Source organism: Leifsonia virtsii (assembly GCF_030433675.1).
Taxonomy (GTDB): Bacteria; Actinomycetota; Actinomycetes; order Actinomycetales; family Microbacteriaceae; genus Leifsonia; species Leifsonia virtsii.
Genome location: NZ_JAROCB010000001.1, coordinates 224,770 through 335,689 on the forward strand (window position 1 = coordinate 224,770; position 110,920 = coordinate 335,689).

Annotated in this window: 111 protein-coding genes (2 of these 111 running past the window's edge); 81 read left to right on the plus strand and 30 right to left on the minus strand. The window is 71.6% G+C overall.

Annotated elements, in window-relative coordinates; translation table 11 throughout:
• Together P5G59_RS01065 and P5G59_RS01070 are read left to right on the plus strand one after the other, a co-directional pair.
• Position 1 carries a 1-nt sliver of a citrate synthase gene (locus tag P5G59_RS01065; RefSeq protein ID WP_301215157.1) on the plus strand. The gene continues 1,328 nt to the left of window position 1, outside the view, so a 1-nt sliver of its 1,329-nt coding sequence is all that appears in the window; its start codon lies off the left edge, out of view; the stop codon is cut by the window's left edge — 1 of its three bases falls inside, at position 1.
• A gap of 72 nt (positions 2-73) precedes the next feature.
• Positions 74-2,698 carry a penicillin acylase family protein gene (locus tag P5G59_RS01070; protein WP_301215159.1) on the plus strand — a complete coding sequence of 875 codons (2,625 nt, stop codon included), beginning with the start codon at positions 74-76 and terminating at the stop codon, positions 2,696-2,698.
• A 19-nt stretch (positions 2,699-2,717) separates the two neighbouring features.
• Here P5G59_RS01070 and P5G59_RS01075 read toward each other — a convergent pair whose 3' ends face one another.
• Entirely contained in the window at positions 2,718-3,344 is a 627-nt protein-coding gene (locus P5G59_RS01075) for an SACE_7040 family transcriptional regulator (protein WP_301215161.1), read from the minus strand.
• A gap of 118 nt (positions 3,345-3,462) precedes the next feature.
• Here P5G59_RS01075 and P5G59_RS01080 point away from each other — a divergent pair, with 118 nt between their 5' ends.
• From P5G59_RS01080 to P5G59_RS01115, 8 genes are all read left to right on the plus strand, one after another.
• A complete protein-coding gene (locus P5G59_RS01080; RefSeq protein WP_301215163.1) occupies positions 3,463-5,070 on the plus strand; it encodes a carboxyl transferase domain-containing protein in 1,608 nt (535 codons plus the stop codon).
• Positions 5,071-5,075: 5 nt separating this feature from the next.
• Positions 5,076-7,193 carry an acetyl/propionyl/methylcrotonyl-CoA carboxylase subunit alpha gene (locus tag P5G59_RS01085; RefSeq protein ID WP_301215165.1) on the plus strand — a complete coding sequence of 706 codons (2,118 nt, stop codon included), beginning with the start codon at positions 5,076-5,078 and terminating at the stop codon, positions 7,191-7,193.
• A gap of 37 nt (positions 7,194-7,230) precedes the next feature.
• Entirely contained in the window at positions 7,231-8,436 is a 1,206-nt protein-coding gene (locus P5G59_RS01090) for an acyl-CoA dehydrogenase family protein (protein ID WP_301215166.1), read from the plus strand.
• A 105-nt stretch (positions 8,437-8,541) separates the two neighbouring features.
• A complete protein-coding gene (locus tag P5G59_RS01095) occupies positions 8,542-9,303 on the plus strand; it encodes a CoA transferase subunit A (protein ID WP_301215168.1) in 762 nt (253 codons plus the stop codon).
• On the plus strand, positions 9,300-9,947 hold the full coding sequence (locus P5G59_RS01100) for a CoA transferase subunit B (RefSeq protein WP_301215170.1): 648 nt from the start codon (positions 9,300-9,302) through the stop codon (positions 9,945-9,947). The genes P5G59_RS01095 and P5G59_RS01100 overlap by 4 nt, the downstream gene beginning before the upstream one ends.
• Entirely contained in the window at positions 9,944-10,501 is a 558-nt protein-coding gene (locus P5G59_RS01105) for a MaoC family dehydratase (RefSeq protein WP_301215172.1), read from the plus strand. Before P5G59_RS01100 ends, P5G59_RS01105 begins: the two co-directional genes overlap by 4 nt.
• The gene (locus tag P5G59_RS01110; RefSeq protein ID WP_301215174.1) at positions 10,498-11,322 is read left to right on the plus strand and encodes an HpcH/HpaI aldolase/citrate lyase family protein; all 825 of its coding nucleotides are present in this window, start codon (positions 10,498-10,500) and stop codon (positions 11,320-11,322) included. Before P5G59_RS01105 ends, P5G59_RS01110 begins: the two co-directional genes overlap by 4 nt.
• A 144-nt stretch (positions 11,323-11,466) precedes the next feature.
• Positions 11,467-12,546, plus strand: a complete 1,080-nt coding sequence (locus P5G59_RS01115; protein WP_301215176.1) for an aldo/keto reductase — start codon at positions 11,467-11,469, stop codon at positions 12,544-12,546.
• Between the two features lie 24 nt (positions 12,547-12,570).
• Here P5G59_RS01115 and P5G59_RS01120 read toward each other — a convergent pair whose 3' ends face one another.
• Positions 12,571-13,155: a TetR/AcrR family transcriptional regulator gene (locus P5G59_RS01120; RefSeq protein ID WP_301215178.1), complete on the minus strand. Its 585-nt coding sequence runs from the start codon at positions 13,153-13,155 to the stop codon at positions 12,571-12,573.
• Between the two features lie 138 nt (positions 13,156-13,293).
• Between P5G59_RS01120 and P5G59_RS01125 the strand changes: the two genes are divergently transcribed.
• Positions 13,294-14,652 (plus strand): M16 family metallopeptidase, encoded by a 1,359-nt coding sequence (locus tag P5G59_RS01125; protein ID WP_301215180.1) that lies wholly within the window; start codon positions 13,294-13,296, stop codon positions 14,650-14,652.
• Positions 14,653-14,690: 38 nt separating this feature from the next.
• Positions 14,691-15,293 (plus strand): histidine phosphatase family protein, encoded by a 603-nt coding sequence (locus P5G59_RS01130; protein ID WP_301215182.1) that lies wholly within the window; start codon positions 14,691-14,693, stop codon positions 15,291-15,293.
• Positions 15,294-15,304: 11 nt separating this feature from the next.
• Here P5G59_RS01130 and P5G59_RS01135 read toward each other — a convergent pair whose 3' ends face one another.
• Positions 15,305-15,808, minus strand: a complete 504-nt coding sequence (locus P5G59_RS01135; RefSeq protein WP_301215184.1) for a GNAT family N-acetyltransferase — start codon at positions 15,806-15,808, stop codon at positions 15,305-15,307.
• A 52-nt stretch (positions 15,809-15,860) separates the two neighbouring features.
• Between P5G59_RS01135 and dapB the strand changes: the two genes are divergently transcribed.
• Positions 15,861-16,667 carry a 4-hydroxy-tetrahydrodipicolinate reductase gene (dapB, locus tag P5G59_RS01140; RefSeq protein WP_301215186.1) on the plus strand — a complete coding sequence of 269 codons (807 nt, stop codon included), beginning with the start codon at positions 15,861-15,863 and terminating at the stop codon, positions 16,665-16,667.
• Positions 16,664-17,128: a tetratricopeptide repeat protein gene (locus P5G59_RS01145; protein ID WP_301215188.1), complete on the plus strand. Its 465-nt coding sequence runs from the start codon at positions 16,664-16,666 to the stop codon at positions 17,126-17,128. The genes dapB and P5G59_RS01145 overlap by 4 nt, the downstream gene beginning before the upstream one ends.
• Positions 17,129-17,153: 25 nt before the next feature.
• Here P5G59_RS01145 and P5G59_RS01150 read toward each other — a convergent pair whose 3' ends face one another.
• The 4 genes from P5G59_RS01150 to P5G59_RS01165 form a co-directional block, all read right to left on the minus strand.
• Positions 17,154-18,050 (minus strand): TIGR01777 family oxidoreductase, encoded by an 897-nt coding sequence (locus tag P5G59_RS01150; RefSeq protein WP_301215190.1) that lies wholly within the window; start codon positions 18,048-18,050, stop codon positions 17,154-17,156.
• A gap of 16 nt (positions 18,051-18,066) precedes the next feature.
• The gene (locus P5G59_RS01155) at positions 18,067-18,492 is read right to left on the minus strand and encodes an OsmC family peroxiredoxin (RefSeq protein WP_301215192.1); all 426 of its coding nucleotides are present in this window, start codon (positions 18,490-18,492) and stop codon (positions 18,067-18,069) included.
• Positions 18,493-18,632: 140 nt separating this feature from the next.
• Positions 18,633-19,121, minus strand: a complete 489-nt coding sequence (locus P5G59_RS01160; RefSeq protein WP_301215194.1) for a DUF4395 domain-containing protein — start codon at positions 19,119-19,121, stop codon at positions 18,633-18,635.
• On the minus strand, positions 19,108-19,548 hold the full coding sequence (locus tag P5G59_RS01165; RefSeq protein WP_301215196.1) for a TlpA family protein disulfide reductase: 441 nt from the start codon (positions 19,546-19,548) through the stop codon (positions 19,108-19,110). Before P5G59_RS01165 ends, P5G59_RS01160 begins: the two co-directional genes overlap by 14 nt.
• Before the next feature lie 79 nt (positions 19,549-19,627).
• On the opposite strand from P5G59_RS01165, the gene dapA reads away from it, so the two are divergent.
• The 13 genes from dapA (at position 19,628) to dapF (ending at position 33,483) form a co-directional block, all read left to right on the plus strand.
• Positions 19,628-20,605, plus strand: coding sequence for a 4-hydroxy-tetrahydrodipicolinate synthase (gene dapA / locus P5G59_RS01170; protein WP_301215198.1), 978 nt, complete (start codon positions 19,628-19,630; stop codon positions 20,603-20,605).
• Positions 20,606-20,676: 71 nt separating this feature from the next.
• Positions 20,677-22,353, plus strand: a complete 1,677-nt coding sequence (locus tag P5G59_RS01175; RefSeq protein ID WP_301215200.1) for a ribonuclease J — start codon at positions 20,677-20,679, stop codon at positions 22,351-22,353.
• 61 nt (positions 22,354-22,414) lie between these two features.
• Positions 22,415-22,906: a GNAT family N-acetyltransferase gene (locus P5G59_RS01180; protein ID WP_301215202.1), complete on the plus strand. Its 492-nt coding sequence runs from the start codon at positions 22,415-22,417 to the stop codon at positions 22,904-22,906.
• Between the two features lie 97 nt (positions 22,907-23,003).
• On the plus strand, positions 23,004-25,838 hold the full coding sequence (locus tag P5G59_RS01185; RefSeq protein ID WP_301215204.1) for a DNA translocase FtsK: 2,835 nt from the start codon (positions 23,004-23,006) through the stop codon (positions 25,836-25,838).
• Between the two features lie 8 nt (positions 25,839-25,846).
• Positions 25,847-26,470, plus strand: a complete 624-nt coding sequence (gene pgsA, locus P5G59_RS01190; protein ID WP_301215206.1) for a CDP-diacylglycerol--glycerol-3-phosphate 3-phosphatidyltransferase — start codon at positions 25,847-25,849, stop codon at positions 26,468-26,470.
• A complete protein-coding gene (locus P5G59_RS01195) occupies positions 26,457-26,963 on the plus strand; it encodes a CinA family protein (RefSeq protein WP_301215208.1) in 507 nt (168 codons plus the stop codon). The genes pgsA and P5G59_RS01195 overlap by 14 nt, the downstream gene beginning before the upstream one ends.
• A 158-nt stretch (positions 26,964-27,121) precedes the next feature.
• Positions 27,122-27,433 carry a helix-turn-helix domain-containing protein gene (locus tag P5G59_RS01200; RefSeq protein ID WP_175338722.1) on the plus strand — a complete coding sequence of 104 codons (312 nt, stop codon included), beginning with the start codon at positions 27,122-27,124 and terminating at the stop codon, positions 27,431-27,433.
• 79 nt (positions 27,434-27,512) lie between these two features.
• The gene (locus tag P5G59_RS01205; protein ID WP_301215211.1) at positions 27,513-27,737 is read left to right on the plus strand and encodes a DUF3046 domain-containing protein; all 225 of its coding nucleotides are present in this window, start codon (positions 27,513-27,515) and stop codon (positions 27,735-27,737) included.
• Between the two features lie 171 nt (positions 27,738-27,908).
• The gene (recA, locus tag P5G59_RS01210; protein WP_301215213.1) at positions 27,909-28,982 is read left to right on the plus strand and encodes a recombinase RecA; all 1,074 of its coding nucleotides are present in this window, start codon (positions 27,909-27,911) and stop codon (positions 28,980-28,982) included.
• Positions 28,983-29,013: 31 nt separating this feature from the next.
• Positions 29,014-29,883 (plus strand): regulatory protein RecX, encoded by an 870-nt coding sequence (locus P5G59_RS01215; protein WP_301215215.1) that lies wholly within the window; start codon positions 29,014-29,016, stop codon positions 29,881-29,883.
• A gap of 78 nt (positions 29,884-29,961) precedes the next feature.
• Positions 29,962-31,590, plus strand: a complete 1,629-nt coding sequence (gene miaB / locus P5G59_RS01220; protein ID WP_301215217.1) for a tRNA (N6-isopentenyl adenosine(37)-C2)-methylthiotransferase MiaB — start codon at positions 29,962-29,964, stop codon at positions 31,588-31,590.
• Positions 31,587-32,543: a tRNA (adenosine(37)-N6)-dimethylallyltransferase MiaA gene (gene miaA / locus P5G59_RS01225; protein WP_301216955.1), complete on the plus strand. Its 957-nt coding sequence runs from the start codon at positions 31,587-31,589 to the stop codon at positions 32,541-32,543. Before miaB ends, miaA begins: the two co-directional genes overlap by 4 nt.
• Positions 32,544-32,604: 61 nt before the next feature.
• On the plus strand, positions 32,605-33,483 hold the full coding sequence (gene dapF, locus P5G59_RS01230) for a diaminopimelate epimerase (protein ID WP_301215219.1): 879 nt from the start codon (positions 32,605-32,607) through the stop codon (positions 33,481-33,483).
• Between the two features lie 84 nt (positions 33,484-33,567).
• Here the strand turns inward: dapF and P5G59_RS01235 are convergent, their stop codons facing one another.
• Positions 33,568-34,179, minus strand: a complete 612-nt coding sequence (locus P5G59_RS01235) for a class I SAM-dependent methyltransferase (protein ID WP_301215222.1) — start codon at positions 34,177-34,179, stop codon at positions 33,568-33,570.
• A 65-nt stretch (positions 34,180-34,244) separates the two neighbouring features.
• On the opposite strand from P5G59_RS01235, the gene hflX reads away from it, so the two are divergent.
• The 4 genes from hflX to P5G59_RS01255 all read left to right on the plus strand — a co-directional run bounded on the left by hflX (position 34,245) and on the right by P5G59_RS01255 (position 39,760).
• The gene (hflX, locus tag P5G59_RS01240) at positions 34,245-35,774 is read left to right on the plus strand and encodes a GTPase HflX (RefSeq protein ID WP_301215224.1); all 1,530 of its coding nucleotides are present in this window, start codon (positions 34,245-34,247) and stop codon (positions 35,772-35,774) included.
• A gap of 224 nt (positions 35,775-35,998) precedes the next feature.
• Entirely contained in the window at positions 35,999-36,979 is a 981-nt protein-coding gene (locus P5G59_RS01245) for a methylenetetrahydrofolate reductase (protein ID WP_301215226.1), read from the plus strand.
• Positions 36,976-39,327 (plus strand): 5-methyltetrahydropteroyltriglutamate--homocysteine S-methyltransferase, encoded by a 2,352-nt coding sequence (gene metE / locus P5G59_RS01250; protein ID WP_301215228.1) that lies wholly within the window; start codon positions 36,976-36,978, stop codon positions 39,325-39,327. Before P5G59_RS01245 ends, metE begins: the two co-directional genes overlap by 4 nt.
• Before the next feature lie 82 nt (positions 39,328-39,409).
• On the plus strand, positions 39,410-39,760 hold the full coding sequence (locus tag P5G59_RS01255) for a metallopeptidase family protein (RefSeq protein WP_301215230.1): 351 nt from the start codon (positions 39,410-39,412) through the stop codon (positions 39,758-39,760).
• Positions 39,761-39,781: 21 nt separating this feature from the next.
• On the opposite strand, the gene lexA is transcribed toward P5G59_RS01255, so the two are convergent.
• Positions 39,782-40,462 (minus strand): transcriptional repressor LexA, encoded by a 681-nt coding sequence (lexA, locus tag P5G59_RS01260; protein WP_301215232.1) that lies wholly within the window; start codon positions 40,460-40,462, stop codon positions 39,782-39,784.
• 247 nt (positions 40,463-40,709) lie between these two features.
• Between lexA and P5G59_RS01265 the strand changes: the two genes are divergently transcribed.
• The 11 genes from P5G59_RS01265 to P5G59_RS01315 all read left to right on the plus strand — a co-directional run bounded on the left by P5G59_RS01265 (position 40,710) and on the right by P5G59_RS01315 (position 50,675).
• Entirely contained in the window at positions 40,710-41,093 is a 384-nt protein-coding gene (locus P5G59_RS01265; RefSeq protein ID WP_435871231.1) for a LysM peptidoglycan-binding domain-containing protein, read from the plus strand.
• Between the two features lie 87 nt (positions 41,094-41,180).
• Positions 41,181-42,326: a histidinol-phosphate transaminase gene (locus P5G59_RS01270; RefSeq protein WP_301215234.1), complete on the plus strand. Its 1,146-nt coding sequence runs from the start codon at positions 41,181-41,183 to the stop codon at positions 42,324-42,326.
• On the plus strand, positions 42,323-42,925 hold the full coding sequence (gene hisB / locus P5G59_RS01275) for an imidazoleglycerol-phosphate dehydratase HisB (protein ID WP_301215236.1): 603 nt from the start codon (positions 42,323-42,325) through the stop codon (positions 42,923-42,925). The genes P5G59_RS01270 and hisB overlap by 4 nt, the downstream gene beginning before the upstream one ends.
• Entirely contained in the window at positions 42,922-43,563 is a 642-nt protein-coding gene (hisH, locus tag P5G59_RS01280) for an imidazole glycerol phosphate synthase subunit HisH (RefSeq protein ID WP_301215238.1), read from the plus strand. Before hisB ends, hisH begins: the two co-directional genes overlap by 4 nt.
• Before the next feature lie 49 nt (positions 43,564-43,612).
• Positions 43,613-44,359 carry a bifunctional 1-(5-phosphoribosyl)-5-((5-phosphoribosylamino)methylideneamino)imidazole-4-carboxamide isomerase/phosphoribosylanthranilate isomerase PriA gene (gene priA / locus P5G59_RS01285; RefSeq protein WP_301215240.1) on the plus strand — a complete coding sequence of 249 codons (747 nt, stop codon included), beginning with the start codon at positions 43,613-43,615 and terminating at the stop codon, positions 44,357-44,359.
• Positions 44,343-45,215: an SseB family protein gene (locus tag P5G59_RS01290; protein ID WP_301215242.1), complete on the plus strand. Its 873-nt coding sequence runs from the start codon at positions 44,343-44,345 to the stop codon at positions 45,213-45,215. Before priA ends, P5G59_RS01290 begins: the two co-directional genes overlap by 17 nt.
• 23 nt (positions 45,216-45,238) lie before the next feature.
• Positions 45,239-45,457 carry an SCO4848 family membrane protein gene (locus P5G59_RS01295; RefSeq protein WP_301215244.1) on the plus strand — a complete coding sequence of 73 codons (219 nt, stop codon included), beginning with the start codon at positions 45,239-45,241 and terminating at the stop codon, positions 45,455-45,457.
• 4 nt (positions 45,458-45,461) lie between these two features.
• On the plus strand, positions 45,462-46,028 hold the full coding sequence (locus P5G59_RS01300; RefSeq protein ID WP_301215246.1) for an HhH-GPD-type base excision DNA repair protein: 567 nt from the start codon (positions 45,462-45,464) through the stop codon (positions 46,026-46,028).
• Positions 46,029-46,172: 144 nt separating this feature from the next.
• Positions 46,173-49,676, plus strand: coding sequence for a TM0106 family RecB-like putative nuclease (locus P5G59_RS01305; RefSeq protein ID WP_301215248.1), 3,504 nt, complete (start codon positions 46,173-46,175; stop codon positions 49,674-49,676).
• A 74-nt stretch (positions 49,677-49,750) separates the two neighbouring features.
• The gene (locus P5G59_RS01310) at positions 49,751-50,158 is read left to right on the plus strand and encodes a helix-turn-helix transcriptional regulator (protein WP_175338702.1); all 408 of its coding nucleotides are present in this window, start codon (positions 49,751-49,753) and stop codon (positions 50,156-50,158) included.
• 94 nt (positions 50,159-50,252) lie between these two features.
• Positions 50,253-50,675, plus strand: coding sequence for a VOC family protein (locus P5G59_RS01315; protein WP_301215250.1), 423 nt, complete (start codon positions 50,253-50,255; stop codon positions 50,673-50,675).
• Between the two features lie 7 nt (positions 50,676-50,682).
• Here the strand turns inward: P5G59_RS01315 and P5G59_RS01320 are convergent, their stop codons facing one another.
• The 3 genes from P5G59_RS01320 to P5G59_RS01330 are packed head-to-tail and all read right to left on the minus strand — an operon-like array spanning position 50,683 to position 53,179.
• On the minus strand, positions 50,683-51,642 hold the full coding sequence (locus tag P5G59_RS01320; protein ID WP_301215252.1) for a ferredoxin family protein: 960 nt from the start codon (positions 51,640-51,642) through the stop codon (positions 50,683-50,685).
• Positions 51,639-52,994 carry a cupin domain-containing protein gene (locus tag P5G59_RS01325; RefSeq protein ID WP_301215254.1) on the minus strand — a complete coding sequence of 452 codons (1,356 nt, stop codon included), beginning with the start codon at positions 52,992-52,994 and terminating at the stop codon, positions 51,639-51,641. The genes P5G59_RS01320 and P5G59_RS01325 overlap by 4 nt, the downstream gene beginning before the upstream one ends.
• Positions 52,994-53,179: a BatC protein gene (locus P5G59_RS01330; protein WP_301215256.1), complete on the minus strand. Its 186-nt coding sequence runs from the start codon at positions 53,177-53,179 to the stop codon at positions 52,994-52,996. Before P5G59_RS01330 ends, P5G59_RS01325 begins: the two co-directional genes overlap by 1 nt.
• A 203-nt stretch (positions 53,180-53,382) precedes the next feature.
• On the opposite strand from P5G59_RS01330, the gene P5G59_RS01335 reads away from it, so the two are divergent.
• From P5G59_RS01335 to P5G59_RS01345, 3 genes are read left to right on the plus strand one after another with little or no spacing between them, the layout of a single operon-like run.
• Positions 53,383-54,330, plus strand: coding sequence for a MetQ/NlpA family ABC transporter substrate-binding protein (locus P5G59_RS01335; protein ID WP_301215258.1), 948 nt, complete (start codon positions 53,383-53,385; stop codon positions 54,328-54,330).
• Positions 54,330-55,391 carry a methionine ABC transporter ATP-binding protein gene (locus tag P5G59_RS01340; protein ID WP_301215260.1) on the plus strand — a complete coding sequence of 354 codons (1,062 nt, stop codon included), beginning with the start codon at positions 54,330-54,332 and terminating at the stop codon, positions 55,389-55,391. The genes P5G59_RS01335 and P5G59_RS01340 overlap by 1 nt, the downstream gene beginning before the upstream one ends.
• On the plus strand, positions 55,388-56,047 hold the full coding sequence (locus P5G59_RS01345; RefSeq protein ID WP_301215261.1) for a methionine ABC transporter permease: 660 nt from the start codon (positions 55,388-55,390) through the stop codon (positions 56,045-56,047). The genes P5G59_RS01340 and P5G59_RS01345 overlap by 4 nt, the downstream gene beginning before the upstream one ends.
• A gap of 70 nt (positions 56,048-56,117) precedes the next feature.
• Here the strand turns inward: P5G59_RS01345 and P5G59_RS01350 are convergent, their stop codons facing one another.
• Positions 56,118-57,377, minus strand: a complete 1,260-nt coding sequence (locus P5G59_RS01350; RefSeq protein ID WP_301215263.1) for a citrate/2-methylcitrate synthase — start codon at positions 57,375-57,377, stop codon at positions 56,118-56,120.
• A 51-nt stretch (positions 57,378-57,428) separates the two neighbouring features.
• Here P5G59_RS01350 and P5G59_RS01355 point away from each other — a divergent pair, with 51 nt between their 5' ends.
• The gene (locus P5G59_RS01355) at positions 57,429-58,601 is read left to right on the plus strand and encodes a citrate synthase (RefSeq protein ID WP_301215265.1); all 1,173 of its coding nucleotides are present in this window, start codon (positions 57,429-57,431) and stop codon (positions 58,599-58,601) included.
• A 36-nt stretch (positions 58,602-58,637) separates the two neighbouring features.
• Here the strand turns inward: P5G59_RS01355 and P5G59_RS01360 are convergent, their stop codons facing one another.
• Positions 58,638-60,191 carry a bifunctional phosphatase PAP2/diacylglycerol kinase family protein gene (locus P5G59_RS01360; RefSeq protein WP_301215267.1) on the minus strand — a complete coding sequence of 518 codons (1,554 nt, stop codon included), beginning with the start codon at positions 60,189-60,191 and terminating at the stop codon, positions 58,638-58,640.
• Between the two features lie 157 nt (positions 60,192-60,348).
• On the opposite strand from P5G59_RS01360, the gene P5G59_RS01365 reads away from it, so the two are divergent.
• Together P5G59_RS01365 and P5G59_RS01370 are read left to right on the plus strand one after the other, a co-directional pair.
• Positions 60,349-60,792, plus strand: coding sequence for a hypothetical protein (locus P5G59_RS01365; RefSeq protein WP_301215269.1), 444 nt, complete (start codon positions 60,349-60,351; stop codon positions 60,790-60,792).
• A gap of 152 nt (positions 60,793-60,944) precedes the next feature.
• Positions 60,945-62,210: an MFS transporter gene (locus P5G59_RS01370; protein WP_301216959.1), complete on the plus strand. Its 1,266-nt coding sequence runs from the start codon at positions 60,945-60,947 to the stop codon at positions 62,208-62,210.
• A gap of 80 nt (positions 62,211-62,290) precedes the next feature.
• Here P5G59_RS01370 and P5G59_RS01375 read toward each other — a convergent pair whose 3' ends face one another.
• The gene (locus P5G59_RS01375) at positions 62,291-64,747 is read right to left on the minus strand and encodes an ATP-dependent DNA ligase (RefSeq protein ID WP_301215270.1); all 2,457 of its coding nucleotides are present in this window, start codon (positions 64,745-64,747) and stop codon (positions 62,291-62,293) included.
• Between the two features lie 68 nt (positions 64,748-64,815).
• Between P5G59_RS01375 and ku the strand changes: the two genes are divergently transcribed.
• On the plus strand, positions 64,816-65,733 hold the full coding sequence (ku, locus tag P5G59_RS01380; protein ID WP_301215271.1) for a non-homologous end joining protein Ku: 918 nt from the start codon (positions 64,816-64,818) through the stop codon (positions 65,731-65,733).
• 47 nt (positions 65,734-65,780) lie between these two features.
• Positions 65,781-66,722, plus strand: coding sequence for a DNA topoisomerase IB (locus P5G59_RS01385; RefSeq protein ID WP_301215272.1), 942 nt, complete (start codon positions 65,781-65,783; stop codon positions 66,720-66,722).
• Between the two features lie 37 nt (positions 66,723-66,759).
• On the opposite strand, the gene P5G59_RS01390 is transcribed toward P5G59_RS01385, so the two are convergent.
• Entirely contained in the window at positions 66,760-68,190 is a 1,431-nt protein-coding gene (locus P5G59_RS01390) for an MFS transporter (protein WP_301216961.1), read from the minus strand.
• A gap of 313 nt (positions 68,191-68,503) precedes the next feature.
• Here P5G59_RS01390 and P5G59_RS01395 point away from each other — a divergent pair, with 313 nt between their 5' ends.
• A complete protein-coding gene (locus P5G59_RS01395; protein WP_175339148.1) occupies positions 68,504-69,415 on the plus strand; it encodes a sigma-70 family RNA polymerase sigma factor in 912 nt (303 codons plus the stop codon).
• A 102-nt stretch (positions 69,416-69,517) separates the two neighbouring features.
• Here the strand turns inward: P5G59_RS01395 and P5G59_RS01400 are convergent, their stop codons facing one another.
• A complete protein-coding gene (locus P5G59_RS01400; protein ID WP_115697072.1) occupies positions 69,518-69,859 on the minus strand; it encodes a DUF7882 family protein in 342 nt (113 codons plus the stop codon).
• A 91-nt stretch (positions 69,860-69,950) separates the two neighbouring features.
• On the opposite strand from P5G59_RS01400, the gene P5G59_RS01405 reads away from it, so the two are divergent.
• Positions 69,951-71,492, plus strand: coding sequence for an SDR family oxidoreductase (locus P5G59_RS01405; protein WP_301215273.1), 1,542 nt, complete (start codon positions 69,951-69,953; stop codon positions 71,490-71,492).
• Here the strand turns inward: P5G59_RS01405 and P5G59_RS01410 are convergent.
• A complete protein-coding gene (locus tag P5G59_RS01410; protein WP_301215274.1) occupies positions 71,489-72,097 on the minus strand; it encodes a MarR family winged helix-turn-helix transcriptional regulator in 609 nt (202 codons plus the stop codon). The two genes, P5G59_RS01405 and P5G59_RS01410, sit on opposite strands and share 4 nt — an antisense overlap.
• A 76-nt stretch (positions 72,098-72,173) precedes the next feature.
• Here P5G59_RS01410 and P5G59_RS01415 point away from each other — a divergent pair, with 76 nt between their 5' ends.
• From P5G59_RS01415 to P5G59_RS01440, 6 genes are read left to right on the plus strand one after another with little or no spacing between them, the layout of a single operon-like run.
• Positions 72,174-73,301, plus strand: coding sequence for a polyprenyl synthetase family protein (locus tag P5G59_RS01415; protein ID WP_301215275.1), 1,128 nt, complete (start codon positions 72,174-72,176; stop codon positions 73,299-73,301).
• Positions 73,298-74,209 carry a phytoene/squalene synthase family protein gene (locus tag P5G59_RS01420; RefSeq protein WP_301215277.1) on the plus strand — a complete coding sequence of 304 codons (912 nt, stop codon included), beginning with the start codon at positions 73,298-73,300 and terminating at the stop codon, positions 74,207-74,209. Before P5G59_RS01415 ends, P5G59_RS01420 begins: the two co-directional genes overlap by 4 nt.
• Positions 74,206-75,798, plus strand: coding sequence for a phytoene desaturase family protein (gene crtI, locus P5G59_RS01425; RefSeq protein WP_301215279.1), 1,593 nt, complete (start codon positions 74,206-74,208; stop codon positions 75,796-75,798). The genes P5G59_RS01420 and crtI overlap by 4 nt, the downstream gene beginning before the upstream one ends.
• Positions 75,795-76,121 (plus strand): lycopene cyclase domain-containing protein, encoded by a 327-nt coding sequence (locus P5G59_RS01430; RefSeq protein WP_301215281.1) that lies wholly within the window; start codon positions 75,795-75,797, stop codon positions 76,119-76,121. Before crtI ends, P5G59_RS01430 begins: the two co-directional genes overlap by 4 nt.
• The gene (locus tag P5G59_RS01435; RefSeq protein ID WP_301215282.1) at positions 76,118-76,444 is read left to right on the plus strand and encodes a lycopene cyclase domain-containing protein; all 327 of its coding nucleotides are present in this window, start codon (positions 76,118-76,120) and stop codon (positions 76,442-76,444) included. The genes P5G59_RS01430 and P5G59_RS01435 overlap by 4 nt, the downstream gene beginning before the upstream one ends.
• Entirely contained in the window at positions 76,441-77,319 is an 879-nt protein-coding gene (locus P5G59_RS01440) for a prenyltransferase (RefSeq protein ID WP_301215284.1), read from the plus strand. The genes P5G59_RS01435 and P5G59_RS01440 overlap by 4 nt, the downstream gene beginning before the upstream one ends.
• An 11-nt stretch (positions 77,320-77,330) precedes the next feature.
• On the opposite strand, the gene P5G59_RS01445 is transcribed toward P5G59_RS01440, so the two are convergent.
• Positions 77,331-77,711, minus strand: a complete 381-nt coding sequence (locus P5G59_RS01445) for a glyoxalase superfamily protein (RefSeq protein ID WP_301215286.1) — start codon at positions 77,709-77,711, stop codon at positions 77,331-77,333.
• Between the two features lie 151 nt (positions 77,712-77,862).
• Between P5G59_RS01445 and P5G59_RS01450 the strand changes: the two genes are divergently transcribed.
• Positions 77,863-78,813: a J domain-containing protein gene (locus tag P5G59_RS01450; RefSeq protein WP_301215288.1), complete on the plus strand. Its 951-nt coding sequence runs from the start codon at positions 77,863-77,865 to the stop codon at positions 78,811-78,813.
• 44 nt (positions 78,814-78,857) lie between these two features.
• Positions 78,858-79,247: a VOC family protein gene (locus P5G59_RS01455; protein ID WP_301215290.1), complete on the plus strand. Its 390-nt coding sequence runs from the start codon at positions 78,858-78,860 to the stop codon at positions 79,245-79,247.
• Between the two features lie 9 nt (positions 79,248-79,256).
• Here P5G59_RS01455 and P5G59_RS01460 read toward each other — a convergent pair whose 3' ends face one another.
• Positions 79,257-79,562 (minus strand): hypothetical protein, encoded by a 306-nt coding sequence (locus P5G59_RS01460; protein ID WP_301215292.1) that lies wholly within the window; start codon positions 79,560-79,562, stop codon positions 79,257-79,259.
• 106 nt (positions 79,563-79,668) lie between these two features.
• Between P5G59_RS01460 and P5G59_RS01465 the strand changes: the two genes are divergently transcribed.
• A complete protein-coding gene (locus P5G59_RS01465; protein ID WP_301215294.1) occupies positions 79,669-80,502 on the plus strand; it encodes a DUF1295 domain-containing protein in 834 nt (277 codons plus the stop codon).
• Here the strand turns inward: P5G59_RS01465 and P5G59_RS01470 are convergent.
• Complete coding sequence (locus P5G59_RS01470; protein ID WP_301215296.1) at positions 80,424-80,930, minus strand: hypothetical protein; 507 nt, start codon at positions 80,928-80,930, stop codon at positions 80,424-80,426. The two genes, P5G59_RS01465 and P5G59_RS01470, sit on opposite strands and share 79 nt — an antisense overlap.
• A gap of 32 nt (positions 80,931-80,962) precedes the next feature.
• Here P5G59_RS01470 and P5G59_RS01475 point away from each other — a divergent pair, with 32 nt between their 5' ends.
• The 7 genes from P5G59_RS01475 (at position 80,963) to P5G59_RS01505 (ending at position 85,144) form a co-directional block, all read left to right on the plus strand.
• Entirely contained in the window at positions 80,963-81,421 is a 459-nt protein-coding gene (locus P5G59_RS01475; protein WP_301215298.1) for a hypothetical protein, read from the plus strand.
• Entirely contained in the window at positions 81,421-81,792 is a 372-nt protein-coding gene (locus P5G59_RS01480) for an RNA-binding S4 domain-containing protein (protein WP_301215300.1), read from the plus strand. Before P5G59_RS01475 ends, P5G59_RS01480 begins: the two co-directional genes overlap by 1 nt.
• Positions 81,792-82,622, plus strand: coding sequence for a DUF72 domain-containing protein (locus P5G59_RS01485; protein ID WP_301215302.1), 831 nt, complete (start codon positions 81,792-81,794; stop codon positions 82,620-82,622). Before P5G59_RS01480 ends, P5G59_RS01485 begins: the two co-directional genes overlap by 1 nt.
• Before the next feature lie 10 nt (positions 82,623-82,632).
• Positions 82,633-83,265, plus strand: coding sequence for a cardiolipin synthase ClsA (gene clsA / locus P5G59_RS01490; RefSeq protein ID WP_301215304.1), 633 nt, complete (start codon positions 82,633-82,635; stop codon positions 83,263-83,265).
• The gene (locus P5G59_RS01495; RefSeq protein WP_301215306.1) at positions 83,258-83,767 is read left to right on the plus strand and encodes an FHA domain-containing protein; all 510 of its coding nucleotides are present in this window, start codon (positions 83,258-83,260) and stop codon (positions 83,765-83,767) included. Before clsA ends, P5G59_RS01495 begins: the two co-directional genes overlap by 8 nt.
• The gene (gene ftsR / locus P5G59_RS01500; RefSeq protein WP_301215308.1) at positions 83,767-84,459 is read left to right on the plus strand and encodes a transcriptional regulator FtsR; all 693 of its coding nucleotides are present in this window, start codon (positions 83,767-83,769) and stop codon (positions 84,457-84,459) included. The genes P5G59_RS01495 and ftsR overlap by 1 nt, the downstream gene beginning before the upstream one ends.
• A gap of 133 nt (positions 84,460-84,592) precedes the next feature.
• Positions 84,593-85,144, plus strand: a complete 552-nt coding sequence (locus P5G59_RS01505) for a MerR family transcriptional regulator (RefSeq protein WP_301215310.1) — start codon at positions 84,593-84,595, stop codon at positions 85,142-85,144.
• Positions 85,145-85,233: 89 nt separating this feature from the next.
• Here the strand turns inward: P5G59_RS01505 and P5G59_RS01510 are convergent, their stop codons facing one another.
• Positions 85,234-86,046 carry a ParA family protein gene (locus P5G59_RS01510; protein ID WP_301216963.1) on the minus strand — a complete coding sequence of 271 codons (813 nt, stop codon included), beginning with the start codon at positions 86,044-86,046 and terminating at the stop codon, positions 85,234-85,236.
• Between the two features lie 79 nt (positions 86,047-86,125).
• On the opposite strand from P5G59_RS01510, the gene P5G59_RS01515 reads away from it, so the two are divergent.
• From P5G59_RS01515 to P5G59_RS01535, 5 genes are all read left to right on the plus strand, one after another.
• On the plus strand, positions 86,126-89,530 hold the full coding sequence (locus P5G59_RS01515) for a pyruvate carboxylase (protein WP_301215312.1): 3,405 nt from the start codon (positions 86,126-86,128) through the stop codon (positions 89,528-89,530).
• Between the two features lie 85 nt (positions 89,531-89,615).
• Positions 89,616-90,977 carry a MinD/ParA family ATP-binding protein gene (locus P5G59_RS01520; RefSeq protein ID WP_301215313.1) on the plus strand — a complete coding sequence of 454 codons (1,362 nt, stop codon included), beginning with the start codon at positions 89,616-89,618 and terminating at the stop codon, positions 90,975-90,977.
• A 38-nt stretch (positions 90,978-91,015) separates the two neighbouring features.
• Complete coding sequence (def, locus tag P5G59_RS01525) at positions 91,016-91,507, plus strand: peptide deformylase (protein WP_301215314.1); 492 nt, start codon at positions 91,016-91,018, stop codon at positions 91,505-91,507.
• Positions 91,508-91,530: 23 nt separating this feature from the next.
• A complete protein-coding gene (locus P5G59_RS01530; RefSeq protein WP_301215316.1) occupies positions 91,531-92,376 on the plus strand; it encodes an NAD-dependent epimerase/dehydratase family protein in 846 nt (281 codons plus the stop codon).
• 284 nt (positions 92,377-92,660) lie between these two features.
• A complete protein-coding gene (locus tag P5G59_RS01535; RefSeq protein ID WP_301215318.1) occupies positions 92,661-93,464 on the plus strand; it encodes a hypothetical protein in 804 nt (267 codons plus the stop codon).
• Between the two features lie 10 nt (positions 93,465-93,474).
• Here the strand turns inward: P5G59_RS01535 and P5G59_RS01540 are convergent, their stop codons facing one another.
• On the minus strand, positions 93,475-95,304 hold the full coding sequence (locus tag P5G59_RS01540; RefSeq protein WP_301215320.1) for an AMP-dependent synthetase/ligase: 1,830 nt from the start codon (positions 95,302-95,304) through the stop codon (positions 93,475-93,477).
• Positions 95,305-95,452: 148 nt separating this feature from the next.
• Here P5G59_RS01540 and P5G59_RS01545 point away from each other — a divergent pair, with 148 nt between their 5' ends.
• The 3 genes from P5G59_RS01545 to P5G59_RS01555 all read left to right on the plus strand — a co-directional run bounded on the left by P5G59_RS01545 (position 95,453) and on the right by P5G59_RS01555 (position 98,561).
• Positions 95,453-96,403 carry an ROK family glucokinase gene (locus P5G59_RS01545; protein WP_301216965.1) on the plus strand — a complete coding sequence of 317 codons (951 nt, stop codon included), beginning with the start codon at positions 95,453-95,455 and terminating at the stop codon, positions 96,401-96,403.
• A 28-nt stretch (positions 96,404-96,431) separates the two neighbouring features.
• Complete coding sequence (locus P5G59_RS01550) at positions 96,432-97,121, plus strand: lysophospholipid acyltransferase family protein (RefSeq protein ID WP_301215322.1); 690 nt, start codon at positions 96,432-96,434, stop codon at positions 97,119-97,121.
• Positions 97,122-97,229: 108 nt separating this feature from the next.
• Positions 97,230-98,561: a class II 3-deoxy-7-phosphoheptulonate synthase gene (locus P5G59_RS01555; RefSeq protein WP_301216968.1), complete on the plus strand. Its 1,332-nt coding sequence runs from the start codon at positions 97,230-97,232 to the stop codon at positions 98,559-98,561.
• A gap of 65 nt (positions 98,562-98,626) precedes the next feature.
• On the opposite strand, the gene P5G59_RS01560 is transcribed toward P5G59_RS01555, so the two are convergent.
• The 6 genes from P5G59_RS01560 to P5G59_RS01585 all read right to left on the minus strand — a co-directional run bounded on the left by P5G59_RS01560 (position 98,627) and on the right by P5G59_RS01585 (position 106,314).
• Positions 98,627-99,859 carry an ABC transporter permease gene (locus P5G59_RS01560; protein WP_301215324.1) on the minus strand — a complete coding sequence of 411 codons (1,233 nt, stop codon included), beginning with the start codon at positions 99,857-99,859 and terminating at the stop codon, positions 98,627-98,629.
• Positions 99,856-100,548, minus strand: coding sequence for an ABC transporter ATP-binding protein (locus P5G59_RS01565; RefSeq protein WP_301215326.1), 693 nt, complete (start codon positions 100,546-100,548; stop codon positions 99,856-99,858). Before P5G59_RS01565 ends, P5G59_RS01560 begins: the two co-directional genes overlap by 4 nt.
• On the minus strand, positions 100,545-102,017 hold the full coding sequence (locus P5G59_RS01570; protein WP_301215328.1) for a permuted SH3 domain-containing protein: 1,473 nt from the start codon (positions 102,015-102,017) through the stop codon (positions 100,545-100,547). The genes P5G59_RS01565 and P5G59_RS01570 overlap by 4 nt, the downstream gene beginning before the upstream one ends.
• On the minus strand, positions 102,014-102,997 hold the full coding sequence (locus P5G59_RS01575) for a hypothetical protein (RefSeq protein ID WP_301215330.1): 984 nt from the start codon (positions 102,995-102,997) through the stop codon (positions 102,014-102,016). The genes P5G59_RS01570 and P5G59_RS01575 overlap by 4 nt, the downstream gene beginning before the upstream one ends.
• Before the next feature lie 222 nt (positions 102,998-103,219).
• Positions 103,220-105,121, minus strand: coding sequence for a Stk1 family PASTA domain-containing Ser/Thr kinase (pknB, locus tag P5G59_RS01580; protein ID WP_301215331.1), 1,902 nt, complete (start codon positions 105,119-105,121; stop codon positions 103,220-103,222).
• An 86-nt stretch (positions 105,122-105,207) separates the two neighbouring features.
• Positions 105,208-106,314: a LysM peptidoglycan-binding domain-containing protein gene (locus P5G59_RS01585; protein WP_301215333.1), complete on the minus strand. Its 1,107-nt coding sequence runs from the start codon at positions 106,312-106,314 to the stop codon at positions 105,208-105,210.
• Positions 106,315-106,466: 152 nt separating this feature from the next.
• Here P5G59_RS01585 and P5G59_RS01590 point away from each other — a divergent pair, with 152 nt between their 5' ends.
• The gene (locus P5G59_RS01590) at positions 106,467-106,808 is read left to right on the plus strand and encodes an Rv2175c family DNA-binding protein (RefSeq protein ID WP_301215335.1); all 342 of its coding nucleotides are present in this window, start codon (positions 106,467-106,469) and stop codon (positions 106,806-106,808) included.
• A 99-nt stretch (positions 106,809-106,907) separates the two neighbouring features.
• Here P5G59_RS01590 and P5G59_RS01595 read toward each other — a convergent pair whose 3' ends face one another.
• Positions 106,908-108,038 (minus strand): polyprenyl synthetase family protein, encoded by a 1,131-nt coding sequence (locus P5G59_RS01595; RefSeq protein WP_301215337.1) that lies wholly within the window; start codon positions 108,036-108,038, stop codon positions 106,908-106,910.
• A gap of 77 nt (positions 108,039-108,115) precedes the next feature.
• Between P5G59_RS01595 and P5G59_RS01600 the strand changes: the two genes are divergently transcribed.
• The 4 genes from P5G59_RS01600 to ftsL form a co-directional block, all read left to right on the plus strand.
• Positions 108,116-108,496, plus strand: coding sequence for a DUF3040 domain-containing protein (locus P5G59_RS01600; protein ID WP_301215339.1), 381 nt, complete (start codon positions 108,116-108,118; stop codon positions 108,494-108,496).
• 239 nt (positions 108,497-108,735) lie between these two features.
• Positions 108,736-109,167, plus strand: coding sequence for a division/cell wall cluster transcriptional repressor MraZ (mraZ, locus tag P5G59_RS01605; RefSeq protein ID WP_115697105.1), 432 nt, complete (start codon positions 108,736-108,738; stop codon positions 109,165-109,167).
• Positions 109,168-109,280: 113 nt separating this feature from the next.
• Positions 109,281-110,261 carry a 16S rRNA (cytosine(1402)-N(4))-methyltransferase RsmH gene (gene rsmH, locus P5G59_RS01610; RefSeq protein ID WP_301215343.1) on the plus strand — a complete coding sequence of 327 codons (981 nt, stop codon included), beginning with the start codon at positions 109,281-109,283 and terminating at the stop codon, positions 110,259-110,261.
• Positions 110,261-110,920, plus strand: the 5' portion of a protein-coding gene (ftsL, locus tag P5G59_RS01615) for a cell division protein FtsL (protein WP_301215345.1). 21 nt of this gene lie beyond the right edge of the window; the window shows 660 of its 681 coding nt (coding positions 1-660); its start codon is at positions 110,261-110,263; the stop codon falls past the right edge of the window. The genes rsmH and ftsL overlap by 1 nt, the downstream gene beginning before the upstream one ends.

The window sequence follows — 110,920 nt, forward strand, 5'->3', positions numbered from 1 at the left end:
ACTGTCCGGTGGTGCTCAGCGTCATCGGGTACAGTCCCACTGACGGTGACCCCCGGCCGGACGGAGAAGCGACGTGGGCGACGACACCCCGCGGCTGAGGCGGCACCACCGGGTGCTGCGCGCGATCGGCGGAGTGCTCGCCGTGCTGCTGGTGGTCGTCATCGTCGCCGGAGGTGTGGGCGTCTGGACCGTCACACGGTCGTTCCCGCAGACCTCCGGCACCGTGAAGGTGCCCGGCTTGACGAAGCCCGTCACGGTGTACCGGGACGACGCGGGCATCCCGCAGCTGTCGGCCTCCACCGCGGACGACCTCTTCCGCGCCCAGGGGTACGTGCACGCCCAGGACCGGTTCTGGGAGATGGACTTCCGCCGGCACGTCACCGCCGGCCGCCTGTCGGAGATGTTCGGCGCGAGCCAGGTGCCCACGGACACCTTCATCCGCACCCTCGGCTGGCGGCGCGTCGCCGAGCAGGAGGTGAAGCTGCTCGATCCGACCTCGCTGCGGTACTACCAGGACTACGCCGACGGCGTGAACGCCTACCTGAGGCAGCGCTCCGGCGCGGAGCTTTCGCTCGAGTACGCCGTGCTCGGGTTGCAGAACCCCTCGTACCGCCCGGAGCCCTGGACGCCCGCCGACTCCGTCGCGTGGCTGAAGGCCATGGCCTGGGACCTGCGCTCGAACCTCGAGGACGAGATCGACCGCGCGCTGCTCTCCACCAAGCTGAAGCCCGAGCAGGTCGCGCAGCTGCATCCCGGCTACCCGTACACGCAGCACCCGACGATCACCGACCAGGGCGGTGGCGACCCGCGCACGGCGACCGCCGACGCCGCGCCGCAGGGGAAGGCGGCGTCGGCCGGTGCGAACGCGGACGCCGGCGGCGGCGCGGAAGCGCTGGCCGCTGCCGATCCCACGACCTACGCCGACCGCCTGCAGCAGGTCGCCGCGAGCGTCGACCGCCTGCCGCAACTTATGGGGCCTGCGGGCGACGACATCGGCTCGAACTCGTGGGTGGTCGCCGGAGCGCACACCGCGAGCGGGAAGCCGCTGCTCGCCAACGACCCGCACCTCGGCGCCGCGCTGCCGTCGGTCTGGTACCAGATGGGGCTGCACTGCACGACGGTGGGACCTGCGTGCCCGTTCGACGTCTCCGGCTTCAGCTTCTCGGGCTTCCCCGGCATCATCATCGGCCACAACGACCGGATCTCGTGGGGCTTCACCAACCTCGGCCCGGACGTCGCCGACCTCTTCGTCGAGAAGGTGACGGGCGACTCCTACGAGTACGACGGAGCGCAGGTGCCGCTGCAGAAGCGCACCGAGCGGATCCGTGTCGCCGGCGGCAAGGACGTCACGATCACGGTCCGGTCCACCGTGCACGGCCCGATCGTCACGGACATCGGTGACGCCTACGCCGTCATCGCGAAGGATCAGGCCGGGAAGCTGGGAGTGCCCGCCCAGCAGTTCCAGCTGTCGCTCGCGTGGACCGCGCTCACGCCGGGGCGCACGGCGAACGCCATCTTCGCCTTCGACACCGCCCGGGACTGGGCGAGCTTCCGTGCCGCGGCCGAGGACTTCCAGGTGCCCTCGCAGAACCTCGTCTACGCCGACGTCGACGGTCACATCGGCTATCAGGCCCCTGGTCTGGTCCCGATCCGTGCCGCAGGCGACGGCACCGTGCCCGTGCCCGGATGGACCAGCCAGTACGCGTGGACGGGGACGATCCCGTTCGATCGGCTGCCGTCGGTCTTCGATCCGCCCTCCGGCTACATCGTCACGGCCAACAATGCGGCGGTGGGACCGGGCTTCCCCGACCTGATCACCGCGGACTGGGACCAGGGCTACCGGGCCAACCAGATCGAGGTGCGGCTCGCCGCCCTTCTCGGCGCGGGCACCAAGGTCACCGCGAAGGACATGTCGTCGATCCAGGCCGACACCTACGACGCCAACGCCGCAGCACTCGTGCCGGTGCTGCGCTCGGTCGCTGCGAAGCCCGGCGCCGACGGCGATCTGACGCGGGCCGCGCGCCTGCTCTCGGGCTGGGATTACCGTGACGACGGCGACAGCGCCCCGGCGGCCTACTTCGCCGTGTTCTGGAAGACGTTGCTGCACGACATGTTCGCGCGCAAGCTGCCCGCGGCGACGGCTCCGACCGGCGGCGACCGCTGGTTCGCCGTCGTCGGCACGCTGCTGACGCAGCCGAACTCGTCGTGGTGGGCGGATTCCGACCTCGGTGTCGCCGACCGCGACGAGATGATCGCGCACGCGGCCGCCGCGGCGTGGGCGGAGACCCGCCGGCTGCTCGGCGGAGACCCGGCGTCGTGGCGGTGGGACAGCCTCCACACGCTCACGCTGAAGAACGCGAGTCTGGGCGAGTCGGGGGTCGCGCCCGTCGAGTGGCTGCTGAACCGCGGCCCGTGGCATGTGGGCGGCGGCTCCAGCATCGTGGACGCGACGGGATGGGACGCCTCCGAGGACTTCACGGTCGACCGGGTGCCGTCGATGCGCATGGTGGTCGACCTGTCGGACTTCGATCGCAGCACGTGGATCAACCTGACCGGCGCCTCCGGCCACGCCTTCGACGCGCACTACACCGACCAGACCGACCTCTGGGCCGCGGGGAAGACCAGGGCGTGGCCGTTCAGCGCCGCCGCGGTCAAGAAGGCCGCGACGCAGACGCTGACGCTCCGGCCGCCGAGCTGAGCGGCTGAGCGCGCCGGTCTCAGTCCGCCGCGGTGAGCGCCGCCCAGGCCATCCGCTCCAGCACGGGCCGCACTGCGGCCGCCGCGACAGGGGCTCCGCCGACCCGCGCCGTGTGCGGCGTCGAGTTCAGCAGTCCGAACGTGCCCTGCACCCGCACGCGCAGCTCGTCGTCGGCGAGCGCGGGCTGGAGCCCGGCGAGGACTCGCATCCACACCTCGATGTAGCGTCGCTGCAGCCGGCGCACCTGGCGGCGTGCGGCCTCCGTCAACGCGTCGAGGTCGCGGTCCTGCACGCGGATGGTGTCGGGCTCGCCGAGGGCGAAGTCGATGTGGAAGCCGATCAGCGAGCGGAGGCCGGACCCTGCGTCGGCGGCGGCCGCCTCGACGGCCTCGCCGCCGGCGAGCAGGCGCTCGCTCACCCCGACCAGCAGCGCCTCGAGCACGGCCTGCTTGGAGGGGAAGTGCCGGTACACCGCGGGGCCGCTCACCCCGACGGCCGCGCCGAGCTCCTCCAGCGAGACACCGTTGAAGCCGCGCTCGGCGAAGAGGCCGGCGGCGGCCTCCAGGAGCGCGGCGCGGCGGTCGGCCTTCGCCTGGCTGCGCTGCGTCGGGCGCTCCAGGGGTGCGGTGGGGCCGGGCTGGGTCATCGTCCTCGGTGGGGTCGGGCCGGTCGTCGGCGGTGCTGGACTTTTCGGTTAATGAACACTAACCTAAAACCGAGTTAGTGACCACTAACCGAATGTCGACGACGACACACGGAGCAGCATGCCGACCCTGACCAGCGAGGCGTCCGCCACGGACGCCCGGTTCGAGCAGAACGACGCCGCCCAGCGGGAGCTCGTCGCCGACCTGCGCCGACGGCTCGCCACCGCCGCCGAGGGCGGCCCGGAACGCGCCCGCGAGCGGCACGTCGCCCGCGGCAAGCTCCTCCCGCGCGACCGCATCGACGCCCTGCTCGACGAAGGGAGCCCGTTCCTCGAGCTCGCGCCGCTCGCAGCGACCGGGATGTACGGCGACGAGAGCCCCGCGGCGGGCGTGATCGCCGGCATCGGCCTGGTCGCCGGGCGGCACGTCATGATCGTCTGCAACGACGCCACCGTCAAAGGCGGCACCTACTACCCGATGACGGTGAAGAAGCACCTGCGCGCCCAGGAGGTCGCGCTGGAGAACCGCCTGCCCTGCATCTACCTGGTCGACTCCGGCGGCGCCTTCCTGCCCATGCAGGACGAGGTGTTCCCCGACCGCGACCACTTCGGCCGCATCTTCTACAACCAGGCCCGGCTCTCGGCGGCGAAGATCCCGCAGATCGCGGCCGTGCTCGGCTCGTGCACCGCAGGTGGAGCCTACGTACCGGCGATGAGCGACGAGACGGTCATCGTGCGCAACCAGGGCACGATCTTCCTCGGCGGCCCTCCGCTGGTGAAGGCGGCGATCGGCGAGGTCGTGACCGCCGAGGAGCTCGGCGGCGGCGACCTGCACGCCCGCACCTCCGGCGTGGTGGACCACTTGGCCGAGGACGACGAGCACGCGCTCGCCATCGTCCGCGACATCGTCGCAACCCTCCCGCCGCCGGCGTCGCCCGCGTGGCCGGTCCTCGACGCGATCGCCCCGGCGGCCGACCCGCAGGAGCTGTACGGCGTGGTCCCGGTCGACGTGCAGGCGCCGTACGACGTGCACGAGGTGATCGCGCGGATCGTCGACGGCAGCGGCTTCGAGGAGTTCAAGCCCGAGTACGGCACGACGCTCGTCACCGGGTTCGCGCGCATCCACGGGCACCCGGTCGGCATCGTCGCCAACAACGGCGTGCTGTTCAGCGAGTCGGCGCTGAAGGGCGCCCACTTCATCGAACTGTGCGACCAGCGCGGGATCCCGCTGCTCTTCCTGCAGAACATCTCCGGCTTCATGGTCGGCCGCGACTACGAGGCGGGCGGCATCGCCAAGAACGGCGCCAAGATGGTCACCGCGGTCGCGACCGCGCGCGTCCCGAAGCTCACCGTGGTCATCGGCGGGTCGTTCGGCGCGGGCAACTACTCGATGTGCGGCCGCGCCTACTCGCCGCGCTTCCTGTGGATGTGGCCGGCGGCCCGCATCTCGGTGATGGGCGGCCAGCAGGCGTCGAGCGTGCTCGCCACGGTCAAGCGCGACCAGCTCGAAGCCCGGGGCGAGGACTGGCCGGCGGAGGAGGAGGCGGCCTTCCGCGCGCCCATCGCCGCCCAGTACGAGGAGCAGGGCAACCCGTACTACTCGACCGCCCGGCTGTGGGACGACGGAGTGATCGACCCGGCCGACACCCGCACCGTGCTCGGGCTCGCGCTCGACGTGATCTCGCGCTCCCCGCTCCCCGACACCGCCTTCGGGCTCTTCCGGATGTGATCGACGTGACCTCGCGCCTCTTCGAAACCGTGCTCGTCGCCAACCGCGGCGAGATCGCCTGCCGCGTCATCCGCACCCTCCGCCGTCTCGGCATCCGGTCGGTGGCCGTCTACAGCGACGCCGACGCCCAGGCGCCGCACGTCGCGCTCGCCGACGTCGCCGTCCGCCTGGGGCCTGCGGCGGCCCGGGAGAGCTACCTGGATGTGGACGCGATCCTCGACGCCGCCCGCCGCACGGGCGCCCAGGCGGTGCATCCCGGGTACGGCTTCCTCTCCGAGAATCCGGCGCTCGCCGAGGCCTGCGCTGCCGCCGGGATCGCGTTCGTCGGGCCCGGTATCCACGCGCTGCAGGTGATGGGCGACAAGATCACGGCGAAGCATGCGGTCGCGGAGTACGACGTCCCGACCATCCCGGGCATCGCGGAGCAGGGCCTCGACGACGACGCGCTGATTGCGGCGGCGGAGCGGGTCGGCTTCCCGGTGCTGGTCAAGCCGTCCGCGGGCGGCGGAGGCAAGGGCATGCAGGCCGTGCACACGCCCGCCGAGCTGCCGGAGGCGCTGCGCGCGGCCCGCAGGGTCGCGGCGGCCGCGTTCGGCGACGACACCCTCTTCCTCGAGCGTCTCGTCGCCTCCCCGCGGCACATCGAGGTGCAGGTGCTCGCCGACCGTCACGGCGGGATCGTGCACCTGGGGGAGCGCGAGTGCTCGCTGCAGCGCCGCCACCAGAAGGTGGTGGAGGAGGCGCCGTCGCCGCTCCTGGACGCGCCGACGCGCGAGCGCATCGGCGCGGCCGCGTGCCGGGTCGCCGCGAGCGTCGGCTACGAGGGCGCCGGGACCGTCGAGTTCCTGGTGTCGGCGGACGCGCCGGAGGAGTTCTTCTTCATGGAGATGAACACCCGCCTGCAGGTGGAGCATCCCGTCACCGAGCTGGTGACCGGGTTGGACCTCGTCGAGCAGCAGCTGCGCATCGCCGCCGGCGAGCCCCTCGCGTTCGGGCAGGCCGACGTGACCCTCACCGGCCACGCGGTGGAGGCGCGGGTGTACGCCGAGGACCCGGAGCGCGGCTTCCTCCCGGCCGGCGGGCGGGTGCTCGCGCTGCGGGAGCCGGAGGGCGAGGGCGTCCGGGTGGACGGCGGAATCGCCGCGGGCATCCCCATCGTCACCGACTACGACCCGATGCTGGCCAAGGTGATCGCCTGGGGCGCCGACCGCGGCGAGGCGCTCGCACGGCTGCGCGGCGCGCTGGCGGGCACGAGCATCCTCGGCTCGGTGACGAACGTCGCGTGGCTGCGCGAGCTGGTCGCCGACCCGGACGTGGTGGCCGGCCGGATGGACACGACCCTGATCGACCGCCGGTTCGCCGATGCGCAGCCCGTGCCGGCCTCCGACGAGGAGCTGATCGCGGCCGCGCTGATCGCCCACGCCGACTGCCGACGGACACCGCCGCAGGCCGTCGGAGCGCTGTGGGGCGCCGCGTCCGGCTGGCGGCTCGGCCGTCCGCATCCCGTCCGCTACGACATCGACGGAACCGTCGTCGCCGTGAGCGGGGAACCGGAGGACGCTGCGGTGACCGTCGGAGCCGCCGCGCCCCGCCGGGCCTCCCTGCGGCTCCGGGACGCCGCCGCCGCGGGTGAGCCAGGCGTCGCGCTTCTCTCCCTCGACGGGATCACGGAGCGCTTCGACCTCGCCCGCGACGCCGGCACGATCTGGCTGGCGCGCGACGGGCGCGCCCGGGCGCTGCGACTCCGCGACCGCGCCACCCGCCTGGCCGAGCGACTGGCCGCCGTCGAGCGCGGGGAGTCGGCCGCGCATCCCGAGCTGCGGTCGCCGATGCCCGGCACCGTGGTCGCGGTCCCCGTCGCGGACGGCGCCCGCGTGGAACCCGGCGACACGGTCGTCGTCGTGGAGGCGATGAAGATGGAGCACCGTCTCGTCGCCCCCGCCGCCGGCACGGTCTCGGTACGGGTCGCACCCGGCGATCTGGTCCGGCTCGACCAGGTGGTCGCGCGCGTCGACGCCGAGGACGCTCCCACCGCATCCACCGTCACCGCATCCACCCCCACCGATGTGCCGCCCGAGGAGGCGGACGCGGCGCCGGCACCACCGGCCGCCGCCCAGCGATAGGCCCCACGAGAGCCGAGCAACGAGAGACAGGAAACGCATGACCATGCAGATGGATCGCCCGGCCGACACCGATGTCGCCGGCTTCGAGCTCACCGAGGAGCAGCGCCGCCTCCGCGACCAGGTGCGCGACTTCGCCGACACCGTCGTCGCGCCCGCCGCCTACGAGTACGACACCAAGCGCAGCCTCCCGTACGACATCATCGCCGAGATGGGGCGGATGGGACTGTTCGGGCTGCCGTTCCCGGTCGAGTACGGCGGCCAGGGCAAGGACTACCTGTCCCTGTGCCTCGCGGTGGAGCAGCTGGGCCGTGTCGACCAGTCGATCGGCGTCACCCTGGAGGCGGGCGTCGGCCTCGGCGCCATGCCGATCTACCGCAGCGGGACCGAGGAGCAGAAGCAGGAGTGGCTCCCGATGCTCGCCCGCGGCGAGGCGCTCGCCGGGTTCGGGCTGACCGAGGCGGAGGCCGGATCCGACGCGTCCGGCACCAAGACCACGGCCGAGCTGCGCGACGGGGAGTGGGTGATCAACGGCACCAAGCAGTTCATCACCAACTCCGGGTCGGACATCACCCGGCTCGTCACCATCACCGCCGTGACCGGCGAATCCCGCCGCGACGACGGCACGGTGAAGAAGGAGCTGTCCGCGATCCTCGTGCCGACCGGCACACCGGGCTTCGTCGCCGAGCCGGTGTACGACAAGGTCGGCTGGCACACCTCCGACACGCACCCGCTCACCCTGACCGACGTCCACGTTCCCGAGGCGAACCTGCTGGGGGAGCGCGGCCGCGGCTACTCCAACTTCCTCGCGACCCTCGACGAGGGCCGGGTGGCGTTCGCCGCACTCTGCACGGGGGCCGCGCAGGGCTGCCTGGAGGAGGCGCTCCGCTACGCGAAGAGCCGCAACGTGTTCGGCCGGCCGATCGGCTCCAACCAGCACATCGCCTTCAAGCTCGCCCGGATGCAGGCCCGCGTGCACGCTGCGCGCCTCGCCTACTACGACGCCTGCTTCAAGCTGATGGCAGGGATGCCGTTCAAGCTGGAGGCCTCGATCGCGAAGCTCGTCGGCAGCGAGGCGGCGATGGACAACGCCCGCGACGCGACCCAGATCTTCGGCGGCTACGGCTTCCTCAACGAGAACCCGGTCGCCCGGCACTACCGCGACTCGAAGATCCTGGAGATCGGCGAGGGCACCAGCGAGGTGCAGCTCATGATCATCTCCCGCGCCCTGGGCTTCGACGCCTAACCTGATCCACAAGCCCTCTGCTCCTGAGTTCTTCGAGTTCCCGGCGGCGTGTCGGTCGAAGAACTCAGGAGCGGATGGCGCGGGGACCCTCGAGGAGGAGGACGGATGATCGACAAGACGGTGGCGACGGCGGCGGAGGCGGTCGCCGACATCCCCGACGGCAGCACACTCGCGGTCGGCGGGTTCGGGCTGTGCGGCATCCCGAGCGCGCTCATCCGGGCGCTGCTGGACGCCGGCACGACCGACCTCGAGGTGGTGAGCAACAACTGCGGCGTCGACGACTGGGGGCTCGGCCTGCTGCTGGCCGAGCACCGCATCCGCAAGATGGTCAGCTCGTACGTCGGCGAGAACAAGGAGTTCGCCCGCCAGTTCCTCTCCGGCGAGCTGGAGGTCGAGCTCACGCCGCAGGGCACCCTCGCCGAGAAGCTGCGCGCGGGCGGCGCGGGCATCCCCGCCTTCTTCACCCCGGCGGGCGTCGGCACGCAGATCGCGACCGGCGGCCTCCCACGGCGCTACGCTCCGGACGGTTCGGTCGCCGTGGCGAGCGAGCCGAAGGAGGTGCGCACCTTCGACGGCGCCGAGTACGTGCTGGAGGAGTCGCTGCGCCCGGAGTTCGCGCTCGTGCACGCCGCGAAGGGCGACCGCCACGGCAACCTGGTGTTCCACGCGGCGGCGATGAACTTCAACCCGCTCGCCGCGATGGCCGGCCGGATCACCATCGCGGAGGTGGAGGAGCTGGTCGAGCCGGGCGAGCTCGACCCCGGCCAGGTGCACTGTCCCGGCATCTTCGTGCAGCGGGTGGTGGCCGCGCCGGGCGTCGAGAAGCGGATCGAGCGGCGCACGGTCGCGGAAGGGAGCGCGCGATGAGCCTCACGCGCACGGAGCTCGCCGCCCGGGTGGCGCGCGAGCTGGAGAACGGCCAGTACGTGAACCTCGGGATCGGGATGCCGACCCTCATCCCGAACTACATCCCGGAGGGCGTCGAGGTCATCCTGCACTCCGAGAACGGCGTGCTCGGCGTCGGCCCGTACCCGACGGAGGCGGCGGTCGACCCCGACCTCATCAACGCGGGCAAGGAGACGGTGACGGTGAACCGCGGCGCCGCCTTCTTCGACTCCTCGCTGTCGTTCGGGATGGTGCGCGGCGGCCATGTCGACCTCGCCGTCCTCGGCGCGATGGAGGTCTCCGAGACCGGCGACCTGGCCAACTGGATGATCCCCGGCAAGATGGTCAAGGGCATGGGCGGCGCGATGGACCTCGTCTTCGGCGCGAAGCGGCTGATCGTGATGATGGAGCACGTGGACAAGGAGGGCCGCCCGAAGATCCTGCGCGAGTGCACCCTCCCGCTGACGGGCACGGGATGCGTCGACCGCATCATCACCGACCTCGCCGTCATCGACGTGACGGAGGACGGGCTGGTGCTGCGCGAGGTCGCGCCCGGTGTCACCGTGGACGAGGTGGTCGCGGCCACGGGCGCGCCGCTGCGCGTCGAAGTGGAGGAGGCGGCATGAGGGAGATCGAGCAGCGGGGCCTCTACTACGAGGAGTTCGAGCCGGAGACGCGCTACCTGCACCGGCCCGGGCGGACGGTGACGGAGGCCGACAACGTCCTCTTCACCACGCTCACGATGAACACGCAGGCCCTGCACCTGGATGCGGCGTGGTCGGCCCGGCAGCCGTTCGGCGAGCGGCTGGTGAACTCCATGTTCACGCTCGCGACGATCGTCGGCGCCTCGGTCGCCCAGCTCACGCAGGGGACCATCGTCGCCAACCTCGGCTTCAGCGAGGTGTCGTTCCCGCATCCACTGCACCACGGCGACACCCTCTACTCGGAGACGGTCGTGGCGGGAAAGCGACTGTCCGCGTCCCGCCCCGGGCAGGGCATCGTGACGCTGGAGCACACCGGCCGCAACCAGGACGGCGTCGTCGTCGCGACGGCGACCCGCCAGGTCATGGTGTGGTGCCGGGATGCCGTGCCGACCGGCTCGGTGGCGGGCGACGATCCCGAGGCGCTGGATCCCCAGGCGCTGGACCCGGCGGCGGACGAGCCGGACGGGATGCTGTGACCTCGGGCGACGGACGCCGTCCGTTCCCGTGGGGCCCGGCGCTGCTGTTCTGCCCCGCCGACCGGCCGGAGCGCTACGCGAAAGCGCTCGACCGCGCCGATGCGGTCATCCTCGATCTGGAGGACGCCGTCGACCCGCAGGCCCGCCCGGCCGCGCGCGAGGCGCTCGTGGCGGCCGACCTCGACCCCGCGCGCGTGATCGTGCGCGTCAACCCGGCCGGCTCCGACGATCACGACGCGGACCTCTCGGCGCTCGCCGCGACCCCCTTTCGTGCGGTCATGCTGCCGAAGGCCGAGCGGGCGACGGATCTGGCCGCGCTCGCCGGGTACGACGTGATCGCCCTGTGCGAGACCGCGGCCGGCGTGCTCGCCGTGCCGGAGCTCGCTCGGGCGCCCGAGGTGATCGCTCTGATGTGGGGCGCGGAGGACCTGGTGGCGTCGCTCGGCGGGACCTCGAGCCGGTTCCCGGACGGCCGCTACCGCGAGGTCGCCCGGCACGCCCGGTCGTCGGTGCTGCTCGCCGCGGGCGCCGCCGGGGTGGATGCGGTCGACACGGTGCATCTGGACATCGCCGACCTCGACGGACTGGCCGCGGAGGCCGAGGACGCCGTGGCGGTCGGCTTCGCGGCGACGGCGTGCATCCATCCCGGTCAGGTGGAGACGATCCGGGCCGCCTACCGGCCCGATCCTGCCGAGGTCGAGGCGGCCCGGGAGCTGCTGGAGGCGGCGGAACGGGCGGGCGGCGGCGTCTTCCGTCACGCCGGCAGGATGGTCGACGGACCGGTGCTCGCGCACGCCCGAGCGGTGCTCCGCCGGTCGTGATGAAACTGTGACCTAGCTTTCCACAGCGGTTCACCCGTTTCGTCCTTCGGACGTCGGCGGCATGTCGTAACCTGCAAGTGTTCGATCGGAGATCGAAGGTTCTCGAATCGATTCGAGGGCCGGGATTCCGGGGGAGGGGGAGAGATGCCGCAGCTGCTTCCCCTGCGCCTGCTCGAGACCGTCGGCCTCCGCACGTCCGACCGGCCGGTGAACCCGCGCGAGCTCGCGCGCGCCGGCTCTGCCGAGCCGCCCACCGGCATCGTCGACATCGACCCGGCGATCGAGAGCACCGGTCCGCTGTCGATCATCGCGCCGCGCCGCATCGGCGAGAGCGACCTCGCGGTGTACCCGCTGTCGCTCGGCGCCAGCGTCTTCGGCTGGACCGCCGACGGCGACACCTCCCTCGCCATCCTCGACCGCTTCGCCCACCTCGGCGGCGACTTCATCGACACGGCCGACAGCTACGTCGGCGGCCGCAGCGAGGTGCTCATCGGCACGTGGATGCGGCAGCGCCGCAACCGCGACCGCATGGTCGTGGCCACCAAGGTCGGGCGGCACCAGGAGAACCCGGGTCTCGGGTCCGTCAGCATCGTGCGCGCCGTCGAGGCGTCGCTGGAGCGGCTGCAGACCGACCACATCGACCTGCTGTACTTCCACGACGACGACCCCGAGACCCCGCTGGAGGACAGCCTCGCGACCGCGGAGTGGCTGATCGAGAGCGGAAAGGTGCGCTACCTCGCCGCGTCCAACTTCAGCGCGGACCGCCTGATCGAGGCGCGCATCCTGTCGTCGTCGGGGCTGCCGAAGTTCGTCGCCATCCAGAACCAGTACAACCTGATGCACCGCACCGAGTTCGAGAGCGCGCCGCGCATCGTCGCGGCCGCGCAGGGGCTCGGCGTGATGCCGTACTACGCGCTGGCGAACGGCTTCCTTACCGGCAAGTACCGCACGAAGTCCGACCTCACGGCCGGTGCGCGCAGTGTGCGGGCGTCGGCGTACGTGAACCGCCGCGGCCAGCGCGTGCTCGCGGTGCTCGACCGCATCGCCGCCGAGCACGGCGTCGCGCCGGCGAGTGTCGCTCTCGCCTGGCTGCTCGCCAAGCGGACGATCGTCGCTCCCGTCGCGAGCGCCAGCCGGCCCGACCAGGTCGACGCGCTCATGGCCGCCGCGGGCATCCGCCTGACGCGGTCGCAGATGCTCGACCTCGACCGCGTCTCCGAGTAGCCGCCCGGTCGTCGCTCGCGCGGGTCAGACCTCGGCGAGGATGCGGTCGAGCGCGCGGTGGAGCGCCGCTCCGGCCGCGATCGGGTCGCCGACATAGCCGCCGGCGAGGGCGCCGTCGCGGGCCAGAATGAGGTCGTCGGCCGCGTCGCCCGGCCGCGGGTGGCCGATCTGGCGGAACAGCTCCTCGATCCGGTCGGCGTACCAGTCGCGGTGCGCCGTGACGGCCACACGCACGGGGTCCGTCTCGTCGGAGAACTGCGCGGCGGCGTTGATGAACGGGTCGCCGTGGAAGCCCGGGCGCACCGCCTCATCGTTGATCGAGTCGACCAGGGCGCGCGCGATGTCGCGCGGGTCGCTGCGCTTCGCCTCCTGCTCGGCGAACCACTCGCGCACCTGCCGGTCGCGCCCTTCGACGTAGGCGATGATCAGCAGGTCCTTCGAGCGGTAGTGCTTGTAGAACGTCGCCTTGGTGACGCGCGCTCCCGCGATGATCCGGTCGACGCCGACGGTGTGGATGCCCTCCTGGTAGAAGAGCTGGTCCGCCGTGGCGAGGATCTTGACCTTCGACGGCGCGGGCGGCCGGATGGTCGCTCGGGCACTTACGGCCATCCGGCACGACTCCTTAGTTCGGGGGAGGCGGGGGCGCCTCCGGGGTGACCTCCACAGTATATGCGTAGACAGACGAGTTTGTCTGTCCTCGTTTTCACAGACACGGTGCCCGCGACCCACTGGCGTAGGGTGGAGGGGATGAACAGCGCAGTCGACCTTCCCCTCGGTGTGGCCGACCTCACCTTCGCGGCCTCCGGTGACGCGCTGGTCCGCCGGACCGTCCTGCCGAGCGGTGTGCGCATCCTGAGCGAGCAGGTGCCGGGAGCGCGGAGCGCCACCCTCGGCTACTGGGTCGCGGTCGGCTCGCGCGACGAGAGCGAGGGTGGAGCGGGCCACCCCGGCACGCTCGGCTCGACGCACTTCCTCGAGCACCTGCTGTTCAAGGGCACGCGCACGCGGACCGCCCTCGACATCGCGGTGTCCTTCGACTCGGTCGGCGGCGAGCACAACGCCATGACGGCCAAGGAGTACACCTGCTACTACGCCAAGGTGCAGGACCGCGACCTGGCGATGGCCGTCGAGGTCATCGGCGACATGCTCACGTCGTCGGTGATCGACCCGGCCGAGTTCGAGAACGAGCGCGGCGTCATCCTCGAAGAGCTGTCAATGGCCGAGGACGACCCGGGTGATGTGGCCAACGAGCGGATGTTCCAGGCTGTCCTCGGCTCGCATCCCCTCGGTCGCCCGATCGGCGGGCGTCCCGACACCATCCGCGCGGCGACCCGCGACGGCGTCTGGGAGCACTACCGGGCCAACTACCGGCCGCAGGACCTCGTGGTGACCGCCGCGGGCGCCGTCGACCACGACCTCCTCGTCGCGGGCGTCGAGCGCGCGCTCGTCGCCGCCGGCTGGGATCTCGACCGCGCCGCAGACCCCGTCGACCGCCGCGCGACCGACCCGGCCGTGATCGAGCGTGGCAGCGCGATCGTCACCGTGGCGCGGCCCACGGAGCAGGCCAACGTCTTCGTCGGGATGCCCGGCATCGTCGCCACCGACCCGCGTCGCACCAGCATGAGCGTGCTCAACTCGGTGCTCGGCGGCGGGATGTCGAGCCGCCTGTTCCAGGAGGTTCGCGAGCGCCGCGGCCTGGCGTACTCCGTGTACTCCTTCTCCGGGTCGTACTCGGATGCCGGCGTCTTCGGCCTGTATGCGGGATGCTCGCCGGCGAAGGCGCGGCAGGTGACCGAGCTCATGCTCGAGGAGCTCCGCCGCCTCGCCTCCGACGGCGTCACCCCCGACGAGCTCCGGCGCGCGGTCGGCCAGCTCTCCGGCGGCGCCGCGCTCGCCCTGGAGGACTCCGACACCCGCATGTCCCGGCTCGGCCGGGCCGAGATCTCCCTCGGCGAGTTCGCCGACCTCGACGAGAGCCTCCGTCGACTGCACCTCGTCACCGCCGACGACGTGCGCGACCTCGCCGCCGAACTGGCGGGACGGCCGGTCTCCGTCGCTGCGGTGGGGAGCGTGACCGACGACCTGTTCGCCGGCCTCGCTCCCTGAGCCGCCTCCCTCCCGTTCTCCTCCGAAAGGTCCACCTCGTGCCCCACTACCTCTACCTCGTGCGCCACGGCGAGCAGCAGGATGCCGAGCACGGTCTCCCCGACGGCCCGCTCTCGCCGCGCGGCAAGCGTCAGGCGCAGCTCATCGCCGAGCGGCTCAGCGGTATCCCGTTCACCTCGATGTACCACTCGCCGCTGAACCGCGCGGCCGAGACGGCGGCGATCATGGCGGAGCGGATGCCCGCCCTCGACCCGCAGCCGTCGAGCCTGCTGTTCGACTGCATCCCCTCGGGGCCGACGCCCGACATGCCGAAGGCGTTCGAGTCGTTCTTCGGCCCGGTGACGGAGGCGGAGATCGAGGCGGGACGCGCGCAGATGGAGGATGCGGTCCACGAGTTCCTGACCCCGGCGATGGGCGACCGGCACGACCTGCTGGTGACGCACAACTTCGTGATCGGATGGTTCGTCCGTCATGTCTTCGACGCCCCCGACTGGCGCTGGCTGGGGCTCAACCAGGCCAACTGCGGCCTCACGATCATCCGGGTGCGCTCGGCGAAGCCGCCGGTGCTCGTCGTGCACAACGACCTGGGCCACCTGCCGGTCGAGCTGCGCACCGGCCTCCCCGAACTGCAGCCCGTCTAGCCTCCCGCGCGCTAGGGGAGGGGCGTGAGCGGCTTGCGGAACCAATCGGTCGCGTTCGGGTTGTCGTTGTAGGGCTGGATGGGCTCGTAGCCGTGCGAGCGGTACAGGCCGCCGGCCGCCTCCAGGCTCGCGTTGGTGTCGAGCACCAGCTCGGTGGCCCCGAAGCCGCGGGCGCGGTGCTCCAGCTCGGCGAGGATCGCCCGGCCGAAGCCGTTGCCGCGCCGCGCAGGCGGCACCCACAGGTGCTTGATCTCGTAGCGGACCACCGGCGTCCCGTCCTCCGTCTCCGACAGCGGGACCGGCAGCTCACGGATGCCGCCGCAGCCGGCCTCCAGCCCCTCGTCGTACGCCAGCAGGAACACGCCCTTCGGCGGCACGAACTGGCCCGGGTCCGGGAACGCCGTGCGGTACGCGCCCTGGATCGTCGGGAACGTCTCCGCGCGCTCGGCGAAGTAGTCGGACAGCATCCGGTGGGCGGTCGCGTCGGTGACGGCGACGTCTGCGAAAGACACCATCGACCCAGGGTAGTCCGGCGGGGCTCTCCGGAGGCGCAGGTAGGCTGTCGGGGTGAGCATTCGCGTGGCCGTCGCCGGGGCGACCGGAAAACTGGGAAGCGTGGCCGTGCGCCTGATCGAGCAGGCCGACGACCTGGAGCTGGTGGCCGCGCTGGACTCGCGCTCGCCGCTGGAGGACATGCTCGCTGCGGACGTGCTCGTCGACATGACGCTCCCGCAGGTGAGCCCCGGCATCGTCGCGTTCGCCGTCGACCACGGCCTCAACGTGCTGGTCGGCACCTCCGGCTGGTCGGCCGACCGCATCCTCGACCTGGAGCGCCGGGTGGCGCAGCACGAGGGTCGCGGCGCGGTCGTCATCCCCAACTTCTCGCTCGGTTCGGCCCTCGGCACGGCCTTCGCGACGGTCGCGGCGCGCTTCTTCGACTCGATCGAGATCCTGGAGGCGCACGGCGCAGGCAAGATCGACTCGCCGTCGGGGACGGCGGTGCGCACCGCAGAGCTCATCGGGGCCGCGCGGGCGGCCAAGGGACCGGTCGAGGCGCCGCACTCCGATCAGCGCGCCCGCGGTCAGCAGGTCGCGAGCGTGCCCATCCACAGCCTCCGGATGCGCGGGGTCGTCGCGCAGCAGCAGGTGATCTTCGGCGGGGCGGGGGAGCAGCTCACGATCCGCCACGACACGGTCGGCGCGGAGGCGTACGAGGCCGGCATCCTGCTGGCCGTGCGCGCCGCCGCCACCGCGACGGGGGTGACCGTCGGCCTCGACAAGCTGATCGACCTCGGGATCGCGGAGCCGAACGGGGAGCCTCCGCGCCCGACCGTGCGCGACGCCGGCGACGACGGCACCGACCCGACGCGATGAGGAACCGGCTCGCCGCCATCCTGATGGCGGTCCTCCTGCTCGTCTACCTGGTGCTCGTGACCCAGCGCGCGATCATGCTGATCGCGACCGGTGAGGGCATCGCCATCGCCATGGGCATCGCCCTGCTGGTGCTGCCGTTCATCGCCGCCTGGGCCATCGGGCGGGAGCTGCTGTTCGGCGCGCGCACCGAGCGTCTCGTCCGGCAGCTGGAGGCCGAAGGCAACCTGCCGGTCGAGGACCTCCCGACGCGAGCCAGCGGCCGGCCGTTCCGGGAGGCAGCGGACGAGCAGTTCCCGCAGTACCGGGCCGAGGTCGAGGCCTCCCCGGAGAGCTGGCGAGCCTGGTTCCGGCTGGGGCTCGCCTACGACGCCTCGGGCGACCGGCGCCGGGCGCGCGAGGCGCTCCGCGAGGCCATCCGGCTGGAGCGTGCGGAGACGAAAGGCGCCCGCCCGGCGGACTGACGCCGTCGGCACCGCTGCTCCCGCCTCAGGCCGCGCGCACCTCGACGAGCCGGTCCATCGCGTCCTGCACCGTCGGGTCGCGGAACACGAACCCGTCGTCGAGCAGCTTCTGCGGCACCACGCGCTGGTCGGCGAGCAGCAGCTCTTGCGCGGCGTCCTGCAGGGCCAGCCGGAGCGCGAAGGCCGGGACGGGGAACCCGTACGGCCGGCGGACCGCCCGCGCCAGCGCCTTCACGACCTCGCCCGCGGTCGCCGGGGTGGGCCCCGCGATGTTGACCGGACCCTCGAGCCCGGAGCCGAGCAGGTGGACGAGCGCCGCCGCCTCGTCGTGCAGGCTCACCCACGGCCAGTGCTGCCGCCCGGACCCGAGCGGTCCGCCCAGCCCGGCCTTCGCGATCGGGAGCAGCGGCTTCAGCGCGCCGCCGCGGCCGATCACCACGCCGGTGCGCGCGAGGGCGACCCGCGTCGCCTCCGGGGCGAGCCGCGCCGCGGCTTCCCACGCGTCGACGACGTCGGCGAGGAAGCCGTCGCCCTTGGCCGCCGCCTCTGTCAGCTCCTCGCCGGGCCGGTCGCCGTAGTACCCCACGGCCGACCCGCTCACGAAGACGGCCGGCGGCTGGCCGGCCCGGCGCATCCCGTCGGTCAGGGTGCCGGTGGCCTGCAGCCGCGACGACAGGATGCGCCGCTTGGTCGCACGCGTCCACGGCAGCCGCTGCAACGACGACCCGGAGAGGTTCACGACCCCGTCGGCCCAGTCGAACAGGGCGACGTCGACGGTCCGCTCCGCCGGCTCCCAGACGAACTCATCCGGCGCGGACGGCTCGCGCCGCACCAGCCGCCGCACCTCGTGGCCGGCGGCGGCGAGCTGGGCGCGCAGCTCGCCCCCGATCATGCCGGACGAGCCGGCGAGCAGCACCCGCATCAGTTCTCAGCGCCTCTCAGGCGAGGGTGGCCTCGAGCGTGATCGGGATGCCGACCAGCGCTCGCGACACCGGGCAGGTGCGCTTGGCCTCGTCGGCAAGGCGCTGGAAGTCCTCCTCGGACAGGCCGGGCACGGTCGCGGTCACGCGGAGGTGGCTGCCGGTGATGCCCTGCGCCGGGTCGAAGGTGACCGCGGCGGTCGTGCGGATCGTCTCCGGAGCGGTGCCGAACTGCGCGAGCGTGTTCGAGAAGGCCATCGAGAAGCAGGCCGCGTGCGCGGCGCCGAGCAGTTCCTCCGGCGTGGTGACCTCGGCGCCGCCCTCGGAGCGCGCCTTCCAGTTCACCGACAGCTCCGCCGCCTTCGACGAGTCGAGCGTGACGGTGCCCGCTCCGCTCTTCAGATCGCCGTTCCAGACGGTGGTGGATTCGCTGGTGACTGCCATGGGACCTCCTCGCCGAGCGCCCGTCGCCGTGCGCGGCGGGCCCGTCCAACACTACTGACGGCCACCGACGCCCGTCATCCGTCCTCGGCGGATTCCCGGCTCGGCCGTTCCGACGTGTGGGCCGCTTCAGCCGCCCGGGCTCAGACCGCGGGCCGGCGGATCAGGCGGGCACGGACGAGCAGCAGGTAGAGCTGGCAGCCGAGGCAGTATCCGAACACCGAGTTCAGGAACGCCGCGATGAACGCCAGCGCCGCGGCGACCGGCAGTGCGAGCGGCACGCCCAGCGCGAAGAGCACGAGTCCGACACCGGTCACGAACAGCCCCACCCCCTGTGCGAACGTCGGGGGCGCCGGGTCCTCCAGCTCGGCCGGGGGAGCGAGGCGCGGCCGGATGAGGGCGCGGTACAGCGCGCCGTACGGGTGCCGGCGGATACCGGCGAACGCTCCCCAGGCGAACAGCACGGCGATCACGAGCAGCAGCACCGCGGCCGCGGTCGTGGCGCCGACCAGCGAGAGGAAGAGGTCGACGAGGAGGAGGACCGCCGTGATGCCGGCGCCGAAGCGCGGCGACCGCGGGTCGATTCCCGCGGCGGCGGGACGGGCGGAGGTAGTGGGCTCAGGCTGAGACATGATCGCTCCCGAGGATGCGGTGGAGGGTTTCGCGGACGTCGGCGGACCGCGCCGCGCCGCCGATGCGGGCGCGGACGGCGCCGGAGCCGTCGAGCACGAGGGTCGTCGGCGTCTGGAGGATGTGGAAGCGGTCGGCGAGCTCCGGGCGGTTCGTGAGGTCGACCTCCACGTGCCGCACCCCGTCGTGGTCGTCGGCGACCCCGTCGAGCACCCGGGCCGTCGAGCGGCAGGGCGCGCAGAACGCGGTCGAGAACTGCAGCAGCGTCGCGCGGCCGCCGAACGGCTCCACCCCGACCTCGGCCGCCTGGACGACCTCCGTGCCCCGCACGGTGCGTGCCCGGCCGGTCGTGGCGCGCCAGATCAGACCGGCCGCCGTGGCGACGGCGACGAGTCCCGCGAGAACCCCGATTGCCGCTAATCCGTTCACAGGATGGGACGTTAGCCCCGACTTATCCACAGTGCACCGAATGTGTCGTCGCGTGACGGTGACCCGATAGCCTTGTGCCATGGCTGCTTCCACGAACCCGTTCGGCCAGGTGCTCGTCGCCCTGGTCACCCCGTTCACCGCCGATGGCGAAGTGGACTGGGCGGGCGTCGAGAAGCACATCGACGACGTCATCCAGGCGGGAGCCGACGGCATCGTCGTCACGGGCACCACCGGCGAGACGTCGACGCTGACCGACGCCGAGAAGCTGCGGCTGGTCGAGGTCGGCAAGTCGGTCGCGGCCGGCCGGGCCAAGATCATCACCGGCGGCGGGTCGAACGAGACGGCGCACGCCATCCAGCTCTACCAGCAGAGCGAGAAGGCCGGCGCCGACGGCGTCATGGTCGTCACGCCGTACTACAACAAGCCGACCCAGGCCGGCATCCTGACGCACTTCCGCATGATCGCCGACTCCACCGACCTGCCGGTGATCCTGTACGACATCCCGGGCCGCACCGGTGTGCCGATCAAGTACGAGACCATCCTGCGCATCGCCAAGCACCCCAACGTCCTCGCCATCAAAGACGCGAAAGGCGACTTCAGCGAGGTGAGCCGGGTGCTCAACCAGACCGACCTGCTCTACTTCTCCGGCGACGACGCCAACGTGCTCCCGCACCTCTCGATCGGGGCGAGCGGGCTGATCGGCGTCACGGCGAACATCGCGCCGACGCCGTACCGGCAGATCGTCGACGCGGTCAACGCGGGCGACCTCGCCACCGCGACGGCGGCGCACATGAAGCTGGAGCCGCTGGTGCGCGCGGTGATGACCCACGTGCCCGGCACGGTCGCCGCCAAGTACATCCTCCACGGCCTCGGCCGCATCGGAAGCCCGCGCGTGCGCCTGCCGCTCGTCGGCCCGGAGGAGTGGGAGGCCGCACAGATCGAGGACGAGCTCGACCTGGTCAAGAACATCCCCGGCGTCGACTTCTCGAACTTCCGCCCCGACCGCAACGCGGCCGCGGGCGGTGCGCTCCCGAAGATCGCCGGGACCACACGCTGACGGCCGCACCGGCCGACGACATCGCGGGCGCGTGACGCCCCGCACACCGAAAGACAGAACGAGGAGGGCACATGCCCAACGACGTCGCCGAGCCGCCCGCGCTCGAGCCAGGAACACTCCGCATCATCCCCACCGGCGGTCTCGGGGAGATCGGCCGCAACATGACCGTCTTCGAGTACGAGGGCAAGATCCTCATCGTCGACTGCGGCGTGCTCTTCCCCGAGCAGGACCAGCCGGGAGTCGACCTGATCCTGCCCGACTTCGCCCCGGTCCGCGACCGGCTCGACGACGTGGTCGGCGTCGTGCTCACGCACGGCCACGAGGACCACATCGGCGCCGTGCCGTACCTGCTCAAGCTGCGCAAGGACATCCCGCTCATCGGCTCGGGGCTGACCCTCGCGCTGGTCGAGGCGAAGCTCAAGGAGCACCGCATCCAGCCGTACTCGCTGACGGTCAAGGAGGGGCAGGTCGAGCAGCTCGGGCCGTTCTCGCTCGAGTTCGTCGCGGTCAACCACTCCATCCCGGATGCGCTGGCCGTCGCGATCACCACCCCGGCGGGCGTCGTCCTGCACACGGGCGACTTCAAGATGGACCAGCTGCCGCTGGACGACCGCATCACCGACCTGCGCGCGTTCGCGCGGCTCGGCGAGAAGGGCGTCGACCTGTTCCTCGCCGACTCGACCAACGCCGACGTCCCCGGCTTCACCCCGCTCGAGCGATCGATCGGTCCGGTGCTCGACGCGGTCATCGCCCGCGCGCCCCGGCGTGTCATCGTCGCGAGCTTCTCCAGCCATGTCCACCGCGTCCAGCAGGTGCTCGACGCGGCGGCCGCCAACGGCCGCCGGGTCGCGCTGCTCGGTCGCTCGATGGTGCGCAACATGACGATCGCCGCCGAGCTCGGCTACCTCAAGGTTCCCGAGGGCGTGCTCATCGACTACAAGAAGGCCGCCGACCTCCCCGACGACGAGATCGTCTACATGTCGACCGGCTCGCAGGGCGAGCCGATGGCGGTCCTGGCGCGCATGGCCAACCTCGACCACCAGATCGAGGTCGGGCACGGCGACACCGTGATCCTCGCGTCCAGTCTCATCCCGGGCAACGAGAACGCGGTCTACCGCGTCATCGACGGGCTGACCAAGCTCGGCGCCAACGTCGTGCACAAGGGCAACGCGAAGGTGCACGTCTCGGGCCACGCGGCCGCCGGCGAGCTGCTCTACTGCTACAACATCCTGAAGCCGAAGAACGTGATGCCGGTGCACGGCGAGTACCGTCACCTCGTCGCCAACGCGCGGCTGGCGATGGACACCGGCGTGCCGGAGCGGAACACGATCCTCGCGGAAGACGGCTCGGTCGTCGACCTGCGCGACGGCGTCGCCCGCATCGTGGGCCAGCTCGACCTCGGTTTCGTCTACGTGGACGGCTCCAGCGTCGGCGAGATCACCGACGCCGACCTGAAGGACCGCCGGATCCTCGGCGAGGAGGGCTTCATCTCCATCATCGTGGTGGTCGAGGCCGCGACCGGCCGCATCGTCACGGGTCCGGAGGTGCACGCCCGCGGCTTCGCGGAGGACGACGCGGTGTTCGACGACGTCAAGCCGAAGATCGCGGCGGCGCTCGCGGAGGCGGCGCACAACGGCGTCCGCGACTCGCACGCGCTCTCGCAGGTGGTCCGCCGCACTGTCGGCCGCTGGGTCAACACCAGCTACCGGCGCCGGCCGATGATCGTGCCACTGGTGATCGAGGCCTGACCGGGTCTCCGGGGGGGGAACCGTAACCTGCCCGAAACATCGCGGCGGGTAGCGTTCCCCCATGAACGCGTTCCGCATCCGGCCCGCCACGGGTGAGGATGCGCGCGTGCTCGCCGACATGCTCGTCGAGGCGGCCAACTGGGATCCGGCGCGTGCCCGTTCCCGCGTCACAGTGCTGGAGGATCCGGCCGTGAGGCACTACGTCGCCGGCTGGCAGCGCCCCGGCGACTTCGGCTGCGTGGCCGAGGACGCGCGCGGGGTGGCCGTCGGCGCCTGCTGGGCCCGGCTGTTCCCGGCGAACGCTCCCGGGTACGGGTTCGTCGCCGCGGGCGTGCCGGAGCTGACCCTCGGCGTGTACCCGCAGTGGCGGGCGCAGGGGGCGGGCCGGGCGCTCCTCCGGGAGCTCGCGCGGGAGGCCGCGGCACGCGGGCACGCGCGGCTGAGCCTCAGCGTCCAGCGCGCGAACTTCGCGCAGCGCCTCTACATCAGCGAGGGCTATGTGACCGTCGCATCGTCGGAGACGGCGGACACGATGGTGCGTACCGTCCGCTGACCGCGGTTTTCGTCCACAGCGCGCCCGGGTTCCGGATTTTCCACAATCCAGGCGCGGTGACCGCCGGATGACGGGGGCACGACGTACCGTTTACCTCATGGCCACGAGCACCAAGTCGAATTCCCGCGCCCGGAACTCCGGTCGCGGCGGGTCGACCGCGCGCAAGCCGGCATCGAAGACCGCCCAGCAGAAGACGGTCGCCTATCCGGCCGCCGACGCGGGGCCCAGTCCGCTGGTCCGCGCCTGGATGGGGCTCGCCCATCTCACGGGCGCCGCCTTCCGCGCTCTCGGTCCCGAGAAGCTCAGCAAAGAGGAGCGGCGCGACGGCTTCCCGTTCTTCCTGGTGCTGCTCGCGGTCGCCGGCGCCGTGGTCGAGTGGTTCCTGATCAACGACCAGGTCGCGCGCATGCTCGACTCGTGGACCTTCGGGCTGCTCGTCGGCCGGGTGGCCTTCGCGCTCCCCATCGTCATGGTGCTGTTCGCCGCCTGGCTGTTCCGCCATCCGAGTTCCGTGCACGACAACACCCGCATCGGCATCGGGCTCGGCCTGCTCCTGCTGATGGTCGCCGGGCTCTGCCACCTGTTCAGCGCGCACCCGTCGCCGAGCGACGGCACGGCGGCTCTCGCTCAGGCGGGCGGTGTGCTCGGCTGGCTCATCGCGGCTCCGCTGTCGTTCGTCATCACACCGTACGGCGCCGGCGCCGTCATCGTGCTGCTGCTCGTGCTCAGCCTGTTCATCATCACCAAGACGCCGCCCAACAAGCTACCCGCCCGCATCCGCGAGCTCTACGCCTACCTGTTCGGCGCGCAGCTGCCGACGGACGAAGAGCGTCAGGAGGCGAAGGAGGCCCGCACCAAGCAGGTCGAGCTCGACGGCGTCGACGACGAGCCCGAGCCCGAGGCGAACCTGCCCTGGTGGCGCCGCAACAAGTCCCAGCGCGAGGAGGACCCGGAGTACGACGAGGCCGCGGACGGCCTGACCGAGGTCTTCGGCGGCGCTCAGCGCGGCAAGGGGGAGTTCGCGAGCCCGCTCGAGCCCGACCCGGCCAGCGACCACTACGGCACCGAGGTGCTGAGCGAGCTCGCGCACGCCGAGGACGCGCTCCAGCGGTTCACCGGCGAGCAGCCGCCGACCGCCGCCGCGCCCATGCCGACGCCCGGGGCTCCGGCCGTGCTGCCGGGCTTCCAGGCGGGCGCCGACGACTTCGACGAGGACGCCGCGGGCAGCCCCGCGCTGCCCGAGCCTGCCATGCCGTACCACCTGCCGTCCGCCACGATGCTGTCGGCCGGAACGCCGGCAAAGGTGCGTTCCGGCGCCAACGACGAGATCGTCGCCGCGATCACCGAGGTGCTCACTCAGTTCGGCGTCGACGCGAAGGTGACCGGCTACTCGCGCGGACCGACGGTCACGCAGTACGAGATCGAGCTCGGCCCCGGAGTCAAAGTGGAGCGCGTCACCGCGCTCAGCAAGAACCTTTCGTACGCGGTCGCGAGCAACGAGGTCCGCATCCTGTCGCCGATCCCGGGGAAGAGCGCGATCGGCGTCGAGATCCCCAACACCGACCGCGAGATCGTGTCGCTCGGCGACGTGCTGCGGTCGCCCGCTGCCGCCAAGAGCACGCACCCGATGACGATCGGCGTCGGCAAGGACGTCGGCGGCGGTTACGTGGTCGCCAACCTCGCCAAGATGCCTCACCTACTCGTGGCAGGCTCCACCGGTTCGGGCAAGTCGAGCTTCGTGAACTCGATGATCACCAGCCTGCTGATGCGCGCGAAGCCGTCCGAGGTGCGCATGGTGCTCATCGACCCGAAGCGCGTCGAGCTCACCATCTACGGCGGGGTGCCGCACCTCATCACGCCCATCATCACGAGTCCCAAGAAGGCCGCGGAGGCCTTGCAGTGGGTCGTGAAAGAGATGGACATGCGCTACGACGACCTGGCGAGCTTCGGGTTCCGGCACATCGACGACTTCAACCGCGCCGTGATCAACGACGAGATCGTCCTGCCTGCGGGGAGCGAGCGGAAGCTCAAGCCGTACCCGTACCTGCTCGTCGTCGTCGACGAGCTGGCCGACCTGATGATGGTCGCGCCGCGCGACGTGGAGGACTCCATCGTCCGCATCACCCAGCTCGCCCGCGCCTCGGGCATCCACCTGGTGCTCGCGACGCAGCGTCCGTCCGTCGACGTCGTCACGGGCCTCATCAAGGCGAACGTGCCGTCGCGGCTCGCCTTCGCGGTCACGAGCGTCACCGACTCCCGCGTCATCCTCGACCAGCCCGGCGCCGACAAGCTGATCGGCCAGGGCGACGGCCTGTTCCTGCCCATGGGCGCCTCGAAGGCCCTCCGGGTGCAGGGCGCCTGGGTCAACGAGGACGAGATCCAGAAGGTCGTCGATCACGTCACCCGGCAGGCCCGTCCCGAATACCGGCAGGACGTCACGGCCGGCGCGGAGAAGAAGCAGATCGACTCCGACATCGGAGACGACCTCGAGCTCCTGCTCGCCGCCGCCGAGCTGGTGGTGTCGTCGCAGTTCGGCTCGACCTCGATGCTGCAGCGCAAGCTGCGCGTCGGCTTCGCCAAAGCGGGCCGCCTCATGGACCTGCTGGAGTCGCGCGAGATCGTCGGGCCTTCGGAGGGGTCGAAGGCGCGCGACGTGCTCGTCACGGCCGAACAGCTGCCGCAGGTGATCGCGCGCCTCCGCGGCGAGGAGCCGCCCGCGGGCGCTCCGGCCGCTCCGGCAGCTGCGCCCGCTCCGCAGGCCATGCCCGGCGGTGCTCCCGCCGTGCCGCAGGCAGGCGCCGCGCCCGCTGCCGACGGCTACGGCGAGAGCGACCGGTACGGAGACGACCCTGTCGCCGAGATGACGGCGGGCTATCCTGAGGTCGAGGGCGACTCGGACGAGGACGCCTGGCAGCTGACCGGCAGGGAGTAGAGACCGCGATGTCGGTGTCCGACACGCCTCCGTCCGCCGCGTCGGGCGGAGGCCCAGCACGCGTGAGCAACTGGAACCTGCCCAACGCCATCACGGTGGTGCGCATCCTGCTCGCTCCGCTGTTCGTCTGGATGCTGCTCGCGGACGGCGGAGACGACGGTTGGCTGCGCTGGGCGGCCGCCGCGCTGTTCGTCCTCGCCATCGCCACCGACGGCGTGGACGGAGCCCTGGCCAGACGCAAAGGTCTGGTCACCGACCTCGGCAAGCTGCTCGATCCCATCGCCGACAAGGTGCTCACCGGCGGGGCGCTGATCGCGCTCTCGATCCTGAACGAGCTGCCCTGGTGGGTCACCATCGTGATCCTGGTGCGCGAGATCGGGATCACCGTCTACCGCTTCGTCGTCATCCGGCAGGGCGTCATCGCCGCCTCGCGCGGGGGCAAGATCAAGACGATCGTGCAGTCCGTCGCGATCTCGTTCGCGCTCGTGCCGCTCTGGACGATCTTCGGCAGCTGGATCGACTGGGTGAACACCATCCTGATGACCGCCGCCGTCATCCTCACCGTCTGGACGGGCATCGACTACCTCTGGCAGGCGTGGAAGGGGCGGAGGGCGAAGCGTGCCGCCGGCTGAGGCCGGCGAGACGGCCGCCGTGGTCGGCGCTCTGATCGAGCGTGGGCTCACCGTCGCCGCCGCCGAGTCGCTCACGGGCGGCCTGCTGACCGCCGAGCTCACCAGCGTCCCCGGGGCGTCCGCGACCGTGCTCGGGGGAGCGGTGGTCTATGCGACCGAGTTGAAGCACACCCTCGTCGGGGTGGATGCCGCGCTGCTCGCGGCGGAGGGCCCGGTCCATCCCGAGGTCGCGAGACAGCTGGCGAGCGGCATCCGGGAGCGGCTGGCGGTCGGCGGACGCCCGGCCGACCTCGGCGTCGCCACCACCGGGGTGGCCGGGCCCGACCCGCAGGGCGGCCGTCCGGTCGGCACTGTCTTCGTCGGCATCTCGTCCGCCGCGGGCACCCGATCGGTCGCGCTGGAGCTCTCCGGAGACCGCGACGCCATCCGGCGGGCGACGGTCGCGGAGGCGGTGCACGCCCTCGCCGTCGAGCTCGGAATAACAGCCGTGTGAGATTGCCGGATGTCCGCGGGAATACGGGATGTTTCGGTCTCGTTACACCTGCTGCATTCACAAGAAAAGCCCAGTGCTCGTCGATATCGTGGAGCCAATGGATGCGGTACATTCGTATCCCATCGATACGTCGGCAGGGTAAGAGAGGGAGGCTCCGAATGATTCTTGTACGTCAGGAAATCGGCGACGTGCTCAGGGACTTCCGCCTGCAAAAGGGTCGTACGCTCCGCCAGGTGGCGAGCAAGGCCAGTGTCGCGCTCGGGTACCTCAGCGAGGTCGAGCGCGGGCAGAAGGAGGCGTCGAGCGAGATCCTCGCCTCCGTCGCCGACGCGCTGGAGACGCCGGTCTCGGTCATCATGCGCGAGGTCGGGGACCGCATCGCGGTGCTCGAGGGACTCGAGCCGGTCATTCCGGACACGATTCCGGACGAGTTCGTCCAGGCGATGGACTCCGATCTGGTCGCCCGCTGATCCACACGCTGTCGAGGACGCCCCGCCACGCGCGGGGCGTCCTTCGTTTTCCCCGCACTGCCCCCACGAGAAGGGACCCATGAAGCTCAGCGAGTTCCAGCGCGCCGTATCGGACGAGTTCGGCGCCGGCTACGGCCAGGCTCTGATGACCGACCTCGTCCTGGCCGACCTCGGCAACCGCACGCCGAAGGAGGCGATCGCGGTAGGCCTGCCGCCGCGCGATGTCTGGATCGCGCTGTGCAAGGAGACCGGCGTGCCGCCGTCGCAGTGGTACGGCGCGGGGAAGCCCGCTCCCAAGCGCTGAGAAGTGCGACACGCCGGTATCGCGTTCTCGAAGATATGTTCGGAACTGGCTAGAATTTTTTCACAGCGGCAGTCGAAAACCGGTTGTCCACAGATTGGTCGTCCTTCGCTTCGAGTGTCGGACGTCACTCCTAGAGTCGAACCGTAGCGAAGCCACGAAGGAGAACCGCACATGCCATCACCCGCAGACCGCGAGAAGGCCCTTGAGACCGCCCTTGCGCAGATCGACCGCCAGTTCGGCAAGGGCTCCGTCATGCGACTGGGCAGCGACGAGCGCGCCCCTGTCGAGGTCGTCCCGACCGGTTCCATCGCGCTCGACGTCGCGCTCGGCATCGGCGGCCTTCCGCGCGGCCGCATCGTCGAGATCTACGGTCCGGAGTCGTCGGGTAAGACCACTCTGACCCTGCACGCCATCGCCAACGCCCAGCGCGCCGGCGGCATCGCGGCCTTCGTCGACGCGGAGCACGCACTCGACCCCGAGTACGCCCGCAAGCTCGGCGTCGACATCGACGCGCTGCTCGTGTCGCAGCCCGACACGGGTGAGCAGGCGCTCGAGATCGCCGACATGCTGGTGCGCTCCGGCTCCATCGACCTCATCGTCATCGACTCCGTGGCGGCGCTCGTCCCGCGCGCCGAGATCGAGGGCGAGATGGGTGACGCGCACGTCGGTCTCCAGGCCCGCCTCATGTCGCAGGCGCTCCGCAAGCTGACCGGTGCGCTGAGCCAGACCAACACCACGATGATCTTCATCAACCAGCTGCGCGAGAAGGTCGGCGTCTTCTTCGGAAGCCCGGAGACCACCGCCGGTGGTAAGGCGCTCAAGTTCTACGCGTCGGTCCGTCTCGACATCCGTCGCATCGAGACTTTGAAGGACGGCACCGACGCGGTCGGCAACCGTACCCGCGTCAAGGTCGTCAAGAATAAGATGGCGCCGCCCTTCAAGCAGGCCGAGTTCGACATCCTCTACGGTGTCGGCATCTCGCGCGAAGGCAGCTTGCTCGACTTCGGCGTGGAGCACGCGATCGTCAAGAAGTCGGGTGCCTGGTACACGTACGAGGGCGACCAGCTCGGTCAGGGCAAGGAGAACTCGCGCAACTTCCTGATCGCCAACCCCGACATCGCGGCGGAGATCGAGCAGAAGATCAAGGTGAAGCTCGGAATCGTCGCCGACCCGAACGCGGTGGCCGAGGCGCCGTCCAACGTCGGATCGATCGAAGACAAGCTGCAGGCCCGTAAGGGCGCGTGATCGTGCCCGTCGCCTCGCGGAGGAGTTCCTCGTGGTGGTGAGATTTCCGTCGTCGAACGACGGCGACCGCAACAATGACCGCAGGGATGACGCGTCGTCCGGAGCGGTGGAGGGGGAGCGGCTCGCTCCCGTGACACCGCTCCGGCGCCCGGCCCCCGAGCCGGGGGCGGGTCGCGACGCGCATCCCTCGCGGCGGTCGGGCACCCGCCCGGTGGTCGGACTGGGCGACGAGGGCTGGAACAACACGTGGGGTTCCGAGCCGGCGGCGTCGAGGTCCGGCCGTGGGTCCTCCGTGGGCGGAAGCGGCGCTGGCGGAAGCGGCGCTGGCGGAAGCGACACGGACGGTCGTGTCGGTGGCGGCGCACGGTCGTCGTCCGTCACCGACGAGGCGGATGACGAGACGGCGCGGCAGACGCGCAAGACGTCCGGGCTCGCCATCCGGCAGCTCGCGCGCCGCGGCATGTCGCGGTGGGAGCTCGAGCAGCTTCTGACCAAGCGCGAGATCGCACCCGAGGTGTTCGGGCCCGAGCTCGACCGGCTCGAGGCACTCGGGGTGGTCGACGATGCGTCGCTGGCCGCGAGCCTCGCCTTCACCCAGCACAGCCGCAAGGGTCTCGGGCGCACGGCGATCGAGCAGGAGCTGAAGCGTCGTCACATCGACCCTGAGCTCATCGAGATCGCCCTGGCCGACATCGGGGCGGACGACGAACTCGAGCGTGCGACCGAACTCGCCGTGAAGCGCATCGGACAACTGTCCGCCTACGACGACGAGACCGTGCGGCGACGTCTGCACGGCTTCCTCGCGCGCAAGGGATACGGCTCCGACATCGTCCGGCAGGCGATGGACGCGGCTTTCGCCGGGCGCCGCTCCCGGGGCGGGTCCGGGGTCCGGTTCCAGTAGCGCCGAGTCGGAGTATCGCCGAGTCGGCCAGTGGTGAGTCGTCGCCGTGCAGGAGAGAAACGTAGACTTGTCGCCATCATGAGCATCGTCGAGCAGCGCAGTGGCATCGAGCAGCGCAGTGTGATCGAGCCGTCCGACGCGGCGGTCCGTCCGGACGGTCGGGCGCGCACGTACGAGGTGCGCACGTTCGGCTGCCAGATGAACGTCCACGACTCCGAGCGGTTGAGCGGTTCGCTCGAGGCGGCCGGCTACGTTCCTGCCGACGGCGAAGAGGCCGACATCGTCGTGATCAACACCTGCGCGGTGCGGGAGAACGCGGACAACAAGCTCTACGGCAACCTCGGCCACCTCGCCGGGGTGAAACGACGCCACGAGGGCATGCAGATCGCCGTCGGGGGCTGCCTCGCCCAGAAGGACAAGAACGTCATCCTCGAGAAGGCACCGTGGGTGGACGTCGTGTTCGGCACCCACAACATGGGCTCGCTCCCGAGCCTGCTGGAGCGCGCCCGCCACAACGACGCCGCCGAGATCGAGATCCTCGAGGCCCTCGAGACGTTCCCGTCCACGCTCCCCACCAAGCGCGACTCGTCCTACTCCGGCTGGGTGTCCATCTCGGTCGGCTGCAACAACACGTGCACGTTCTGCATCGTCCCGTCGCTGCGCGGCAAGGAGAAGGACCGCCGTCCGGGCGACATCCTCGCCGAGATCCAGGCGCTCGTCGACGACGGCGCGATCGAGGTCACGCTGCTCGGCCAGAACGTCAACTCCTACGGCGTCGAGTTCGGCGACCGCCAGGCGTTCAGCAAGCTGCTCCGCGCGGCCGGCCAGATCCAGGGACTCGAGCGCATCCGCTTCACGAGCCCGCACCCGGCGGCCTTCACCGACGACGTCATCGACGCCATGGCGGAGACCCCGGCGGTCATGCCGCAGCTGCACATGCCGCTGCAGTCCGGTTCCGACCGCATCCTCCGTTCCATGAGGCGGTCGTACCGGTCCGAGAAGTTCCTCGGCATCCTCGACCGCGTGCGCGCCAAGCTGCCCGACGCGGCCATCAGCACCGACATCATCGTCGGCTTCCCCGGCGAGACCGAGGAGGACTTCCAGGAGACCCTGCGCGTGGTCGAGGCGGCGCGCTTCGCGTCGGCGTTCACGTTCCAGTACTCGATCCGCCCGGGAACACCCGCCGCGACGATGGAGGACCAGGTCCCGAAGGAGGTCGTGCAGGACCGCTACGACCGTCTCATCGCGCTGCAGGAGCGGATCTCCCTCGAGGAGAACGAGAAGCTGATCGGCCGCGAGGTCGAGCTCCTCGTGGCCAACGGCGAAGGCCGGAAGGATGCGGACACGCGCCGCCTCAGCGGACGCGCCCGCGACAGCCGCCTCGTCCACTTCGAGCTGCCGGCCGGCTCCGAGACTCCGCGACCCGGCGACGTCGTCACGGTCACCGTCACCCAGGCCGCCCCGCACCACCTCATCGCCGACGCCGTCGACGGAACGCCGCTCCGCGTCCGCCGCACCACCGCGGGCGACGCCTGGGACCGCGCGGAGGCCGAGTCCTGCGCGGTCCCCGCCCACGGCACCGGCGCCTCCGCCGACGCGGGCGGCCGGGTCTCGCTCGGGCTTCCCACCCTGCGCACGCGCGAGCCGCTCACGTCGCCCGGCGTCGGGACCATGCCGATCTACGACCCGACGGACGGGCAGCGCTGAGCACCCCGACTGCCCGCACCGCACGCGCGGCCCCACCGCTCGTCGCGATCGTCGGCCCGACGGGGACGGGGAAGACCGACCTCTCGCTCGCCCTCGCCGACGCTCTACGCGCCCGCGGCACCGCGGCCGAGGTCGTCAACGCCGACGCGATGCAGCTCTACCGCGGCATGGACATCGGCACGGCCAAGATCTCACCCGACGAGTGGCGCGGCATCCCGCACCACCTCTTCGACGTGCTCGAGGTCGCCGACGAGGCCACGGTCGCGCGCTACCAGCCGGAGGCCCGGGCACGCATCGAGGACATCCTGGCCCGCGGGGCCGTCCCGATCCTGGTCGGCGGGTCGGGCCTGTACGTCTCCAGCGTGCTCTTCGACCTGCGGTTCCCGGGCACCGACCCGGAGCTGCGGGCGCGCCTCGAAGCGGAGCTTGCCGAGCACGGACCGGGGATGCTCTTCAACCGCCTCGCGGAGCGCGACCCGGAGGCCGCCCGGCGGATCGGATCCCGCAACGGCCGGCGCATCGTGCGCGCGCTCGAAGTTGCCGAACTCACGGGCACCTCGGTCAGCGGAGCCCTCCCCGACGAGCCGCAGCCGTGGCACCTGCCGACCGCGATCATCGGGCTCTCCGCCCCGCGCGAGGAGCTCGTGCGGCGGCTCGACGCGCGAGTCGACCGCATGTGGGCCGCCGGCCTGCTCGCCGAGGTGTCGGCGCTCATCCCGCAGGGGATCGACCGCGGGGTGACCGCGCGCCGGGCGATCGGCTACGCGCAGGCGCTAGCCGAGCTGCGCCACGAGCTGACCCAGGAGGAGGCGATCGCGCAGACGCAGCAGCTCACCCGCCGCTACGCCCGCCGCCAGGTCAGCTGGTTCAAGCGCTATCCCGGCATCCACTGGCTCGAGTACGACGCTCCCGACCTCGTCGACCAGGCGCTGGCCGTCGTCGACGCCGCCTGAGCCCGGCCCTGCCCACCCACCCGGCGCAACCCACCCACCGCGGGTCGCTAGGCTGGGACGCATGGCGACCATCCACTTCACCAAGGGTCAGGGCACCGGCAACGACTTCGTGCTCTACTCCGACCCCGAGGGTCGCCTGCCGCTGACCGCCGCTCAGATCGCCGGGATCTGCGACCGCCACTTCGGCGTCGGAGCCGACGGCGTCATCCGCGCCGTCCGCTCCGCCCACCTGCCGGAGGGCGAGGCCGCGCTCGCGGAGGACGACGGCGCCACCTGGTTCATGGACTACTACAACGCCGACGGCTCGCCCGCCGAGATGTGCGGCAACGGCATCCGCGTGTACGTCCGCTACCTGCTGGAGACCGGGCTCGCCGAACTGCCCGAAGGCGGGACGATCGCCATCGGCACCCGCTCCGGCGTGCGCGACGTGCAGCGCAGCACCACCGGCTTCCAGGTCGACCTCGGCCGCTGGGACCTCGACGGCGGCGAGCCGCTGGTGCGAGCGAAGGAGCTGCCGATCGCGCGCCCGGGGCTCGGCATCGACATGGGCAACCCGCACGTGGTCGTGGCGGTGGCCGACGAGTCGGAGCTCGACGCGGCCGACCTGTCGTACATCCCGCACATCGAGCCGGCGCCCGAGCACGGGGCCAACGTCGAGTTCGTCGTGCCGCACGAGCCGCTCGTGAAGGACGGCGTCGGCCGCATCCGGATGCGCGTGCACGAGCGGGGGAGCGGCGAGACGCTGTCCTGCGGGACGGGTGCCGCCGCCGCGGCGCTCGCGGTCCGCTACTGGGCGGGTGCGGCCGCGCCGAACCAGTGGCGCGTGGACGTGCCGGGCGGCACGGTCGGCGTGCGCATGTTCCCGACGGAGGACGGCGAGCACGTCGCCCTCTCCGGTCCCGCCGAGCTCGTCTTCACCGGCACCCTCGACCTCGCCTAGCCACCCCCATCGCTTCCTCGCTAATTCCGACCATTGGCCGCGATTCGGCGGATTAAGTGAGGAAGCGACGAGGGGGCGGTGGGGCTAGGCGTGGGCGCGGGCGCGGAGGACGCGGTAGCCCTTGGCGGTGGCGGCGCGGGTGGTGGTGAGGTCGGGGAAGGTGGCCTGCATCCAGCGGTGCAGCGAGTCGCTGCCGAGATTGCGCTGCACGACCAGCCACGCGTCCGATCCGGGCTCGAGGCGTGGCAGCCACTGCTCCAGGATGTTGTGCAGCTCGTTCTTGCCGACCCGGATCGGCGGGTTGGACCAGATCGTGGTGAACCGCACGTCGTCGGGAACATTCTCCGGCGTCACGGGGTTTACATTGGTGAGACCGAGCTTCTGCGCGTTCCTGCGCACGATGTCCAGCGCTCGGGTGTTGACGTCGACGGCCCAGACCGTCGCATGAGGGGATTCAAGAGCAAGTGTGAGAGCCACCGGCCCCCAGCCGCAGCCCAGGTCGAGGAGCTGACCTCCGGGCGGCGCTGCGGGGACATGGTCCAGCAGCACCCGCGTACCCGCATCGACGCGCTCGGGGCTGAAGATCCCGTTGGCTGTCACCAGCTCGTAGGTCGTCCCGGCCAGGCGTACGGTGAACGGCCTCAGGTTCAGCTCGCTCTCGGGCGCCGGGGAAAAGTAGTGATCTCCGCTGGCCATAAGCAGACGGTACAGGACAGACAAGAACAAGACGAACTAGGGTTGACCCGGATCAGGGGAACTGAATGACCGATAAGACAGATATCCGCGAGCACGACGCAGACGACGTGGTCGCGCGCGTGCTCGCGACCGAGCAGAACCGCGCCAGCGTGACGCTGTTCGGAGACTCCGCTCGCGCGCAGGCGCTGCAGAGCGACGCCCTCGACGGCGGCGCGCACGACGGCGAGCAGTTCGACCAGGAGGAGCGCGCGGCGCTGCGCCGCGTGTCCGGCCTCTCGACCGAGCTGCAGGACGTCACCGAGGTGGAGTACCGGCAGCTGCGGCTGGAGAACGTGGTGCTGATCGGCGTGTACTCGCAGGGTTCCCTGCAGGACGCCGAGAACTCCATGCGCGAGCTCGCGGCGCTGGCCGAGACCGCGGGCGCCGCCGTCCTCGACGGGCTGCTGCAGCGGCGGCCGCATCCGGACCCGAGCACGTACCTCGGGCGCGGGAAGGCAGAGGAGCTGGCCGGAATCGTGGCCGCTCTCGGCGCCGACACCGTGATCGCCGACACCGAGCTGGCGCCGAGCCAGCGCCGTGCGCTGGAGGACGTGGTGAAGGTCAAGGTGATCGACCGCACGGCCGTGATCCTCGACATCTTCAGTCAGCACGCCAAGAGCCGCGAGGGCAAGGCGCAGGTGGAGCTGGCACAGCTCGAGTACCTGCTCCCGCGCCTCCGCGGCTGGGGCGAGTCGATGTCCCGCCAGGCCGGTGGCCAGGTGGGCGGCGCGGGCGCCGGCATGGGCTCGCGCGGTCCCGGTGAGACGAAAATCGAGCTGGATCGCCGCCGCATCCACACCCGCATGGCCCGGCTGCGCAAGCAGATCGCCGGCTTCAAGCCGGCCCGGGAAGCGAAGCGGGCGAACCGCAACCGCAACTCGGTGCCGTCCGTGGCGATCGCGGGCTACACCAACGCGGGCAAGTCCAGCCTGCTGAACCGGATCACGAAGGCCGGCGTGCTCGTCGAGAACGCGCTGTTCGCGACGCTGGATGCGACGGTGCGCCGCAGTGTGACCGCCGACGGCCGGCTGTACACGCTGGCCGACACGGTCGGGTTCGTCCGCAACCTGCCGCACCAGCTGGTGGAGGCGTTCCGCTCGACCCTGGAGGAGGTCGCCGACTCCGACGTCATCCTGCACGTGGTCGACGGCTCGCACCCGGACCCGGCGTCGCAGCTCGCGACGGTGCGCGACGTGATCGGCGAGGTCGGCGCGCGCGACATCCCGGAGATCGTGGTCTTCAACAAGGCCGACCGGATCTCGGCGGACGACCGCCTGGTGCTGCGTGGCCTGGAGCCCGGCGCCATCTTCGCCTCCGCCCGCACGGGCGAGGGCGTGGATGAGGTGCTGGCCGCCATCGCACGGCTGCTGCCGGACCCCTCCCTCGAGGTGGAGCTGGTGGTGCCGTACGACCGAGGCGACCTCATCTCGGCGCTGCACGAGCGCGGCCGGGTGCTCTCGACCGAGTACGTGGAGGAGGGCACGCGTGTCACGGCGCGCATCATGCCCGAATACCACGCGGCGTTCGAGCCGTTCGAGGTGACCGCCACCGCGTAACGACCGGACCGGACCGGACGAAGGGCCGGACGGGACCGACTGTGTCGAAGCATGACACGGCCTGTTCCGTCCGGCCCTTCGCGTTGCTAGATTGCTCGTCAAGCGCAGCGGGCGACCGCTGTCGTGGTGCGACAGCCGAGCCCGGCACCCGCCCGTGAGACCCGCCCTCGCCAGCCGAGCGGCGGGATGTCCCGTGCCGCTGTCCGACCATCCGAGGTTCCACCATGAGCTGTACCGACGCCCGGTACTCCTTCGAGCTGTACCCGCCGCGCACCGAGCGGGCCGCCGCCACGCTCCCGGCGACGATCGACCGGCTCGCGGCCGTGCACCCGGACTTCATCTCGGTGACCTACGGCGCCGGCGGCTCCTCGCGCACGGCCTCCCTCGACGTGCTGCGGTACATCATCGAGCACACCGACGTGAGCGCGATGGCGCATCTCACCTGCGTCGGCTCGTCGCACGAGGAGGCGCACCGCCTGATCCGCGAGTTCCTGGACGCCGGGATCCGCCGCTTCCTCGCCGTGCGCGGCGACCCTCCCGCGGACCTGCCCGCGGGGGAGGACGGCATCGGCGACATCCGCACGACCGCGGAGCTGGTGCAGCTCATCCACCGGGTGCAGGCCGAGCGCGCGCCGTACGGCGAGCTGTCCGTCCCGGGCCTCCCAGCGCAGGCCGTGCTGGAGCACCGCGAGCACGTGCAGATCGCCGTCGCCGCCTTCCCGAACGGCCACCCGTCGTCCCACTCGATCTCGCAGGACATCGACGCCCTGCTCGCCAAGCAGGCGGCCGGCGCCAACCTGGGCATCACCCAGCTGTTCTTCCACGCAGAGGACTACCTGCACTTCGCCCAGCGCGCGGCGGAGGCCGGTGTGACCTTCCCGATCCTCCCCGGCATCATGCCGGTGACCAGCCCCGCCCGCCTGAAGCGGATGCTGGAGCTGAGCGGCGAGGACCTGCCGAGCGACCTCGCGATCGAGCTGGAGGTCGAACCGACCGACGAGGGCCGGAGGGAGATCGGCATCGACTGGGCGGCGCGCCTCGGGCGGCGCCTGCTGGACGGCGGCGCCCCCGGCCTCCACCTCTACACGTTCAACCAGCATGAGGCCGTGCTCTCCATGCTGGACCGCATCGGCGTCCTCCCGGAGGGCGGCGCCGAGCACACCCACACCCCGAAGAAATCGGCCACCGAAAAGGAACCAGCATGACCGACACCACCGCACGTCCCGCCTTCCCGGCCGGCACGATCATCGGCTACCCGCGCATCGGCCGCCGCCGGGAGCTCAAGAAGGCCGTCGAGGCGTTCTGGGCCGGCAGCATCACCGCCGGCGAGCTGGAGTCCACCGCGGCCGGGCTCCGCGCTGCCACCCGCGAGCGGCTCGCCGCGCTCGGGCTGGGACGCACCGACGCCGCCATCCCGGAGAGCTTCAGCTTCTACGACCAGGTGCTGGATGCGGCGGTCACGGTCGGCGCCATCCCGTCGCGCTTCGCCGGGCTGAGCGCCGCGGACGGCTCGATCGACCTGGCCGGATACTTCACGATCGCCCGCGGCGAGGGGGAGAACCCGCCGCTGGAGATGACCAAGTGGTTCGACTCCAACTACCACTACCTCGTGCCCGAGATCGGCCCGGAGACCGCGTTCCGGCTGGCGTCGGACCGCATCGTCCGCGAGTTCGAGGAGGCGCGTGCCGCCGGCTTCGTGACCCGCCCGGTCGTCGTCGGCCCGGTGACGTTCCTGCTGCTCAGCAAGCCGAGCGACGAGGCGCCGGAGGGCTTCCGCCCGCTGTCGCGCCTCGGTGACCTGCTGCCGGTGTATCGCGAGCTGCTCGCCCGCCTGGCCGCCGCGGGCGCGCCGTGGGTCCAGCTCGACGAGCCGGCCCTGGTGAGCGAGAGCGTCGACGAGCCGCGGGATGCGGTGCTCGCCGCGACGCGGACGGCGTACGCCGAGCTCGGCGGCGCCGCCGAGCGTCCCGCCCTCTTCGTGGCCGCTCCGTACGGCAGCCTCGACGACGCGCTTCCTGCGCTCGCCTCCACCCCCGTCGAGGCGATCTCGCTCGACCTGGTGCGCGGCTCCCTCCCGACCGGGCTGGACGCGGCGACCTCGTCCGCGCTCGCCGGGAAGACCCTCGTGGGCGGCGTGATCGACGGCCACAACATCTGGCGCGGCGACCTCGAGGCGGCGTTCGGGACGCTGACCGAGCTCCTGTCCCTGAGCCCCGACGTGGCGGTGTCCACCTCCACCTCGCTGCTTCACGTGCCGCACGACGTCGACGACGAGCCGGAGCTCGACGCGCGTCTGAAGACCTGGCTGGCCTTCGCCGACCAGAAGGTGGCGCAGGTGGCCGTGCTCGCGCGCGGCCTGGTCGAGGGCCACGAGGCGATCCAGCAGGAGCTGACCGCGGCGACCGCGGCGCTCGCCGACCGCGCGTCGGCGCCCGGGGTCCGCGTGCCCGCGGTGCGGGAGCGCGAGGCCGCCCTGACCGAGGCGGACTTCCGCCGCGGCGACTACGCCACCCGGCTCGCCGCCCAGGACGAGGCCCTCGGGCTGCCGTTCCTGCCGACGACGACGATCGGATCGTTCCCGCAGACCGCCGACATCCGCCGGTCGCGCGCCCAGCTCGCGAAGGGGCTCATCACCGAGGCCGAGTACCTGGGCCGGATGCGCGACGAGATCAAGCGCGTCGTCGACCTGCAGGAGGAGATCGGCATCGACGTGATCGTCCACGGCGAGCCCGAGCGCAACGACATGGTGCAGTACTTCGCGGAGAACCTCGACGGCTTCGCGGTCACCGTCAACGGCTGGGTGCAGTCGTACGGCTCCCGCTGTACGCGCCCGTCCATCCTCTGGGGCGATGTGTCGCGTCCGGCCCCGATCACGGTCGACTGGTCGGCGTACACGCAGAGCCTCACCGACAAGCCGGTGAAGGGGATGCTCACCGGCCCGGTCACGATCCTTGCCTGGTCGTTCGTGCGCGACGACCAGCCGCTCGGCGAGACCGCGCGCCAGGTGGCCCTCGCCCTGCGCGACGAGATCGCCGACCTGGAGGAGGCCGGCATCCGCGTCGTGCAGGTCGACGAGCCCGCGCTGCGCGAGCTGCTGCCGCTGAAGAAGGCCGCGCAGGACGACTACCTGGAGTGGTCGGTCGGGTCGTTCCGGCTCGCGACCTCCGGTGCGGGCGACCGCACGCAGATCCACACCCACCTCTGCTACTCGGAGTTCGGCGTGGTCATCGACGCGATCCGGAACCTGGACGCGGACGTCACCAGCATCGAGGCCGCGCGCAGCCGGATGGAGGTCGTGCACGACATCCAGCGCTCCGGGTTCGAGCACGGCATCGGACCGGGCGTGTACGACATCCACTCGCCGCGCGTCCCGTCGGTCGCCGAGGTGACCGAACTGCTGGAGACGGCACTCGACGCCATTCCCGGCCGTCAGCTCTGGGTCAACCCGGACTGCGGGCTGAAGACCCGCGGCTACGACGAGACCGTGGCGTCGCTGCGGAACATCATCGAGGCCACGCGCGCGGTGCGCGAGCGCGCGTCGGTCTCCGCCTGACACCCGCGACGCCCCGGGGGCCGCTCGTCCGCTCTCCGCGGACAGGCTCCCGGGGCGCCGTCGCGTGCGTCAGGATGAGCGCATGGTGCGGATGGCGGACGACGAGTTCGAGCGGATGGTCGGCGACATCTTCGACGCCCTCCCGGACGACATGGTGGGCCCGCTGGAGAACGTCGCCATCCTGATCGAGGATCAGCCGCCGGGCGCGCGGCCGCGGCTCTTCGGCCTCTACAGCGGGCGGCCGCTCACCCGGCGGTCGGTGTATGGGTTCGGGGAGCTGCCCGACCGGATCACGCTGTTCCGCAACAACCTGGAGGCGTCGGCCGCGACGGAGGACGAGCTGCGGGCCCGGGTGCGGGTGACCCTGGTGCACGAGATCGGCCACTACTTCGGGCTCTCCGACGCCCGCCTGCAGGAGCTCGGCTGGGCCTGAGCCCGAGCGACACCCGCGGGATCAGACGGCGCGGAGGACCGCCACGACCTTGCCGAGCACCTGGGCGAAGTCGCCGAGGATCGGCTCGAAGTTCGAGTTGCGCGGCAGCAGCCAGGTGTGGCCGTCGCGCTGCCGGAAGACCTTGACCGTCGCCTCCTCGTCGAGCATCGCCGCGACGATATCGCCGTTCTCGGCCGTGTTCTGCGCGCGGACGACCACCCAGTCGCCGTCGCAGATGGCGGCGTCGATCATGGACTCGCCGACCACCCTCAGCATGAAGAGCTCGCCGTTGCCGACCAGCTGCCGGGGGAGCGGGAAGACCTCGTCGACCTGCTGCTCCGCCGTGATCGGGATGCCGGCCGCGATCCGGCCCACCAGCGGCACCATGGCGGCGTCGCCGACGGGCGTCTGGTTCTCGTAGTCGGGGGCCTCGCCGGAGCTCGCGGGCAGATCGATCAGGATCTCGAGCGCGCGCGGCCGGTTCGGGTCGCGGCGGAGGTAGCCGCTCAGCTCCAGCTGGTTGAGCTGGTGGGTGACGGAGGAGAGGGAGGAGAGGCCCACCGCGTCGCCGATCTCGCGCATGCTCGGCGGATAGCCGCGCTGGTTCACCGATCGCTGGATGACGTCGAGGATCGCCAGCTGCTTGTCGCTCAGGTTCTTGCGGCGGCGGGTGCCTCCGCGGGCCTGGTTCTCGTTCGACACGGGCGTCCTCTCCTGGCGTCGGCGTCCTTCGGGGATGCTCCCCGGCAGGAATGTCGGTGGTACCTGATCTGATGTCCTCAGACAGTCGAAACTGTATCCGCGTCCGGAAGGGAAGACAAACATGTGTTCGAGTGTGTCGCGAACTTCGCCCCAGAATTCCGTGCACGACGACGCCTTGCGGTTTGCGACATTCGAAGATACATTCGGAACACAGTTTCGCACCCGCGAGTCTGAGGAGGTCACGGCCATGAGTGCAGCACTGATGAGCGAGTCGGTTCCCACCACGCTTCGCGCGGTCCCGCCGCTGCCCGAGGGCGCGCGCGTCCGTCTGCGCCTCACGCGGCGCGGTCGCGCGGTGCTCTCCGCACTCGTGGCCCTGCCGCTCGTGATCGGCGCGCTGGTCTTCGCGCTGAACGGCGGGGGCGCCCTGGCGTCGGGCGAGCAGACGCACGTGAGCTTCCAGTATGTGACGGTCGAGTCGGGCGATTCGCTGTGGTCGGTGGCCGAGCGCGTCGCGCCCAACGCCGATCCGCGCGACGTGATCGCCGACATCGTGTCGCTGAACGGGCTCGAGTCGGCAGTGGTGTCCCCGGGCCAGCAGCTCGCGGTGCCCTCGAAGTACGCGCACTGACTCAGGCAAGTCGCGGCGGCCGAGAGGGCCTATGCGGGGCATGTCACGCGGGGAAACCCCGTGCCGGCGGCTGACTACGATTGAAGGGTGACCTCTCTTTCCGAACTGCCGATCCGTGACGACCTCCGCGGTCGCTCCCCGTACGGTGCGCCGCAGCGTCCCGTGCCCGTCGCGCTGAACGTGAACGAGAACACGCATCCCGTGCCGGAGGACGTGGCGGCCGACATCGTCGCCCGCGTCGCGGCGGCGGTCGGCGGGGTCAACCGGTACCCGGACCGCGAGTTCACCGAACTGCGCGAGGCGTTCGCCCGCTACCTGGGGCACGGGCTCACGGCCGACGAGATCTGGGCGGCCAACGGCTCCAACGAGGTGCTGCAGCACATCCTGCAGGCCTTCGGCGGTCCGGGGCGCACGCTCCTCGGGTTCGCTCCCACGTACTCCATGTACCCGCTGCTGGCGTCCGGCACCGGCACCGCCTACATCGCCGGGACGCGCGACGCCGACTACGAGCTGACGCCCGAGACCGCGGCGCAGCAGATCCGGCGGCACGACCCCGACATCGTCATCCTCTGCTCGCCCAACAACCCCACCGGCACCCCGCTCCCGCTCGCGACGGTCGAAGCGGCCTACGAGGCCGCGCGCGGGATCGTCGTCGTCGACGAGGCGTACGCGGAGTTCATGCCGGACGGCGAGCCGTCCGCCCTCACCCTGCTGTCCGGCCGCCCCCGGCTGCTCATCTCCCGCACGATGAGCAAGGCGTTCGCCTTCGCCGGTGCGCGCGTCGGCTACCTGGCCGCCGACCCGGCCGTCAACGACGCGCTGCGGCTCGTCCGCCTGCCGTACCACCTGTCAGCGCTCACCCAGGCGGCGGCGCTCGGCGCGCTCGCGCACTCCGACGAGATGCTCGCCACCGTCGGGCAGATCCGCGAGCAGCGCGACCGGCTCGTCTCCGAGCTCGCCCGGCTCGGCTACACGCCGCACCGGAGCGGGAGCAACTTCGTGCTCTTCGGCGGGGTGGACGACCCGCACGCGACGTTCGAGGCGCTCGCCGAGCGCGGCATCCTGATCCGGGATGTCGGCATCCCGCACCACCTGCGCGTCACTGCCGGGACCGAGGCCGAGACGACGGCGTTCCTCGAGGCCCTGGCGGCCCTCGGCCGGCCCGGCCGGGAGGCGGACGACGAGCAGGCGCCCGAGCGGGACCAGGACGCCCCGGTAGACTCGGACGCATGACGAATCGCGCCGCCACGGTCACGCGGGAGACGAGCGAGTCGAGCATCGAGCTGAGCCTCGACCTCGACGGCACCGGCACGTCCGACATCCGGACGAGCGTCCCCTTCTACGACCACCTCCTCACCGCGTTCGCCAAGCACTCGCTCACCGATCTCCGCATCCGCGCGACCGGTGACACCGACATCGACGTGCACCACACGGTGGAGGACGTCGGCATCGTCCTCGGGCAGGCCATCCGGAAGGCGCTCGGCGACAAGGCCGGCATCTCGCGGTACGGCGACGCCCTCGTGCCGCTCGACGAGGCGCTCGTGCAGGCGGTCGTCGATATCTCCGGCCGTCCGTACCTGGTGCACACCGGCGAGCCCGCCGGCTTCGAGCTGCACCTCATCGGCGGCCACTTCACCGGGTCGATGGTCCGTCACGTCTTCGAGGCGATCACGTTCAACGCGCGCATCACCACGCACATCACCGTCGTCGGAGGCCGCGACCCGCACCACATCGCCGAGGCCGAGTTCAAGGCGTTCGCCCGCGCGTTCCGCCAGGCCAAGGCGCTCGACCCGCTGATCACCGGCATCCCCTCCACCAAGGGAGCGCTGTGACCGGCGAGCGCACGCCCGACGTCGTCGTCTTCGACTACGGCACTGGCAACGTCCACTCGGCCGTCAAGGCGCTGGAGGCCGCGGGCGCGAACGTCGAGCTGACCGGCAACCGGGCGCGCGCGCTCGAGGCCGACGGCCTGCTCGTTCCGGGCGTCGGTGCGTTCACCGCGGTGGTGGACGCTCTCCGCGCCTCGCACGGCGACGAGGTCGTCGACCGGCGACTGGCGGGCGGACGCCCGGTGCTCGGCATCTGCGTCGGCATGCAGGTCATGTTCGAGCGCGGCGTCGAGCACGGCGTGGAGACCGAGGGCCTCGGCGAATGGCCGGGCACGGTCGACCTGATCCGGGCCGACGTCGTGCCGCACATGGGCTGGAACACGGTTCGCGCCCCCGAGGACTCCACGCTCTTCGCCGGGCTGCAGGACGAGCGGTTCTACTTCGTCCACTCGTACGCGGCGCAGCAGTGGACGCTGGAGCCCGAGGGCCCCTTCCCGAAGCCGAAGGTCACCTGGGCCGACCACGGCGGTCCGTTCGTGGCCGCCGTCGAGAACGGTCCGCTCAGCGCCACGCAGTTCCACCCGGAGAAGTCCGGCCGCGCCGGCATTGAGCTGCTCCGCAACTGGGTCCGCTCGCTCTAGCGGACCCCGCGCCACCCGTCCGCCCGAGCGGACCGACACGAGGAAACACATGACCGACTTCATCAGCACGCCCCGGCTCGTCCTCCTCCCCGCGGTGGACGTGGCCGACGGCAAGGCGGTGCGCCTCACCCAGGGCGAGGCCGGCAGCGAGACCAGCTACGGCGACCCGGTGGACGCTGCGGCCGAGTGGGCGGAGTCGGGCGCCGAGTGGATCCACCTGGTCGACCTCGACGCCGCGTTCGGCCGGGGGGAGAACCGGTCGCTGCTGAAGCGCGTCATCCGCGAGGTGCACGGCGTGAGCATCGAGCTGTCCGGCGGCATCCGCGACGACGAGTCGCTGAAGCAGGCGCTCGACGCGGGCGCGACCCGCGTCAACCTCGGCACGGCGGCGCTGGAGAACCCGGAGTGGGCGGCAAGCGCTATCAGCGCCTACGGCGAGGCGGTCGCGGTCGGTCTGGACGTGCGCGGCACCACGCTCGCGGCCCGCGGCTGGACCCGCGAGGGCGGCGACCTGTGGGAGGTGCTCGACCGGCTGGAGGACGCGGGCTGCGCGCGCTACGTCGTCACCGACGTCACCAAGGACGGCACCTTGAAAGGCCCGAACCTCGACCTCCTGCGCCAGGTGCTGGAGCGCACCGAGCGTCCCGTCGTCGCCTCCGGCGGCATCTCGAATCTCGATGACATCGCCGCCCTCCGCGAGCTGGTGCCGCTGGGGCTCGAGGGCGCTATCGTCGGCAAGGCGCTCTACGCCGGAGCGTTCACCCTGCCCGAGGCGCTGGATGTCGCGGGACGCTGACGCCGGCGATCCTGCCGAGGGAACGGCGGACGCCGAGGTACGGCCCACCGAGGAGGGTGCGGCCCGGCTGGCGGGCTTCGCCGCCTCCCTCGCCGCGGGCAGTCCCGCCGACTCCGCCGGCCAGCCGTGGGAGGGACGGCACTTCGACGACAACCCGTTCGGCGACGACGACGGCTCAGCGCCGCCCGCGCTGCTCGGCGCCCTGGTCGCCTTCCGCGCGGGAGACGCCGGACCGGAGGCCGTGGTGGACGCGCTGCGCGACGCGCGCCTGCTCGTCCCGCTCGTCGCCGAGCTCGGGGAGGAGGGCGAGAACGTGGCCGGGATGCTCGTCGACAAGACGCAGGAGCTGTCGATCGTGACGGTCGCCGGTCCCGACGGCCGCAGTGTGCAGCCGGTGTTCTCCTCCGTCACGGCGCTGCAGGCCTGGAACCCGCAGGCGAGGCCGGTGCCCGTCGACGGACGGCGGGCGGCGCTCGCGGCCGCCTCCGAGGGCACGGAGCTGATCGTGCTCGACCCCACCTCGGAGACGGAGTTCGTGGTCCGCCGGCCCGCCGTGTGGGCGATCGCCCAGGGCACGCGCTGGCTCCCCGGCGATCGCGACCCCGACGTCCTCTCGGCCTTCCGCGCGTCCATCGCTCCGGAGCTCGGCGTGCACGACGTGACGCTCGTGGCGGGCGATCCGGCGAGCCGGCTGGCGGGGGAGGAACTGGTGGTCCGGCTGGCGCTGGCGGCCGGGCTCACCCGCGAGGAGCTCGACGCGATCCTGTCGCGCCTGGCCCAGCGCTGGGCGGCGGACGACGTGATCGCCACACGGGTCGACTCGCTCCGCGTGCAGCTCGTCGCCTCGGGCGACTGACGTCCGCCTAGGCTGGAGGCACCATGACCGTCTTCGCCGCCATCGTGCTGTTCCTGAACGCCCTCTTCAACGTCTTCGCCTGGCCGCGGTTCTTCACCCGGGTCCGTAAGGACGCTCGGGCGCGGGACGCCGCCGGCCGTGCGACGCCGTTCCTCGTCGTGCACGCGGTGCTGCTCGGGGTGGCGCTGCTGCTCGCCGTGGTGTCGGCGGTGGCGGGCGTGCTCCTCCTGGTGGCAGGCTGAACGCATGGCCATCACCATCACCGGCGACGCCGAGGCGGACGCCCTGCTCGACCAGTCGCCGTTCGCCCTCCTGACCGGGATGCTGCTCGACCAGCAGGTGCCGATGGAGACCGCGTTCGCGGGCCCGGCCAAGCTGCGCGACCGGCTCGGGGTCCTCGACCCGGCGAGCATCGCGGCGGTCGACCCGGAGAAGCTGGTCGAGGCGATGAAGCAGACGCCGGCCGTCCACCGCTATCCGGGCTCCATGGCGACGCGCCTGCAGGCGCTCGCCGCGGCGATCGTGTCCGACTGGGGCGGCGACACGGCGGCGATCTGGACCGAGGGCGACCCGGACGGCGCCGAGGTGTTGCGCCGCCTGAAGGCGCTGCCGGGGTTCGGCGAGCAGAAGGCGAAGATCTTCCTGGCCCTGCTCGGCAAGCGCAAAGGGCTGCAGGCGACCGGATGGCAGCAGGCGGCGGGGGACTACGGCACCGACGGGTACCGGTCGGTCGCCGACATCGTGGACGCCGACTCGCTGGCCAAGGTGCGGGAGCACAAGCGCGCGATGAAGGCGGCCGCGAAGGCGAAATGACTCCACAGGCACGGCGATTCGTGGCCCGCCGACGGGTTTCTGTGGACAACGGAGCGGTGTCAGGGGTCGCCGATAGTCTGCTGGAGCGGGTGGTCGCCGGGGCCGCCTGACGGAACGGGCATCCGCGCCGGAAGGGAGGTCGCCGTGTTCCTGCTCGACGGTGTCATCGCCACGAGCGCGAGCGACCTCACCGAGGCGTCGAAGTGCGAGTTCGCCTTCCTGCGAACGCTCGATGTGAAGCTGGGCCGCCTCGAGAAGACGGAGGAGATCGAAGACCCGATGTACGTGCGGTCGTCGCGTATGGGCGACGAGCACGAGCATCGCATCCTGGAGCGCTATCGCGAGCGCTTCGGCGCGGGCGTCGCCGAGATCGAGCGGCCGCCGCAGCTCACCGCCGAGAGCCTCGCCGAGGCCGTGCGGAGCACATCGGAGGCGTTCGAGCGCGGGGCCGAGGTCGTCTTCCAGGCGACGTTCTTCGACGGGTCCTTCGTCGGCTTCGCCGACTTCGTCGTCCGTCTGCCCGACGGGCGCTACCGGGTGCAAGACTCCAAGCTGGCCCGTAGCGCGCGGGTGACCGCGCTGCTGCAGCTGGCGGCCTACGCGGAGCAGCTGCGGCGGATGGGCGTCGACGTCGACGACACGGTCGAGCTCCTCCTGGGCGACGGGTCGGTGAGCGAGCACCATCTCTCCGATATCGAGCCGGTGTACCGCAAGCGCCGGGCACGCCTGCTCTCCATCATCCACGAGCACGTGGCCGACGACGGGCCGGTCGCCTGGGGCGACCTGCGCTTCACGGTCGACGGCCGGTGCGACACCTGCGACGCCGAGGTGCAGGCGTCGCGCGACGTGCTGCTCGTCGCCGGCATGCGGGTGACGCAGCGGGAGCACTTGATCGCGGCAGGGCTCGGCACGATCGACGCGCTCGCCGCCTCGACCGGGCCGGTCGACGGCATCCCCGAGGGCACGTTGGAGAGCCTGCGCGAGCAGGCGCGGCTGCAGCTGGAGGCCGTCCCGGGCAGCCCACCGCCCGTGCGCGTGTTCAACGCGCCGGTGCTCGCCGTGCTGCCGCAGCCCGATCCCGGCGACATCTTCTTCGACTTCGAGGGCGACCCGCTCTACACCGAGGGCGCGGGGGAGCGCTGGAACCTCGACTACCTGTTCGGCCTGGTCGACCAGGACGAGAACTTCACGGCGTTCTGGGCGCACGACTTCGCGGCGGAGCGGGTGGCGCTGGAGGCGTTCCTCGCCTTCGTGCGAGACCGTCGGGCCGCGTATCCCGGCATGCACATCTACCACTACGCGGCCTACGAGCAGACGCACCTGCTCTCGCTCGCCGCCCGCCACGGCGTGGGCGAGGAAGAGGTCGACGGGCTGCTGCGCGACAGCGTCATGGTCGACCTCTACCCGCTGGTGCGCAAGGCCGTGCGGGTCGGCTCCCGGTCGTACTCGATCAAGAAGCTCGAGCCGCTGTACATGGGTCACCAGCTGCGCGAGAGCGATGTCACGAACGGCGCCGACTCGATCACCGAGTACGCCAACGCGCGCGATTTGATCGCGCTCGGCCGCGAGGACGAGGCGCAGCCGCTGCTCGACGACATCGGCGACTACAACCGCTACGACTGCGTCTCGACGCTCCGGCTGCGCGACTGGCTGGTGGCGCGGGCGGCCGAGAACGGCATCCCGATCGGCGCGAGCCCGGTGGAGGAGAGCGAGGTCGCGCCCGACGAGTCGCCGCTGCGGGCGGGGCTCCTGGCGTTCGCCGGTGACCCGCTCGATCCGCACCGCAGCAGCGATCGGGAGGCCATGGCTCTGGCGGCCGCGGCCATCGACTTCCACCGGAGGGAGCAGAAGAGCTTCTGGCAGTCGCACTTCGCGCGGCTCATCCAGCCGATCGAGGAGTGGGGGGAGACCCGCGACGTCCTGGTGGTGGAACAGGCCGCCGTCCTCCGCGACTGGTACCTCGACGAAGGCCAGCGGGTGGAGCGGCGGGAGCTGCTGCTGACCGGCCAGTGGGGCGCGGGGAGTGCGGTGCGGGTGAGTGAGCGCAGCGGTCCCTACCTGCTGTACGAGTACCCGGGGCCGTTCCGGCAGCCACGCGCGCAGCCGGGTGCCCGGGCCGCCCGCACCGTCTCGGTCATCGAGGCGCTCGACGACGGGTCCATCGTCGTGCGCGAGACGCTCCCGCCCGAGGTGCCGCCGTACCGTGACCTGCCGAGCGCCCTCACACCGGCCGCACCGCCCGACTCGCGGCGCCTGGGCGAGGCGATCCGGGAGTGGGGCACGGCGCTGCTCATCGCGCGGCACCACGACACGTGGCCCACGGATGCATCGGTCGATCTGCTCCGCCGGACGCCGCCGCGTACACACTCGGGTGCGCTGGTGCCTGTGGCCGGCGACGACAGGATCGCGGCCGTCGTGAGCAGCCTCCTCGACCTCGACCGGTCCTATCTCGCCGCGCAGGGCCCTCCCGGCACGGGCAAGTCGTATCTGGGCGCCCACGTCATCGAACGGCTGGTCGCCGAGCACGGCTGGAAGGTCGGCGTCGTCGCGCAGTCGCACGCCGTCGTCGAGAACCTGCTCGATCGCGTCGTCTCGGCGGGCCTCGCGCCCGAGCAGGTCGGCAAGGTGCCGAGCGGCGGAGCACGCGCGGTCGACCCGGAGGCGTCGGACGCCGTCGCGCACCGGTTCACCCCGCTGCCCACCAACGGGCACCTGGAGTTCGCGGGCGTCAACGAGGGCCGGGGATTCGTGCTCGGCGGCACGGCCTGGGACTTCGCCAACCCGGCGCGCGTCCCGCGCGGCAGCCTCGATCTGCTCGTCGTCGACGAGGCGGGCCAGTTCTCCCTCGCGTCGACCATCGCGGTCGGCGTCGCGGCGAAGAACCTGCTGCTTCTCGGCGACCCGCAGCAGCTCCCGCAGGTGAGCCAGGGGCGCCATCCCGAACCCGTCGACGGTTCGGCGCTGGGCTGGATCAGCGACGGGCACGACGTGCTTCCGCCCGAGTTCGGGTACTTCCTGGCGGAGACGCGGCGCATGCACCCGGCGCTCGCCTCCGCGGTGTCGCAGCTGTCGTACGAGGGCAAGCTGCGCGCTCACGCCGGCGCCTCGGAGCGGCAGCTCGGCGGCGTCGAGCCGGGCGTGCATCCCGTGCCCGTCCTGCACGTCGGCAACGCGACCGCGTCGCCCGAAGAGGCGGAGGCGGTCGTGGCCCTCGTGCGCGAACTGCTCGGCCGCTCGTGGACCGATGCGGCCTCGCAGCGCGACGACGACCCGCTCGGCGAGGACGACGTGATCGTCGTGACGCCGTACAACGCCCAGCTCGCCGAAGTGCGCGCGCTGCTCGACGCCGAGGGGTACCGCGGCGTCCGGGTCGGCACCGTGGACAAGTTCCAAGGGCAGGAGGCCGTGATCGCCATCGTCAGCCTCGCTGCATCGTCGGCCGCGGACGTGCCCCGCGGCATGTCCTTCCTGCTGATGAAGAACCGCCTCAACGTCGCGATCTCCCGGGCGAAGTGGGCCGCCTACCTGGTCCACTCGCCGGAGCTGACCGAGTTCCTCCCGACCACACCGGCCGGGGTCGGCGAGCTGAGCGGGTTCATCCGGCTGGTCGAGCCCGCGGGCCGGCCCGCCGGGGTCCCGGTCGGGTGAGCGTCGGCCCTGACGCTCGGCCCTGACTCTTTCGGCCCTGACGCTCGGGGCGACCGCGATGTTACGCTCGTGCCGTGTCACCGGAGGAGCTGCAGACGCTCGCGCACCTGCGCCGGGCCCGGGACCTGATCGACCGCGACTACGCGAAGCCGCTCGACGTCCCGACCATGGCTTCGCGCGCCTTCATGTCGCCCGCACACTTCTCCCGGCAGTTCCGTGCCGCGTACGGGGAGACGCCCTACAGCTACCTGATGACGCGACGCATCGAGCGCGCGATGGCGCTCCTCCGCGGCGGGATGAGCGTGACGGACGCCTGCATGGCCGTCGGCTGTACCTCGCTCGGCTCGTTCAGCTCCAAGTTCAGCGAGATCGTCGGGATGACGCCGACCGAGTACCGCGCACGAGAACACGAAGCGGTGCGCGCCATGCCGGACTGCATCGCCAAACAGCGCACCCGTCCCGTCCGGAGCAGAGCGTCCTAGCGGCCGTCCGTCCACAGCCAGTGCCTCCGACCGGCTCTCCACAGAGAGCAGTTTTGGAGAAGCGTCGGCGGTCCCGGCTTCCTAGAGTCGACTCATGACCGTTTCACTCCAGTACTCGCAGATCACCGTCCTCGACCCGGAGGAGTCGCTCGCGTTCTACCGCGACGCTCTCGGCCTCGACGTCCTCCAGGACGTCACCTCCGGCGACCACCGCTGGGTCACCCTCGGCGTCGCCGGGGGCGATGACGCGGCCGTCGTCCTCAGCGACGCGTACGCGGGCCGGTCGCAGGCCGACGGCGACGCGCTGCAGCAACTCGTCGTGAAGGGCGCGATGAGCCCGATCGTCTTCCGCAGCGACGACATCGACGCCGCCTTCGAACGCGTGCGCGCCGCCGGCGCCGAGGTGCTCCAGGAGCCGATCGACCAGCCATGGGGGCCACGCGACTGCGCCTTCCGCGACCCCTCCGGCAACATGGTCCGCATCCTGCAGTCCACCCGCGCGGAGCAGGACGCCTGAAGCCGGGTCAGCGCCGGGCGCGGGCGACCGAGACCGGGACGAACTCGCGCACCGGGTGCGCGATGGTGGCCGAGCACGTGCTCAGCAGCGACTCGGAGAGACGTTCTCCGACCTCCACCGTCAGCCGTTCGTCGCCGTGCTCGAGCTCGACGGTCCAGCCGTGCGGATGCGGACGCTCCGACAGCACCCGGAACGCATCGATCGCGTCGTCGCCGGTGGCGGTCCGTGCGGAGGCCTCGGCCGCCTGGGCGGCCGTGCTGAGCGAGGTCCGACCGCGCAGGAGATCGGGCACGACCCGGCCCTCCGCGTGGCGGGCGACGACGGTCTCGGCCCTCGCGGCGTCCACGCGGCCGTAGAGCAGTCCATGGGGGAAGAGGATCATCGTCGCGGCGAACCGGTCGCCGCCCAGGTGGGAGCACTCCCAGGTGAGTTCCGGATGCCGGGCGGCCAGCGCCTCGACCACGGGGCGCCCACGGACGGCGCAGCACTGATCGTGCCGCGCATGCGCACAGACGGCGACGATCGGGGCGTCGCTCGGCTCGCCCGCCGACCCGTCCAGGGGCAGCGTCAGCAGCTCGGCCGGGTCCGGGACCGTGCCCCAGCGGATCTGCTCGTGGCCGGGGCGCGAGTCGACGATCGCCCAGCGCCACGACGACTGGTCGCGGCGCTCCGGGGCGCGCAGCCGCGTGCGCCGGATGGCGAGGGGGCGGATGCCGGCCGCCTCCGCGCGCGCGACGATCCGGGCGCCGAGCGCGGGATCGAGGTCCGAGTCGAAGAACGCGTGGCGGCCCCACCCCGACTCCAACTCCACGAGGAGCCAGCGCTCGCCGAAGCCGGCGGTCCCGGCCAGCGGGTCCCCGCGCTCGAGAGCCCGGTCGCTGCACGGCAGCCACCCGGGCGCCCGGCCCGCGGCGGCCGCCGGGCCGGGCGGTGCACCCGACGGCGGGAGGGCCCGTGCGCCGGTCACGTCGCCGACGCGGTCCCGAAGTCCGCGGTGGCGCTGCGCTCGCCGTCCGACGACACCCCGGCCTCGTCCGTGGGATCGAACTCGCCCGCACCCGCGCCGGTTCCGCCGTCCACCGGCACGACGATCCCCTCGCGGAGCAGCCGCCGCGCGACCACCACCGCGGACCGTTCGTCCAGCGGCAAGGCGCCGACCGCGACCGGTCGTCCGGAGAGCAGCGCCTCGACGGCCTCGCGTGCGGCGATCGGCAGCGCGACCTTCTTCGTCGGGAGCCGCACGGTCACCGTCTCCACCTCCACCGTCACGTCGGCGCCGAGGCCCGGCCGCACGACCACCACCGAGTCCGGACCCATCCTGTCGGCGGCGGCGATCGTCGCGAGCGGGCGCACGGGCGCAGCCGGCGAGTCCGAACGCCGGCGACGACGCAGCCGGTCGGACACCGCGGCCGCGACCGCGTCTCTCGCCGACGGGTCGGCGAGAGCCGAGATGAGCGCCTCCACCGTCTGCTCCACGACCGGCGCGACCGCGGCCGGGTCCGCCGGGTCGAAACCCAGGGGAAGCGACGCACGGAGCTCGGCCGTGTCCGCGGCCCTGGCCACGGCCTCCTGCACCACGTCGTGCCGTGTGTAGGCGGCGACGCCGATGGTGAGGTGCACGGACACCCCGCCCAGCGCCTCCGCCGAGTGGATCCAGCCCCGCGGAAGGTACAGTGCGTCGCCGGGGCGGAAGGTCTCGTCGATCGTCGGCCGCTCCTGCGCCCGCGCGGCGACCTCGGCACGGTGATCGCTCCACGGCTGGTCGCGCAGCGGGTCCACGTGCACCGGCTCGTGGATGCGCCAGTGCTTCTCGCCCGCGATCTGCAGCACGAACACGTCGTGCACGTCGTAGTGCGGGTCGAAGCCGCGGGACGACGCCGGGGTGATGTACGCGTTCACCTGCGCCGGATGTCCCAGCTCTTCCGCCAGCCGGCGCGAGAACTCCGCGATCGGCGGCCACGTGCGGTGCAGGCCCTGCAGCACGAGCGTCGCGCCGTCGGCGAACTCGGCCAGCACCTTCGCGGCGTCGAGCTGGTCCGCCACCTCGGCGCCGAAGCCGCCCGGCCCGGTGAAACGTGCGGGCGGCAGCACCGTTCCCTCTTTCGCCATGCGGACGAACGGGGTGCGCAGCGCGCGCGAGGACACCAGCTCATCCACCGCGTCCAGGCTGAACAGGTCGGAGAAGTCCTCCCCGAGGTCCGCGGCGCGGGTGAACAGCGGGAGGCGCCCCCAGTGGTCTGCGGCGAACTCCGCTCGGCCGACCGGGACACAACGCGAAAGCGCGGGCCGGTCGCCCGGCCCGCGCCCGTCCGTCGCCATCAAGCGGACCCGTCGGCTCCGCCGTCGTGGCCGCCGGGGTTGGCGCCGCCGTCGGCCGGGCCTTCGCCCGCGGCCGATCCGTCGGCTCCGCCGTCGTGGCCGCCGGGGTTGGCGCCGCCGTCCGCGGGTCCCTCGCCGCCGCCGGTCGCTTCGGTGCTGATGTCGTCGTCGTTGATGTCGCTCATTCCGTCTCCCGTCCTGACCGCGCTGGTCGCGCTGTGACGCTCACACTACGCGCGGCCCAGCGCGGTCGTAAGAGCCGCCGGGTGAACGTCGGCCGTCACATTTCGCAAGACGTTTTGGCCGCTCCCGGCAGCCCGGGGGAGGCTGTTCGTGCCGCCACACCGTCCGCCGGCACCATCCCCCTTCACAAGAGAGAGGCACCGCCATGTCCGACGCCACCCCGCCCGCCCCCGCACTCCCGGAGAAGCCGAAGCGCTCGCGCACCGGCCTGTTCGTCGGCATCGGGATCGCCGTTGTCGCCGTCATCGTGGCGATCGTCCTCGTCGTGGTGAACCTCACCGGCGCCGGCTCCGCCACCGCCAAGGCCGTCACCGTGAAGATCGGCACCACTGAGGCCTCCTCGCCGTACTGGGCCGTGCTGAAGAAGGAGGCCGCGAAGGAGGGCATCGACATCCAGACGGTCAACTTCCGCGACTACACGCAGGCCAACCCGGCGCTCGCCGACGGCCAGCTCGACCTCAACCAGTTCCAGCACCTGCAGTTCCTGGCGAACTACAACGTGCAGGCCAAGCAGCACCTGGTGCCGATCGGCGCGACGCTCGTCGTGCCGCTGCCGCTCTACTCGACCAAGCACAAGACCCTCGCCGACATCCCGGAGGGCGCCAAGATCGCCATCCCGAACGACCCGACCAACCAGGCCCGCGCTCTGCTCGTGCTGCAGGAGGCCAAGCTCCTGAAGCTGAAGAACGGCGGAAGCAGCCTGGCGACCCCGGCCGACATCGACACCGCCGCCTCGAAGGTCACGGTGATCCCGGTGGACGCCGCCCAGACCGCTCCCGCCCTGAGCTCCGCCGACGGCGCGATCATCAACAACAACTACGCGCTCACCGCGGGCATCGACCCGAAGTCGGCCCTCTTCCAGGACGATCCGAAATCCTCCGCGGCCGAGCCGTACATCAACGCGTTCGTCGCCCGCGAGAAGGACAAGGACAACAAGACGTACCTCAAGATCGCCGAGCTGTACCACACCAAGGCCGTGACGGACGCGGTGCTCGCGGAGTCGAAGAACACCGCCGTCATCGTCGACCGCCCGCAGTCGGAGCTGGTCGGGATCCTCGACGGGCTCGAGAAGACCATCCGGGCGGCGAAGTAGTGCCCGAACGGCTCGAACGCCCGGAGGGGGCAGCCGCCTCGCCGATCATCGAGTTCCGCGGCGTCACCAAGAGCTTCGGCTCCGGTGCCGCCGCGGCTCCGGCCGTCGACCGGCTGGACCTGACGATCGGCCGGGGCGAGATCTTCGGCATCATCGGCTACTCCGGCGCGGGCAAGAGCACGCTCGTGCGGCTCATCAACGCGCTCGAGCATCCGACGGCGGGCTCCGTGATCGTCGACGGACGCGACCTCACGACCCTGAAGGAGCGCGACCTGCGCACCGTGCGCGCGGGCATCGGGATGATCTTCCAGCAGTTCAACCTGTTCCGTTCGCGCACCGTGTTCGGCAACGTCGCCTACCCGCTCAAGGTCGCGGGCTGGCCGGCCGACAAGCGCAAGCAGCGGGTCGCCGAGCTGCTCGCCTTCGTCGGCCTGACCGACAAGGCGTGGAGCTATCCCGACCAGCTCTCCGGCGGCCAGAAGCAGCGCGTCGGGATCGCGCGGGCGCTGGCGACGAACCCGGACATCCTGCTCGCCGACGAGGCGACGAGCGCGCTCGACCCGGAGACCACCTCCGACGTCCTCGCGCTGCTCAAGCGCGTCAACGAGGAGCTCGGCGTCACCATCGTCGTCATCACGCACGAGATGGAGGTGGTCCGCTCGATCGCCGACCGCGTCGCCGTGCTCGACGCGGGGCGCGTGATCGAGTCCGGGAGCGTGTTCGAGGTGTTCTCGGCCCCGCAGACCCCGACAGCGCAGCGCTTCGTCGGCACGGTACTCCGCAACCAGCCGGGGGAGGCCGACATCGAGCGCCTCCGCGGCAAGCACGCAGGCCGCATCGTCTCGGCGCGCATCCACGACGACGGCCGGCTCGGGTCGGTGCTCTCGGACGCGGTCGGCCGGCACAACGTGCGGTTCGAGATCGTCTACGGCGGCATCTCGGCGCTGCAGGGCCGCTCGTTCGGCAGCCTCACGCTCGAGCTCCTCGGCGAGCCGGCGGATGTGGACGCGCTGATCGCCGAGCTCCGTACGGTCACCGAGGTCGAGGAGGTGGCCGCATGACCGACTGGTCGACGCTCTGGCCGGTGTACCTGGAATCCATCGGCCAGACCCTGTGGATGGTCGTGGCGACCCTCGTGCTCGGCGGCATCCTCGGCCTTGCGCTCGGCGTGCTGCTCTACACGACGCGCCGCGGCGGGCTGCTGGAGAACCGGGCGCTGTTCACCGTGCTCAACGTGATCGTCAACTTCATCCGGCCGATCCCGTTCATCATCTTCATGACCGCCATCGCGCCGCTCACCCAGCTGGTGCTCGGGACGTTCCTCGGGACGCCCGCGGCGATCTTCCCGATGACGATCGCCGCGACCTTCGGGATCTCGCGCATCGTGGAGCAGAACCTGGTCACCATCGAGCCGGGCGTCATCGAGGCGGCCAGGGCGATGGGGTCGAGCCCGTGGCGCATCATCACGACGCTGCTTATCCCCGAGGCGCTCGGTCCGCTGATCCTCGGCTACACGTTCATCTTCGTCGCGATCGTCGACCTCTCCGCCATCGCCGGCAGCATCGGCGGCGGCGGACTCGGCGACTTCGCGATCTCGTACGGCTACCAGCGCTACAACTGGGCCGTGACGTGGATCGCCGTCATCACGATCGTGGTGCTGGTGCAGGCGGCGCAGTTCCTGGGCAACTGGCTGGCGCGGAAGGCGCTGCGGCGCTGACCAGCGCATCCATGGGACGCAACACGCCGCTCTGCGCGCCCGCATACGGCGTGTTGCGTCCCATAGATGGTCAGGGGCCGACATAACGGCCGACCGGGCGCAGCCGCAGAGGGCGCTCGCGGTACTCGTCGAGGGCGTGCACCATCCAGCCGATCGTGCGCGCGGTGGCGAACAGCACCTCGCCGGCGTCGTCGCGCATCCCGGTCGCGAGCGTCAGGGCGCCGAGTGCGAGGTCGACGTTGGGGAGCGCCCCGGTGCGGTCGGCGAGCACGGCCGACACGGCGGCCACGGCCGCGGAGACGCGGTTGTGACGCGGATCGGCGGTGAGCATCCCGAGCAGGATTCGGGCGCGCGGATCGCCCTCCGGGTACAGCGGCTGCCCGAAGCCCGGGACCGGGCCCTGGGTCGTGAGGACCGCGTCGGCGACCGTGCGGGCGGGGTCGTCGCCCTCGACCACGCGGGCCAGGAGCCGGTGGGCGGCGCGGCTGGCGTTGCCGTGCAGGGGCGAGTCGAGCGCGCCGAGCCCGGCCACGACGACCCCGTAGGGGGTGGCGCGCGCGGAGGCGGCGGCCCGGGCGGCGAGGGTGGAGACGGCGATGTCGTGGTCGAGCAGGAGCACGAGCGCCGCGTTCACCGACACGCGATCGGCGGTGGACAGCGGTGCCGGGGAGAGCCGGGAGGCGAGCCGTGCCGCCAGCGGAGGGATCGGGGTCGAGGCGTCGGGCTCGACGGGGTCGGGCTGAGCGCCGGGCTCGGCGGCGTCGGCCTCGGGCGTCCGTCGCGGCAGCACCTCCACCATCCCTGCCACGATCCGTTCGGCCGCTGTCGCGACGACGGCCGGGTCGAGGGAGGTGCGGAGCGGATCGGAGGCGGCGAGGGCGGTGACCGCGACGAGCTGGCGGTCGCGGTCGCCGGCCGAGGCGGGGAGGGCGGAGGAGGCGGCGCGCGCCGCCTCCAGACCGGCGCCCGGGGCGAACCGGACAGGATCCGTCCACTCGCCGGTGAGCGCCCAGCGCGCGACCGTCTCGAACGGCTCCCGCGACAGCTCCGCGACGGGCCGGCCGCGGTAGGAGAGCTCGCCGTCCTCGATCAGGGCGAACCGCGTCTCGATGACCATGAGCGGGCGGCCCTCGGAGTGCGCCGGACCGACCGTCGCCCGGCGCCTGCGCGCGGCGGCGAAGCGCTCCACCTCCAGCGGGTCGAACGTGGAGCCGTCGGCGGTCCGCTGCCGGGCGAGGCGCCCGCGCGCCACATAGGCGTAGAGGGTCTCCAGCTTCACGCCGAGGCGCTCGGCGGTCTGCTCGGCGGTCAGGCGTGGGAGGTCGTCCATATTGATCCGATCAACGTTGACGCTCGTTTTGATCCAGTTCAGACTAGCGGCATGGACAGGATGGACGACACCCTCATCGACGTTCCGCGCGGCCTCACGAACGTCGTCGCGGCGCGGACGGCGCTCGGCGACGTGCGCGGTCACGAGGGCTTCTACCACTACCGCCAGTACTCGGCAGTCGACCTGGCGCGCGAGCGCACGTTCGAGGAGGCCTGGTACCTGCTGCTGTTCGGCTCGCTGCCGGAGGCCGGGGAGCTGGAAGCGTTCCGCGCTCGCATCAGGGCGGCCCGCGCTGTCCCCGACGAGGTGCGGGCGCTGCTGCCCGCGATCGCCCGGCTGACCGCCGACGGCGACGCCCTCGCCGGGTTGCGCATGGCGCTGGCCGCAGTGGCGGCGGCGGACGGCGTCCGGTCGCTGTACGACGAGGAGCCGGCGCAGCGGCTGGAGGATGCGATCCGTGTGGCCGCCGTCACCCCCGTGCTGCTCGCCGCGCTGCACGCGCTCGCCGCGGGCCGGGAGCCGCTGGAGCCGCGCGACGACCTGGGTCAGGTCGCCGGCTACCTGTACCTGGTGACCGGTCGGGTCCCGACCGAGCAGGAGGAGCGTGCGCTGAGCGCCTACATGACGGCGGCGATCGACCACGGGTTCAACGCGTCCACCTTCACCGCGCGGGTGATCGCCTCGACCGGCGCCGACCTGTCGGCGGCGGTGGGCGGGGCCCTCGGGGCGCTGTCGGGTCCGCTGCACGGCGGTGCGCCCGCCCGGGCGCTCGACACCCTCGACGAGATCGGGACGCCCGACCGTACGGACGAGTGGGTGCGCCGCACGCTCTCCGCCGGCGGCCGGGTGATGGGGTTCGGGCACGCGGTGTACCGGACCGAGGACCCGCGCTCGCGGATGCTGCGCGAGTTCGCCGAGGGTTTCGGCGGCCCGCGCGTGGAGTTCGCCGTGCAGGTGGAGCGCCGGGTGCAGGAGCTGCTGGCCGAGCTCAAGCCCGGCCGGGAGCTGCACACCAACGTGGAGTTCTACGCGGGCATCGTCATGGAGCTGTGCGGCATCCCGCGCCCGATGTTCACGCCGACCTTCGCGGCGGCGCGGGTCGTGGGCTGGACGGCGCACATCCTGGAGCAGGCCGCGGACGGGAAGATCCTGCGCCCGTCGTCGCGGTACGTCGGGCCGGCCGCTCCGGAGCCTCTTCCCGCGCGGGTGCCCGCCGCCTCCTGAAGCCCGCTCGACGCCGCGGTCGGCCCCGCTCGCGCCTCACTCGCGCGGCGAGTAGACCCGCAGCGCGGAGGGACGCAGCCGGATGCGCAGCCGCTTCGGGTCGCCGGGCGTTGTGGTGGACGCCTCGCCGTCATGCGCGTACCCGGGGTCGTCGCCGTCGGCCGCGATGGTGATCTCCGTCGCCGTGCGGGCGTCGAGCGCGGGCGGACCCTGCAGGAAGGGCAGCCGCGCGACGAAGGCGTCGGTGCGGCCGCCGAAGGCCAGCGCCACCGCTCCGCGGGTGCGGGGGCGGCCGTCGGCGAACAGGATGCGCACGTCGAGCAGGTGGTCGTCGAGCCTTCGCCGCTCGATCGGCGCGACGGTGACGGGGTAGTAGCGGTCGACGCCGACGAAGACCGACCAGACCTGGCGCGGCTTCCCGTCGATCTCGACCTGAAGCGGACTCCCGCGTCGCACGACCCGCACCGCCGCCAGCAGGGCCGCGATGGGCTTGCCCAGCCGCTTCTCGTGCTTCTCGCGCTCCTCGACGAACGACGGGTAGATGCCCACCGACGCCGTGTTCAGCACGGTGACCGTGCCGCCGTCCGCGAACTCCAGCTCGGCGACGTCGACCTCCCGGCCAGTGCCGCTCGCCAGCGCCGCGAGCGTGCTGTCGACCGTGTCGAGCATGGCCGCCTTCGCGAAGTGGTTGAAGGTCCCGCCGGGGAAGACGAGCAGCGGGAGCCCCGCAGCCCGGGCGTGGTGCGCGACCGCCGCGACCGTGCCGTCGCCGCCCCAGGCGCCGAGGACGGTGGGCGGCTCCTCCGACCGCAACGCCCGGGCGATCACCTCGCCGATGTCGTCGCCGTCGCCCAGCTCGTGCACGTGCGCCTTCGGCAGACGCTCGGCCAGCAGCGGCCCGGGAGCCGGATTGCCGACCCCACGCCCGGAGCCGGGGTTGGCCACGATGAAGACGCCCTCGCCCGTCTCGGGCGAGGGCAGCCCGATCGTCTGCGCCGTCGGCGCCTCGCGCGGGATCGACCGCCGCAGGGCCGGGGCGACGGCCTTGAGTGCGATCGCGGCGCCGGCGCCGATGGCCGCTCCGCCCGCGACGTCGGAGAGCCAGTGTGCGCCGGTGTGCAGCCGGGAGTAGCCGACACCTGCGGCGAGGGGAGCGAGTGCGGCCCCGGCGGCGGGCCATTCCAGGCCGGCCCCGGTCGCGAAGGCCACGGCGCTGGAGGTGTGCCCCGACGGGAACGAGGGCGACGTGGGCGATCGCTCGAGCCGGCGCGCGATCGGGATGGACGTCAGCGCCGGGCGCTCGCCGCCCACCAGCCGCTTGCCCACCAGGTTGGCCACCAGGCTGGCGAGGCCGAGCGAGGCGAGACCGCGCACCGCGGCCCGCGGGCGTCCGAGTGCGACGAGGACGGCCGCGGCGGCGAACCACAGCTTCCCGTGGTCGGCCGCGCGGGTCAGGGTGCGCCAGAACCCGTCCGAGAAGGCGCCCGTCGTGCGCCGGTTGATGCGGGCGGCGACCCGGGCGTCGGCCCGCTTGATGCGCGAGGGGAGCGGGATGCGGGATCGCCGGGTGCGGCGGCGGGGTGCGGTCATGCCGTCAATCTACGCCGGGGCGACGGCTCGGCCCGGGTGACGCACGATCTGTGGAGAACGCGCGCGGACCGCCGGCTGTGGACGACGTCCGCCGAGCACGACATCCGCCTGTGGAGAGCTCCTGCAGACGCTCCCGCCGGGCGGTAGGATCGACGACGTGAGCACGCACGTCATCTCCCAGCCCAACGAGCAGCAGCACGACGCGACCGCCGACGACGAGCACGGCTCGCTCGTCCGCAGCCTCTCGACCACGCTGCCGACCGCCCTCGGCAACCTCCTCGCCACGCTGGTGGTGCTGGTGTCGCTCGTGGTGGGCATCTGGAGCCTCGTCGCGACGTGGAGCGGCAACGCCGGCTCCTTCCTCCCGTTCTTCCAGGTCTCCGTGACGGCCACCGTCGTGTCGCTCAACGCGCTCTACGCCCGCCGCACGTTCAGCTACGTCATCACCCTGATCGGCGCCATCCTCTGGCTCTGGGTCTCGGTGACGCCGTTCGCGCCCTTCTTCCAGGTGCTGCTCCAGGCGGTCACCGTGCTGATCATGGTGGCCGGCGTCGTCTTCTCGACCGCGGCGGTCCGACTCAGCAAGCAGCCGCGCTTCTGAGCGCGGACGGGGCACGCCGGCCGGGCGCCGCGTCCGACGCGGCCGCGCCGGCCGAACCGACGGCGCAGCAGGACCCGACCGCACCCGTCGACCCGGGCGTCCCGGCGGGCGAGACCCTCGCCTCCCGGCGCCACTTCGTCGACCTCTCGCCGCTGCGCGAGTCGCCGGCTTTCGCCCGGCTGTGGCTGGGCGGCGCGATCTCCGGCATCGGCTCGCAGATGACCGTCGTCGCCGTCGGCCTGCACATCTTCGACCTGACGCGCTCCACCCTCGCGGTGTCGCTCGTCGCGCTGTTCGCCCTGGTGCCGATGATCGTCTTCGGGCTGTACGGCGGGGTGCTCGCCGACGCGTTCGACCGGAGGAAGGTCGCGCTGGTCACCGCGATCGTCGCGTGGCTCTCGATCGCGGGCCTCGCGTTCCTCGCCTGGACGCACGTCCCGGTGGTCTGGCCGCTCTACGTTCTCACGACGGTCAACGCCGTGGCGGGCGTGATGATCGGCTCTACCCGCCAGGCGATCACGCCACGGCTGCTGCCGGTCCGCCTGCTGCCGGCCGCGAGCGCGCTCGGCGGCATCAGCATGGGCGTCATGGTGACCGTCGGGCCGGCACTCGCGGGTCTGCTGGTCGCGACCGTCGGCATCCCGTGGACCTACACGGTGGACGCGGTGCTGTTCACCGCCGCGTTCCTCGGCATCTTCACCCTCCCGTCCATCGTGCCGGAGGGCGAGCGCACGGGAGCCGGCCTCGGCTCGGTGCTGGAGGGCCTGCGCTTCCTGCGCACCGCGCCGAACCTCAGCATGACCTTCGTGCTCGACGTCATCGCGATGACGTTCGGTCAGCCGCGCGCGCTCTTCCCGGCCGTGGGCGCACTGCTCATCGGCGGCGGCCCGCTGACCGTCGGCATCCTCACCGCGGCCGGGGCCGTCGGAACACTCGCCTCGAGCGTGTTCTCCGGCCGGCTCGGCGGCGTGCGCTGGCAGGGCCGCGCGGTCGAGCGCGCGATCGTCGTCTACGGCGCCGCGATCCTGGGCTTCGGGATCGTGCTGGCGGTCGTCGCCCTCACCGGCACCACCGGAGGCGGCTCGTCCCTGGCGGAGGCCAACCTGCCCGCTCTGCTGCTCGCGACCCTGCTGCTCGCCGCCTCCGGTGCGGCCGACAACGTCAGCTCCATCTTCCGGATGACGATCCTGCAGGCGTCGGCGCCCGATGTCATGCGCGGGCGGCTGCAGGGCGTCTTCACCGTCGTGGTGACCGGCGGCCCGCGCCTCGGCGACCTGTACGTCGGCATCCTGGCGCTCACCGGCGCCTTGTGGTTCCCTCCGCTGCTCGGCGGCCTGCTCATCGTGGTGCTCGTCGCGACTGTCGTGCGCGTGCAGCGCACCTTCCGCCGCTACGACGCCCTCGCGCCCACCCCCTGACGCCGCTTGAGCGCCGTCGAGTTGCACGTCGTGGTCGCTATCCGGGCCGAATACCGACCACGACGTGCAACTCGACGCGGTCATGACTCGCGCACGACCTGGTCGGGCCGCTTGTCGGGGCGCAGACCCCGCCACGAGGGCTGCCGCAGGCGCCCGGGCCCTGTCCACTCGGCGAACTCCACCTCGCCCACGAACTCCGGCCGCACCCAGTGGGCCCCGCGCGCGTCGGCGGACGGCACGCCCTCGATCGGGCTCGTCTTCCGCTCGTGCGCGCCCAGCTTCTTCGCGAGGTCGTCGAGCACGCGGTCGGTGAACCCGGTGCCCACCTTGCCGACGTAGCGCAGGGTGTCGCCGTCCGGGATGCCGAGCAACAGGGCCCCGATCGTGTTCGCGCGGCGGCCGTTGCCGGGCGTCCAGCCGCCGATCACGACCTCCTGGGTCAGGTGGTGCTTGATCTTGATCCAGGAGCGGGAGCGGCGCCCGGTGGCGTAGGTGCTGTCGCGCCGCTTCGCCATAACGCCCTCGAGGCCCAGCTCTTTGCTGGAGGCGACGGCGTGGGCCAGATCGCCGTCGAAGGCCGGCGGCACCTGCACCGGGTCGTTCTTCGCCGGATGCAGCAGGTCGAACAGCAGCTCCCGTCGCCGCTCGTACGGGTCGCGGGTGTGCTTCGTGCCGTCCACCTCGAGCAGGTCGAAGACCATGTAGTGGGCCGGTGCGCGCTTGAGGGCGGCCTGCACATCGCCCGGGCGCGTCAGGCCCATCCGGGTCTGCAGCAGGCCGAAGTCGGGTCGTCCCTGGGGGTTGAGCGTGACGATCTCGCCGTCGAGCACGAGGTCGTGGTCGCCGGCGAGGTCGACCAGGCCGGCGAGGTCGGGATAGGTGACGGTCACGTCGTTGCCGTTGCGCGTGGTCAGCCGCAGCCGGCCGCCGCGCACCTCGGCGATCGCCCGGATGCCGTCCCACTTCATCTCGAAGGCCCACTCGTCCTCGTCGTGCAGGTCGGCGGCGGAGCCGAGCGTGGCGAGCATCGGGGAGACCGGCGTGCCCGTGATCGGCGCGCCGGGGGAGCGGCGACGGGAGGCCGCCGCCTTCCCGGGCGCCGCCTTCCCGGGCGCGGTCTTCGCGGGCTCCGACGCATCCCCGTGCTCCGTGTCCGGCTTCATCAGGTGGATCAGCCAGTTCTTCTCGTCGCCCCCCTGCGCCGTGCGGATGAGCGCGAACCTCCGCGGCACGCCGCCGAGCCCGCCGTCCGGCTGCCCGTGCAGGGTGGCGATCACCTCGTCGTCGCGCCACTTCTCCAGCTCGTAGTCGCCGTGGTCCCAGATGTCGACGTGGCCCGCGCCGTACTCGCCGTGCGGGATGTCGCCGGCGAAGCCGCCGTACTCCAGCGGGTGGTCCTCGGTGTGCACTGCGAGATGGTTCTGCTTGGTGTCCGTCGGGGTGCCCTTCGGCAGCGCCCAGCTGACCAGCACGCCGTCGTTCTCCAGCCGGAAGTCCCAGTGCAGGCGCCGGGCGTGATGCTCCTGGATGACGAACGATCGTCCCTCGCCCGCCTCCGGCCGCTCGGCGGGCACCGGCTCGGGCGTCTTCGCCGCATCGCGCATCGAGCGGTAGGTGGACAGCCGGTCCGGCTCCGACGCGTGCCCGGCCGAGAGTCCGGTGAGCGGATCGCCGTCGCGGCTCAGGCGCTCCATCACCTCGCGGTAGTCGAGGTGCTGCAGGTCCTTCGCCTCCAGTTCGCGCCAAGTGCGCGGGGCCGCGACGGTCGGCTCGAAGCGGCCGCGCAGCGAGTACGGGGCGATCGTCGTCTTCGAGCCGTTGTTCTGGCTCCAGTCGACCAGCACCTTGCCCGAGCGCAGCGACTTCTTCATGTCGCTGACGACGAGGTCGGGGTGGTCGGACTCCAGCACCCGCGCCAGCTCGTGCGCGACCGCGGACACCTGGTCGCTGGTCTGCGAGCCGTCGAGCGCCGCGTACAGGTGGATGCCCTTGGAGCCGGAGGTGACCGGCATCGGGTCGAGGCCCATGTCGGTCAGGATGGCGCGGGCGAGCCGTGCGACCTCCGCGCAGTCCTGAAGGGTGACGCCCTCGCCCGGGTCGAGGTCGAGCACGAGCCGGTCCGGGTTCTCGCGCTCGCCGTCGCGGTCGACCCGCCACTGCGGCACGTGGATCTCGAGCGACGCGATCTGCGCCAGCCAGATGAGCGTCGCCCGGTCGTTCACCAGCGGGTACGACTTCGCCCCGGAGGAGTGCTGGATGGTGACCTGCCGCACCCAGTCGGGCGTCGAGGCCTGGTCGAGGTCCTTCTGGAAGAACACCTGGCCGGGGTCGTCCGGCGTCCCGACTCCGTGCACCCAGCGCTTCCGGGTGGCGATCCGGTCGCGCACGTGCGGGATCATCGCGTCGGCGACCGCGGAGTAGTACCCGAAGATGTCGGCCTTCGTCGTCCCTGTCTCCGGGTACATGACCTTGTCGAGGTTGGTCAGCTTGAGGCGGTGGCCGTCGATGTCGACGACCTCGGTGTCCTGCGCGGCCATAGCCACACCGTACGCCCCGTGCGGCTTCCTCCCTTGAACTTGCGCCGTTCCCCGGACACGATGGGCACATGAGGGCCATTTGGACGGGCGCCATCACCTTCGGGCTCGTGAACGTGCCGGTGAAGGTGTACAGCGCGACCGAGGATCACGACGTACCGCTGCACCAGGTGCACGACGAGGACGGCGGGCGCATCCGCTACCAGCGCCGCTGCGAGATCGACGGCAAGGTGATCCCGTACGAGCACATCGCCAAGGCGTACGACGACGGCGAGCGGACCGTCATCCTGACGCCCGAGGATTTGTCGTCGCTGCCCTCCGAGCGCAGCCGCGAGATCGACGTGGTCGAGTTCGTGCCGAACGACCAGCTCGACCCGCTCATGTTCGACCGCAGCTACTACCTGGAGCCGGACTCCAAGTCCCTGAAGGCGTACGCGCTGCTGCGCAAGACGTTGGAGGACGAGGAGCGCACCGCGATCGTGGAGTTCGCCCTCCGGCAGAAGACGCGGCTCGCCGCCCTCCGCGTCCGCGGCAACGTGCTGGTGCTGCAGACCCTGCTGTGGCACGACGAGATCCGCGAGGCCGACTTCCCGTCGCTCGACCAGACTCCGCGCATCTCCGACCGCGAGCTGCAGCTCTCCAGCGCTCTGATGGAGAGCTTCGCGGGCGACTTCGAGCCGGAGAAGTTCACCGACGAGTATCAGGCGGAGCTGCGCAAGCTGATCGACGCCAAGCTGGAGCAGGGCGAGAGCGTCGACACCGCCGCGACCTTCGGCGAGGAGGAGGAGGGCAAGAAGGGCGGAGGCGAGGTCATCGACCTGATGGAGGCGCTGCAGCGGAGCGTGGAGCGCAGCCGGTCGTCGAAGTCGTCGTCCTCGTCCAAGTCGTCGTCCTCCTCGGCCAAGAAGTCGCCGGAGAAGAAGCCGGCCGCGAAGTCCGCCTCAGCCCGGAAGGCCCCGGCCAAGAAGTCTGCGAAGAAGCCCGCGTGACGCGGCTGAAGCGCAGCAACCCTTCGGGGCCGGGCTACCACCGGCGCATGACCGACAAGGGACCGGTCTACGAGGACGAGGCGGGCAACCGGATCGTCGACGAGCGGGAGCTGGAGCGCATCCGCTCGCTCGTGCTCCCGCCCGCCTGGCAGGACGTCTGGATCTCGCCCGACGCGCGCGGTCACATCCAGGCGGTCGGCACCGACCAGGCCGGACGCCGGCAGTACCGGTACCACGACTCCTGGCGGCTGCACCAGGATCGCCTGAAGTTCGAGCGCGCCGCCCAGCTCGCAGACACCCTGCCGGCTGCCCGCCGCAAGGTGACCATGGATCTGCGCGAGGAGGGCTTCGGCCGCGACCGCATCCTGGCCGCCGCCTTCCGCATCATCGACCTGGGCAGCGTCCGGATCGGCAGCGAGGAGTACCTGCACGCGAACGGCAGCCGGGGGCTCACCACGCTGCTGTGCCGTCACGCAAGGGTCGAGGGCGACGACATCACCCTGACCTTCCCGGCGAAGTCGGCGCAGAAGTGGACCAGCACGATCACCGACGAGGACCTCGCCGAGCTGCTCCGGCAGATCCAGGCGCTGCGCGGTCAGCGGTCGCGGCTGCTGTCGTGGAAGGACGGCACCTGGCACACCATCCGCCCGGCCTCGCTGAACGAGTACATCCGTCGGCAGACCCGCGGCGAGTTCACCGCGAAGGACTTCCGAACGCTGAAGGGCACGATCGTCGCCGCCGAGGCGCTCGCCGGGCTGGGCGTCGCGGGCTCCGACTCGCAGCGCAAGAAGCGGGTCAGCGCGGCGGTCAACGAGGCCGCCGCCGCGCTGGGCAACACGCCGGCCATCGCCCGCAACAGCTACATCGACCCACGGATCTTCGACCGGTACCGCAACGGCGAGGTCATCGACACCTCCCGCGTCCCGGAGGCCGCCCTCCTCGACCTGCTGGACCCCGACACCGAGCGCGCCGCCGCCAAGAGCTCCTGAGTTCTTACGGCGACACGCCGACGCCCACTCGAAGAACTCAGGAGTTCTTGGATTGGGCGGGGGCTTGGGCGGGGGTGGAGGCGGAGAGGGGTGCCGCGATCTCCTCGAGCGACTTGCCCTCGGCGTCGACGCCGAGGAACAGCTCCACGAGACCCGCCGCGATCATCAGTCCCGCGCCGATGTAGTAGCCGATGACCACCGAGTGGATGCCGCCCTCGATCAGGTTCCCGAACAGGATCGGCCCGATGATGCCGCCGATGCCGGTCCCGATCGCGTAGAAGAATGCGATCGCCATGGCGCGGGTCTCCATCGGGAAGATCTCGCTCACCGTCAGGTAGGCCGCGCTCGCGCCCGCCGAGGCGAAGAAGAAGACGACCATCCAGCACACCGTCAGCCAGAACGCGTCCAGCGCGCCGGTGTCGAAGAGGATGGCGGTGCCGACCAGCAGCACGCCGCTGCCGATGTACGACAGCGTGATCATGAACCGCCGCCCGACCGTGTCGAACAGATGGCCGAGCAGGAACGGCCCGAGGAAGTTGCCGATCGCGATCGGCACCAGCGCCCACGGCGCGACGTCGTCCGGCACGTGCAGCAGCTTGGTGAGGACGAGCGAGTAGGTGAAGAACACCGCGTTGTACAGGAACGCCTGGCCGATGAACAGCGAGAGCCCCAGCACGAAGCGCTTCGGGTACTGCGTCACGGCGACGCGGACGATCTCGCCGAAGCCCGTGGAGCGGCGCTGGTGGATCTCGATGCCCTTGTCGTCCGGGACGGCGTCGAGCGTCCGGTGGGTGTCCTCCTCGACGCCGTGCTCGATCTCGCCGACCAGCTTCTCGGCCTCCTCGTCGCGGCCGTGGATGAACATCCAGCGCGGCGACTCCGGCACGTTGCGGCGCACCAGCAGGATGACGAGACCGAGGACTGCGCCGAGGCCGAACGCGATGCGCCAGCCGATCTCCGGCGGGAAGATCGCGGTGTTGAGCAGGAACACCGTGAGGATGGCGCCGAACGCTGTCCCCAGCCAGTACGACCCGTTGATGGCGAGGTCGACCAGCCCGCGACGGCGCGCCGGGATCAGCTCGTCGATCGCGGAGTTGATCGCCGCATACTCGCCGCCGATGCCGGCGCCGGTGAAGAACCGGAACACGAAGAACATCCACGGCGTGAAGGCGAACGCCGTGAGCACGGTCGCCACCAGGTAGAGCCCGAGGGTGAGGATGAACAGCTTCTTCCGGCCGAACCGGTCGGTCAGATACCCGAACACCAGGGAGCCGGTGCAGGCGCCGGCGACGTAGATCGCCGCGGCGAGGCCGACCTGAGCGGTGGTGAGGCCGAGGCCGCTGTCCGGCTCGGTCAGCCTGCTGCCGATGGCACCGACGATGGTGACCTCGAGTCCGTCGAGGATCCACACCGTTCCGAGGCCCACGACGACCAGCCAGTGGAACTTCGACCAGGGGAGGCGGTCCATCCGCGCGGGGATGGTCGTGCGGATCGTCTTCAGCGACGCCGGGCTCTGCTTCGAGGAGATGTGCGAACTCACCCGACGGACTGTAGGAGTCCTGTGCGTCCCCCGGCAGAGCCTTGACAAAACCGGTCCGAGGGTTCTGAGGGCGCAGGTAGCGTACGCAAAGCGCAACTGTCAACCCCTTGTTGGGGCATAGGGGTCATTGCTTATCGTGGCTAACGACCGAAGGACTCCAGAAGAGGCCGACGGACACCCGAAAGCTGAGAGCAACCGACGATGGCCGCCCGTGAGTACACGGGCTGAATGGGATGACATGATGACGACGCTCGAAGTGACCAACGACCCGGTACGCGATTACCTCAACTCGATCGGCCGCACGCGGCTGCTGACCGCCGACGAGGAGGTCGCGCTGGCCAAGCGGATCGAGGTCGGTGTGCTGGCCGGTGAGCGGCTGGCGATCCGCCCCAACCTGACGCCGCGCGAGAAGCGCGAACTGCAGTACCTCGCCGACGACGGCAAGCGTGCGTTCGAGCGCTTCATCGAGGCGAACCTCCGCCTGGTGGTGAGCATCGCCAAGCGTTACGCCGGCCGCGGCCTCCCCGTCATGGACCTCATCCAGGAGGGCAACCTGGGCCTCGTGCGCGCGGTCGAGAAGTTCGACTACCGCACCGGCAACAAGTTCTCCACCTACGCCACCTGGTGGATCCGCCAGTCCATCCTGCGTGGCATCGCCGACACCGCCCGCCTCATCCGCATCCCGGTGCACACCGTGGAGAAGATCGACAAGCTGGACCGCATCCGCCGCGACCTCGGCGGCGAGCTCGGCCGCACCCCCACCCTGGAGGAGATGGCCGAGGCGTCGAACCTCGCCCCGGCCGAGGTGCACAAGCTCCAGATGAGCGACTCGGAGACGGTCTCGCTTGCCGTGCCGGTCGGCGAGAACGAGGGCGCCGAGCTCGGCGACCTGATCGAGGACGGCGACTTCGCCGGGCCCTCCGAGACCGTGGAGGTCGAGTTCCGCCACCGCGACCTGGAGGAGCGCCTGCGCGAGCTCCCGCCGCGCGACGCCAAGGTCGTGCGCATGCGCTTCGGCCTCGACGGGCAGAAGCCGATGACGCTGGACGAGGTCGGCGAGGTCTATGGCATCACCCGCGAGCGGGTCCGTCAGCTGGAGACCCGCAGCCTGAAGCGCCTGCGCTGCCCGGAGCTGCTCGAGTACCTGCGCTGAGATCCCAGGCCCCAAGCCGACAGCTCCTGAGTTCTTCGACCGGATCGCCGCGATCGGGTCGAAGAACTCAGGAGCTGTTCGCGTTGGCGGGAGGAAGCGGGGCTACTTGCCGGGAGGGGCGTCGGCGTCGACCTCGTCGGCACCGAGGGCGCCGATCTCCTCGGTGAGCTGCAGGCCCTGCGAGCTGTTCGACGAGAGCGTCAGCTGCTCCAGCCAGGCCTTGTTGATGCGCGGCTGACGTCCGCCGCTGTAGCGGAAGAGCAGCGGGACGGCCGGGTCGATCCAGATCGCGCTGCGACCGTCGCCGACGCTCTGCTCGTCGCGCCAGGAGAAGAAGAACCCCTCCTTGCGCCGCAGCTTCAGCCCGATCACGATCTGCAGGTGCGCCAGGACCCGGTCCTCGAAACCGATCTCAGTTGTCCCGCCGTAGATGAGCTTGCCCATGCCTAAAAAGTACAGGACGCGCGCCCGAACTCCGCATCGGCGTACGGACCGGGCCCCTCGGGATGTTCGCGCACGGGCGTACGCTCGGCCCATGAGCCCCTCCCGCGTCCTGGTCACCGGCGCCACCGGCTACATCGGCGGCCGGCTGGTGCCGCGGCTGCTCGCCCGTGGGTACGCCGTGCGCGTGCTGGCGCGCTCGCCGCAGAAGCTGACCGACGTCCCGTGGGCGGGCGAGGTGGAGGTGGTCGAGGGCGACCTGCACGACCGGGATGCGGTCGAGCGCGCCACGGCGGACGTGGATGTCGTCTACTACCTCGTGCACTCGATGCGGGCGCGCGGCGACTTCGAGGACGAGGAGTCCGCGGCGGCCAGGACCGTGGCCGCCGCTGCGAAAGCCGCCGGCGTACGCCGCATCGTCTACCTCGGCGCACTGCACCCGGACGGCCCGCTCTCCCGTCACCTTCGCTCGCGGGTCGCGGTCGGCCGCATCCTGCTGGAGTCCGGCGTGCCGACGGTCGTGCTGCAGGCCGGCGTCGTGATCGGGTCGGGGTCGGCGTCGTTCGAGATGATCCGCCACCTCACCGAGGTGCTGCCGTACATGCCGGCGCCGCGCTGGGTGCGCAACCGCATCCAGCCGATCGCCATCCGCGACGTGCTGCACTACCTGCTCGCCGCGGCCGAGCTGCCGCCCGAGGTCTCGCGCGCCTTCGACATCGGCGGTCCCGACATCCTGCGCTACGGCCAGATGATGAACGCGTACGCGGTGGAGGCGGGGCTGCGGCAGCGTCCGATCGCCTCCCTCCCGGTGTTCACGCCGTGGCTCGCGTCGCAGTGGGTGAACCTGGTGACGCCCATCCCGCGCAGCCTGGCGGTGCCGATCATCGAGTCGTTGCAGTACGACTGCGTGATGCGCGAGCACGACATCGACGCCGTCATCCCGCCGCCTGCGGAGGGACTGACCGGCTACCGTCGCGCCGTGCGGCTGGCGCTCGCGAAGGAGCGCGCCGGCGAGGTGGAGACCAGCTGGCAGGACGCCTCTGTGGCCGGGGCGCCCAGCGACCCGCTGCCGAGCGACCCGGAGTGGTCCGGCCACACGGTGTACACGGATCTGCGGGAGCGGGACTCGTCGGCCGACCCCGAGCTGCTCTGGCGCGTGGTGGAGGGCATCGGCGGCGAGCGGGGCTGGTACTCGTTCCCGCTCGCCTGGGCCCTGCGCGGCTGGGCCGACAAGCTGGTCGGCGGTGTCGGGCTCCGCCGGGGGCGGCGCGACGCGGACCATCTGAACACCGGAGACGCGCTCGACTGGTGGCGGGTGGAGCGGATCGAGCGGGGGAGGAGCCTGCGGCTGCGGGCCGAGATGCTCGTCCCGGGCCGGGCATGGCTGGAGCTCGCGGTGCGGCCGCGGGAGGGCGGCGGATCGCAGTACCGGCAGCGCGCGGTGTTCTTCCCGCGCGGGCTCGCCGGGCGGCTGTACTGGTTCGCGATCCTGCCGTTCCACGGCGTGATCTTCAACGGGATGGCGAACCGGATCGTCTACGAGGCCGAGCACCCGGGCGCGGCGAGCCGGGTGGCCGCGCCTCCGGACGGCCCGCTTCGCGGCGACGCGGACGCGGACGCGGACGCTGGACGCTAGTGCGCCGGGGCGGCCGGCGCCGGGTCGTCGTCCGCTGCAGCCGCGGCCGTGGTCAGCGTCGTCGCGCTGAGGTCCTCCAGGAACCGGGTGACGGTCTCGCGGTCGGCGGGGCTGAGCGAGCGGACGAGCTCGAACCGCCTGGCGTGCTGCAGCCCCATCGTGCGGCGCACCTCCCGGTGGGTCTCCGGCGTGATCTCGACGGTCACGGCGCGGCGGTCGGTCGGGTGGGGGCGGCGGACGACGTGCCCGGCCCGCTCCAGACGGTCGAGCAGCTTGGTGGTGGAGGCGGTGGAGATGTGCAGATGGTCGGAGAGGGCCCCGGCGGTCACCGGGACGTCGGCGTTCATGGAGGCGATGATGTACCGCAGCGCCTTCATGTCGGTCTCGTTGAGCTTCAGGTGCGCGCGGGAGGCGAAGCTGAGCCGCTGGTCGGCGTCGCGCCAGGCCCGCATCGCCGCCATGAGCCGCACGACCTGGGCCAGCTCCTCCTCGCTGAGGTCGTCGTGGCGCACCAGCTCCTGCCGCGGATCGATCACCCTCGGATCGATCATGGACGCCGAGATGCGACGTGCGTCGCGGCGCGCGTCGTCCCGGGCCGGTGTCATGGGATCCATCCTATTCCCATCTGTAAGAAGCGTGCTAGGTTATTTGCTATCCAGGCTAGACAAGGGAGCGCCGGTCATGACACAGCTGCACCCCCAGACACGGATCCCTGAGCGGGAGACGGCCGGAGACGGCACCGCCGTCGACACGGCCGCCATCGACGCCGACCTCCGCAAGGTCGAGGACCGCCTCGGCCGTTACTTCGCCGACCGCCTCCACGCCGCCGCCGGTTTCGACCCCGCGTACCGCCGCCTCTGGGCGAGCGCGAGGGAGGCCGCCGACGGCGGCAAGCGCATCCGTCCCCGCTTCCTGCTCACCGCCCACCGCGGACTCGGCGGCGGCGCGGACGACGCCGCGATCACCGCCGGGGTCGCGTACGAACTCCTGCACACCGCTTTCCTGCTGCACGACGACGTGATCGACGGCGACACGATCCGCCGCGGCCGGCCGAACGTCGCGGGCGCCTTCGCCGCGGACGCCACCGCTCGCGGCGCCGACGCGGCCCGCGGTCGACGCTGGGGCGAGGCCGGAGCCATCCTGGCCGGCGATCTGCTCCTGCACGCTGCGCCGTCCGTGCTGGCGCGTGCCGACGTGGACGAGTGGACGCGCGAGCGCCTCCTCGACATCCTCGACCACGGCGTCTTCGTGACCGCCGCGGGCGAGCTCTCCGACGTGGCCCTGGCCGAGCGCCTGGGACCTGCGCATCCGGCGCTGGAGGACGTGCTCGCCATGACCGAGCACAAGACCGCCGCGTACTCGGTGTCGGGTCCGCTGATGACCGGGGCCGTGCTCGCCGGGGCGGGGGAGGACGTGCTCACCCCGCTCGCCGAGTTCGGCCGGCTCGTCGGCATCGCCTTCCAGCTCGGCGACGACCTGCTCGGGGTGTTCGGCGCCGAGGACGTGACGGGCAAGAGCATCGTCAGTGACCTCCGGCAGGGCAAGGAGACCTCCCTCATCGCGTACGCCCGGGGCACCGCCCGCTGGCAGGAGGTCGCGCACTCGCTCGGCCGAGGCGACCTGGCGCCGGGGGAGGCCGGCCGCCTCGCCACCGTGCTGGAGGAGTGCGGCGCGCGACGGTTCGTCGAGCGGCTGCTGGAGCAGCACGTCGAGAGCGCCGTCGCGGTGCTGGCCACCCCTTCCATCCCGTCGGGTCTCGCCGAGACCCTCACCGGCGTGGCACGATCGTGCATCGGGAGGATCGCATGACCCGCGCGCCGGAGGCTCCCGCGAGCACCGCTCCCACGGACCTCGCCACCTACACGGACGCCGCTCACGCCGGTGCGGCGACCATCATCCACGCGTACTCGACGTCGTTCGGGATGGCGACCCGCCTTCTGGCGCCGCAGGTGCGGCCACGGGTGGAGGACGTGTACGCCCTGGTGCGCATCGCCGACGAAATCGTCGACGGCGCGGCCGCGGAGGCCGGACTCGACCTGGACGACCAGCGCGCCCTGCTCGACGCCCTGGAGCAGGACACCGAGCGTGCGATGCGCACCGGCTACAGCGCGAACCTCGTCGTGCACTCCTTCGCCGTGACCGCCCGGGCGACCGGGATCGGTGTCGACCTGACGCGTCCGTTCTTCTCCTCGATGCGCCGCGACCTGAGCCCCGTCGACTTCACGGCGGAGGAGTTGCGCGAGTACATCTACGGCTCGGCCGAGGTGGTCGGACTGATGTGCCTGAAGGTGTTCCTGGCCGACCGCCCGGTTCCGGAGGCGTCGCGCCTGCGGCTCGAGGCGGGCGCGCGGAGGCTGGGCGCCGCGTTCCAGAAGATCAACTTCCTCCGCGACCTCGCCGTCGACTGGTCCGAGCTCGGCCGGAGCTACTTCCCCGGCATCGACCCGGCGCGGCTGACCGAGCGGCAGAAGCTGGCCCTGGTCGTCGACATCGACTGCGACCTCGGTGCTGCGGCGGACGCCATCCCGGAGCTGCCGGACAACTGCCGGCGGGCGATCGCCGCGGCGCACGGCCTGTTCGGCGAGCTGAGCGACCGCATCCGGGCCACGCCCGCCTCGGAGCTGCTCACCCGTCGGATCAGCGTGCCGACGCGGGTGAAGCTCGCCATCCTGGCCAAGGCGACCGTCTCGTCCGCACGCGCTGGGGCGTCGTCGTGAGCGGGCAGCGCGTCGCGATCGTCGGCGGCGGCATCGCGGGACTCGCGACCGCGGCGCTGCTCGCCCGCGAGGGGCACACGGTGACGCTGCTGGAGCAGAACGCGACCGTCGGCGGACGCGCGGGCTCGTGGGAGCACGACGGCTTCCGGTTCGACACCGGCCCGTCGTGGTACCTGATGCCCGAGGTGTTCGACCACTTCTTCCGGCTATGCGGCACCTCCACCCAGGAGCAGCTGGACCTCGTGACGCTCGACCCGGGCTACCGCGTGTTCTCGGAGGACGGCCGGCCACCGCTCGACATCCGCGCCGACGGCGCCGCCAACCGCGAGCTGTTCGAACGCGAGGAGCCCGGCGCGGGCGATGCTCTCGACCGGTACCTGAAGGGCGCCGCCGAGACCTACCGGCTCGCCGTCGACCGCTTCCTCTACAGCACCTTCGCCGACCTGCGCCCGCTGCTCGCGCCGGAGCTGCTCCGTCGCCTCCCGAGGCTCCTCCGGCTGCTGGTGGAGCCCCTCGACCGCTACGCCGCCGGTTTCGTGAAGGACGTGCGGCTGCGCCAGGTTCTCGGCTATCCGGCGGTCTTCCTCGGCACGTCGCCCGACCGCGCCCCGAGCATGTACCACCTGATGAGCCACCTCGACCTCGACGACGGCGTGCGCTACCCGCTCGGCGGGTTCACGGAGCTCATCGAGCGCATCGCCGCTCTCGCCTCCTACGCGGGCGCACGCATCGTCACCGGGGCCCGCGTCACCGCCATCCGCACGACCGAGGCCACGCCCCGGCCCCGCGCGGCGGGCGTCGACTACCGGGATGCCGCAGGCGACCTCCACACCGTCGAGGCCGACGTCGTCGTCTCGGCCGCCGACCTGCACCACACCGAGACGGAGCTGCTGCCCGAGCGCCTGCGCACGCACCCCGAGAAGAGCTGGGACCGCCGCGACCCCGGACCGGGCGTGGTGCTCGCCATGCTGGGCGTGCGCGGCCGGCTTCCGCAGCTGACGCACCACAACCTGTTCTTCACCACCGACTGGGAGGCGAACTTCCAGACGATCTACGGCCCCGATCCCGGCATCCCCGACCCGGCCTCGCTGTACGTGTGCATGCCGAGCGAGACCGACCCGGACGTGGCGCCCGAGGGGTACGAGAACCTGTTCGTGCTCATCCCGGTGCCGGCCGACGTGTCGCTCGGCGCCGGCGGGGTCGACGGCGCGGGCGACCGGGCGATCGAGCGCGCGGCCGACGCCGCCATCGCCCAGATCGCCGCCTGGGCGGGCATCCCCGACCTGGCCGACCGCATCGTCCTGCGCCGCACGGTCGGCCCGGACGACTTCGCCACCGACTTCAACGCCTGGCGCGGCGGAGCCCTCGGCCCCGCGCACACGCTCCGCCAGAGCGCGTTCTTCCGGCCCGGCGACGCCTCCAAGAAGGTGGACGGCCTCTTCTACGCCGGATGCTCCACCATCCCCGGCATCGGCCTGCCGATGTGCCTGATCAGCGCCGAACTCGTCGTGAAGCGCCTGCGCGGCGACGGCGGCGCGGGCCCGCTCCCGGAGCCGCTCCCGGCCCCGCAGGCGGAGCGCGTGCAGTGAGCCTGCTGTACCTCGCCTGCCTGCTGCTCTCCCTCGGTGCGATGGTCCTGCTCGACGCGCGCTTCCGCCTGGTGTTCTGGCGGGATGCGCGACGCGCGACGATCGTGCTGGCCGTCGGTCTCGTGTTCTTCCTGGCCTGGGATGCGGCCGGGATCGCCCTCGGGGTCTTCGCGCGAGGCGGCTCGCCCTACATGACCGGCGTGGAGGTGGCGCCCGAGCTCCCGCTGGAGGAGATCTTCTTCCTGCTGTTCCTCTGCTACCTGACACTGGTGCTGATCTTCGGCGGCAGGGCCGTCCTCGACCGGTGGGGGAGCCGCCGGTGACCTACGCGCTGCTCAGCCTCGTCTTCCTCCTGCTCGCCGCCGCGGTGCTGGGGGTGGCGCTCGCCCTCGCACCCGACCGGCGTGCTCTGGTCCGCCGCTGGTGGCGGCCGGTCCTCCTTGCGGCCGTCGTGGTGTTCGTGCTCACGGCGGTGTTCGACAACGCGATGATCGCCGTCGGCCTGATGACCTACTCCGCCGCCCACACCAGCGGTGCCACACTGGGGCTCGTGCCGATCGAGGACTTCTCCTACCCGCTCGCCGCGCTGCTGCTGCTGCCCGCGCTCTGGCTGCTGACGCGCCGTCGCCCGGGGGAGAGGCCGTGACCGCCGTGGCGCCCGCGCCCTTCCGGCAGCTGCTGCTGGCGTCGCGGCCGCTCAGCTGGATCAACACCGCCTTCCCGTTCGCCGCGGCATACCTGCTCACCACCGGGCGCGTGGATGCGACGTTCGTGGTCGGCACGGTCTTCTTCCTCATCCCGTACAACCTGGCGATGTACGGCATCAACGACGTGTTCGACTACGAGTCCGACCTGCGCAACCCGCGCAAGGGCGGCGCCGAGGGAGCCCTGCTCGACCGGTCGGCGCACCGCAGGACGCTCATCGCCGCGGTGGTGTCGACCGTGCCGTTCGTCGTCTACCTCGTCGTCGTCGGGTCGCCGCTGTCGTGGCTGGTGCTCGCGTTCTCGCTGTTCGCCGTGGTCGCCTACTCGGTGAAGGGGCTGCGATTCAAGGAAGTGCCGTTCCTGGATTCGGCGACCTCCAGCGTCCACTTCGTCAGCCCGGCGCTGTACGGCCTGGTGCTCGCCGGGGCCGTGTTCACCCCCGCGCTGTGGCTGGTGCTGCTCGCCTTCTTCCTCTGGGGCGTCGGCAGCCACGCCTTCGGGGCGGTGCAGGATGTCGTGCCCGACCGCGAGGCCGGCATCGCCTCCATCGCGACCGCCATCGGCGCCGCCGCCACCGTGCGCCTGGCGATGGCCGCGTGGGCGCTGGCGGGCGTCGCCATGCTGTTCACGCCGTGGCCGGGACCGCTCGCCGCGCTGCTCGCGCTGCCGTACCTCGCGGCCGCCGCGCCCTACCGGTCGATCGCCGACGGGGACGCGGCCGCCGCGAACCGCGGCTGGCGCCGCTTCCTCTGGATCAACTACGCCTGCGGGTTCCTGGTGACGATGCTGCTCATCTGGTGGGCCGCCATCCGCTGAGCGCGGCCGGCTCAGTCGCGCTTCGGCAGCTGCTGCAGCGTCCAGGCGTTGCCGTCGGGGTCGGTGAAGTCGACGAAGCGGCCCCAGGCGAGGTCGGCGACGCCCCGGGCGTCGACGCCGTGCTCCGTGAGGTGTGCGAGGGCGGCGTCCGCATCCGGCACCACGATCTGCAGGCCCTTCATCGTTCCGGGCGCCATGTCGGTCAGGCCCTCGCCGAAGGCGATGGAGCACGCCGAGCCGGGAGGGGTGATCTGCACGAACCGCAGGTCGTCGGAGACCCGGTGGTCGTGGTCGGCGTTCCAGCCGAGCGCATCCACATAGAACGCCTTCGCCCGGTCGACGTCGGTGACGGGGAGGATGATGAGCTCGATGCGCCAGTCGCTGATGGTCATGGTCGGTTCCCTTCCGTTTCGGTGATTCCACGCTAGAACCGCTTGCGGTCAGCTTCTGGCCGCAATCGGAATTCGGCGATTTCGCGGACGCGCACGCTATCGTCGTAATCCCCGCCCCGGCCAGAACCGAAAGCGAACGAGACCCCCACCGATGAGCGACTCCCCGGCATCGCCCACCCCGTACGAGGTGCTCGGCGTCCGGCCGGACGCGCCGCTGGACGAACTGCGCCGCGCGTACCGCAGGCTGCTGCGCGAGACGCACCCCGACACCGGGGGGACCGCGGCCGCGTTCCAGGCAGTGCAGGAGGCGTGGGAGCTCATCGGCGACCCGGAGGACCGCGCCCGCTACGACCGCGGCGAGAGCGTCTCGGTCGACGCGGTCGCAGGCGACTCGGCCGGCGGCGGTTTCAGCGCGACCTTCCACGCCGCCGGGCGGTCCGCCTCGCGCGGGTCCAGCGTCCGCGCCCGCAGCTACGGCCACCCGGGCGGGCGCGCCCGCGAGCGCTTCCTCGGCCTGATGCGCGAGTGGATGGGCCGGGGCACCGACGACCGCGACCCCTACGACCCGGCGCTGGTGCGCTCTGCGCCGCGCGAGATCCGCAGGCTGCTGGCGGAGGCGCTCGCCGAGGAGGCGACGGCGCGCGCGGTCTCCGGCCTCGGCATCGGCTTCACGATCTGGAACGACGTCGCCGTCCATCCGTCGACCGACGCCAAGCTCGACCACATCGTCCTCGGCCCGGCCGGCCTGTTCGCCGTGCGCTCGGCCGACTGGGGCGGGCGGGTGAAACTGGCGAAGGGCGAGCTCGCCGGGGCGGACATCGCGCCGGGCGAGGAGCCCTTCCACGACCTCTACCGCGCGGCGAAGAGCTTCGGGCGACAGGCGGGCGTGCGGTTCACGGGCTACATCGTGGTGGTGCCGGATGCCGACCTCAACGTGCCGTACGACGTCATCCGCCGCGGCCGCCTGGCCGGGGCGATGGTGGTGCGCCGCTCGCTGCTGCCGCGCGTGCTGCGCGACGGGGCGAACGCGGCGGGGCGCGAGAGCGTGGACCGCGCGTTCGAGCTGCGGACGCGGCTGCAGGAGGCCGTCCGCTTCGTGTAGTGCGGTCTGGACATCCCGCCGCGCGGGGGAGCAGAGTGGGCGGCATGGTCACCCCACTCGACATCTTCAGCGGCTTCAGCGTGGACGACATCTCCGCGGCGAAGGCCTTCTACGCCGACACGCTCGGCCTCGACGTCTCCGACGGGCCGATGGGCAACCTCGACCTCCGGCTCCCCGCGGGCGGTCACGTGTTCATCTACCCGAAGCCGGACCACACTCCGGCGTCGTTCACGATCCTGAATCTCGTGGTCGACGACATCGACGTCGCCGTCGACGACCTCAACGCGCGGGGTGTCCCGACCAAGATCTACGACGACCCTGCACTGCCGACCGACGAGAAGGGGGTCCTGCGCGGCCGGGTCGCCGGGCGCGGGCCGGACATCGCCTGGTTCCGCGACCCCGCGGGGAACGTGCTGTCCGTGCTGCAGGACTGACGGCGCGCGTCAGTATCGCGGCTCGGGGTCGGAGAGGTCGTCTCCGGTGCCGCCGAGGCTGTCGCGCTCGTGCTCCGGCAGGTCGTCGGTGGAGCGCGGAACCGTTGACGTGAGCCGATAGGTCGCCTGGCCCGGCCAGTCGCGGTCGTCGATCAGCTCGAACACGTCGAAGGCCGAAGCGCCGGCGAACTCGGACGGGATGCGGATCCTGCTGGGGGGCACATCCACATCGCTCGGCAATGCCAGCTCGCGCGGGGTCGCCTCGTCGTCGCGGTACAGAACGGCGCGGAAGAGGGGCAGGTCGGAAGCGGACACGTCAACACGTTAGGCGCGTACGCCTCAAGGATCGAGCCCCCACAGCGGATGTCCAGGCCGGTCACAAGACGATCACTGCCTCTACACAACGTTCTAGGATGTCACCGTGGAGCCGATCATCGTCTGTCTCTGGATCCTCGCCGCGGTGTGCGCAGCGACCTGGGCGCTGTCCCTCATCACGAACGAGCACTCCTGGGTCGACCGCATCTGGTCGATCGTCCCGGTGGTCTACGTCTGGGTGTTCGCCGGGGCCGCGGGGCTGACCGACGTCCGGCTCGACCTCCTCGCCGTGCTCGTCACCCTCTGGGGCGCGCGCCTCACCTTCAACTTCGCTCGCAAGGGCGGCTACGCCCCGGGCGGGGAGGACTACCGCTGGCAGGTGCTGCGCGGCCGGATGAGCCCCTCCGCGTTCCAGCTGTTCAACCTGTTCTTCATCGTGATCTACCAGAACGTGCTGCTGCTGCTCATCGCGTTGCCCGCCTGGACCGCGTACCAGCACCGGACGCCGCTGACCCCGCTCGACGTCATCCTCGCCGCCGTGTTCCTCGCCTTCCTGACCGGCGAGACGATCGCCGACCAGCAGCAGTGGCGCTTCCACCAGCGCAAGAACCTCGAGATCGCGGCCGGGCGGCAGCCGTCCCCGCGCTTCCTGCAGACCGGGTTGTTCAAGTACTCGCGCCACCCCAACTTCTTCTTCGAGCAGGCGCAGTGGTGGGTGGTGTTCCTGTTCGGCTGCGTCGCCGCCGGCTCGCTGCTGCAGTGGACCGTGATCGGGCCGCTGCTGCTCACCGGCCTGTTCATCGGGTCCACGGTGTTCACCGAGAGCATCTCGCGCTCGCGGTACCCGGAGTACGCCGAGTATCAGGCGCGCACGTCGCCCGTCGTGCCCTGGTTCCCGGGGCGTGGGAACGACGCGCGCATGTGGTCGGAGTCCAAGTAGTCGGCGACGCCGATCAGGATCAGACTGAACACGATCTGCTCCGTCACCATCCACAGCGGGTACAGGCCGGGGATGGCGGCGATCACGAGTGTGACCACGGGGAAGATCTTCGCGAACAGCCGCAGCCGCGAGTACGCCCAGTAGTAGCCCGCTCGCGCCCGCCAGGCGAAGTAGAACAGCGTCACGGTCATGCCGAGCACGATGACCGAGCGCATCCACACCGCGAAGCCGACCTGGACGCCGCCCGCTGTCAGCACGACGGCGACCACGACGGCGCTCAGGCCGATGACGAGTTCGAGGGCAAGAAGCCACGCGATCACCGTGAAGGCGCGGCGCGTCCGCGGGTGATCCCTGGCCTCGTCGGGCACGCGGTAGCCGGCGTGCCGTCCGCCTGCGATGCGATCGAGCCGCGCGAGGAGCGTTTCCATGCATTCACGGTAACGCGGGCTACGGTGGAAGCATGTCGTGCATCCGGTTCAACACCCCCGCCCAGCGCCAGGCCATGCGGAACAGCCGGCCGGCGATGCTTACCCCGGAGGAGGCCGCGGCGCTGCATCCCGCGCCCGAGGTGACGGAGAGCAAGCTGCGCCGCCTGCGCCTGCTCGCCACCGATCCGAACCCGAAGATCCGGGAGGCGGTCGCGAGCAGCTACAACACCCCGGCCGACCTGTTCGAGACCCTCGCGGCCGACCCCGACGAGGGCGTGCGCGGCTGCGTCGCGAAGAACGAGGCGACGCCGTGCGACATCCTGCGGGCCCTCGCCGACGACCGCTCCGAGACGGTCCGCGGCTGGGTCGCGGTGAACTACTTCGTGCCGGCGGACGTGATGGAGAAACTGGCGTCCGACCGCAGCCGCACCGTGCGCAGCCTGGTGAAGTGGAAGGCGTCGCTGGCCGAGGACCAGCCGGCGGCGGTCTGATGCCCGACCCGGGGAGCGTCCGCGTCGACTCCTGGGCCTGGGCGGTGCGGCTGTTCAAGACCCGCTCGGCCGCGTCCGACGCGTGCAAGGCCGGCCACCTCAAGGTGAACGGCGACCGCGCGAAGCCGGCCCAGCCCGTCCGGGTCGGCGACGAGGTGCGCGCCTTCGTGGGAGGCACGGAGCGCATCTACATCGCCCGCCGTCTGATCGTGAAGCGCGTCTCGGCGGCCGTCGCCGCGGACTGCTTCGAGGACAGGACGCCCCCGCCTCCGCCGCGCACCGAGACCCCGGCGACGGTCACCCGCGACCGCGGGGCCGGACGGCCGACCAAGCGCGAGCGGCGCGTCCTGGACCAGCTCCGGGGCCGCTGATGGCGTTCGCCCGGATCGGCATCTCCGGCTGGACCTACGCGCCGTGGCGCGGCGTCTTCTACCCGCCGAAGCTGCCGCACCGCCTGGAACTGGAGTACGCCGCCGACCACCTCGACTCGATCGAGATCAACGGCAGCTTCTACTCGCTGCAGCGGCCGACGAGCTACCGGATGTGGGCCGAGCGCACGCCGGAGGAGTTCGTCTTCTCCGTGAAGGGCGGCCGGTACATCACGCACATCCTGCGCCTCAGGAACGCCCGCGGGGCGGTCGCCAACTTCCTCGCCTCCGGGGTGCTCGCCCTCGGGCCGAAGCTCGGCCCGCTGCTCTGGCAGCTGCCGCCGACGCTGCAGTTCGACGCGGAGACGGTGGACGCGTTCCTCGGGATGCTGCCGCGCACCACGGCAGAGGCGGCCGCCTTCGCGCGCGAGACGACCCTCGACGAGGACAGGACGCACCTGGCGGCGGGGGACCAGCGGCCGCTGCGGCACGCGGTCGAGGTGCGGCATCCGTCGTTCGACGTGCCCGAGTTCGCCGCGATCGCGCGGGCGCACGGGGCGGCGATCGTGCTGGCCGACACCGCGGGGCGCTATCCGGTCATCCGGGAGCTCACCGCCGACTTCGCCTACGTGCGCCTGCACGGTGACGAGGAGCTGTACACCAGCGGCTACACCGACGAGTCGCTCGACCGGTGGGCGGCGGAACTCGGCGGCTGGCTCGCCGACGGACGAGACGTCTACGCCTACTTCGACAACGACGTGAAGGTGCGCGCGCCGTACGATGCGATGGGCCTGCGCGACCGCCTCGCCGAGTGGACGCCGCGCCCTCACTAGACTCGTGGACGTGGAGGGTGCGAACGCCGGGGTGAGCTCGCGGGTCTGGACGGTCCCGAACGTGCTCAGCTTCCTCCGGCTCGCGCTCGTGCCGGTGTTCCTCTGGCTGATCATCGTCGGGCAGGACGCGCTCGCGCTGCTCGTGCTCGTCTTCTCGAGCGTGACCGACTTCCTCGACGGCTACCTCGCCCGCCGGCTGCGGCAGGTGTCGCGGCTCGGCCAGCTGCTCGACCCGGCCGCCGACCGGCTGTACATCTTCGCGGCGCTCATCGGGCTGTGCTGGCGCGAGGTCATCCCGTGGTGGCTGTTCGTCGTCATCGTGGCGCGGGATGTGATGCTCGCCGTGCTGGGCGTCATCCTCGCGAACCACGGCTTCGGGCCGCTGCCCGTGCACCATCTCGGCAAAGTGGCCACGTTCTGCCTGTTCTGGGCGCTCCCGCTGCTGATGCTGGGGGAGGCGTTCGAGCCGCTGGCGCCCTACTCGCTGCCGCTCGGCTGGGCGTTCGCGCTGTGGGGGGCGTTCCTGTACTGGTGGGCCGGGATCGTGTACGTCAGGGAGACGGCCAGGGTAATCCGACTTCCGGCCGATGACAGCGGCCCCGCATCGGATACGCTGGACGGCAAGGAGGTTGACGGTGCCTGAAGACATTGACCCGAACGGTTCGGCCGGCGAAGCCGAGAACGACGCCGCCCGGGGCCCCCTGCGGGACGCCGGGGGCAACGAGGACACGACCGCGCGCTTCGGCGAGGAGTTCATCTCGAAGATGTACCCCTCCGGCGAGGTCTCGCCCGAGGAGCAGGAGGCGATCGCGGCGCTGCCGTCCGGATCGGCGCTGCTGATCGTGCGTCGCGGGCCCAACTCGGGCGCCCGGTTCCTCCTCGATGCCGACGTGACCACGGCGGGCCGCCACCCGAACGCCGACATCTTCCTGGACGACGTGACGGTGTCGCGACGCCACGCGGAGTTCACCCGGCGCGGCACCGCGTTCGAGGTCCGCGACCTCGGGTCGCTGAACGGCACCTACTACGACGGCGTCCGGATCGAGAGCGCGCTCCTGTCCGACGCCTCCGAGGTGCAGATCGGCAAGTTCCGCCTGACGTTCTACGCCTCGCGCCACGACCTCGCCGCAGCGGCGAACGGCTAGTGGCCCGGCCGGCCACCCGGGCCGCCGGTGACTCTCCGGCCCTGCTCAGTATCGGCCAGGTCCTCGCGCGACTGAGCCCGGAGTTCCCCGACCTGTCGTCGTCGAAGCTGCGCTTCCTCGAGGAGCGGGGGCTGGTGTCGCCCGCGCGCACCGCGTCCGGCTACCGCAAGTTCTCGCCCGCCGACGTGGACCGGCTCCGCGCGATCCTCGGGATGCAGCGCGACCACTACCTCCCGCTGAAGGTCATCAAGAAGTACTTCGCCGACCTCGACGCCGGTCTCGATCCCGCATTCCCCGGCACTGCTCCCGCGGGCTCGATCCTCGCCGGGGCGCGGCGGCTGCGCCGCGACGAGCTGCTGCGCGAGTCCGGCGCCGACCTGGAACTGCTCCAGGATGCGGTCAGCGCCTCCCTCGTGCCGGCGACCGACGTCTACGGCGAGGAGGCGCTCACGGTCTTGCGCGCCCTGGCCGAACTGCGCAGGAGCGGCATCGAGCCGCGCCACCTGCGCGGCTTCCGCGCCGCCGCCGAACGCGAGATCGGACTCATCGAGACGGCTCTCGTGCCGATCGCGCGGCGCAACGACGTGAGCAGCAAGGCCCGCACCGCCGAACTCGCCCGCGAGATCGCGGCGCAGCTCGACGTGGTGCGCGGCAGCATCATCCGCTCGTCCATCGCCCGGCTGCGGCCGTGACCGGCCGCCGGCGTCTCGACACGCCGATGCCGAAACAGCGGATGTCGTTGCCCGGCGAGGTCGGCATGGGTACCGTGGATGATGCGCCGCGGTTGCGGTGCGCGATCCACTACCCGGGCGAGAGGCGATCTTCATGAGCGAACTGAGTCGTGACGACGGCGCCTCCCGCTACGACCTCGGGCTGCTGTTCACCGACGGCCTGCCCGAGATGGACGACGTCAACGGCTACCGCGGCGCCGTCGCCGCCCGGGCCGCCGGCATCTCGTACCGGCAGCTCGACTACTGGGCCCGGACCGGGCTGGTCGAGCCGACCGTCCGCGGCGCCGCAGGCTCGGGTTCGCAGCGTCTCTACGGCTTCCGCGACATCCTCGTGCTCAAGCTGGTGAAGCGCCTGCTCGACACCGGCATCTCGCTCCAGCAGATCCGCACCGCCGTCAACCAGCTCCGCGAGTCGGGCGTGAACGACCTCGCCCAGACGACGCTGATGAGCGACGGCGCGAGCGTCTACCTGTGCACCTCCAACGACGAGGTGATCGACCTCGTCAGCCGCGGCCAGGGCGTCTTCGGCATCGCGGTGGGCAAGGTCCTGCGCGAGGTCGAGACCAGCCTCGTCGAGCTCGACACGCAGGCCGACTCGATGGACGAGCTGGCCGCCCGTCGCGCCGCCCGCACCCGGGCCTCCTGACGCCCGCGATTCGTCACGAACCGGGCCCGTTCGTCACGAATCGCCTCCGTTCGTCACGAATCGCGCTGATTCGTGACGAAGCGTGAGCGCTAGACGGTCGGCGCGGTCGCGTACTCGCCGATGCGCGCGGTGCGCAGCACCCGCTCCAGGAGCAGGTCGAAGTTGTGCGCCATCTCCTGCGCGCTCTCGCCGGGCCAGACGTGCAGCGGCTTCGCCGCGCCCTGGGCCTGCTGCAGCGACGTGCGCTCGGGCAGCTGCGGGGAGAGCACGAGCGGGCCGAACATGTCGCGCAGCTCCTTGATGCGGAACTGGTGTTCCAGCGACTGGACGCGCGCGCGGTTCACGATGATGCCGAGCGGCTGGAGGCGCGGCGACAGGCCGCGGCGGATCTCCTCGATCGCCCGCAGCGCGCGGTCGGCGGCGGCGACGGAGAACAGGCCGGGCTCGGTGACGACGGCGACGCGGTCGCTCGCCGCCCACGCGGTGCGCGTGAGCGCGTTGAGCGAGGGGGCGCAGTCGATCAGCACGAGCTCGTAGTCGTGCTCGACGTTGGCGAGCGCCTCCTCCAGCTTCCAGATGTCGCGGATGCTCGGGTGCGGCCCGTCGAAGTTGATCGCGGACGGGCTGCCGATCATCACGTCGATCGTGCCGGAGCGGCCCTTGGTCCAGCCGGACGGCGCGATGGCCGCGCGCACGATCTTCTCCTTGGGGGAGGCCAGCACGTCGGCGACGTTGAGGTGACCGGCGACCTGGATGTCCATCCCGGTCGAGACATCCGACTGCGGATCGAGGTCGACGACCAGTGTGCGCAGCCCTTTGGCGAACGCCGCGGACGCGAGACCGAGCGTCACCGTGGTCTTTCCGACACCGCCCTTGAGGGAGCTAACGCTGAGTACGTGCACGAGAGCCACGTTACCTTCACTAGTCTTAGAGAACCTAACCGTTTGCTGTGTGGTGTCGACCCCTGCTCGAAAGGTCCCCATGTTCCGAAAGATCCTCGTTGCCAACCGCGGTGAAATCGCCATCCGGGCATTCCGTGCCGCGTACGAGCTCGGCGCCGAGACGGTCGCCGTGTTCCCGTACGAAGACCGGAACTCGATGCACCGGCTGAAGGCGGACGAGGCGTACCAGATCGGCGAGCCCGGTCACCCGGTGCGCGCGTACCTCGACGTGCAGGAGATCATCCGCGTCGCCCAGGAGTCCGGCGCCGACGCCATCTACCCCGGCTACGGCTTCCTCTCCGAGAACCCCGAGCTGGCCGAGGCCGCCCGCGCGGCCGGCATCGCCTTCATCGGCCCGCGCGCCGAGGTGCTCGAGATGGCCGGAAACAAGGTCACGGCCAAGGAGCACGCGATCGCCGCGGGCGTCCCCGTGCTGAAGTCCACCCCGCCGTCGCGCGACATCGAGGAGCTCCTCTCCGGCGCCGACGAGATCGGCTTCCCGATCTTCGCCAAGGCGGTCGCGGGTGGCGGCGGCCGCGGAATGCGGCGCGTCAACAGCAAGGCCGATCTGCGCTCGGCGCTCGAGGAGGCCATGCGGGAGGCCGACAGCGCGTTCGGCGACCCGACGATGTTCCTCGAGCAGGCCGTGCTGCGGCCGCGCCACATCGAGGTGCAGATCCTCGCCGACGCGACCGGGGACACCATCCACCTGTTCGAGCGCGACTGCTCGGTGCAGCGCCGCCACCAGAAGGTGGTCGAGATCGCGCCGGCTCCGAACCTCTCCGACGACATCCGCCAGGCCCTGTACCGCGACGCGATCGCCTTCGCGAAGTCGATCGGCTACGAGAACGCCGGCACGGTGGAGTTCCTGCTCGACACCGCGGGCGAGCGTGCGGGCCAGCACGTGTTCATCGAGATGAACCCGCGCATCCAGGTCGAGCACACGGTCACGGAGGAGATCACCGACGTCGACCTCGTCCAGTCGCAGATCCGCATCGCGGCGGGGGAGACCCTCGCCGACCTCGGGCTGCGTCAGGAGTCGGTGCAGATGCGCGGCGCCGCCCTGCAGTGCCGCATCACGACCGAGGACCCGACGGCGAACTTCCGCCCGGACACCGGCAAGATCACGACGTACCGCTCTCCGGGCGGCGCGGGCATCCGCCTCGACGGCGGCACGATCAACCCGGGCGCGCAGATCAGCCCGCACTTCGACTCCATGCTGGCGAAGCTCATCACCCGCGGCCGCGACTTCCCGGCCGCCGTGCTGCGCGCCCGCCGCGCCCTCGCGGAGTTCCGCGTGCGCGGCGTCTCCACGAACATCCCGTTCCTGCAGGCCGTGATGGAGGACCCGGACTTCATCGCCGGCAACGTCTCCACCTCCTTCATCGAGGAGCGCCCGGAGCTGTTCAAGGGCCGCGAGTCGAAGGACCGCGGCACGAAGGTGCTCAACTGGCTGGCCGACGTCACGGTCAACCAGCCGAACGGACCGCGCCCGGAGACCGCCGACCCGGCGGAGAAGCTGCCGCAGATCGACCTCAGCGCCCCGGCACCGGCCGGCTCGCGCCAGCGGCTGCTCGAGCTGGGGCCGCAGGGCTTCGCCGAGGCCCTCCGCGCGCAGACGGCCCTCGCGGTCACCGAGACGACCTTCCGCGACGCGCACCAGTCGCTGCTCGCGACCCGCGTGCGCACCCGCGACCTGCTCGCCGTCGCCCCCTACGTCGCCCGCATGACCCCGGAGCTGCTCTCGGTGGAGGCCTGGGGCGGCGCGACCTACGACGTCGCCCTGCGCTTCCTCGGCGAGGACCCGTGGGAGCGGCTGGCGGCCCTCCGCGAGGCCCTGCCGAACATCAACATCCAGATGCTGCTGCGCGGCCGCAACACGGTCGGCTACACGCCGTACCCGACCCAGGTGACCGACGCGTTCGTGCGTGAGGCCGCCGCCACGGGCGTCGACATCTTCCGCATCTTCGACGCGCTCAACGACGTGTCGCAGATGCGCCCGGCCATCGAGTCCGTGCTCGCGACCGGGTCCTCGATCGCCGAGGTGGCCGTCTGCTACACCGGCGACCTGCTCGACCCGGCCGAGAACCTCTACACCCTCGACTACTACCTGCGCCTCGCCGAGCAGATCGTCGAGTCCGGTGCGCACATCCTCGCCATCAAGGACATGGCGGGCCTCCTGCGGCCGAGTGCGGCCGAGAAGCTCGTCGCGGCTTTCCGCGAGCGGTTCGACCTGCCGGTGCACGTGCACACGCACGACACCCCCGGCGGCCAGCTCGCGACGCTGCTCGCGGCCTCGCGCGCCGGAGCGGACGCGGTGGATGTGGCGAGCGCGCCGATGGCCGGCACCACCAGCCAGCCGAGCGCCTCGGCCCTCGTCGCCGCCCTCGCCCACACCGAGCGCGACACCGGCATCCGGCTCTCCGCGGTCGAGGACCTGGAGCCGTACTGGGAGGCCGTCCGCCAGGTCTACCGTCCGTTCGAGTCGGGCCTGCCCGGGCCCACGGGACGCGTCTACAAGCACGAGATCCCCGGCGGCCAGCTCTCCAACCTGCGCCAGCAGGCCAAGGCGCTCGGCCTCGCGGACGACTTCGAGCTGGTGGAGGACATGTACGCCGCCGCCAACAACATCCTGGGCCGCATCCCGAAGGTCACGCCGTCCTCCAAGGTCGTCGGCGACCTCGCGCTGCACCTCGCGGCGGTGAAGGCCGACCCGGCCGACTTCGCCGAGAACCCGCAGAACTACGACATCCCGGACTCGGTGGTCGGCTTCATGGCGGGCGAGCTGGGCGAGCTGCCCGGCGGCTGGCCGGAGCCGTTCCGCAGCAAGGTGCTGGCGGGCAAGAACGTCAAGGTCGGCGTCGAGGAGCTGTCGGCAGAGGACGCGTCCGCGCTCGAGGGCGACAGCGACGAGCGCCGCGCCACCCTCAACCGGCTGCTGTTCCCGGCGCCCACGCGCATCCAGGAGCAGATGCGGGAGCTGTTCGGCGACCTCTCCGTCGTCGACTCGCTCGACTACCTGTACGGCCTGAAGCCCGGGCAGGAGCACGTCGTCGAGTTCAGCCGCGGCGTCCGCCTCTACGTGGGCCTCGAGGCCATCGGCGAGGCCGACGAGAAGGGCATGCGCACGGTCATGACCACGCTCAACGGCCAGCTGCGCCCGGTGTTCGTGCGCGACCGCAGCATCGTCGTCGAGGCGAAGGCGGCCGAGAAGGCCGACACCGCGAAGCCCGGCCAGGTCGCGGCGCCGTTCTCCGGCGTCGTGACGCTGCAGGTCGCCGTCGGCGACACGGTGGCGGCGGGCCAGGCGGTCGCGTCCATCGAGGCCATGAAGATGGAGGCCGCGATCACGGCCCCCATCGCCGGAACGGTCGAGCGGCTCGCCATCCCGAAGACCCAGCAGGTCGACGCGGGCGACCTGCTCGTGGTCATCCAGCCGGCCTGACGACCGGCGGGAGCGCCATCCGCGAGGGTGGCGTCTACAATGACGAGTCGCGGGAGACACCCGCGGCAGAAGGAGAACGCACGACGTGTCAGACAAGCCCGACGCCGAGACGCAGGGGGAGCGCGAGCCGCGCGACCTGGTGCCGGCCGACGACGAGCTGACGCCCGCGCGCCCGTTCGAGCCGGCGCCGTCGCTGGACGTGGAGTCGACGCTGAGCATCGCGGTCGACCTGCCGCCCGCGCCGCCGCGCGAGATCCCGGAGGACGAGGCGGCGGTCGCGATCGACGACGTCCCGGTCGACCCTGGCTTCGTGGCCTCCCCGACCGAGCCGAACACCATGTCGGTCGCCATCGTCGCGTCGCGGCTCGCCGGGCTGCCGGCGGACGCTGCGGCGACGGCTGCCGGAGCCCCGGCCGGCGTCACCCCCGAGGTCACCCCGCTGCCGCCGTCGGAGCCGTTCGCCGGCTCGCGCCGCGACCGCCTGCGCGGCGAGCACCCGACGCAGCCCGAGCCGGCCGCGATGCTGACGGCCGACCGCCTGCTCGAGGTCAACCGGAAGACCCGGCCCGGCCCCGAAGGCACGTGGCAGCGGTTCGTCTACAACGCCACTTTCCGTCTGGTGAACCTCGGCGACTCCGCCAAGGTGCGGGCACGCAAGGAGCTCGACCACCGCATCCAGAAGCAGCTGGAGGGCGGCGCGCGCTTCGTCCCGGTGCTCACCCGCAAGGGCGGCGTCGGCAAGACCACGGTCACCACGCTGCTCGGGATGGCGCTCGCCTCGGCCCGGGAAGACCGGATCATCGCCATCGACGCCAACCCGGACCGCGGGACGCTGTCCGAGCGGGTGACGCGGCAGACCCGGTCGACGGTGCGCGACGTCGTGCACAAGGCGGCCAGCATCGGCGGCTTCACCGACTTCTCCACCCTGGTGTCGCGGGACGAGACCCGGCTCGACATCCTCGCGTCCGACACCGACCCGCTGCTGTCGGAGGCGTTCGACGAGAACGACTACAACGTCGTCGCCGACCTCTCGGCCCGGTTCTACTCGATCGTGCTCACCGACTGCGGCACCGGCATCGTCCACTCGGTCATGCGCGCGACGCTGCAGCGCGCCGACTCGCTCGTCATCGTGTCGGGCGGGAGCGTGGACGAGGCGCGCCTCGCCTCCGAGACCCTGACCTGGCTGGAGGCCAACGGCTACGGCGAGCTGGTCCGCAACGCCGTGGTCGCGCTCAACACCGCAACCCACGCCACCAACCTCGTCAAGCTCGACGAGATCGAGGCGCACTTCCGGTCGCGCGTGCGCGAGATCGTCCGCATCCCGTACGACCCGCAGCTGGCCGCAGGCTCCGTGGTGTCGTGGAAGGACCTCAAGCCGCTGACCCGCCTCTCCGCCCGCACGCTGGCCGCGCTCGTCGTCGAAGGCCTGCCGGCCGAGCGCGACTGAGCCCGCCCGACCGTCCCTCCGCCACCCAAGGAGCACCCATGACCGAGCGTCAGATCCGCCTGTTCGGCGACCCCGTCCTGAAGACCCCGTCCGAGCCCATCGGCGAGATCGACGACGGCGTGCGCGGACTGGTGGAGGACCTCGTCGACAGCGTGCTCCCGCCTGGGCGGGCCGGCGTCGCCGCACCGCAGATCGGTGTGAACGAGCGGGCCTTCAGCTACAACGTGGACGGGCAGGTCGGCTACGTGATCAACCCCGTGCTCGTGGAGGTGTCGGGGGAGCCGGAGCTGATGGACGAGGGCTGCCTGTCCGTGCCCGGGCTGTGGTTCAAGACGCTGCGCTACCCGTTCGCCCGGGTGACCGGCGTGGACCTCGACGGCAACGAGATCGAGGTCTCCGGCACAGGCGTGCTCGCTCAGGCACTGCAGCACGAGACCGACCACCTCGACGGCAAGCTCTACCTCGACCGCCTCGACAAGGATTCCCGTCGCGAGGCGATGAAGCAGGTGCGCGAGTCCGACTGGTTCTGACCGGCGCGGCCTAGGATGGCCGTATGCGCATTGCGGTCACCGGAGGATCGGGCAAGCTCGGACGCACGGTCGTGCGCGAGCTGCGGAAGGCGGGAGACGTCGTCGTGTCCCTCGACGCGACGGGGGAGCGCGGGCCCGGCTTCGTCCGGGTCGACCTGACCGATTACGGGCAGACGGTGGACGCCATCCTCGGCGTCAACGACCAGCACGACGGCTTCGACGCGATCGTGCACCTGGCGGCCATCCCGGCGCCCGGCATCCTGAGCGACGTCGCGACGTTCCACAACAACATCCGGGTCACCTACAACGTGTTCCAGGCGGCGCGGCGGGCGGGCATCCGCAACGTCGTGTACGCGTCGAGCGAGACCGTGCTCGGCCTGCCGTTCGACGTGCCTCCGCCCTACATCCCCGTCGACGAGGACTACCCGGCGCGGCCGGAGAGCACCTACTCGCTGGTGAAGCACCTCGAGGAGCAGATGGCCATCGAGCTCGTGCGCTGGGATCCGGCGCTCAAGATCGTGGCGCTGCGCTTCAGCAACGTGATGGACCCGGAGGACTACGCGGCCTTCCCCGCCTTCGACGACGACCCGTACGCCCGAAAGTGGAACCTGTGGGGCTACATCGACGCGCGCGACGGCGCCCAGGCGATCCGGCGCGCGCTGGAGTGGGACACCACCGGCTTCGACCGCTTCATCATCGCCGCCGCCGACACCGTGATGAGCCGCCCGAACGACGAACTCGTCGCCGAGGTGTTCCCCGGCGTGCCGCTGAAGCGCGACCTCGGCGTGAACGACACCCTCCTCTCGATCGACAAGGCCCGCCGCGTGCTGGGCTACGCGCCCACCCACTCCTGGCGCGACGAGGTCTGATTGCCCCGATTTGCCCTAAATCGCGGTTGTGGCGACGACATAGCCGCGATTTGGGGCAAATCTTCGAACGGCGCGGGTGTGGATAGTCGCGGGTTGTCCACAGATCGGGCGGAGGAACTTTCCGGGCTGGTGTTTCGGGGCACGATGCTGGAATGCGAAGCCCAAGCCCACTTCCACGGCAGCTCGTCGGTGTCCCCTTCACCGCTCGCCAGGCTCGTCAGCACGGCGTTGACGAGCTCCGTCTTCGCGCGAGAGACATCTACCACCCATTCCATGGGGTCAACGTGTCCGAGCCTGCAGAATCCATCCGTGAGCTCTGCGTGGCCTACCTCGCAGTGATGCCGTCCGCTGCGTTCTTCAGCCACTCGACCGCGGCGGCGCTTCTCGGTATTCCTCTACCGTCGACCGTCTCGACGTTCCCGTTGCACGTCACGGTGCGCGCCCCTCGCTCGGCGCCGCAGGGGCGTGGCATCATCGGGCACAGCCTGGGGAGCGTCGCGGGCCAGATAGTCGACGGTCTCCCGGTCTGTACCCCCGCCCACGTGTGGTGTCAGCTGGCCGCGGAAGTAGGAGGAGCGGACCTTGTCGCGGCGGCGGACCACCTCGTCGGGGCACGCGCGCGGCCCGCGCTTGCGACAGTCGACGAGTTGGCGCAGCTCTCCGCGCAACTCACCAGGGTGAGAGGCGGTCGGGCACGGGCGTGGGCCCTTCCACGGATACGCTTCGGTGCCGAGTCTCGTCCGGAGACTCTTCTTCGGCTCTTCCTCGAAGAGCTGGGATTCGTCGACCTGGAGGTCAACCTGCCCGTGATGGTGGATGCGGGCCGGGTGACGCTGCATCCCGACCTCTCGCTACCCGCCGCCCGAATCGCCTTCGAGTACGAGGGTGACCGTCACCGGATGGACCGACGCCAATGGTCGCAGGACATTCGGCGCCGCGAATTGCTTGAGTTCGCCGGATGGCGTGTGGTGCGGGTAACCGCTGCCGACCTCTTTCACGATCGCCGGACCTTCGTCGACCGTCTTCGACGATTTGTGCCGAATCTCGGTTCTGAGGCAGCCAATCCCGAGATCTGGCGCAAATCGTGAGGGGAGGCGGTCAGTGGGCGAGCGAGAAGCCCTCGGTGCGGGGGTTGTCGCTGTAGATGCCGTCGATGACGTCGGCGAAGTCGGCCAGGATGACGTTGCGCTTGATGCTGAGCTTCGGCGTCAGGTGGCCGCTCGCCTCCGTCAGCTCCGTGGCGAGCACGACGAACTTGCGGATGCTCTCGGCGCGCGAGACGCCCGCGTTCGCGTGGTCGACCGCGCGCTGGATCTCGGCGTGGACGGCCGGGTTGACCGACGCCTCGGCGAGGGTCATGTCCTTGTCCTCGCCGTTGTTGGCGAGCCAGGTGGGCAGCATCTCCGTGTCGAGCGTGACCAGGGCCGAGATGAACGGCTTCTGATCGCCGACGACGACGACCTGACCGACCAGCGGGTTCGCCCGGATCGGGTCCTCGAGAGCCGCGGGCGAGACGTTCTTGCCGCCGGCGGTGACGATGATCTCCTTCTTGCGGCCGGTGATCGTCAGGTAGCCGTCGGCGTCGAACGAGCCCAGGTCGCCGGTGCGGAACCAGCCGTCGTCGAACGCGGCGGCGGTCGCCTCCGGGTTCTTCCAGTACTCCTTGAAGACGTTGATGCCGCGTACCTGGATCTCGCCGTCCTCCGCGAGGCGCAGGTCGACGCCGGGAAGGGCCGGGCCGACCGTGCCGATCTTGAACATGTCCGGCCGGTTCACGGTGGCGGGCGCGGTGGTCTCGGTCAGGCCGTAGCCCTCGAGCACCTTGATGCCGAGGCTGTGGAAGAAGTGGCCGAGGTGCGCGCCGAGCGGGGCGGATCCGGAGACGGCGTACTTCACGCGGCCGCCCATCGCGGCGCGCAGCTTGGAGAACACCAGCCGGTCGTACAGGGCGAACTTCAGCTTCAGGCCGAACGGCACCGACCCCGCCTCGACCGCCTTCGAGTGCTCCACCGCGACCTCCGCCGCCGCGCGGAAGATCTTGCCGCGGCCGCCGGATTCCGCCTTCTGCTCCGCCGAGTTGTAGACCTTCTCGAACACGCGCGGCACCGCGAGCAGGAACGTCGGCTTGAAGCTCGCCAGCGCCGGCAGCAGCTGCTTCGTGTCGGCCTGGTGCCCGACCTTCACGCCGCCGGTCACACAGAGCACCGCGATGAACCGCGCGAACACGTGCGCGGTCGTGATGAACAGCAGCGTGGATGCGCCGCCCGGCTGCTGCACGACCTCCTTCAGCGCCTCGGCCGAGTTGCGGGCGAGCTCGACGAAGTTGGAGTGCGTCAGCACGCATCCCTTCGGCCGCCCGGTGGAGCCCGAGGTGTAGATCAGCGTCCCGATGTCGGAGCCGACCGCGAGGCGGCGGCGCCGCTCGATCTCCTCGTCGGGCACGTCCTTGCCGGCCGCGGCGAGCTTGTCTAGGTCGCCCAGGTGCAGCTGCCACACGGTGTCGATGAGCGGGAGCTCGGGGTGCACCTCGTCGAAGCGCGAGAACATCTCGGCCGTCTCCAGGAAGACGGCGATGGCCCCGGAGTCGGACATGTTCCACTGCACCTGCGCGGGGGAGGAGGTCTCGTAGATGGGGACGAGCACGGCTCCCGCGAACCACGTCGCGAAGTCGATGAGGGTCCACTCGTACCGCGTCTTCGACATCAGCCCGATCTTGTCGCCGGGCTGGATGCCCGCCGCGACGAGCCCCTTCGCCAGCGCGATCACCTGGCGGTGGAACTCCGCCGCGGTGACGTCCTTCCAGCCGTCGCCGTCGGGCAGGCTGAACAGCGGCTGGTCCGGGGTCTCGGCGACCCGCTGAACCAGCAGGTCGGTGGCGTTGGCCTCGGGGTCGAGCGGGACGACGACGGGGGTTTCGAACAGGTTCACGGTAGCTCCCTCGATACCGGCGGACGGGCGGACGACCGAATGGCTTCGGCCCTATCGGTTGATTACACTCTAGATGGTCCGGCTGAGGGTCCTCTCGACCCGCGGCCGCTCGCACCCCCACGCCCCCACCCCCGCAGGAAGGCCATACGTGCACGCCATCGGCATCGACATCGGAGGGACCAAGATCGCGGGGGCCGTCGTCGACGAGCTCGGCACGATCGTGCGGGAGGACAGGGTTCCGACCGACGCGAGCCGGCCGGAGGAGATCGAGAACGCGGTCGTCGCCATGATCCAGCGGCTCTCGGACGGTCCCGAGGAGATCGCGGGAGCCGGGGTGGCAGCGGCCGGCTTCATCGATGCCGCGCAGTCGACCGTGTACTACGCGCCGAACATCAACTGGCGCCACGAGCCGTTCCGGGACAAGCTCGAGGCCCGCCTCGACCTCCCGGTCATCATCGAGAACGACGCCAACGCGGCCGGCTGGGCCGAGTTCCGCTACGGCGCGGGCCGGCTGGTCTCCGACATGGTCGTGCTGACCATCGGGACGGGCGTGGGCGGCGCGATCGTGAGCAACGACCGGCTGTTCCGCGGCGGCTTCGGCGCCGGGGCCGAGATCGGCCACATGCGGGTCGTCCCGGGCGGGCTCCCGTGCGGCTGCGGCGCGCACGGCTGCATCGAGCAGTACGGTTCCGGCCGCGCGCTGCAGCGGATGGCGAACGAGCTCGCCGACGCCGGCGGCATCGGCCAGGGTCTCGCCGACGTGCGGGCGCGCACCGGCGCGCTCACGGGAACGGACATCAGCGCGCTGATCGGCGCGGGCGACCCGGGCGCGCTGGCCGCGCTCCGGCAGCTGGGCGACTGGCTCGGCCAGGCCTGCGCGAGCCTGGGCGCCATCCTCGACCCCCAGCTGTTCGTCTTCGGCGGCGGCGTCGCTCAGGCGGGGGAGCTGCTCCTGGAGCCGATCCGCCTCGCCTACCTGGAGAACCTGCCCGCACGCGGCTTCCACCCCGAGCCCGAATTCGCGATCGCCGAGCTGGTGAACGACGCCGGGGTCGTCGGGGCGGCCGACCTGGCGCGGCTGCACGCCTCCTCGCTCTAGGCGCCGCACGGGGTTAGGCTTCGGTTCGATGTTCTACTGGCTGATGAAGTACGTGATCGCGGGGCCGATCCTGCGCGGCATCTTCCGGCCGTGGGTGGTGGGGCTCGAGAACATCCCGGCCGAAGGCGCCGTCATCCTGGCGAGCAACCACCTGTCGTTCATCGACTCGATCTTCCTGCCGCTCGAGGTGGACAGGCACGTGTCGTTCCTCGCCAAGAGCGACTACTTCACCCGCCGCGGCCTGAAGGGCTGGGCGACCAAGGCGTTCATGAACGCGACGGGCCAGCTCCCGATCGACCGCTCCGGCGGCAAGGCGTCGGAGGCGTCGCTCAACACCGGGCTCGCGGTGCTCGCGCGCGGCGAGATCCTCGGCATCTACCCGGAGGGCACCCGCAGCCCCGACGGCAAGCTGTACCGAGGCCGCACCGGCGTCGCCCGCATGATCCTCGAGGCCGGCGTGCCGGTCGTCCCGGTGGCCATGGTGGACACCGCGGAGATCATGCCCATCGGCAAGCGGCTGCCCAAGATCGGCCGCATCGGCATCATCGTCGGCGAGCCCCTCGACTTCTCCCGCTTCGAGGGGATGGAGGGCGACCGCTTCATCCTGCGCTCGGTCACCGACGAGATCATGTACGAGCTGCAGCGCCTGGGTGCTCAGGAGTACATGGACGTCTACGCCAGCACGGTCAAGGAGAAGCGGGCGTCGCTGTCACAGTAGGACGGGCACCCCGGCATTCGCGATAGGCTCGGATATCCCATCCAACACCGAGTGAGCGGAAGACCAGTGCTACAGACCACAGAGCCCGTCGTGCGACCAGACGAGTCCGTGATCGAGGGCCTGGAGTATTGGCGCACGCTCCCGATCAAGCAGCAGCCGCAGTGGCCCGACCCGGAGGCCGCGGCCGCCGCCTCCGCCGAGATCGCGACCCTGCCGCCGCTCGTCTTCGCCGGCGAGGTCGACCAGCTCCGCACCCGCCTCGCGCGGGCGGCCGCGGGCGAGGCGTTCCTGCTGCAGGGCGGCGACTGCGCCGAGACATTCGCGGGCGCGACCGCCGACCAGATCCGCAACCGTGTCAAGACCGTGCTGCAGATGGCCGTCGTGCTGACCTACGGCGCGTCCGTGCCCGTCATCAAGATGGGCCGCATGGCCGGGCAGTTCGCCAAGCCGCGCTCCAGCGACACGGAGACGCGCAACGGCGTCACGCTTCCCGCCTACCGCGGCGACATCGTCAACGGCTACGACTTCACCCCCGAGTCGCGCCAGGCCGACCCGCGCCGGCTGGTGCAGGGCTACCACACCGCCGCCTCCACGCTGAACCTGATCCGCGCCTTCACGCAGGGCGGTTTCGCCGACCTGCGCCAGGTGCACAGCTGGAACAAGGGCTTCGCAGCCAACCCGGCCAACCAGCGCTACGAGGGTCTCGCGCGCGAGATCGACCGCGCCATCAAGTTCATGGAGGCGGCCGGCGCCGACTTCGACGAGCTCAAGCGGGTGGAGTTCTACTCCAGCCACGAGGCGCTGCTGATGGACTACGAGCGCCCGATGACGCGCATCGACTCGCGCACCGGGACGCCGTACAACACGTCTGCGCACTTCGTCTGGATCGGGGAGCGCACGCGCGACCTCGACGGCGCGCACGTCGACTTCCTGTCCCGGGTGCGCAACCCGATCGGCGTGAAGCTCGGCCCGACCACCTCGCGCGACGACATGCTGCGACTGATCGACAAGCTGGACCCGGAGCGCGAGCCCGGCCGGCTGACGTTCATCACGCGCATGGGCGCCGGCACGATCCGGGATGCGCTCCCGCCGCTGCTCGAGGCCATCAAGCGGACGGACGCGCTCCCGCTGTGGGTGACCGACCCGATGCACGGCAACGGCCTGACGACCCCGAACGGCTACAAGACGCGCCGCTTCGACGACGTCGTGGACGAGGTGAAGGGCTTCTTCGAGGCGCACAGGGCCGCGGGCACCAACCCCGGCGGCATCCACGTCGAGCTCACCGGCGACGACGTCACCGAGTGCCTGGGCGGGTCGGAGCACATCGACGAGGCCACCCTCGCGACGCGCTACGAGTCGCTGTGCGACCCGCGCCTGAACCACATGCAGTCGCTGGAGCTGGCGTTCCTGGTGGCCGAGGAGCTCTCCGCCACGAACTAGCCCGGCCGAAGCGGCAGAACCGTCAGGACACGCCGCCGTCCCCACCGGGACGGCGGCGTGTTCCGTCAGACGCCGGTGCGCAGCGCGTCCGCCGGCTCGATCCTCGCGGCCCGCAGCGCCGGGTACACGCCCGCCACGAGCCCGATCGCGGTGCCGAGCGCCGGGGCGGCGAACGCCGTCCACGGCTCGATGGCGGGCGACCAGCCCTGCGTCAGCGCGATGACGACGACCGCGCCGACGCCGATCGCCGTCCCGGCCAGCCCGCCCACGACGCCCACCGCACCCGTCTCGACCATGAACTGCGCCGCGATGGCGCGCGAGGTGGCGCCGAGCGCTCGGCGCAGGCCGATCTCGCCGCTGCGCTCCTTGACGGACAGCGCCGTCACGTTGACGATGCCGAGCGCCCCGGCGAGCAGCGAGACGAGACCGAGCAGCAGGAACGCCAGGGTCGTGTCCGCCTGCGCCTTCGCGGCGCGCTGCGACCCGCCGAGCACCTCCGGCCGGAAGTCTCCCGGGCTGTTCGGCGAGAGCGCGATCGGCACCTGGTGCTCCACCAGCGGGCCGAGGCCGCGGGCGACGCGCAGGTGCAGCTCGTCCCCGGACGGAGCCGCGAAGTCCCTCCGAGCGGTCGTCTCCGGGACGATGACCCCGCCGAGCAGGTCGCTGCGCTGCTCGACGCGGTCCAGGATGCCGACGACCGTGTAGGGGAGCGTCCCGATGAAGACGGTCGGCTGCCGGTCGACGCGTGCGAGGCCCAGCTGCGCGGCGGCGTCCATGCCGAGCACCGCGACCCGGTCCTTCCGCGCGCTGTGGCCGGCGTCGAAGGTGCGGCCGGTGGTCACGTGGGCGCCGACCGCGTCGAACAGCCCGGGCGTCGCCGAGAACACGACGGGCGGGAGGGTCTCGGCGGCGGAGGGGTCGTTCACCGGCACGGTCGTGATCCGGGCGTCGCCGGTGGGCACCTCGGTGAGGAGGCCTGCCGCGGTCACCCCCGTGAGACGACTCGCCCGCTGCTCGGCGTCGTCGGGGAAGGCCGCGGTCGGCCGCGATTCCCCCGAGCTGTCGCGGGCGGTCTGCGGCGCGACGACGAAGTGGGTGGCCTGGCTCGGGTCGAGCTGCCGACGGAGCTCGCCGGCCGTGGTCTGCGCCAGACCGTAGGTGAGCACGAGCGACCCGATCCCGAGCACGGTCCCCACGGTCATGAGGAGGAGCCGGGCGGGGCGTCCGGAGAGGCTGCGCACCGCCTCTGCGAGGAGGTCCTGGAGGCCGAAGGCGTCCGGATCGCGGCGGCGCCTCATCCCTCGACCACCGTGCCGTCGACGATGCGGATGACGCGCCGGGCCCGGGCGGCGACGGCCGCGTCGTGCGTGATGACCATGACGGCCATCCCGTCCGCGTTCAGCTCCTCGAAGAGCTCCATCACCTGGGCGGACGTGGCCTGGTCGAGGTTGCCCGTGGGCTCGTCGGCGAGCAGCAGGCGGGGAGAGGTCATGGTCGCGCGCGCCACGGCGACGCGCTGGCGCTCACCGCCGGAGAGGGTCGTGGGCGTGAAGCCCGCCCGATGGCCGAGGCCGACGCGGTGGATCGCGCGCAGGGCCGCCTCCACCCGCTCCTCCCGCGGGACGCCGCTGTAGAGGGTCGAGAGCAGGACGTTCTCCAGCACCGTGCGCTCCGGGATGAGGTGGAATGACTGGAAGACGAAGCCGATGCTGCGGGCGCGGAGGGCGGTGCGCTCGCCGTCAGCGAGCCCCGTGGTCTCGACCCCGTCGAACCGGTACGCACCGCTGCTGGGCCGGTCGAGCAGCCCGAGCAGGTTCAGGAGGGTGGACTTGCCGGAGCCGCTCGGGCCGACGATCGAGGTGTAGCCGCCGGGCTCGACGCGCAGCGACGTGGGGTGCAGCACCTCGATCGGCGGAGGGCCGGGGAACGACTTGGTGAGCCCGTCCAGGTCGATCAGCGCGCGTGCCGGCACCGTCGTGCCGCTCATCGCCCCACCACGACCTGGTCGCCGCGGGCGAGCTCACCCGCGACCTCGACGAGCCCGTCGGCGGCGAGGCCGGTCGTGACGGGCACCACGCGGGTCCGGCCGTGTTCGGCGACCTCGACCCGGCTGCCGCCGCCCGGGCCTGCGGTGAGCGCGGCCGCGGGCACCACGAGCACCTTTCCCTTCGTCGCCTTCACCGGGATGCTCACCCGGACGTTCTGACCGCGCAGCTGCTCGACCTGCTGCGGGGTGAGGGAGGGGAAGCCGAGCACGACCTCCCACGCCCGCCCGGACTTCTTGCCGTCGTCGTTCCCGGTCTGCTGTCGGACGGCGGTGACGGCCGCCGCGGCCGATGTGCCGCCCGGCACCGCGACCGACGCCGTCTGGCCTGTGCGCAGCAGCTCTGCCTCCGCCGCGCTCGCCGTGGCGGTGACCGACAAGGTGGCGCCCGACACGGTCATCGCCGTGCCCTCGAGCGCCGTCCCGCGCTGCGCCTTGACCTCGTCGACACGCCGCGGCAGCGTCGGCAGGAACAGGACCTCGTTGACCGGGAGCGGGGTGACCGCCGCCGCGGTCGCCTTCTCGAGCTCCGCCCGCGCGGAGTCCCGTTCGGCACGCGCGGACGAGACGGCCTGCGCCTCCGCGCTCGTGTCGGGTGCCCCGAGGCCGACCTCGCGCTGTGTCTGGGCGAGCCGGAGGCCGTCCTCGGCCTTCGCGACCGCCGCCGCGTCTCCGGCCGCGCGCGCCGCCGCGAGCTCCCGCTCGGCCTCGCGGACCGCGTTGTCGAGCTCGACCCGCTTCGCCGCGTCGGCGCCCTTGCCTGCGGCGGTCAGCGCGCGCTGGGCCTCCTGCAGGGCCTTCTCGGCGGACTGGACCGCCTGGCGGCCGCTGTCGACAGCGCTCTTCGCGTCCGCGTCGACCGCCGGCGGGGCGTATCCGACCTTCTGGTAGAGGGCGACGGCGGCGGCGGCGGTCGCGCTGTCGTAGCTGTCGGAACCGCCGGGGTCGAAGCCCGCTGTGCGCAGCGCCTCCTTCAGCTGGGTGACATCGGGACCGGTCTGGCCGGCGCGCAGCGTGCGGTATGCCGGGAGCGCGCCTGGCAGCACGATCACCGGGCGGCCCGCGACCTCCAGGGCGACGCCGAGGGTGTCGAGCGTCGTCCCGACCGCCGGGACCGCACCTGTGACCACGGCGGGGCCGGGCAGCTCGCCCGCCGCGATCTTGACCTCGACCGCGTCGTCGAACGCCACATCGCCGCGCAGGGTGACCGTGTTGCTCAGCACCTTCGACTCCACCGGGACCGTGATCGGGCCGCCGGAGCCGGGGGACTGCGCCGCGTCCGCTGACGACAGCAGCGCTCCGCCGGCGTAGCCCGCCACGAGGCAGACGACGGAGGCGCCGGCCACGGTCCAGAGGAGCCGGTTGCCGCGCAGGACGCGCGCCCAGCCGGAGACCGTCGCGCGCGCTGTCATTTGGAGCTTCCGTAGGCGTCGACCAGCGCGTCGAGCTTCGCCCGGTTCTGCTGGATGAACGTGTCCTCCAGCGCGAACTGGGCCTTCAGCTGCGTCTCGGTGTAGTGGACGCGCTGGTCGCAGCGGAAGTCGGCAAGGGCCAGCGCGATCTCCGCGTCGCGGACCTTCTTCTTCTCGGCGGCGGAGGGCTGCTTGTCCTCCGAGGAGACCTCGCCGTCGTCCAGCCCGTAGAGCTCGGCGTTCTGCTTCGACGCGCGCTCGAGCGCGTCCGACTTCTTGGTCAGGCCCGAGTACCCGGCGTCCGCCATGCAGTCCGACCACTTCCGTGCCGCGGCGACGACCTCGGGCTTCTTCTCCATCGTCTCGTAGATCTTCGACATCTTCTCGAGCAGGCCCGCGTACTTCTCGTCCTCCCAGAACTCGCCCTTACCGCCGTTCGCCGTGCGCTGCGCGTTGGCGTAGCATCCGGCCGTCGCGGGGTCGAAGGCGCCGTCACCCGAGGCGGCCGTGCCACCGTCGCCGGTGTCGATGCCCGCGCCGTGCAGAGCCGTGTTGTATGCCTCCTGCTCGCTGGGCGACAGCGAGTCGACGTACTCCTGGTTCGGGTCGGTCTTCGTGTCCGGGGCGTCGGCCGCGGTCAGGCCGTACCCGTTCTTGGCGACCCAATCCTCGGTCTGCTGGGCGGCGAGGTCGTCGGCGGCGTCGGCCGCGGAGCGGTCCGAGGGCGTGTACTCGAAGCCCTCCTTCGTCATGCAGGCCGCGGTCAGCTCCTCGATCTTCCGCTCCTTGGCCCTCAGCGCCTTGTCGTCGCCGAAGCCGGCGAGCGGGCCGAGGACGGCGAAGAGCGGGCTGTCCGTGGCGCTGATGCTCTTCGGCTCGTTCGCGGCGGTGCAGCCGGTCAGAGCGGCGGCGGTGGAGGCGGCCACGGCGATCGAGGCGGCGAGAGCGAGGGCGCGCAGAGGGCGTCGTCGAATGTGCATGGTGGTATCCCTTTGTTCGGCTGGAGGCGTCCAGCAGCCGTCGATCCGACCGTCGGAGGTCGTCCGCTCGAACCGGGGGCCACCGGCGGAAGGCCGGCGGGGATGGTCGCCCCACGGATCGCGATCGGATCTCGCTGTCACCGTCCATGCAACCACAGCCGCCTGGGCGGCACGTCCATCGCGCGACGGATTCGTGGTCCGCCGCTGGGCGGACCGCCGGCGTCAGAAGCCGGCGAAGTTGATGGTGATCGTCGAGCCCTTCGGCTGCTCGGTGCCCGCACCGGGGGATATCTTCGACACGACGAACGCGGAGGGCGCGACATCGGCGATCGCGGAGTATTTGAGCTGGAAGCCGGCGTCCGTCAGGGCCTTCTTCGCGTCCGCCCAGTTCTTGCCGACGACGTCCGGCACCGCGACCGGCTCCGGGCCTTTCGAGGTCTCCAGCAGCAGCGTGTCGTTCGGGCGCACCGGCTCGTGCTGCGGCTGCGCCGAGATGACCTTGCCCTCCGGGACCGTGTCGCTGTAGCTCTGCGGACCGGCGGAGGTCAGCAGGCCGACCTTCGCGAGCGCGGCCGTGGCGTCCTCCACCGACTTGCCCGCGACATCCGGGATCGCTCCGGCGGAGACGACGAGGTTGACCGCGGCCGCCTCGAAGTACGGCCCGCCACCCGAGATGTCGGCGCCGGTGTCGGCGCGGGTCGCCGAGATCACGGTGTTCGCCGGCACCTTGGCGTCGAACTGCTGCACGGTATCGCCTACCTTCGCGCCGACGCCGGTGATCAGGCCCTTCGCCTCATCGAGGCTCTTGCCGGCGAGGGCGGGGATGGTGACGGGCTTCGGCCCCTGCGACACCCGCAGGGTCACGGTGCTGCCGTGGGCGGCGTGCACGCCCGCCGCGGGGTCGGTGCTCGACACCATCCCCTTGGCGATCGTCGTGCTGTACTCCGGCGCCTGCGTGGTCTTGAAGCCGAGCTTGACGAGCCGGCTCGCCGCCGCATCCGGAGCCGTGTTCACCACGTTCGGGACGGCGACCAGCGAGCCGGGGCCCGCACCGAAGTACCAGCCGGTGCCGGCGGCGACACCGGCGAGCAGGATGACCAACGCGAACAGCCACCAGCCCTTCGAGCGCCGCTTCTGCGCCGCCTTGGTGAGTGTGTCCGTGGCGGCCGGGGTGCTCGCCGCGACCTGCTGCCGGATGGCCGGGTTGATGATCTGGGTCTCGCCCGCGTCCACCTCGAAGGCAGGGGGGAGCACCATGGTCGGCTGGAGCACGGCTTCGCCGCGCAGAGACTTCTCCGCCTCCAGCAGCCGGTCGAGCATCTCGCGCGCGTCGCGCGGGCGGCGGTCCGGGTCCTTCTCGGTCGCCCACAGCACCAGCTCGTCGAGCTCGGCGGGCACGGCCGGGTTCTTGGCGCTCGGCGCGGGGACCGCGTCGTTGGCGTGCTGATAGGCGATCTGCATCGGCTGCTCGCCCTGGAACGGCTGCTCGCCGGTGAGCATCTCGTACATCATGATGCCGAGCGCGTAGATGTCGCTGCGCGCGTCGGCGACGCCGCGGGTGACGAGCTCGGGGGAGAGATAGGCGATCGTGCCGAGCAGCGCCTGCCCGGTCGCGGTGTTGGCGCTGGCGGCGCGCGCCAGGCCGAAGTCGCCGATCTTGATGCGGCCGTCGTCGGCCAGCAGCACGTTCTCGGGCTTCAGGTCGCGGTGGACGATGCCCGCCTTGTGCGCGGCGGCGAGGCCCGAGAGCACGGCCTCCATGATGTCGATGGTCTGCTCGGGGGTGAGCTTGCCGTAATCCTTGAGCAGGTCGCGGAGGGTGATGCCGGGCAGGTACTCCATGACCAGGTACGCCATGTCGGAGTCCTGGCCCTGGTCGAAGACGTTGACGACGTTCGGATGCGCCAGCCGTGCGGCCGAGCGGGCCTCCTGCACGAAGCGGTTCTTGAAGGTGGAGTCGTCGGCGAGGTGGCCGTGCATGATCTTGATGGCGACGCGGCGCTCCAGGCGCAGATCGGTCGCCAGGTACACCGTCGCCATGCCGCCACGGGCGATCCGCGAGCGCACCTGATAGCGGCCGTCGATGAGACGGCCGATCATGGGGTCGGTCTGGCTCGTGGTCACGGATCGAGTCTAGGGAAGGTCGTATGCCGGAACCCTGCAAAACACCGGTGGACCTCGTGGCTGTGATCCGGCTGTGACATTCCGGCTCAGCCGAGCTGGGCGAGCCAGGCGCGGGCGGAGGCCTCCCACTTGGCGTAGGCGTCCGGGAACGCGGAGCGCTGGACGGCCTGGGCGGCCTGCGTGACGGTCATCGAGCGCCAGCCGGGGATGTCGAGCAGACCGCGCGTGCGGCCCGGGTTGGGGTTTCCCGCGCCGCCGTAGAAGGCGAGCGCCGCACGGGTGGGGTCGAGCACCTGGTCCGGAGTGCCCCATCCGGTGCTCGGGCGCTGCTGGAAGAGACCGAGCGAGTCCCGGTCGCCGTAGCGGACGTTGCGCAGCCCCGACTCCTGCGCGGCGGCCGCGAGGGCGATCACGATGCCCTGGTCCGGCACGCCCTGCTGGCGGCCGATGCGGACGATGAGCTGGGCGTTCGCGCGCATCTCGTCGGAGAGCGCGACGACCTGGCCGGCAGCGACCGTGGGGAGGGGAGCGGGCGCGGCGACGACGGGCGCGGCCGGTGCCGGGGCCGCGGTCGGGCGGTCGAGGGACGCGGTGGTCATGCCCGGGATGCGGAGGTGCTGGCCGGGGAAGATCAGGGCGGATGCGGTCAGTCCGTTGGCAGCGAGCACCGCCTTGGTGCTGACGCCGAACCGCCCGGCGATGCCGCTGACGGTGTCGCCGCGGACGACCGTGTACGTCGTCCCGGCCGGGGCGGCGGGTGCCGGCGCAGGGGCGGCGGGCGCCGCGGGGGCCGGCGTGGCGGCCGGGCCGGCCAGGGCGAGGACCTGACCCGGGAAGATGAGGCTCTTCCAGCTGAGGCCGTTCATGGCGAGCACGGCGGCGGTCGAGAGGCCGAACCGCCCGGCGATGCCCGAGACGGTGTCGCCGGACTGCACGCGGTAGGTGGCGGGAGCCGCCGCGACGGCGGTGCGCGCCGGGGACGTGCTTGCGGGCGCGCCGATCGTGCTGGTGACGGTCGCGCCGTCCAGAGGGGTGATCCGGCCGGTGTCGCCCGGGCGGTCGGCCCGCGTGTCCTCCGGGGCGGCGGCCTGCGCCGGCGTCACGAGGTTGAGTGTCATCGCCAGGGAGCTCGCGACGGCGATCGGGACGGTGCCCAGCGCGGCGCGGATCCTGCCGGTGTCTGCCAGAGCCATAGGAACCCCCTGTTTGAGTGACACGACGACATCCCACGCTGGCACAGAACCGTTAAGGAGTCAACGGAAGTGACAGATGTGAAAGGAGTTTACGTGATCGTAACAATTGCCCCCGCTTCTCCAACCGTCGCCACTCGTGGCACGCTTGTGGGGTGACCGAGCCCGTCCAGACCAGTGAATGGTTGACCGTCCCCGACCTCGTCGAGCAGTTGGGCCTGAGCGTGAGCCGGGTGCGCCGGCTCATCGAGGACCGCCATCTCGCCGCGAAGCGCATCGACGGGGTCCTCAAGGTCCCCGCCTCCTTCCTCCGCGACGGGCAGCCGCTCGGCGAGCTCCGCGGAACCCTGATCGTCCTCGCCGACGACGGCTTCAGCGACGATGAGGCGGTGGACTGGCTGCTCGCCCAGGAGGAGAGCCTCGGCACCTCGCCCATCGAGGCGCTGCGGGCCGGCCGCAAGGCGGAGGTCCGCCGGGTGGCGCAGGCCCTGGCCTGAGCGCCCGCTCTCACGCCCGCCGCGACTGCGGTGGTGCGGAACGATCGCGGCCGCGCGCGCAGACGCAGACGTTCCGGGAGGCCGCGCTCGCGGCGCGGGTCAGGCGCTGCGACGCGTGACCGTCACGGCGAGGTCGCGCAGCTGCGCCTTCGCGGCGGCGCCGAGCGGGGCTGCCTCGAGGGCGGCGATCGCGCGCGCGACGTTGTCGGCGATCATCCGCTCCACCAGCTCCACCGCCCCGGACTCCCGGATGGTGAGCTGCATCGTGCGGATCTGCTCCGGCGTGAGCTCGGGATCGCCGAGCAGTTCGTCGAGCGCCGCGCGGGCGCCGGACGGGATGGCCTGGCGGGTGAGGGCGATGAGCACCGTCCGCTTGCCCTCCCGCAGGTCGTCGCCGCTCGGCTTGCCGGTGACCTCGGCGTCGCCGAAGACGCCGAGCAGGTCGTCGCGCAGCTGGTAGGCGATCCCGAGGGGGAGGCCGAAGGAGCGCAGCGCATCCAGCTGACCGAGGGTGGCGCCGGCGAGGCTCGCGCCGATCAGCAGCGGCGACTCGATGGAGTACTTGGCCGACTTGTAGACGATCACGCGTTCCGCGCGCGCCAGCTGGTCGCCGTCCGGCCTCCCGGCCCAGCCGATCTCCTCGAAGATGTCGAGGTACTGGCCGGCGGTCACGTCGATCCGCATCCGGTTGAACTCGGCGCGGGCCGCCCGGCGGGCGGGGGCGCTGACTAGCTGGGTCAGGCCCTCGTCGAACAGCTCGTCGCTCAGGATCAGGAGCAGGTCGCCGAGCAGTGTCGCAGCCCCCGTGCCGAACGCGGCGCCGGAGCCGCCCCAGCCCTCCTCGTCGTGGAGCCGCTCGAACCGCTTGTGCGCGGCCGGAGCACCACGGCGGGTGTCGGAGTTGTCGATCAGGTCGTCGTGCACCAGGGCGGCCGCGTGGAACAGCTCGAGCGAGCTCGCGACCGAGACCACCGCGTCGAGCGCCCCTCCGGCCGTCACCGCCCCGGCGTCCTGGCCGTCGTCGCCCTCGTCGCCCGCGGTGCGGACCGCCTGCCAGCCCCAGAAGCAGAACAGCGCCCGGAACCGCTTGCCGCCGCTGAGAAAATCCCTTGAGAAGGCCGCGACCGGAGAGAGCTCGTCGGCGATGGAGACGAGAATGGAGGCACGTGCATCGAGGAATCCATCGATTCTGGACTGGATGAGGTCGACGAACCGGATGCTTTCTGACACACGCCTAGCCTAGCCAGACCGGCGAGGTTAGAATCAGGCTCACCTAGCCTCGAACCCACGGAAAGAGGGGGATACGGATGCCGCTTTCGGAACACGAGCAGCGCCTCCTCGAAGAGATGGAACGCAGTCTCTACCAGAACGACGCAGACTTCGTCGCAAAGGTGGGAGGGAAGCGAGCGAGGCCGGCCTACCGGTCGATCGTGCTCGGCATCCTGCTCGCCGTCGTCGGCGTCATCGTCCTCGTCGTCGGCGTCTGGTTCCAGCAGCCCCTCGTGGGCATCCTCGGTTTCGTCGTCATGTTCGCCGGCGTGCTCGTCGCCATCGCCCCCGGCAAGCGCGTCGCCGCGGAGCCGGGCGCCCCGGAGCCGAAGCGGGCGAAGGCGCGCGGAGGCCAGAACGGCTTCATGGACCGCATGAACGACCGCTGGGACAAGCGCAACGAGGGCGGAGAGGGCTGACCCCTCCACTTCCCTCCCCACACTTCCTGTAAGGGCCGATCGATTCCGATCGGCCCTTTTTCGCGCGCTCCGGCGCTCCCGGGCCCTCCACTTCCCTCCACCCCCGAGTTCCGCGTGATTCCGCGGCTTGACGCCCCCATTTCGGGGCAATATGGCCGCATTGCTTCAATTTGTGGATGGAAGTGGAGTAAAGTGGAGGCACACCGCAACCTGGGCCGGGAGAGTGGGGGTGGCAGCCGATGTTCCTCGGTACGCATGCCCCCAAGCTCGACGAGAAAGGGCGCATCATCCTGCCGGCCAAGTTCCGGGATGAGCTCGAGTCCGGTCTCGTCCTCACCCGGGGTCAGGAGCACTGCGTCTACGTCTTCTCGAAGGCGGAGTTCGAGTCGCTCCACGAGAAGATCCGCCAGGCGCCGGTGACCAGCAAGCAGGCCCGCGATTACCTGCGCGTCTTCCTCTCGGGGGCGAGCGCGGAGGTGCCGGACAAGCAGAACCGGGTGACCATCCCGGCCTCGCTCCGGACGTACGCGGGACTCGATCGCGACCTCGTCGTGATCGGCGCGGGCAGCCGCGCGGAGATCTGGGACGCCCAGGCGTGGGAGACCTACCTGGCGGAGCAGGAAGCAGCGTTCGCGAACACGGAGGAGGAGGTGATCCCGGGACTCTTCTGACGCGCGTCCCTGGCGCCGGACTCCCAGCCATACGCCCTGACACCACTTCCCCGGTGTCAGGTCGGGATGGATGGGGATCCGGGATCAGGGCCCGCGGATCGTCCCGAACGGCCATGAGCGACAACGACCACATCCACACCCCCGTCCTGCTCGAGCGCTGCATCGAACTGCTGGGCCCGGCGCTCGCGAAGCCCGGCGCCGTCTTCGTCGACGCCACCCTCGGGATGGGCGGCCACTCCGCCGGCATCCTGGAGCGGTTCCCGGAGGCGATCCTCGTCGGGCTCGACCGCGACCCGGAGGCGCTCGCCATCGCCGGGCAGCGCCTGGAGCGCTTCGGCGACCGCGTTCACCTCGTGCACACCGTCTACGACGGCATCCGGGAGGCGGTGGAAGGTGAGGGCTTCGACCACATCGACGGCGTGCTGTTCGACCTCGGCGTCTCCTCGCTCCAGCTCGACCGGGTGGAGCGCGGCTTCTCCTACTCGAAGGACGCTCCGCTCGACATGCGCATGGACTCGACGAGCGAGCTGACCGCCGAGACCGTGCTCGCCGAGTACTCCGAGGCCGACCTCCGCCGCATCTTCCGCGACTACGGCGAGGAGAAGCTCGCCGGCCGGTACGCCGCCCGCATCGTGGAGGCGCGCGAGACGCAGCCGCTGGTGCGCTCCGGCCAGCTGGTCGACCTGATCACCAAGGCCACCCCGGTCGCGGTGCAGCGGCAGGGGCACCCGGCGAAGCGCGTGTTCCAGGCCCTGCGCATCGAGGTCAACCAGGAGCTCGCGGTGCTGGAGCGCGCCATCCCGGCCGCCATCGACCTGCTCGCCGTCGGCGGGCGCATCGTCGTGGAGGCCTACCAGTCGCTCGAGGACCGCATCGTGAAGCGCGAGCTGCAGAAGCGGTCGACCTCCAGCGCCCCGGCGGGACTGCCGGTCGAGCTGCCCGAGCACCGGCCGGAGCTCACGCTCCTGATCCGCGGCGCCGAGCTCGCGGACGACGACGAGAAGGCCGCCAACCCCCGCGCCACCCCGGTGCGGCTGCGGGCGGCCGAGCGGGTGCGGCCCGCATCCACCACATCCGACACGAGGAGGCGCTGATGAGCAGCACCCTGGCCGACGCCGTCACGGTCACCGCCCGCCGGCGCCCCGCCGCCCTGTGGACCGGCGCCGCCACCGCGGCGGCGCTGCCCGTCGAGGAGCCGCGCGAGCAGCACGAGCTCCGCGACCGGGAGTCGCGGCGCAGCCACCTCGAGGTCGTGCCGTCGCGCTCGCAGCGCCGGGCGCGACCGCGCGCCCTCTACGCCGGCATCGCGGTCGGCACGCTGCTCGCGATCGTCGTCGCCCAGCTGCTGCTGAGCATCGGGATCTCGCAGGGCGCGTACCAGCTGAACTCGCTTCAGGCGAAGCAGACGCAGCTGCAGCGGTCGTACCAGGCCGTGTCCGAAGACCTCGGCCGCGTGTCCTCGCCGCAGAACCTCGCGGCCAACGCGAACGCCCTCGGCATGGTGAGCAACAGCAGCCCGGCGTACCTGCGGCTGTCCGACGGCGCCGTGCTCGGCGCCCCGGTGGCGGCGAGCGGCGCGGCGGGGACCGTGACCGGCGGCCAGGGCAACCTGGTGCCGAACTCGCTGCTGGCCGGCGTCCCGCTGGTCACGCAGCCTGGGCAGACCGCCACGCCGCAAACTGGGAATTCCGCCTCCACGGGTGCGGCGAACGCGCCGCAGCAGAAGCCGACCGTACCGTTGCAGGGAGCGTTG

What these genes read in the sequence shown, in the direction of transcription:
- P5G59_RS01295 (WP_301215244.1), top strand. Translation starts at nt 45,239, where the DNA reads ATGACCGTCTTCGCCGCCATCGTGCTGTTCCTGAACGCCCTCTTCAAC.
- P5G59_RS01325 (WP_301215254.1), bottom strand. Translation starts at nt 52,994, where the DNA reads ATGGCGACGGACGGGCGCGGGCCGGGCGACCGGCCCGCGCTTTCGCGT.
- P5G59_RS01355 (WP_301215265.1), top strand. Translation starts at nt 57,429, where the DNA reads ATGGACAGGATGGACGACACCCTCATCGACGTTCCGCGCGGCCTCACG.
- dapA (WP_301215198.1), top strand. Translation starts at nt 19,628, where the DNA reads ATGGCTGCTTCCACGAACCCGTTCGGCCAGGTGCTCGTCGCCCTGGTC.
- P5G59_RS01420 (WP_301215277.1), top strand. Translation starts at nt 73,298, where the DNA reads ATGACCCGCGCGCCGGAGGCTCCCGCGAGCACCGCTCCCACGGACCTC.
- P5G59_RS01095 (WP_301215168.1), top strand. Translation starts at nt 8,542, where the DNA reads ATGATCGACAAGACGGTGGCGACGGCGGCGGAGGCGGTCGCCGACATC.
- P5G59_RS01255 (WP_301215230.1), top strand. Translation starts at nt 39,410, where the DNA reads ATGGTGCGGATGGCGGACGACGAGTTCGAGCGGATGGTCGGCGACATC.
- P5G59_RS01575 (WP_301215330.1), bottom strand. Translation starts at nt 102,997, where the DNA reads ATGCACATTCGACGACGCCCTCTGCGCGCCCTCGCTCTCGCCGCCTCG.
- def (WP_301215314.1), top strand. Translation starts at nt 91,016, where the DNA reads ATGACCGAGCGTCAGATCCGCCTGTTCGGCGACCCCGTCCTGAAGACC.
- P5G59_RS01600 (WP_301215339.1), top strand. Translation starts at nt 108,116, where the DNA reads ATGCCGCTTTCGGAACACGAGCAGCGCCTCCTCGAAGAGATGGAACGC.
- P5G59_RS01175 (WP_301215200.1), top strand. Translation starts at nt 20,677, where the DNA reads ATGCCCAACGACGTCGCCGAGCCGCCCGCGCTCGAGCCAGGAACACTC.
- dapF (WP_301215219.1), top strand. Translation starts at nt 32,605, where the DNA reads ATGGCGACCATCCACTTCACCAAGGGTCAGGGCACCGGCAACGACTTC.
- P5G59_RS01395 (WP_175339148.1), top strand. Translation starts at nt 68,504, where the DNA reads ATGACGACGCTCGAAGTGACCAACGACCCGGTACGCGATTACCTCAAC.
- P5G59_RS01125 (WP_301215180.1), top strand. Translation starts at nt 13,294, where the DNA reads ATGAACAGCGCAGTCGACCTTCCCCTCGGTGTGGCCGACCTCACCTTC.
- P5G59_RS01105 (WP_301215172.1), top strand. Translation starts at nt 9,944, where the DNA reads ATGAGGGAGATCGAGCAGCGGGGCCTCTACTACGAGGAGTTCGAGCCG.
- P5G59_RS01390 (WP_301216961.1), bottom strand. Translation starts at nt 68,190, where the DNA reads ATGGACCGCCTCCCCTGGTCGAAGTTCCACTGGCTGGTCGTCGTGGGC.
- P5G59_RS01090 (WP_301215166.1), top strand. Translation starts at nt 7,231, where the DNA reads ATGACCATGCAGATGGATCGCCCGGCCGACACCGATGTCGCCGGCTTC.
- recA (WP_301215213.1), top strand. Translation starts at nt 27,909, where the DNA reads ATGCCATCACCCGCAGACCGCGAGAAGGCCCTTGAGACCGCCCTTGCG.
- P5G59_RS01560 (WP_301215324.1), bottom strand. Translation starts at nt 99,859, where the DNA reads ATGAGGCGCCGCCGCGATCCGGACGCCTTCGGCCTCCAGGACCTCCTC.
- P5G59_RS01205 (WP_301215211.1), top strand. Translation starts at nt 27,513, where the DNA reads ATGAAGCTCAGCGAGTTCCAGCGCGCCGTATCGGACGAGTTCGGCGCC.
- P5G59_RS01415 (WP_301215275.1), top strand. Translation starts at nt 72,174, where the DNA reads ATGACACAGCTGCACCCCCAGACACGGATCCCTGAGCGGGAGACGGCC.
- P5G59_RS01235 (WP_301215222.1), bottom strand. Translation starts at nt 34,179, where the DNA reads ATGGCCAGCGGAGATCACTACTTTTCCCCGGCGCCCGAGAGCGAGCTG.
- P5G59_RS01080 (WP_301215163.1), top strand. Translation starts at nt 3,463, where the DNA reads ATGCCGACCCTGACCAGCGAGGCGTCCGCCACGGACGCCCGGTTCGAG.
- P5G59_RS01345 (WP_301215261.1), top strand. Translation starts at nt 55,388, where the DNA reads ATGACCGACTGGTCGACGCTCTGGCCGGTGTACCTGGAATCCATCGGC.
- priA (WP_301215240.1), top strand. Translation starts at nt 43,613, where the DNA reads ATGACCGACTTCATCAGCACGCCCCGGCTCGTCCTCCTCCCCGCGGTG.
- pgsA (WP_301215206.1), top strand. Translation starts at nt 25,847, where the DNA reads ATGTCGGTGTCCGACACGCCTCCGTCCGCCGCGTCGGGCGGAGGCCCA.
- P5G59_RS01160 (WP_301215194.1), bottom strand. Translation starts at nt 19,121, where the DNA reads ATGTCTCAGCCTGAGCCCACTACCTCCGCCCGTCCCGCCGCCGCGGGA.
- P5G59_RS01570 (WP_301215328.1), bottom strand. Translation starts at nt 102,017, where the DNA reads ATGACAGCGCGCGCGACGGTCTCCGGCTGGGCGCGCGTCCTGCGCGGC.
- P5G59_RS01335 (WP_301215258.1), top strand. Translation starts at nt 53,383, where the DNA reads ATGTCCGACGCCACCCCGCCCGCCCCCGCACTCCCGGAGAAGCCGAAG.
- P5G59_RS01330 (WP_301215256.1), bottom strand. Translation starts at nt 53,179, where the DNA reads ATGAGCGACATCAACGACGACGACATCAGCACCGAAGCGACCGGCGGC.
- P5G59_RS01290 (WP_301215242.1), top strand. Translation starts at nt 44,343, where the DNA reads ATGTCGCGGGACGCTGACGCCGGCGATCCTGCCGAGGGAACGGCGGAC.
- P5G59_RS01505 (WP_301215310.1), top strand. Translation starts at nt 84,593, where the DNA reads ATGAGCGAACTGAGTCGTGACGACGGCGCCTCCCGCTACGACCTCGGG.
- P5G59_RS01180 (WP_301215202.1), top strand. Translation starts at nt 22,415, where the DNA reads ATGAACGCGTTCCGCATCCGGCCCGCCACGGGTGAGGATGCGCGCGTG.
- P5G59_RS01385 (WP_301215272.1), top strand. Translation starts at nt 65,781, where the DNA reads ATGACCGACAAGGGACCGGTCTACGAGGACGAGGCGGGCAACCGGATC.
- P5G59_RS01485 (WP_301215302.1), top strand. Translation starts at nt 81,792, where the DNA reads ATGGCGTTCGCCCGGATCGGCATCTCCGGCTGGACCTACGCGCCGTGG.
- P5G59_RS01185 (WP_301215204.1), top strand. Translation starts at nt 23,004, where the DNA reads ATGGCCACGAGCACCAAGTCGAATTCCCGCGCCCGGAACTCCGGTCGC.
- P5G59_RS01475 (WP_301215298.1), top strand. Translation starts at nt 80,963, where the DNA reads ATGTCGTGCATCCGGTTCAACACCCCCGCCCAGCGCCAGGCCATGCGG.
- P5G59_RS01135 (WP_301215184.1), bottom strand. Translation starts at nt 15,808, where the DNA reads ATGGTGTCTTTCGCAGACGTCGCCGTCACCGACGCGACCGCCCACCGG.
- P5G59_RS01585 (WP_301215333.1), bottom strand. Translation starts at nt 106,314, where the DNA reads ATGGCTCTGGCAGACACCGGCAGGATCCGCGCCGCGCTGGGCACCGTC.
- P5G59_RS01565 (WP_301215326.1), bottom strand. Translation starts at nt 100,548, where the DNA reads ATGAGCGGCACGACGGTGCCGGCACGCGCGCTGATCGACCTGGACGGG.
- P5G59_RS01515 (WP_301215312.1), top strand. Translation starts at nt 86,126, where the DNA reads ATGTTCCGAAAGATCCTCGTTGCCAACCGCGGTGAAATCGCCATCCGG.
- P5G59_RS01350 (WP_301215263.1), bottom strand. Translation starts at nt 57,377, where the DNA reads ATGGACGACCTCCCACGCCTGACCGCCGAGCAGACCGCCGAGCGCCTC.
- P5G59_RS01265 (WP_435871231.1), top strand. Translation starts at nt 40,710, where the DNA reads ATGAGTGCAGCACTGATGAGCGAGTCGGTTCCCACCACGCTTCGCGCG.
- P5G59_RS01100 (WP_301215170.1), top strand. Translation starts at nt 9,300, where the DNA reads ATGAGCCTCACGCGCACGGAGCTCGCCGCCCGGGTGGCGCGCGAGCTG.
- hflX (WP_301215224.1), top strand. Translation starts at nt 34,245, where the DNA reads ATGACCGATAAGACAGATATCCGCGAGCACGACGCAGACGACGTGGTC.
- P5G59_RS01315 (WP_301215250.1), top strand. Translation starts at nt 50,253, where the DNA reads ATGACCGTTTCACTCCAGTACTCGCAGATCACCGTCCTCGACCCGGAG.
- ku (WP_301215271.1), top strand. Translation starts at nt 64,816, where the DNA reads ATGAGGGCCATTTGGACGGGCGCCATCACCTTCGGGCTCGTGAACGTG.
- P5G59_RS01155 (WP_301215192.1), bottom strand. Translation starts at nt 18,492, where the DNA reads ATGGCAGTCACCAGCGAATCCACCACCGTCTGGAACGGCGATCTGAAG.
- P5G59_RS01410 (WP_301215274.1), bottom strand. Translation starts at nt 72,097, where the DNA reads ATGACACCGGCCCGGGACGACGCGCGCCGCGACGCACGTCGCATCTCG.
- P5G59_RS01405 (WP_301215273.1), top strand. Translation starts at nt 69,951, where the DNA reads ATGAGCCCCTCCCGCGTCCTGGTCACCGGCGCCACCGGCTACATCGGC.
- P5G59_RS01450 (WP_301215288.1), top strand. Translation starts at nt 77,863, where the DNA reads ATGAGCGACTCCCCGGCATCGCCCACCCCGTACGAGGTGCTCGGCGTC.
- P5G59_RS01150 (WP_301215190.1), bottom strand. Translation starts at nt 18,050, where the DNA reads ATGCGGGTGCTGCTCGCCGGCTCGTCCGGCATGATCGGGGGCGAGCTG.
- P5G59_RS01075 (WP_301215161.1), bottom strand. Translation starts at nt 3,344, where the DNA reads ATGACCCAGCCCGGCCCCACCGCACCCCTGGAGCGCCCGACGCAGCGC.
- P5G59_RS01360 (WP_301215267.1), bottom strand. Translation starts at nt 60,191, where the DNA reads ATGACCGCACCCCGCCGCCGCACCCGGCGATCCCGCATCCCGCTCCCC.
- P5G59_RS01245 (WP_301215226.1), top strand. Translation starts at nt 35,999, where the DNA reads ATGAGCTGTACCGACGCCCGGTACTCCTTCGAGCTGTACCCGCCGCGC.
- P5G59_RS01445 (WP_301215286.1), bottom strand. Translation starts at nt 77,711, where the DNA reads ATGACCATCAGCGACTGGCGCATCGAGCTCATCATCCTCCCCGTCACC.
- P5G59_RS01480 (WP_301215300.1), top strand. Translation starts at nt 81,421, where the DNA reads ATGCCCGACCCGGGGAGCGTCCGCGTCGACTCCTGGGCCTGGGCGGTG.
- P5G59_RS01530 (WP_301215316.1), top strand. Translation starts at nt 91,531, where the DNA reads ATGCGCATTGCGGTCACCGGAGGATCGGGCAAGCTCGGACGCACGGTC.
- P5G59_RS01470 (WP_301215296.1), bottom strand. Translation starts at nt 80,930, where the DNA reads ATGGAAACGCTCCTCGCGCGGCTCGATCGCATCGCAGGCGGACGGCAC.
- P5G59_RS01145 (WP_301215188.1), top strand. Translation starts at nt 16,664, where the DNA reads ATGAGGAACCGGCTCGCCGCCATCCTGATGGCGGTCCTCCTGCTCGTC.
- miaB (WP_301215217.1), top strand. Translation starts at nt 29,962, where the DNA reads ATGAGCATCGTCGAGCAGCGCAGTGGCATCGAGCAGCGCAGTGTGATC.
- metE (WP_301215228.1), top strand. Translation starts at nt 36,976, where the DNA reads ATGACCGACACCACCGCACGTCCCGCCTTCCCGGCCGGCACGATCATC.
- P5G59_RS01550 (WP_301215322.1), top strand. Translation starts at nt 96,432, where the DNA reads ATGTTCTACTGGCTGATGAAGTACGTGATCGCGGGGCCGATCCTGCGC.
- P5G59_RS01120 (WP_301215178.1), bottom strand. Translation starts at nt 13,155, where the DNA reads ATGGCCGTAAGTGCCCGAGCGACCATCCGGCCGCCCGCGCCGTCGAAG.
- hisB (WP_301215236.1), top strand. Translation starts at nt 42,323, where the DNA reads ATGACGAATCGCGCCGCCACGGTCACGCGGGAGACGAGCGAGTCGAGC.
- P5G59_RS01375 (WP_301215270.1), bottom strand. Translation starts at nt 64,747, where the DNA reads ATGGCCGCGCAGGACACCGAGGTCGTCGACATCGACGGCCACCGCCTC.
- P5G59_RS01300 (WP_301215246.1), top strand. Translation starts at nt 45,462, where the DNA reads ATGGCCATCACCATCACCGGCGACGCCGAGGCGGACGCCCTGCTCGAC.
- P5G59_RS01115 (WP_301215176.1), top strand. Translation starts at nt 11,467, where the DNA reads ATGCCGCAGCTGCTTCCCCTGCGCCTGCTCGAGACCGTCGGCCTCCGC.
- P5G59_RS01200 (WP_175338722.1), top strand. Translation starts at nt 27,122, where the DNA reads ATGATTCTTGTACGTCAGGAAATCGGCGACGTGCTCAGGGACTTCCGC.
- P5G59_RS01400 (WP_115697072.1), bottom strand. Translation starts at nt 69,859, where the DNA reads ATGGGCAAGCTCATCTACGGCGGGACAACTGAGATCGGTTTCGAGGAC.
- mraZ (WP_115697105.1), top strand. Translation starts at nt 108,736, where the DNA reads ATGTTCCTCGGTACGCATGCCCCCAAGCTCGACGAGAAAGGGCGCATC.
- rsmH (WP_301215343.1), top strand. Translation starts at nt 109,281, where the DNA reads ATGAGCGACAACGACCACATCCACACCCCCGTCCTGCTCGAGCGCTGC.
- P5G59_RS01455 (WP_301215290.1), top strand. Translation starts at nt 78,858, where the DNA reads ATGGTCACCCCACTCGACATCTTCAGCGGCTTCAGCGTGGACGACATC.